This window comes from Opitutaceae bacterium, assembly GCA_015075305.1.
Lineage (GTDB): Bacteria > Verrucomicrobiota > Verrucomicrobiia > Opitutales > Opitutaceae > UBA6669.
Genome location: JABTUS010000002.1, coordinates 1 through 115,343 on the forward strand (window position 1 = coordinate 1; position 115,343 = coordinate 115,343).

The 115,343-nt window shown below is 62.2% G+C and carries 100 protein-coding genes, 1 tRNA gene and 1 other RNA gene; 33 read left to right on the plus strand and 69 right to left on the minus strand.

Annotation, left to right across the window (positions count from 1 at the left end):
• From HS122_04520 to HS122_04530, 3 genes are all read left to right on the plus strand, one after another.
• Positions 1-187: hypothetical protein (locus HS122_04520; GenBank protein ID MBE7537655.1), on the plus strand; the 187-nt coding region annotated here is incomplete at its 5' end.
• A gap of 83 nt (positions 188-270) precedes the next feature.
• The gene (locus tag HS122_04525) at positions 271-534 is read left to right on the plus strand and encodes a hypothetical protein (GenBank protein MBE7537656.1); all 264 of its coding nucleotides are present in this window, start codon (positions 271-273) and stop codon (positions 532-534) included.
• A gap of 33 nt (positions 535-567) precedes the next feature.
• The gene (locus tag HS122_04530; GenBank protein MBE7537657.1) at positions 568-912 is read left to right on the plus strand and encodes an HNH endonuclease; all 345 of its coding nucleotides are present in this window, start codon (positions 568-570) and stop codon (positions 910-912) included.
• Between the two features lie 13 nt (positions 913-925).
• On the opposite strand, the gene HS122_04535 is transcribed toward HS122_04530, so the two are convergent.
• Positions 926-2,758, minus strand: coding sequence for a type IIA DNA topoisomerase subunit B (locus tag HS122_04535; GenBank protein MBE7537658.1), 1,833 nt, complete (start codon positions 2,756-2,758; stop codon positions 926-928).
• A 181-nt stretch (positions 2,759-2,939) separates the two neighbouring features.
• Here HS122_04535 and rpsR point away from each other — a divergent pair, with 181 nt between their 5' ends.
• A complete protein-coding gene (gene rpsR / locus HS122_04540) occupies positions 2,940-3,134 on the plus strand; it encodes a 30S ribosomal protein S18 (protein MBE7537659.1) in 195 nt (64 codons plus the stop codon).
• A gap of 136 nt (positions 3,135-3,270) precedes the next feature.
• Here the strand turns inward: rpsR and HS122_04545 are convergent, their stop codons facing one another.
• Positions 3,271-4,425, minus strand: coding sequence for a 5-(carboxyamino)imidazole ribonucleotide synthase (locus tag HS122_04545; protein ID MBE7537660.1), 1,155 nt, complete (start codon positions 4,423-4,425; stop codon positions 3,271-3,273).
• Positions 4,426-4,544: 119 nt separating this feature from the next.
• Here HS122_04545 and HS122_04550 point away from each other — a divergent pair, with 119 nt between their 5' ends.
• From HS122_04550 to ssrA, 3 genes are all read left to right on the plus strand, one after another.
• On the plus strand, positions 4,545-6,128 hold the full coding sequence (locus HS122_04550) for a methyltransferase regulatory domain-containing protein (protein MBE7537661.1): 1,584 nt from the start codon (positions 4,545-4,547) through the stop codon (positions 6,126-6,128).
• Between the two features lie 83 nt (positions 6,129-6,211).
• On the plus strand, positions 6,212-6,646 hold the full coding sequence (locus tag HS122_04555; protein MBE7537662.1) for a (deoxy)nucleoside triphosphate pyrophosphohydrolase: 435 nt from the start codon (positions 6,212-6,214) through the stop codon (positions 6,644-6,646).
• A gap of 435 nt (positions 6,647-7,081) precedes the next feature.
• Positions 7,082-7,435, plus strand: a transfer-messenger RNA (tmRNA) gene (gene ssrA / locus HS122_04560).
• 292 nt (positions 7,436-7,727) lie between these two features.
• Here ssrA and HS122_04565 read toward each other — a convergent pair.
• The 6 genes from HS122_04565 to HS122_04590 form a co-directional block, all read right to left on the minus strand.
• Positions 7,728-7,973, minus strand: a complete 246-nt coding sequence (locus tag HS122_04565; GenBank protein ID MBE7537663.1) for a hypothetical protein — start codon at positions 7,971-7,973, stop codon at positions 7,728-7,730.
• Between the two features lie 21 nt (positions 7,974-7,994).
• Positions 7,995-8,288 carry a hypothetical protein gene (locus HS122_04570; GenBank protein ID MBE7537664.1) on the minus strand — a complete coding sequence of 98 codons (294 nt, stop codon included), beginning with the start codon at positions 8,286-8,288 and terminating at the stop codon, positions 7,995-7,997.
• Positions 8,278-8,547, minus strand: coding sequence for a helix-turn-helix domain-containing protein (locus tag HS122_04575; GenBank protein MBE7537665.1), 270 nt, complete (start codon positions 8,545-8,547; stop codon positions 8,278-8,280). The genes HS122_04570 and HS122_04575 overlap by 11 nt, the downstream gene beginning before the upstream one ends.
• Positions 8,548-9,085: 538 nt before the next feature.
• The gene (locus HS122_04580) at positions 9,086-10,393 is read right to left on the minus strand and encodes an FGGY-family carbohydrate kinase (GenBank protein ID MBE7537666.1); all 1,308 of its coding nucleotides are present in this window, start codon (positions 10,391-10,393) and stop codon (positions 9,086-9,088) included.
• A 15-nt stretch (positions 10,394-10,408) separates the two neighbouring features.
• A complete protein-coding gene (locus HS122_04585; protein ID MBE7537667.1) occupies positions 10,409-11,758 on the minus strand; it encodes a neutral/alkaline non-lysosomal ceramidase N-terminal domain-containing protein in 1,350 nt (449 codons plus the stop codon).
• Positions 11,759-11,897: 139 nt separating this feature from the next.
• Entirely contained in the window at positions 11,898-13,157 is a 1,260-nt protein-coding gene (locus HS122_04590; GenBank protein ID MBE7537668.1) for an MFS transporter, read from the minus strand.
• Between the two features lie 378 nt (positions 13,158-13,535).
• Between HS122_04590 and HS122_04595 the strand changes: the two genes are divergently transcribed.
• Positions 13,536-14,351, plus strand: a complete 816-nt coding sequence (locus HS122_04595; protein MBE7537669.1) for a 4-hydroxy-2-oxovalerate aldolase — start codon at positions 13,536-13,538, stop codon at positions 14,349-14,351.
• A gap of 63 nt (positions 14,352-14,414) precedes the next feature.
• Here HS122_04595 and HS122_04600 read toward each other — a convergent pair whose 3' ends face one another.
• Together HS122_04600 and HS122_04605 are read right to left on the minus strand one after the other, a co-directional pair.
• The gene (locus HS122_04600; protein ID MBE7537670.1) at positions 14,415-15,566 is read right to left on the minus strand and encodes an alpha-hydroxy-acid oxidizing protein; all 1,152 of its coding nucleotides are present in this window, start codon (positions 15,564-15,566) and stop codon (positions 14,415-14,417) included.
• 58 nt (positions 15,567-15,624) lie between these two features.
• Positions 15,625-16,674, minus strand: coding sequence for a hypothetical protein (locus HS122_04605; protein ID MBE7537671.1), 1,050 nt, complete (start codon positions 16,672-16,674; stop codon positions 15,625-15,627).
• A 558-nt stretch (positions 16,675-17,232) separates the two neighbouring features.
• On the opposite strand from HS122_04605, the gene HS122_04610 reads away from it, so the two are divergent.
• Positions 17,233-18,321: a substrate-binding domain-containing protein gene (locus HS122_04610; GenBank protein ID MBE7537672.1), complete on the plus strand. Its 1,089-nt coding sequence runs from the start codon at positions 17,233-17,235 to the stop codon at positions 18,319-18,321.
• Between the two features lie 14 nt (positions 18,322-18,335).
• On the opposite strand, the gene HS122_04615 is transcribed toward HS122_04610, so the two are convergent.
• The 3 genes from HS122_04615 to HS122_04625 form a co-directional block, all read right to left on the minus strand.
• Positions 18,336-20,072, minus strand: coding sequence for a hypothetical protein (locus HS122_04615; GenBank protein MBE7537673.1), 1,737 nt, complete (start codon positions 20,070-20,072; stop codon positions 18,336-18,338).
• Positions 20,073-20,164: 92 nt separating this feature from the next.
• Positions 20,165-22,411 carry an exo-alpha-sialidase gene (locus tag HS122_04620; GenBank protein ID MBE7537674.1) on the minus strand — a complete coding sequence of 749 codons (2,247 nt, stop codon included), beginning with the start codon at positions 22,409-22,411 and terminating at the stop codon, positions 20,165-20,167.
• A 19-nt stretch (positions 22,412-22,430) separates the two neighbouring features.
• Positions 22,431-25,502, minus strand: coding sequence for a TonB-dependent receptor (locus HS122_04625; protein MBE7537675.1), 3,072 nt, complete (start codon positions 25,500-25,502; stop codon positions 22,431-22,433).
• Positions 25,503-25,733: 231 nt separating this feature from the next.
• On the opposite strand from HS122_04625, the gene HS122_04630 reads away from it, so the two are divergent.
• From HS122_04630 to HS122_04650, 5 genes are read left to right on the plus strand one after another with little or no spacing between them, the layout of a single operon-like run.
• A complete protein-coding gene (locus HS122_04630) occupies positions 25,734-26,504 on the plus strand; it encodes a DeoR/GlpR transcriptional regulator (GenBank protein MBE7537676.1) in 771 nt (256 codons plus the stop codon).
• 9 nt (positions 26,505-26,513) lie between these two features.
• A complete protein-coding gene (locus HS122_04635) occupies positions 26,514-27,896 on the plus strand; it encodes an aspartate aminotransferase family protein (protein MBE7537677.1) in 1,383 nt (460 codons plus the stop codon).
• Between the two features lie 31 nt (positions 27,897-27,927).
• On the plus strand, positions 27,928-28,764 hold the full coding sequence (locus tag HS122_04640; protein ID MBE7537678.1) for an aldolase: 837 nt from the start codon (positions 27,928-27,930) through the stop codon (positions 28,762-28,764).
• A gap of 20 nt (positions 28,765-28,784) precedes the next feature.
• On the plus strand, positions 28,785-29,963 hold the full coding sequence (locus tag HS122_04645; protein MBE7537679.1) for an amidohydrolase family protein: 1,179 nt from the start codon (positions 28,785-28,787) through the stop codon (positions 29,961-29,963).
• On the plus strand, positions 29,938-30,882 hold the full coding sequence (locus HS122_04650; GenBank protein MBE7537680.1) for a hypothetical protein: 945 nt from the start codon (positions 29,938-29,940) through the stop codon (positions 30,880-30,882). Before HS122_04645 ends, HS122_04650 begins: the two co-directional genes overlap by 26 nt.
• 121 nt (positions 30,883-31,003) lie before the next feature.
• Here the strand turns inward: HS122_04650 and HS122_04655 are convergent, their stop codons facing one another.
• The 5 genes from HS122_04655 to HS122_04675 all read right to left on the minus strand — a co-directional run bounded on the left by HS122_04655 (position 31,004) and on the right by HS122_04675 (position 33,517).
• On the minus strand, positions 31,004-31,444 hold the full coding sequence (locus HS122_04655; GenBank protein MBE7537681.1) for a hypothetical protein: 441 nt from the start codon (positions 31,442-31,444) through the stop codon (positions 31,004-31,006).
• A 4-nt stretch (positions 31,445-31,448) separates the two neighbouring features.
• On the minus strand, positions 31,449-31,925 hold the full coding sequence (locus HS122_04660; protein MBE7537682.1) for a hypothetical protein: 477 nt from the start codon (positions 31,923-31,925) through the stop codon (positions 31,449-31,451).
• On the minus strand, positions 31,922-32,608 hold the full coding sequence (locus HS122_04665; protein MBE7537683.1) for a TIGR04255 family protein: 687 nt from the start codon (positions 32,606-32,608) through the stop codon (positions 31,922-31,924). Before HS122_04665 ends, HS122_04660 begins: the two co-directional genes overlap by 4 nt.
• Before the next feature lie 471 nt (positions 32,609-33,079).
• Positions 33,080-33,346, minus strand: a complete 267-nt coding sequence (locus tag HS122_04670) for a topoisomerase DNA-binding C4 zinc finger domain-containing protein (protein MBE7537684.1) — start codon at positions 33,344-33,346, stop codon at positions 33,080-33,082.
• A 6-nt stretch (positions 33,347-33,352) separates the two neighbouring features.
• The gene (locus HS122_04675; protein ID MBE7537685.1) at positions 33,353-33,517 is read right to left on the minus strand and encodes a helix-turn-helix domain-containing protein; all 165 of its coding nucleotides are present in this window, start codon (positions 33,515-33,517) and stop codon (positions 33,353-33,355) included.
• A 47-nt stretch (positions 33,518-33,564) separates the two neighbouring features.
• On the opposite strand from HS122_04675, the gene HS122_04680 reads away from it, so the two are divergent.
• Entirely contained in the window at positions 33,565-33,870 is a 306-nt protein-coding gene (locus HS122_04680) for a transposase domain-containing protein (GenBank protein ID MBE7537686.1), read from the plus strand.
• A gap of 49 nt (positions 33,871-33,919) precedes the next feature.
• Here the strand turns inward: HS122_04680 and HS122_04685 are convergent, their stop codons facing one another.
• The 6 genes from HS122_04685 to HS122_04710 form a co-directional block, all read right to left on the minus strand.
• Positions 33,920-34,093, minus strand: a complete 174-nt coding sequence (locus HS122_04685) for a DUF3368 domain-containing protein (GenBank protein MBE7537687.1) — start codon at positions 34,091-34,093, stop codon at positions 33,920-33,922.
• Between the two features lie 307 nt (positions 34,094-34,400).
• On the minus strand, positions 34,401-34,655 hold the full coding sequence (locus HS122_04690; protein ID MBE7537688.1) for a UPF0175 family protein: 255 nt from the start codon (positions 34,653-34,655) through the stop codon (positions 34,401-34,403).
• A 358-nt stretch (positions 34,656-35,013) separates the two neighbouring features.
• A complete protein-coding gene (locus HS122_04695; GenBank protein ID MBE7537689.1) occupies positions 35,014-35,505 on the minus strand; it encodes a GIY-YIG nuclease family protein in 492 nt (163 codons plus the stop codon).
• 111 nt (positions 35,506-35,616) lie between these two features.
• Complete coding sequence (locus HS122_04700) at positions 35,617-35,832, minus strand: hypothetical protein (GenBank protein MBE7537690.1); 216 nt, start codon at positions 35,830-35,832, stop codon at positions 35,617-35,619.
• A gap of 346 nt (positions 35,833-36,178) precedes the next feature.
• A complete protein-coding gene (locus HS122_04705; protein ID MBE7537691.1) occupies positions 36,179-36,454 on the minus strand; it encodes a hypothetical protein in 276 nt (91 codons plus the stop codon).
• Between the two features lie 47 nt (positions 36,455-36,501).
• Positions 36,502-36,789, minus strand: a complete 288-nt coding sequence (locus HS122_04710; protein ID MBE7537692.1) for a hypothetical protein — start codon at positions 36,787-36,789, stop codon at positions 36,502-36,504.
• 584 nt (positions 36,790-37,373) lie between these two features.
• Between HS122_04710 and HS122_04715 the strand changes: the two genes are divergently transcribed.
• Positions 37,374-37,449, plus strand: a tRNA-Ile gene (locus tag HS122_04715).
• 236 nt (positions 37,450-37,685) lie between these two features.
• Here HS122_04715 and HS122_04720 read toward each other — a convergent pair.
• The 6 genes from HS122_04720 to HS122_04745 all read right to left on the minus strand — a co-directional run bounded on the left by HS122_04720 (position 37,686) and on the right by HS122_04745 (position 48,204).
• Positions 37,686-37,922 carry a DUF4926 domain-containing protein gene (locus HS122_04720; GenBank protein ID MBE7537693.1) on the minus strand — a complete coding sequence of 79 codons (237 nt, stop codon included), beginning with the start codon at positions 37,920-37,922 and terminating at the stop codon, positions 37,686-37,688.
• Positions 37,919-38,260: a hypothetical protein gene (locus HS122_04725; protein ID MBE7537694.1), complete on the minus strand. Its 342-nt coding sequence runs from the start codon at positions 38,258-38,260 to the stop codon at positions 37,919-37,921. The genes HS122_04720 and HS122_04725 overlap by 4 nt, the downstream gene beginning before the upstream one ends.
• Before the next feature lie 67 nt (positions 38,261-38,327).
• The gene (locus HS122_04730; protein ID MBE7537695.1) at positions 38,328-40,739 is read right to left on the minus strand and encodes an Eco57I restriction-modification methylase domain-containing protein; all 2,412 of its coding nucleotides are present in this window, start codon (positions 40,737-40,739) and stop codon (positions 38,328-38,330) included.
• Positions 40,740-40,835: 96 nt separating this feature from the next.
• Positions 40,836-43,211, minus strand: a complete 2,376-nt coding sequence (locus HS122_04735) for a transposase (protein ID MBE7537696.1) — start codon at positions 43,209-43,211, stop codon at positions 40,836-40,838.
• A gap of 85 nt (positions 43,212-43,296) precedes the next feature.
• Positions 43,297-44,835, minus strand: coding sequence for a DUF4062 domain-containing protein (locus tag HS122_04740; GenBank protein MBE7537697.1), 1,539 nt, complete (start codon positions 44,833-44,835; stop codon positions 43,297-43,299).
• Positions 44,836-44,838: 3 nt separating this feature from the next.
• Positions 44,839-48,204, minus strand: a complete 3,366-nt coding sequence (locus tag HS122_04745; protein ID MBE7537698.1) for an ATP-dependent helicase — start codon at positions 48,202-48,204, stop codon at positions 44,839-44,841.
• 148 nt (positions 48,205-48,352) lie between these two features.
• On the opposite strand from HS122_04745, the gene HS122_04750 reads away from it, so the two are divergent.
• Complete coding sequence (locus HS122_04750; protein ID MBE7537699.1) at positions 48,353-49,312, plus strand: phosphoglycerate dehydrogenase; 960 nt, start codon at positions 48,353-48,355, stop codon at positions 49,310-49,312.
• Positions 49,313-49,331: 19 nt separating this feature from the next.
• Here the strand turns inward: HS122_04750 and HS122_04755 are convergent, their stop codons facing one another.
• The 6 genes from HS122_04755 to HS122_04780 all read right to left on the minus strand — a co-directional run bounded on the left by HS122_04755 (position 49,332) and on the right by HS122_04780 (position 56,617).
• Entirely contained in the window at positions 49,332-50,102 is a 771-nt protein-coding gene (locus tag HS122_04755; GenBank protein ID MBE7537700.1) for a triose-phosphate isomerase, read from the minus strand.
• Positions 50,103-50,113: 11 nt separating this feature from the next.
• Positions 50,114-51,358 carry a phosphoglycerate kinase gene (gene pgk, locus HS122_04760; protein MBE7537701.1) on the minus strand — a complete coding sequence of 415 codons (1,245 nt, stop codon included), beginning with the start codon at positions 51,356-51,358 and terminating at the stop codon, positions 50,114-50,116.
• A gap of 101 nt (positions 51,359-51,459) precedes the next feature.
• Positions 51,460-52,506, minus strand: a complete 1,047-nt coding sequence (gap, locus tag HS122_04765; GenBank protein MBE7537702.1) for a type I glyceraldehyde-3-phosphate dehydrogenase — start codon at positions 52,504-52,506, stop codon at positions 51,460-51,462.
• 198 nt (positions 52,507-52,704) lie between these two features.
• Positions 52,705-55,161 carry a glycoside hydrolase family 1 gene (locus HS122_04770; GenBank protein ID MBE7537703.1) on the minus strand — a complete coding sequence of 819 codons (2,457 nt, stop codon included), beginning with the start codon at positions 55,159-55,161 and terminating at the stop codon, positions 52,705-52,707.
• 16 nt (positions 55,162-55,177) lie between these two features.
• A complete protein-coding gene (locus HS122_04775; protein MBE7537704.1) occupies positions 55,178-55,633 on the minus strand; it encodes a hypothetical protein in 456 nt (151 codons plus the stop codon).
• Between the two features lie 102 nt (positions 55,634-55,735).
• On the minus strand, positions 55,736-56,617 hold the full coding sequence (locus tag HS122_04780) for an HDOD domain-containing protein (protein ID MBE7537705.1): 882 nt from the start codon (positions 56,615-56,617) through the stop codon (positions 55,736-55,738).
• 261 nt (positions 56,618-56,878) lie between these two features.
• Here HS122_04780 and HS122_04785 point away from each other — a divergent pair, with 261 nt between their 5' ends.
• Complete coding sequence (locus HS122_04785) at positions 56,879-57,415, plus strand: ATP-dependent Clp protease proteolytic subunit (GenBank protein ID MBE7537706.1); 537 nt, start codon at positions 56,879-56,881, stop codon at positions 57,413-57,415.
• A gap of 109 nt (positions 57,416-57,524) precedes the next feature.
• On the opposite strand, the gene HS122_04790 is transcribed toward HS122_04785, so the two are convergent.
• From HS122_04790 to HS122_04815, 6 genes are all read right to left on the minus strand, one after another.
• Positions 57,525-58,250, minus strand: a complete 726-nt coding sequence (locus HS122_04790; GenBank protein MBE7537707.1) for a phosphoadenylyl-sulfate reductase — start codon at positions 58,248-58,250, stop codon at positions 57,525-57,527.
• Between the two features lie 158 nt (positions 58,251-58,408).
• Complete coding sequence (locus HS122_04795; protein MBE7537708.1) at positions 58,409-58,816, minus strand: helix-turn-helix domain containing protein; 408 nt, start codon at positions 58,814-58,816, stop codon at positions 58,409-58,411.
• Between the two features lie 629 nt (positions 58,817-59,445).
• Complete coding sequence (locus HS122_04800) at positions 59,446-60,636, minus strand: exo-alpha-sialidase (GenBank protein MBE7537709.1); 1,191 nt, start codon at positions 60,634-60,636, stop codon at positions 59,446-59,448.
• A gap of 130 nt (positions 60,637-60,766) precedes the next feature.
• Complete coding sequence (locus tag HS122_04805; GenBank protein ID MBE7537710.1) at positions 60,767-61,651, minus strand: IS630 family transposase; 885 nt, start codon at positions 61,649-61,651, stop codon at positions 60,767-60,769.
• A gap of 278 nt (positions 61,652-61,929) precedes the next feature.
• A complete protein-coding gene (locus HS122_04810) occupies positions 61,930-64,101 on the minus strand; it encodes a TonB-dependent receptor (GenBank protein MBE7537711.1) in 2,172 nt (723 codons plus the stop codon).
• 354 nt (positions 64,102-64,455) lie between these two features.
• Entirely contained in the window at positions 64,456-65,238 is a 783-nt protein-coding gene (locus HS122_04815; protein MBE7537712.1) for an SDR family oxidoreductase, read from the minus strand.
• A gap of 454 nt (positions 65,239-65,692) precedes the next feature.
• Here HS122_04815 and HS122_04820 point away from each other — a divergent pair, with 454 nt between their 5' ends.
• Positions 65,693-66,931: an exo-alpha-sialidase gene (locus tag HS122_04820; protein ID MBE7537713.1), complete on the plus strand. Its 1,239-nt coding sequence runs from the start codon at positions 65,693-65,695 to the stop codon at positions 66,929-66,931.
• Between the two features lie 75 nt (positions 66,932-67,006).
• Here the strand turns inward: HS122_04820 and HS122_04825 are convergent, their stop codons facing one another.
• From HS122_04825 to HS122_04890, 14 genes are all read right to left on the minus strand, one after another.
• Entirely contained in the window at positions 67,007-68,248 is a 1,242-nt protein-coding gene (locus tag HS122_04825) for a hypothetical protein (GenBank protein MBE7537714.1), read from the minus strand.
• Positions 68,245-70,383 (minus strand): CehA/McbA family metallohydrolase, encoded by a 2,139-nt coding sequence (locus HS122_04830; protein MBE7537715.1) that lies wholly within the window; start codon positions 70,381-70,383, stop codon positions 68,245-68,247. Before HS122_04830 ends, HS122_04825 begins: the two co-directional genes overlap by 4 nt.
• A gap of 79 nt (positions 70,384-70,462) precedes the next feature.
• Positions 70,463-71,431 carry a dihydrodipicolinate synthase family protein gene (locus tag HS122_04835; GenBank protein ID MBE7537716.1) on the minus strand — a complete coding sequence of 323 codons (969 nt, stop codon included), beginning with the start codon at positions 71,429-71,431 and terminating at the stop codon, positions 70,463-70,465.
• A 32-nt stretch (positions 71,432-71,463) separates the two neighbouring features.
• Positions 71,464-72,297, minus strand: coding sequence for an amidohydrolase family protein (locus HS122_04840; GenBank protein ID MBE7537717.1), 834 nt, complete (start codon positions 72,295-72,297; stop codon positions 71,464-71,466).
• 113 nt (positions 72,298-72,410) lie between these two features.
• Entirely contained in the window at positions 72,411-73,427 is a 1,017-nt protein-coding gene (locus HS122_04845) for a D-2-hydroxyacid dehydrogenase (protein ID MBE7537718.1), read from the minus strand.
• Positions 73,428-73,430: 3 nt separating this feature from the next.
• Positions 73,431-74,645: a mandelate racemase/muconate lactonizing enzyme family protein gene (locus HS122_04850; protein ID MBE7537719.1), complete on the minus strand. Its 1,215-nt coding sequence runs from the start codon at positions 74,643-74,645 to the stop codon at positions 73,431-73,433.
• Positions 74,646-74,664: 19 nt separating this feature from the next.
• The gene (locus tag HS122_04855; GenBank protein ID MBE7537720.1) at positions 74,665-75,666 is read right to left on the minus strand and encodes a D-2-hydroxyacid dehydrogenase; all 1,002 of its coding nucleotides are present in this window, start codon (positions 75,664-75,666) and stop codon (positions 74,665-74,667) included.
• A gap of 9 nt (positions 75,667-75,675) precedes the next feature.
• Positions 75,676-76,884 (minus strand): mandelate racemase/muconate lactonizing enzyme family protein, encoded by a 1,209-nt coding sequence (locus HS122_04860; protein ID MBE7537721.1) that lies wholly within the window; start codon positions 76,882-76,884, stop codon positions 75,676-75,678.
• A 22-nt stretch (positions 76,885-76,906) separates the two neighbouring features.
• Entirely contained in the window at positions 76,907-77,938 is a 1,032-nt protein-coding gene (locus HS122_04865) for a hypothetical protein (GenBank protein ID MBE7537722.1), read from the minus strand.
• Between the two features lie 100 nt (positions 77,939-78,038).
• On the minus strand, positions 78,039-78,872 hold the full coding sequence (locus tag HS122_04870) for a hypothetical protein (protein ID MBE7537723.1): 834 nt from the start codon (positions 78,870-78,872) through the stop codon (positions 78,039-78,041).
• Positions 78,869-80,386, minus strand: a complete 1,518-nt coding sequence (locus HS122_04875) for a hypothetical protein (protein ID MBE7537724.1) — start codon at positions 80,384-80,386, stop codon at positions 78,869-78,871. The genes HS122_04870 and HS122_04875 overlap by 4 nt, the downstream gene beginning before the upstream one ends.
• Complete coding sequence (locus HS122_04880; GenBank protein ID MBE7537725.1) at positions 80,383-81,915, minus strand: hypothetical protein; 1,533 nt, start codon at positions 81,913-81,915, stop codon at positions 80,383-80,385. The genes HS122_04875 and HS122_04880 overlap by 4 nt, the downstream gene beginning before the upstream one ends.
• Positions 81,916-81,923: 8 nt before the next feature.
• Positions 81,924-83,411: a hypothetical protein gene (locus HS122_04885; protein MBE7537726.1), complete on the minus strand. Its 1,488-nt coding sequence runs from the start codon at positions 83,409-83,411 to the stop codon at positions 81,924-81,926.
• A gap of 167 nt (positions 83,412-83,578) precedes the next feature.
• Positions 83,579-85,807, minus strand: a complete 2,229-nt coding sequence (locus HS122_04890; protein ID MBE7537727.1) for a TonB-dependent receptor — start codon at positions 85,805-85,807, stop codon at positions 83,579-83,581.
• 392 nt (positions 85,808-86,199) lie between these two features.
• Between HS122_04890 and HS122_04895 the strand changes: the two genes are divergently transcribed.
• From HS122_04895 to HS122_04915, 5 genes are all read left to right on the plus strand, one after another.
• The gene (locus HS122_04895) at positions 86,200-87,210 is read left to right on the plus strand and encodes a Gfo/Idh/MocA family oxidoreductase (GenBank protein MBE7537728.1); all 1,011 of its coding nucleotides are present in this window, start codon (positions 86,200-86,202) and stop codon (positions 87,208-87,210) included.
• Positions 87,203-88,162 (plus strand): Gfo/Idh/MocA family oxidoreductase, encoded by a 960-nt coding sequence (locus HS122_04900; protein ID MBE7537729.1) that lies wholly within the window; start codon positions 87,203-87,205, stop codon positions 88,160-88,162. Before HS122_04895 ends, HS122_04900 begins: the two co-directional genes overlap by 8 nt.
• A 5-nt stretch (positions 88,163-88,167) precedes the next feature.
• A complete protein-coding gene (locus HS122_04905) occupies positions 88,168-88,986 on the plus strand; it encodes an aldolase (GenBank protein MBE7537730.1) in 819 nt (272 codons plus the stop codon).
• Positions 88,979-89,764 (plus strand): SDR family oxidoreductase, encoded by a 786-nt coding sequence (locus HS122_04910; protein MBE7537731.1) that lies wholly within the window; start codon positions 88,979-88,981, stop codon positions 89,762-89,764. The genes HS122_04905 and HS122_04910 overlap by 8 nt, the downstream gene beginning before the upstream one ends.
• 131 nt (positions 89,765-89,895) lie before the next feature.
• Positions 89,896-91,131 (plus strand): hypothetical protein, encoded by a 1,236-nt coding sequence (locus HS122_04915; protein ID MBE7537732.1) that lies wholly within the window; start codon positions 89,896-89,898, stop codon positions 91,129-91,131.
• Positions 91,132-91,396: 265 nt separating this feature from the next.
• Here the strand turns inward: HS122_04915 and uxuA are convergent, their stop codons facing one another.
• On the minus strand, positions 91,397-92,575 hold the full coding sequence (uxuA, locus tag HS122_04920) for a mannonate dehydratase (GenBank protein MBE7537733.1): 1,179 nt from the start codon (positions 92,573-92,575) through the stop codon (positions 91,397-91,399).
• A 92-nt stretch (positions 92,576-92,667) separates the two neighbouring features.
• Positions 92,668-93,504 (minus strand): SDR family oxidoreductase, encoded by an 837-nt coding sequence (locus HS122_04925; GenBank protein ID MBE7537734.1) that lies wholly within the window; start codon positions 93,502-93,504, stop codon positions 92,668-92,670.
• A gap of 222 nt (positions 93,505-93,726) precedes the next feature.
• Here HS122_04925 and HS122_04930 point away from each other — a divergent pair, with 222 nt between their 5' ends.
• Genes HS122_04930 through HS122_04940 form a run of 3 tightly spaced genes read left to right on the plus strand, consistent with a single transcriptional unit; the run spans position 93,727 to position 98,111 of the window.
• On the plus strand, positions 93,727-94,566 hold the full coding sequence (locus HS122_04930) for a fumarylacetoacetate hydrolase family protein (protein ID MBE7537735.1): 840 nt from the start codon (positions 93,727-93,729) through the stop codon (positions 94,564-94,566).
• A gap of 28 nt (positions 94,567-94,594) precedes the next feature.
• Entirely contained in the window at positions 94,595-96,154 is a 1,560-nt protein-coding gene (locus HS122_04935) for an aldehyde dehydrogenase (NADP(+)) (GenBank protein MBE7537736.1), read from the plus strand.
• A gap of 13 nt (positions 96,155-96,167) precedes the next feature.
• Entirely contained in the window at positions 96,168-98,111 is a 1,944-nt protein-coding gene (locus HS122_04940; GenBank protein ID MBE7537737.1) for a YjhG/YagF family D-xylonate dehydratase, read from the plus strand.
• Between the two features lie 13 nt (positions 98,112-98,124).
• Here the strand turns inward: HS122_04940 and HS122_04945 are convergent, their stop codons facing one another.
• The gene (locus HS122_04945) at positions 98,125-98,616 is read right to left on the minus strand and encodes a thioredoxin fold domain-containing protein (GenBank protein MBE7537738.1); all 492 of its coding nucleotides are present in this window, start codon (positions 98,614-98,616) and stop codon (positions 98,125-98,127) included.
• Between the two features lie 146 nt (positions 98,617-98,762).
• On the opposite strand from HS122_04945, the gene HS122_04950 reads away from it, so the two are divergent.
• Positions 98,763-101,174, plus strand: coding sequence for an RNA-binding transcriptional accessory protein (locus HS122_04950; GenBank protein MBE7537739.1), 2,412 nt, complete (start codon positions 98,763-98,765; stop codon positions 101,172-101,174).
• A gap of 105 nt (positions 101,175-101,279) precedes the next feature.
• Here HS122_04950 and HS122_04955 read toward each other — a convergent pair whose 3' ends face one another.
• On the minus strand, positions 101,280-101,666 hold the full coding sequence (locus HS122_04955; GenBank protein MBE7537740.1) for a type II toxin-antitoxin system VapC family toxin: 387 nt from the start codon (positions 101,664-101,666) through the stop codon (positions 101,280-101,282).
• A gap of 1 nt (position 101,667) precedes the next feature.
• A complete protein-coding gene (locus HS122_04960; GenBank protein MBE7537741.1) occupies positions 101,668-101,910 on the minus strand; it encodes an AbrB/MazE/SpoVT family DNA-binding domain-containing protein in 243 nt (80 codons plus the stop codon).
• Positions 101,911-102,424: 514 nt separating this feature from the next.
• Between HS122_04960 and glgA the strand changes: the two genes are divergently transcribed.
• Together glgA and HS122_04970 are read left to right on the plus strand one after the other, a co-directional pair.
• The gene (gene glgA, locus HS122_04965; GenBank protein ID MBE7537742.1) at positions 102,425-103,906 is read left to right on the plus strand and encodes a glycogen synthase GlgA; all 1,482 of its coding nucleotides are present in this window, start codon (positions 102,425-102,427) and stop codon (positions 103,904-103,906) included.
• A 21-nt stretch (positions 103,907-103,927) separates the two neighbouring features.
• Entirely contained in the window at positions 103,928-104,443 is a 516-nt protein-coding gene (locus HS122_04970) for a VOC family protein (GenBank protein MBE7537743.1), read from the plus strand.
• A gap of 63 nt (positions 104,444-104,506) precedes the next feature.
• On the opposite strand, the gene HS122_04975 is transcribed toward HS122_04970, so the two are convergent.
• The 6 genes from HS122_04975 to HS122_05000 form a co-directional block, all read right to left on the minus strand.
• Complete coding sequence (locus tag HS122_04975) at positions 104,507-105,109, minus strand: penicillin-binding protein activator LpoB (GenBank protein MBE7537744.1); 603 nt, start codon at positions 105,107-105,109, stop codon at positions 104,507-104,509.
• Between the two features lie 47 nt (positions 105,110-105,156).
• A complete protein-coding gene (locus HS122_04980; protein ID MBE7537745.1) occupies positions 105,157-105,573 on the minus strand; it encodes a YcfL family protein in 417 nt (138 codons plus the stop codon).
• Positions 105,574-105,597: 24 nt separating this feature from the next.
• Positions 105,598-107,205, minus strand: a complete 1,608-nt coding sequence (locus HS122_04985) for a hypothetical protein (GenBank protein ID MBE7537746.1) — start codon at positions 107,203-107,205, stop codon at positions 105,598-105,600.
• A 69-nt stretch (positions 107,206-107,274) separates the two neighbouring features.
• Positions 107,275-108,177, minus strand: coding sequence for a hypothetical protein (locus HS122_04990; GenBank protein MBE7537747.1), 903 nt, complete (start codon positions 108,175-108,177; stop codon positions 107,275-107,277).
• 67 nt (positions 108,178-108,244) lie between these two features.
• Complete coding sequence (locus HS122_04995; GenBank protein MBE7537748.1) at positions 108,245-109,477, minus strand: PEGA domain-containing protein; 1,233 nt, start codon at positions 109,475-109,477, stop codon at positions 108,245-108,247.
• 243 nt (positions 109,478-109,720) lie between these two features.
• Positions 109,721-110,704 (minus strand): transposase, encoded by a 984-nt coding sequence (locus tag HS122_05000; protein ID MBE7537749.1) that lies wholly within the window; start codon positions 110,702-110,704, stop codon positions 109,721-109,723.
• A 118-nt stretch (positions 110,705-110,822) separates the two neighbouring features.
• Between HS122_05000 and HS122_05005 the strand changes: the two genes are divergently transcribed.
• Entirely contained in the window at positions 110,823-111,101 is a 279-nt protein-coding gene (locus HS122_05005) for a hypothetical protein (GenBank protein ID MBE7537750.1), read from the plus strand.
• A gap of 5 nt (positions 111,102-111,106) precedes the next feature.
• On the opposite strand, the gene HS122_05010 is transcribed toward HS122_05005, so the two are convergent.
• Together HS122_05010 and HS122_05015 are read right to left on the minus strand one after the other, a co-directional pair.
• Positions 111,107-111,547 (minus strand): type II toxin-antitoxin system VapC family toxin, encoded by a 441-nt coding sequence (locus tag HS122_05010; GenBank protein ID MBE7537751.1) that lies wholly within the window; start codon positions 111,545-111,547, stop codon positions 111,107-111,109.
• A complete protein-coding gene (locus HS122_05015; GenBank protein MBE7537752.1) occupies positions 111,541-111,846 on the minus strand; it encodes a hypothetical protein in 306 nt (101 codons plus the stop codon). Before HS122_05015 ends, HS122_05010 begins: the two co-directional genes overlap by 7 nt.
• A gap of 198 nt (positions 111,847-112,044) precedes the next feature.
• Here HS122_05015 and HS122_05020 point away from each other — a divergent pair, with 198 nt between their 5' ends.
• Positions 112,045-114,504: a penicillin acylase family protein gene (locus HS122_05020; GenBank protein ID MBE7537753.1), complete on the plus strand. Its 2,460-nt coding sequence runs from the start codon at positions 112,045-112,047 to the stop codon at positions 114,502-114,504.
• Positions 114,505-114,538: 34 nt separating this feature from the next.
• Positions 114,539-115,153: a uracil phosphoribosyltransferase gene (gene upp, locus HS122_05025; GenBank protein ID MBE7537754.1), complete on the plus strand. Its 615-nt coding sequence runs from the start codon at positions 114,539-114,541 to the stop codon at positions 115,151-115,153.
• Positions 115,154-115,343 lie beyond the last annotated feature (190 nt).

A 115,343-nucleotide genomic window follows, 5' to 3' on the forward strand; every position in this document is an offset into this window, starting at 1 on the left:
CCGCCTCGCACCCGGTTCAACACCCGACGTCCGTCACCATTCCGAAAATCACCCGTTTCCGGACGGAGACTACATTCAGAACGTCGAAGCCGGCGACAACTTTCCCAGCCTGCCAACGCTGGCGCGTCTGCGTGCCGTGCTTCGCTGCGATTGGAACGAACTCTTCGCCGGTTGCGAGAAGGTTTGAGGGGAAATTACATCAGCTGGGCCGCCCGACACCGCCCGATGCGGCGATTGCCAAACAACGGACGCATGTGGTAAAGTCAGACCGTGACTGCGACACCAGAAACAGAAGCTTTTGATCGGGGCGTTCGCCCGGTGCTGCAAATCGTCCTGCCGGAGAAAGCCGAGGCCGTGGTGAACTTTCGCGCAGACCCAAAGCTTCAAGCGCGCATTGAGGAATTGGCAGACAAATCCACCGGGGGCCAACTCACCGAAACGGAGAAAGCGGAATACGCGGGTTACGTGCGCGTGAACAAGTTCGTCGCGATTCTTCAGCGGCAGGCACGGCAATTGGTCGGCTCGGAATCCTGAGCGATGGATGAGTGAACGAAAGCCCGCGTCCGGGTGCGCGCCGGCAATCGTTGCGAGTATTGCAAGCTGCGTCAGGACGATTCCCCGCTGGCGGCGCTTCACGTCGAACACGTCCTTCCAAGATTTCACGGCGGCAGCGATGATCTCGACAATCTCGCGCTGGCTTGCATTGACTGTAATCTCCACAAGGGAACGAACCTGACGGGGATTGATCCGCAAACGAATCAAGTCACGGAATTATTCCATCCGCGAGGGCAGCGGTGGGAAGATCACTTCGCGTGGCGCGGGATTTACGTTGTCGGCAGGACGGCTGTGGGCAGGACGACGATACGCGTTCTCAACATGAATTCCGAGGATCAACTCGCGCTCCGTTCGTAATCCACGTTGAGGATTACTCCTCCACCGGCACGACCAGCTTGTCCATGATGTAGTCTTTGCGCTCGGGCGTGTTCTTGCCCATGTAGAAACTGAGCAACTGATCGCTGCTATGGAGCTGCGCCAGGCTCACGGGTTCGGAACGCATGCCTTCCCCGATGAAATCCTTGAATTCGTTCGGAGAGACCTCCCCAAGCCCCTTGAAGCGCGTGATCTCGGCCGACTGCCCGAGCTTGTGCAGGGCCGCCTGCTTCTCGGCCTCTGAATAGCAATAGTGGATCTCCTTTTTGTTTCTAACACGAAACAACGGCGTTTCCAGGATATGCAGGTGACCCTGCACGATCAGTTCGGGAAAGAACTGAAGAAAAAACGAAAGCAGCAGGAGGCGAATGTGCATGCCGTCGACATCGGCATCGGTAGCTATCACAACACGATTGTAGCGCAGTCCATCGAGGCCTTCCTCGATGTTGAGCGCGCTCTGAAGGAGATGAAACTCCTCGTTCTCATAGATCACCTTCTTGGTGAGCCCGTACGTGTTGAGCGGTTTTCCCTTCAACGCAAAAACCGCCTGCGTCTGCACATCGCGGCACGCTGTCAGCGATCCCGCCGCGCTGTCACCCTCCACGATGAAGAGCGTGCTCTCCTCCGCGCGTTTGTCCTTCGAATCGAGATGCACCCGGCAGTCGCGCAGCTTGCGGTTGTGCAGCGAGGCCTTCTTCGCCCGCTCACGCGCCAGATTGCGGATGCCGGACAGCTCCTTGCGCTCGCGCTCGCTCTCCTCGATCTTCCGCTTGAACGCTTCGGCGGCCTCCGGATTGCGATGCAGCCAGTTGTCGAGGTGCTGCTGGACGAAATTGCCGACAAACTGGCGGATCGACGGGCCCTTGGGTCCCATGTCGTTTGAACCCAGCTTGGTTTTTGTCTGCGACTCAAACACCGGCTCGATCACGCGGATGCTGACAGCCGCGACGATCGACTGGCGGATGTCCGCCGCGTCATAGTCCTTCTTGTAGAAATTGCGCACCGTCTGGACGAGCGACTCGCGAAACGCCGCCAGGTGTGTGCCTCCCATCGTGGTGTGCTGGCCATTCACGAAGGAATAGTACTCCTCGCCATAATGCCCGCCGTGAGTCATGGCGACTTCGATGTCGTCCGCCTCGATGTGGACGATGGGATAAAGCGTCTCTCCGGTGAGCTTGCGGCCCAGCAGATCCTTGAGTCCGTTCTCGGATCGGAATGACTTTCCGTTGAAGTTGAGCGTCAGGCCGCGGTTGAGGAACGCGTAGTTCCACAGCATTTCCTCCACAAACTCGGGGCGAAATTTGAAGTCCTTCCCAAAGAGGGCTTCGTCGGGTGTGAACTCAACGATCGTCCCGTTCTTTTCGTCGGTTTTCGCGAGCCGGTTGTCCTTCCTGAGTTTGCCCTGCTCAAAATCCACCACCTTGGTCTCGCCTTCACGCACAGCCTGCGCGCGGTAGCGGAACGACAATGCGTTGACCGCCTTCTGGCCGACGCCATTGAGACCGACGGCCTTCTGGAATGTCTCCGAATCGTACTTCGCCCCGGTGTTGATGATCGACACGCAGTCGATCAGCTTTCCGAGCGGAATGCCCCGCCCGTAATCCCTCACGCGCACCGTGCGGTCCGATATCTCCACCTCGATGCGCTTGCCGAATCCCATCGTGAATTCGTCGATGGAATTGTCTATGGTTTCCTTGAGCAGGACATAAATGCCGTCCTCCGCATGAGTCCCGTTTCCGAGCCGCCCGATGTACATTCCGGGGCGCAGGCGGATGTGCTCCAAGGGAGATAGTGTCTTGATGCTGGCTTCAGTATAGGCAGTGGCCATGGACGATCAGAGGAAAGCTGTGCGCGCTAAAGTCCGGCCTGCGCACCCAGGTGCAAGCGCCATTTTGGTAAAATCTAATGCCACCGGCTTTCAGACACAGCCGTCAAGACAGGCCGAACACTTGCGAAATTCGCCCGTTGACAGCGCGCCCCTCGATCGGTTCATTACGCGACCTTTTTCCATGAGCACACCTGAACAGACCCAGCGCAGCCTCACTCCTCCGGAGATTCCTTTCATGACTCCCCAGGCGATGGTGCGTTACGTGACCGACACGGGCAAGATCCTCCCGCGCAAGTACACCGGCTTCTCGGCCAAGCACCAGCGCGCCGTCACCCGCACGATCAAGCATTCCCGCAACAACCTGCTCGCGCTCTGAGCCGAAGCAGCGATTGATCCACTTTCGAAGCGCCGCCTGAACCAGGCGGCGCTTTTGTTTTCGCCGGATTCCGTCAGCTTGCGTGCGGAGCTAGGCAGGCTGCCGCAAGAGAAACATCTCCGAGCCCAATCGCAATTCAACGTTCCAGCCCCACCAGCTTCGCCTTTAGCAGACGCGCGCTTTCAAGCGCCGCATCCGGAGTGTCCGCGGTCACGGTGAAGTGCCCCATCTTCCGCCCGACGCGCGGTTCGTGTTTTCCGTAGAGGTGAAGCTTCGCGCGCGGATGCTCAAGCAGCACCGGCCAGTTCGGGGCCGTCACCCGGCCGGTCTCCGGGGAAACCCAGGCATCGCCAAGGATGTTCACCATCACGGACGCCTCACGCACCGACGGATCGCCAAGCGGCAGCCCGCAGATCGCGCGGACATGCTGTTCGAACTGACTCGTGCGCGCGCCGTCGATCGACCAGTGACCGCTGTTGTGCGGACGCGGCGCCAGTTCATTCACCAGGAGTTCACCTCGATCGGTGAGAAAAAGCTCCACCGCCAGAAGCCCCGCGAGGTTCAGCCGCTCGGCAATCGCGACAGCGAGTGACTCCGCCTCGCGCGCCACGGCCGGATTTATGCGCGCCGGCACGATGGTGAAGTCCAGGATGTGCCGCGTGTGTATGTTCTCCGCGATCGGAAACACGCGCGTCTCACCCGTGATGCTGCGCGCGACAATCACGGACAGCTCGCACTTGAAGTCCACGAAGCGCTCGATCACCGCGCGCTGGCCCGCAAAGGCCGTCGCGGCCGCCTCGAGCGAGGCATCGTCCGTGAGCTTCTTCTGCCCCTTGCCGTCATATCCGAAGTCCGCGGTCTTCACCACCGCCGGCAATCCCACCCGACGCGCCGCTGCCGGAAGATCCCCGTGGGCCTCAACCTCGGCGAAAGCCACGTGCGGAAATCCGCACTGCCTCAGCCAGGTTTTCTCGCGCATCCGGTTCTGACAGATCTCCAGCACGCTCGAACTCGGCCGAAGCCGGGTGAGATTCTCGATCTTCCAGAGTGGGGCGACGGGGATGTTCTCAAACTCGTAGGTCACAACCGCGCAGCTCGACGCAAACGCCGCGAGCTCATCGGTCTTCTCATAGTCCGCGGTGAAGGTGCGGTTCGCGACCGCACTGGCCGGGCAGTCAGGCGCAGGGTCATAGACATGCACCCGATAGCCAAGCGTCTGCGCCGCCTGCGCAAACATGCGCCCCAGTTGTCCACCGCCAAGGACGCCAAGTGTGCTGCCAGGTTGAATCATGGGAGAGAACCGGGATTCGAACCCGGGAAACCGACCCCGGCAAGCACGCCTTGATGCCGGCCTTCGCACGCAGCGAATTTGCTAGAGTCTGTCGGCACCATGCTGATAGCTGATGGGCCATGTCATTGACCTCCTACGATCAGATCGCCTACACGAGCTCCTCCTTTCCCCAGAGTCATCCGGTAAAACTGGCGACGATCGCACGGCTCTTTGGCCTGACTCCGACAAATCCCGCACGGTGCAACGTACTCGAACTCGGGGCGGCTGACGGCGCGAATCTGATTCCACTGGCTCAAGTGTACCCAGAAAGCAACTTCGTCGGCATCGACCTCTCCTCAAGGCAGGTCGCCGAGGGACGGAAACTTATCGACGGTGCGGGGCTGACGAACGTCACGCTTGAGCACAGGGACATCATGGAATTCGACCGCAAGGGCATGCGGTTCGACTACATCATCGTGCATGGCGTGCTGAGCTGGGTGCCGCCCGCCGTTCAGGAACGCATCCTCAGTCTCTGCCGGGAGGCGCTCACCCCGGACGGAATCGCCTACATCAGCTACAACGCGCTGCCGGGATGGCGCCTGCGCGGAATCATGCGCGACATGATGATCTACCACGCCAACCAGTTTCCCGACGAGGCGACCCGCGCGAGCCAGGCGCGCTCGCTCATCAAGTTTCTCTCCGACAATGTCCCCACCGAGAACAACCCCTACGGCGATTTCCTTCGTTCCGAGCTGGCGCAGATGGAGCAGTGGACCGACTCCTACATCCTTCACGAATACCTTGAGGAGACCAACTCTCCGTTCTACTTCCGCGACTTCCACAATCTGGCGCGCCGGCATCAGCTCCAGTACCTGGGCGAGCCCGAACTCAGCTCGATCCTCCCGGCCAACTTCGATCAAAAGACCCAGGAGACGCTTCACAAGATCTCGGGCGACATCATCGCGATGGAGCAGTACATGGACTTCCTGCGCAACCGGACCTTCCGCATGACCCTGCTCGTTCCCAGGGAGAGCGTCATCAACCGGAACATCAATCCGATCCTCCTGCGCGAAATGTGGTTCGGCACAAGGGCTCAGCCCGTGAGCGAAAAGGTCAACCTGGCGACGGGTGTCACTGAACATTTCAAGGTCGGAAAGGCGACGGTGAATTCCGACAACACGCTGGTGAAGGCCACCCTTGTCGCGCTGCACAACGCCGTGCCCCAGTATCTACACTTCAACGAACTCCTGGCCGCCCTCCGCAACCTTCTCCTCGGCCGGTCATCAGGCGTCATGGAAACCGCCCAGGCGATCCAGGAGCATGTCATCCTCTGCGACCAGCTCCTGATTCTCATGAGCCGCGGCATGGTGGAAGGCCTCGCCTGGCCGCACGTGGGCATCGCCTCCACACTTCCAGAGAAGCCCCGCGTGACGCCGCTCGCGCGGTATCAGGCACTCAACTACCCGCGACACGTCACAAATCTCCGTCACCAGTCGATCAAGTTCGACGCCTTTGCACGCCAGGCCATGTCGTTGATGGACGGCACGCGCGACCGGAAGGAGATCATTCGCGGCATGGCCGAAAAGGCCACGCAGGGAGCAATTACCGTGCAGAACCACGGCAGAACAATCACCGACGTGGACGAGATAGAGACCTTGATCGCACCCCGCGTCACGGCCTGCATCGATCAGTTTCCAAAACTTGCCATGGTTCTGCCCGAGTAGAACGCCGGCTCCCAAGTAAGGCCGCGCCAGAATCGTCCCAAACCAGCCTTCGCCAAGGGTTCAGGATCAACGCAGAAACTGGAATGGCTGAACACGCGGTCCCCGTGCCTGTGGTTTGCGCCCTCATCGAGCGCGACGGCCTCGTGCTCATCGCACAGCGCCCGGCGCACAAGCACCTCGGCTCCCTGTGGGAATTTCCTGGTGGAAAGGTCGAGGCGGGCGAAGACCACCCATCCGCATTGAAGCGGGAAATCATGGAGGAACTCGGATGCGACATCGACCTCGTGCACGCCCTTGCAATCCGGACGCACACCTACGGGGCGGTGACTGTAGCAATGATTCCGTTTGTTGCCCGCCTCGCCTCCGGAAGTCCGGCCCCCCGGTCACTCGAGCATAGCGCAATCGCCTGGGTCGCGCCGCGGGATCTCGCCGCCAGGTCCCTCGCTCCCGCGGATCTTCCCATCGTCGATGACTATCTCCAGTGGTTGTCGGCGCGGCCAGGATCACCGCATCGATGACCGCCGTCTCCGCATGAAGCGTTCCTGTCTGTTGTCCGGTTCTCTGCATACTGCCTTCTCTCTCCAGCCCCAACGGGGCGCATCAAGAACAGACCAGGGCATCGCCCTGGTTTCAGTCTCCAAAATCAAGCGCGAGCCCTGAAAGGGCGGCCCAACCCCGTCACGCCCACGCCTTGGATCGCCCATTCAGGGCTCGAAGTCCTCATTAACTCCCAGAAACCCATGGCGTTGCCATAGGCTGGCTTGGCCCGCGCCGATGGCGCTCCGATCTCCGACTTCTGCCACCGTCGCTTCTTGTCACGCCCGGCATCCGGATGCCAACTCGCCGCCAGGATTTCACCCGCTTGCTTTTCTCGCACTTCCCACCAACCTTGGACCCCTGTTCTTTGAGTCAGCGCCCGAATCGGCACGATTCGAGACTCACCCAAGACTTTTGGGGGTGTTCTGGATTCTACCCTTGGTTGGAGCGCTTCGCTGCCTGTCGAGAGCCGTGGGACTCTCGTAAATCCCCCCGCGAAAACAATAAATGGCAACATCGAAGAAATGCCCCTGGCTGCTTAATTGACAGCCACGTGCGCCCGGCGACGCCTGCTGGCCGGATCGCACGTCGACAGCAGGCATAGTTCGCGTGGTCGTCTCTGACGCGCAGACCGTATCTTCATCCAGAGCCTTGCCGACGACGCGCGCGCGCCATCACTTGTCGAAGGCGAAATCCAAATGGCGATACACAGGTAGACGCGGATCGTGAAGGCCAGGGGCACCCGGGTTCAACTCCCGGCACCTCCACCAATTGAAAGCCCGGGTCGAAAGACCCGGGCTTTTTGTTTTGCACGCACATTCTGGCAAGCGACCGCCTTCCATCCCAGTGACTACCTTGGGATAGTATGGTGATTCAACTACACCCAACCTACCAGAAGTTTGGGTCCCTCGCGCGGTCCAATTTGTGGAAGTTCAAACTCGGACTCGCCTGATTCATCTGCAGGTTGAAGGCTGTCGTCTTGACGGCGTTCTGCACATCGCCAGTCAGCCGCGCGAGACTGTCGGTGAAGGTGTCGGCGATGCGGAAGTCCGTCAGCTTTGCTCAGGTCGCTTCGCTAAGGTCGCTCAGGACACGTTGAGAAAGTGCAGGCACAAACCGACCAAGTTCGATGAGCTGGTCCTCCACCGCCCGGCCGCGTTTGCGCGCGATCGCCTCCAATTTGTGAAGGACGATCACGGGATCCATCGAGTAAAGCGTGAGCAGGTAGTCCTGCGGGTGCAGGACGCGAACATTCCACGGCGCGAGAGCTTCGACAGGGAAATCGCGCAGGTTGAAAGTCACAATCACTTCGGCTTGTGACTGGATTGCTCAGGCCAGCAGGTGCCGGTCCTTGAGATCGTTTCGGCATGCGTCGATCAGTGCCTCGTGGCCAGTCACCATTGCTTCAGGAAAAGCTGCCCTGACCGCAGTCTGGTAGCTCTTGGCGAGGTGCGGTGGCCAGCCTAGTTCACTGAGATGGGTGCGTTCGGTTTCCAGCAGGATTTCCTCGCTCCAACGCGGCAGATAAAGCCGCGGCGTCTCGGCAAGCCGCAACAGGAGGTCGCAGACGCCAAAGTTTGCCAGGACGCACGCGTCCAGCACGACCTTGAAATCAGCCCGCATCGGTCGGGCCTGCTTTGGGTTTTGGGAAGGAGTGCCCGGCCTTTTCCACTTCCGCCGCCAAGTTGTCCAATGTCTTCGTCCGATCTGCGTCCCGGCGTTTTTGGAAATCCAACAGATCCTTGAAGTAGACTCGCCTATGAGCGCCAACCCGGTGGAACTGAATTTCCCCTCTTTCAAGGAGGTTCACAAAAAACTGCCGCGACATTCCAAGGAAATTAGCCGCCGCTTGAGTCGTGAACGTCTCGTCCTCAGGCAACATGACGATCGCCCGTCCCTCACTCATCATTCGGGCGATGCGCATCAAGTATGCGCAGATTGGTTCTGGCAGTTCAGTGCGATTGCCCTGCTTATCAACGAAGGCGACATGACCCGGCTGGGAAAACGCGGCGACCAAACGGTCGAGAACCTTGCGGTCAACGATCGAGGGATCCAAGCGATTCTGTTGGGTGGTGAGCATGCGCAAAAGATTCGGCACGATGCCTAACAAATCAAGTAATCATTCGCTACAAACGCTACTATCGCTGCAACCGCTAAATACGTATTTCGATAAAAATAGCGATTAGTTCAATAAATAATTGATTTTGAACGTCTTCATCACTTCGTCGCCAAGAAGGTTGATCACAGACTGCAATGCGGCCTGACTTCGCGAGTTCGTCGCAGAGTTGGATTCCGCCGCTGAAAAGTCGCTCTCTCTCGAAGATCGTCGTGATTGGAAAATGCTTGGGAATCGAATTCAACTCCCGGCACCTCCACCAATTTTTTGACGGGAAGGGCCGCGTTCACAGCCTGAGACGCGTTCATGCCTTCGAGGGCTCCAGGATCCGCGCGGGTCGGACCATCCTTGCCAGTGCGGCACCCAGATTGCCGTACAAACCCGCACCCACCGCCGCGAGCGCAGCGGCGCCAAGGCAAGCGGGCTCGGGCGATGTCGACATCACCGGCACGCCAAACACATCCGCCATGATTTGAAGCGAAACCGGACTCTTCGCTCCGCCTCCCGTTGCCGCGATCCGCCGAAACAGTCCGTTCGGTGAAATCCTTCCCAGCAGGAGTTTTTCCGTTTCCGCCATCTCCCTCAGTTGACGACGCAGGTTTCCCGCATGCTGTGCAGCCAGCACACCGCCCGGCTTCTCCAGGCAAGCCATCAGCTCTCCCATCGGCACTTCCGGTGCAAACCGCTTCTGGTACTCCTCGAGTCTGCCGGCTCCATTGGGATCATACGCGAGCGCATAGAATCCGGGTTCGCCGGGATGGGGCCCAAAGATGCATTCCGGCATCGGTGCAACGCCTGTCACAAGCACAATGGCCGCCAGCACCGTGCCGCTCGACAACGATGCCTCCACGTGAAATCCCAATCCTGAACCGATCGCGGCCGCATGATGATCCAGCGCGCCCGCCGCCACCACGGTTCCGGGTTCGAGTCCGAAGAGACCCGCGGCCGCCGGCGTGAGCACGCCGGCTTTGCTCCCAGGAAGAAGCGGCACCGACATATGCGCAGCCGTCAGCCCAAATCTCTCCAGGGCGTCCTCCCACCACACGCGTTGCGTGATGTCGTAGAGGCCCGTGAGCGCCGCCGTGCTTGCGTCTCCCACCCTTTCTCCGGTCAGAAAAAATGTGAGGTAGTCGCTCACGGTCATGACGGAACGGCAGCGCCGCCAGGTCCCGGGCGCCTCCCGCTGCAGCCATCGCACTTTCGCCGGCGCGCTCTCCGGCACGAGCTCCCAAAGGCCCGTGCGCCCTCGCCGTTCATCGGAGACTCCAAATTCGCGCAGTTCTTCCGGCAGGGGGTGCGCCCGAAGATCGTTCCAGAAGATCAGCGGAGTCAGCGCGCTGTTTTCGTCGTCGAGGAGGAGAAACGTATTGGCCTGCGATCCGTATGAAATCGCCACAACATCGGACTTGCGCGCACCCGCCTCGCGGATGGCCAGCGTCACCGCATCCCTCAGGCGGGAAAGAAAAATCGCCGCATCCAGTTCCCGCCGGCCCGGTCGCGGCTCCTCCACCCCCGCCGCCACGCGCCCAAGGCCGCGAAGATTACCCGCGAGATCAAACACCCCGGCCTTCAGGTAGGAGGTGCCAAGGTCTATGCCGAGGAGCAGTGGCATGCGGAAAATGCGCCATCAACGCGGCGCGGCAATCAGGTCGAGCGTCGCCTCGACAAAGCGCGGGCCGTTCTCCACGGAGAACACCGCATTGGTCGCCTCATAGTAGGCCTTCTCAACCGCCAGCGGCGTGGCGATGTATCCCTGAAGCTGGCCGTTCGCCAGCGTGATGACGAACGTGTTTCGGGGCGCCCCGGCCTTCAACGCAAGGGCATGCTCAACAAAAAACTCTCCCGGCCATCCGATGAACCGCCATTCGCCGATCCGGATCAACTGGATCTCCGCCGGTGAGGCGGACCGCACCGCATCGCCAAGCCTCCCATCCCCAGCCGCCTCGGCAAGTAAAGCCGTCTTCTCAGCGCCAAATACATCGCACTCGGCCGTGCGCACCGTCTGCTTCGGGGCCTGCGAACTCCGCAGCCGCTCGTATTTTTCCCGGCTGCGCTTCAGCTCCTCACGAGCCTCCCGCACCCCCGGAAACGAGCGCGGTTTCACCTCAAGCCAGCTCCGGCGGGCGCTGACTTCTCCAGTCGGATGGAGGGAGATTTTCTCCAATGCGGCCGCAATGCACCGGCCCAGGTTCTCTCCGATGCGCTGGGCCTCCGCGAAGGTGTTGGCCCGGGTGACATGCCGCGGACTCTGATCCCCCGCTGCACCGAGGTGGTAGACCACCGGGCAAGCCTCCGGAAGCACATGCGTCCGCAGCCAGCGCCGCGTGAACCCCGGGAAATCCGCGCTGATCAGCGTGGAGTCCTCGTGCATCACGGTGGGATGCATGCCGTAAACCACCATGCATGCGATCGCTTTGCCCGTCGCCCGCGACCGCGCGAGCAGAACCGGCGCATCGGGATCAGTCGGGCCCGCCGGATCATGGCGATTCGTTCCCACCCCCTCCGCCCTCGCGACAACCAATCCCAGTTCCGCCGGCTCCGCCCGCTCCACCGCCGTCCTCGCAGCCAGGACCATGCGCTCGGTCAGCCACTCCAGATAAACAGCGTCGGCGGGCGGCACGATCGAATCAGCCGCATTGCTGAGATTGTCGGCCACCACCGGCCCGGAATGCGTGTGCGTCGCCGAAATCATCACCGCCTCCGGGGGCAGGCCCGTGACCGACGCAATGCGGCGTCGCATTGTCGCCACCAGATCCCGGTCGAAAAAAATCAGGTCGTTCGCCAGAAAAAGCGCGCGCCCCCCGCCCGAATCCACAAAGAGTGCCGCGCACTCCAGCGGGTCATGCACGCCCGTGCTGTTCCGCCGGACATGCGGATAACCATAGAGGAACACGCTTCCGGCCGGCGTGATTTCCACCACCGCGGCGCCCGCGCGGAAGGGAGTCGGGAATTCTCTGGCGGAGTCGGAAATCGGCATGGATCGATGGGTGAGAGGCCCGCAATCATGAGCCCGGCAACAACTGTAGCAAATGTTATTGTATGTTCATATCAGCCGGTGACTCACATTTGCTAACATTCACCTCCTCACCCCGCGGAACGAGCCGCGCAGGTCCGCATCAATCCGTCGGGGCGGGGCGGGACACCCCGGCCTTCTTCAGGAGAAGCAGGATTCCGAGCGAAAGCAGCAGGCAGAAGGCCCCGAACTGAAACACCCGCGCCACGTCGACCTTCGCATCGCGCAGCAGGCCCCCGGCGTAGATCGTCACCCCTCCCACGACACAGGCGCACAGATTGAGAATGCCGTATCCAGTCGCCCGATACCGCTGATCGGCGACCAGCGTGAGGATGGGCATCATGTTGGCGTCGGCGAAGGATTTTGTCAGCCCCACCAGCAGCAGTCCGGCGACCGCGATCCAGAGGGAGCTGGAGATCGAGATCAGAAAGACACACGGCGCCGAGACCGCCACGCCGACAATGACCACGTAGATCGGGCCGAGCTCGTGCGACCGGCTCCATCGATCCGCCCAGGCTCCGCCAAGGATGACACCAAGCAGGGCGGCCACCTGAAAATAGATTGTCGCCGTCAATCCCGCCTCGCCCTGCCCAAGTGAGAAGCGTTCGCCAAGGAAGGTCGGCATCCAGCCGACCACCGCCCAGCCGGTCACGCCCATCAGGCTCCAGTAGCCGAGCGACAGCAGGAAGGACCGATTGCTCATCAGACTCGAAACGGCCTCACCCAGCCGCACGGAGCCGGCTCCCGAAGGCTTCGCTGCACCGCTCGCTCCGGACTCCACGGCAGGGGCCGGACGATCCCGGAGGACAATAACAAGGACCACCGCATAGGCTATTCCAATCTGGCCAAAAATCATGAAGGCGTGACTCCATCCGTGCCTCTCGGCAATCCATCCGCCCAGTCCGCCCAGCCCGCTTCCCACCATCACTCCGCTCAAATGAATGCCGTTCGCCAGCGAACGTGTCGTCGTCCTGTGGTAATCCGCAATCAAAGCCAGCGCCGCGGGAATGTAGCAGGCCTCGCTGAGACCCATCAGAGCCCGGGTGAGCAGCAGCTGGTCGAACGTCTTCGCGTGCGCGGTCATCCAGGTCACGACCGACCACGCGACAAAACTGAGGAGAATCACGCGGCTGCGGCTGAACCGATCCGCAACAAACCCCGCGAATGGACTGCACACCGCATAGACGATCAGAAACACCGACGTGAGCAGGCCGAACTGGGCGTCGCTCATCGGAATCTCCGCGAGGATCGAGGTGCGCATCGTCGTGATCATCACGCGATCCAGATAGTTGAGGCAGCCGACGACCCACAGTGTGGCGACAATCAACCAGGCTCGGGGCGGCAGTGCATTGCTTTGATTCATGAGTGATGATCCCGCCCGTTTGAAAAATCTCAGCGCCGGCCTTCGGCGATCAAGGTGCCAGCGCCATCCTCCAGTTGAAGGCCGACCGCCGTCGTCCGGAAGCCGGGTTGCGGGGTCATCGAATGAATTGCCTTCCGGCGCAGGGATGTCACGCGGACGCCTACCAAGCAGACATCCTTCGCCTGCGCCAAGCACAAAGATCTCTCTTTCATCGGGGAAAATCGATGCGTGCACCGTCACCGCCGGTCCACGCTCCCCCGTCTCCGACTCCGTCTCAAGCCACTCCAACTGGTCATTGTGCCTGTCCACCACTTGGTGGTTTGCCGCCGGGCGAAATCGGGTCGAGACTCCGGCCTTCCCACAAAATCCAGTCACTCGATGCGCCCTTCACTCATCCGTTCGCGTCTGCGACAGAACCTCGTCGCCCGCTTCACCTGCATGTACTATCCCTCGGCCATGATGCCGCTGCACGCGGCCAGGGCCGGCTTCGACGCCATCTGGCTCGACACGGAGCACAACACCTGGGATCGACGCGAACTTCAGCGGATCATCGCGCTGCACCATCTGGCCAACATCGACTGCATTGTCCGCACGGGCAGCCGCAACAAGTCCGAGCTCTACCACCTTCTGGAAAACGGCGCCACCGGACTCATGGCGCCCCTGGTCGACACCCCCGAGGACGCCGCCGCACTCGTTCAAGCCGTGAAGTTTCCTCCCCTGGGCGGACGCGGACTCGACGGCGCGGGCCTCGACAACGATTTCTACCTCAAGGGAACGACCAACTATCCCGCCGAGGCCAACCAGGAGACCTTCCTCATCCTGCAGATAGAGTCACCGCTCGCCCTCGCAAACGTTGACGCCATTGCCGCCATCAAGGGAGTTGACGGGCTTTTTCTCGGCCCGGGAGATCTGTCACTGCGGCTCAATGTCCCGATGGACTGGAACAATCCCGAGATGTGCGCCGCGGAGGACGCCGTCGCCGCCGCTGCGGCCCGGCACGGCATCGCCTGGGGTCGCCCCGCCGGCAACGCCGAGCAGGTCGCCCGAATCGCCGCCAAAGGCGCGCGGCTCATCAATCACGGAAGCGACTTCGGCGCCATTCTCACCATGCTCCCCGCCTACGGCAAGGTGATGAGAGAGGCGCTCGATTCCTCATCGACACAGCCATCTTCAGCCAAGAGCGGCCCGTACTGAGAACGCACGCAGGAGGAAGGTGACGGCCCTCAACAGTTCACCGGCCTTGGCAGAGCGCAAACCTCAGTCGCGCAGCAGGTGCTGCGGAAAATCCGCGACCTTGGCGCAGCCGACCTGCTCCATCACCTGCTGGAGCTGGCGCTTGAGCATGTGAATCGTGTGGGGGCCGCCCCTGCGTCCGAGCGCGCCGACACCGTACATGAACGTGCGGCCAAGAAACACGAAGTCCGCGCCGCTCGCGAGCGCGGCCGCGATGTCCGGCCCCTCGCGAAAGCCGCTGTCCGCCATCAGCTTCGTCTTCCCGTGGAATTTCTCCGCGAGCTCCGCCAGCGGACGAATGGTCGAGGTGCCCGCATCCAGCTGCCGCCCGCCGTGATTGGAAACGATCATGCCATCTACTCCGAGATCGATCGCCCGCTGCGCGTCCTCCGAATTCACCACGCCCTTGATGACGAGTTTGCCCTTCCAGAGACTGCGCAGCGCGCGGATCTTCTTCTCGGTGAGGCGACCCGAAAACGTCCGGTTCATGAACAACCCCAGGTGGCGCATGTTCAGCCCCTTGGGAATATACGGCTTCATCGTCTTGAACGCCGGCACACCCGCACCGAGCTGAGAAAAGGACCAGGTGGGGTGCAGGCACATCTGCACGACATTGCGCAGATTCATCTGCGGCGGGATCGAAAGCCCGTTCCGAATCTCCTTGGGGCGGTAGGCAAACGTGGGCGTGTCCGCCAGGATCACCAGCACCTTGCAGCCCGCGGCCGCCGCGCGCTCCAGCAGCTTGTCACGCAATTCATCCTGCGCGGGATGGTAAAGCTGAAACCAGAAGCGACCCTTGGTGAGCTGCGCGATCTCCTCGATGCCCGCGGTGCTCACCGTGCTCAGGATGAAGGGGATGTTCCCCTCCACTGCGGCCTCCGCGAGATACTCCGCCGAGCGCGGCCAGATCAGCCCCTGCAGCCCGATGGGCGCAACGCCAAAAGGCGCCGCATAGGTCTCGCCGAAAAGCTCCGTCTCCATCGTCGCACCGGGAAAATCCCGCAGGTAGTAGGGCCGCAGCCTCACCTCCCGGATCTCATCCGTGTTCCGGCGCAGATTGATCTCCGAGAAACAGCCTCCATCAAGATATTCAAACGCGAAACGCGGAATGCGGCGGCGAGCCTTCTCGCGCAGCAATTCGGTGGAGGGAACCTCGGAGTCAAATATCTCGGCCATCGCGCTCCGAGCCAAGCACCTGCGCACCGCGACTGCAAGCCGCGGAATCACGGTGGGATCATTGCCCCATACCCTGCTCCGGAGTCTTCCAGCGCCAGACATGCGGCGTGCGCACACCGGCCATGATTTCGCCGGAGACAAAAACCCAATGGTCGCCTGACTTCACCGCCGGCGTCGTCACGACCGGGTCCGGCCACTGTTCCGCGGACTCGTGCCAGGAGCCGGTTGTCACATCGAAGACCAGAATGCCGTCCGGCACGCGGGTGTCGCGCGGCTGTTTGCCCGCGAGCCGGTTGTCGACACCCCCAAGCAGGAAGATCCGTTTTCCGTCGACCGACACAGGCGCCGGAGACGGCGAAGCCAGGGTGGAATGCGGCAAGTCCGCAAGTCTCTCCCAGCCGGAGTCCGCCCGGTAGCGATAGGCGTCCAGCAGATACGTGAGCCGTGACTTGCCGTCATCGGCGATTGCGAGTTCTCCACCCGAAAACAAATGGAGACTCCCTCCCGAAACCGCCATGACCGCCATCGCTCGTGAAGGACCTGGCCATGGTGCAAGTTCAACCCACCCGTCCGAAGGATGGCGCGGATCCCAACGCCAGAATCCCTTGCGGCTCAATCGTGGCGCGCCGTCCGCGTTGCCGGCCGCCAGATAGACCGATCCATCAAGAACCGCAGCCGCAGCACTGGTCGTCGCCGCCGGCAGGCGCGGTCCGGGAGTCACCTCCACACGATCCCCGAGCCAGCGCAACCAGAGCGAATCTGCATACACCTGGTCCGCATTCTCCCCTCCAAGCAGCAGCACACCATCCGGCAATGACACCGCAGCGGAATATCCACGCGCCTCCGGCAGACGCCCGGCGGCACGCCACTCCTTCTCCCCTGGCAGCAGCACGTGAATGTCGTCGTAGTAGGCCTTCTTTCCGCCCTCCCACGGGGGCAGGTCCGGAAAGTTGGCTCCGCCCGCGGCAATCAAGACGCCGCGATGTACCCCCGCGAGGATTCCCGCAACGCCACGCGTCCGAGGATAGGAGGGCAACTGCTGCCAGGAAGGCGTCACCGCATTCTGAGAAAAAGGTACTGAAGTCTGAGATGTTCTGGAGATAGGCATGATTGTGGTGGAATACTCCAAGGATTTTCCCCCTATGGGCAGGGCACCGAACATCATCGCTGCGGCAGCGGCGAAATCCAAAAGAGTTCGAAAACGGCGAAAAGGATGGCGCATGGAGCTCACTGCAGCTTTAGGAAATCACAGGCTAGGACTTACGGCCTGAGCAGATCCGCCTCCCTGATTCTGGTCCGAAGACTGCCCTGCATGGACGTGATCCAAAGTTCCCCAGGATGTCGCTCGAGCAAGTAAGGATACGAGACCCGCGCTCCCTTCGCGATCTCGCGCGGCTGGGTCCAGGTCCTCCCATCATCCTCGGAAATCGCCATGTCGCGATGCGGCGGAACCGCGCCAGGCGGGGCTTGGGTGCTGCGAATGTCCCGTGCGGCTTGATTTCTTGATGGGGAGGCGCCGGATTCATGATGGAGCAATCGCAAATGTCACAAGGACGAACGGGCTTCTCCGGTCTTCAAAGCCAAATCACTGGTCTTGGATATTGTCCAGTTCACCGAATTTCTCACAATCGGCAATGCGCCCATGAGCAGCCCCCCTCCCTCTTTCATGATTCCAAAGCGGCTTTCTCTGTCCGCACAGACCGCCGCGGCCATGCGCACCGCCATTGCCGACGGCGCATGGGAAGGCTGGCTCCCTGGCGAGCGCCGCCTGTGCGAAACCTTTCAGATCAGTCGCCCCACCATCCGCGCCGCCCTCCATTTGCTGGCCAAGGAGGGCCTGATCGAGATCCACCAGGGACGGCGCAACCGCGTGCTTGTTCGACCCCACCAGAAAGCATCCCGGCAAAGCCGGCTCGTGCTTCTGGTCACCCCCGAGCCGGTAAGCCGCGTCGGTCAGACCGCCTACCAGGGAATCGGCGAAATGCTCACGCACCTGGCTGAGCATGGATTTGCCACCGAAGTCCTCGTCTGCCAGTCCCGCAGCCCGCGCACCCAGCAGCGAAAACTGGAAACGTTCATGCGCGAAAACAATGTCTTCTGCTGCGTCCTGCTCTCCCTCGGCAGGGAGCTCCAGTTGTGGTGCTCAAGGCAACCCGTGCCAACGCTGGTCCTCGGCTCGTGTCATCCGGACGTCCGCCTGCCCTCGCTCGATGTCGACTATGGAGCCGTCTGCCGGCATGCCGCCGGTTTCCTGCTGCGCAAAGGCCACCGTCGCGTCGCGTTCGTCGTTCCCAACTCCGGCGCGGCCGGCGACCTCGCAAGCGAAAGAGGCTTTCTGGAAGCCATGGCGCCGCGCGTCGCTCGCGGCGAAGCCCAGGCCACCGTGGTCCACCACAATGGCAGCGCCCACAACATCTCCGCCAAGCTCGACCTTCTCTTCAAATCGGCCGCCCCACCCACCGCATTGCTCGTCGCAAAGCCCTTCCACACCTTTGCGGTCATCATCTACCTGCTGAAACGCGGCATTTCCGTGCCCGACACGGTTTCCCTGATCGCGCGCGATCATGAGTACGTGTTTGAAACCGCCCACCCCGCGATCACGCACTACGAGTTCTCCGGCGACGCCTACGGTCAACGGCTGTCCCGCCTGATGATCCGGTTCGTGAACCAAGGCGCGCTGCCACCTGTGCCCAACCTGTTCGTTCCAAAGTTCTTCGAGGGAAACACCGTTCGCACGCTCTCCATTCCACGTTGATTGAATGCGGAGGGTCAGCGCTCCCGACTGGAGGCGTTCAACGGAGTCGGCTGCCGCCGCCACAATGCATCCAGGTCGTTGTAGTACGCGTAGCGCAATTCGCAGTCGGTCAGGGCTGCGACACTTGAGGCCCCGCGCATTGCCACGGTGATCGCATTCTCCCCTTTCCGGACCAGGTAAGGACCGTCCAGCGGCACATGCACATAGCGCTCTGCCGCATCCTTCTGCGTGGGCGCCACACCGAGAATTTCGACGGTTGACCAGGAATTCTCCCGCGACAATGGGCCGGAGAAGACTTCCTTTCCGTTCAGTGTCACCACCAAGGCGGCATTCGCGGGAACACCTCGCAGCCCCAGCCTCAGTTCGCACTGCCTCAGGGGAAACGCCGTGTCAGCCGGATTCTCCGCGACCGGAAGCGTCAGCAGCAACGGCACCGAGCGCGCGAGACCGGCCGGCAGCTGCTTGCCGTAGGCGTAGGAGCCCGGACCATCGCTGTAGTACGACTTGGTCACCACATACACCTTCGGCTGCCCGCGGAGATTCTCCGGTCGCGCCAGGTCGCGGAAGACGCGATAAAGTGACTCGCTCTGCGGACGCAGCGATCCAAACGCATTGTAGAAATTGAACAGGTAGAACCCGTCCACCCGCATCGCGAAGTAATTGGCTGCGGCAGCCCGAATTTCATCCAGAGTCGCCTCCCGGCTGACTTGAGCACCTTGATAGCGATCCCCTGCACTCGTCTCCGGAAAAGGAAGTCGCCAACTCGTGCGCGGATAAAGCGACGGACATATCTTCACCGCGTGTTTCCTGCCAAGTTCCAGAAGATCTTGAATCGGCATGTCTCCGGCGAGGGTCATGATCTGCGCCGGTGACACGACATCCACCAGCTTTTCGGTGATCCACTTCTCAACCTCCAGACCGGCGAACCGGGAATCTGCCAGCGACGGGGGAATCCGGACAAAGAGGTAAAGCGGCCGGCGCTGCTGGCGCGCCACTTGGTCCAGCCTCGCCCGCACCTGCCGAACCATCTCGGTGATTTTCGGCGCACCTTCGCTGGCTCTTCCCTTTGGAAAGAACACCTGGAACCGGTTGAAATCGAGTTCGAATCCGTCGATCAGATCCCGATTGCGTTCGATGGCTTCGAATGCCGTATCGAGACGATGCTGCCGCACCTCCGCATGGGAGTAGTCGAGCAGATTTCCGTAGGCGGGCTGAAAAGGAAGGGGCGACTCCTTGATGGTGTAGGCATTCCGATGCTTGAACCAGAACTCGCCGGTCATTGCGTGCTCGTCTGGATGAGCCATGAAATGCGCGTCATTCATCCGCAGGCTCGGTATAAAGAACAGCCCCAGTCTCTTGGCCTCTTCGCCGGCAGTGCGCACCGCGTCGGCTCCCTGCGCGATGCAGACACGCGCATTCTCCATCCGAATCGCCATGAAGGCATCCTTCACCTCGTCCGGTGAGTGGCGCCAGCCAACCGGACTCGCGACCTTGGTGGCGTAGATCATCAGGTCCCCCCCCATGCCGAGACAGTATACCAGGGTTTTCACCGGCGTGTCCGCCAAGGCGGCGATGTTTTCGCACAGGAGGGCTTCCGATCGCGCCCGATCCGGAACCACATAGGAGAGATCCGCGTCGTCGTTGTAGATGATCCCGAAGTCAGGGATCGTGCGGCTCGGGTCGTGCGCACCCGACGCGGCGGCCTGCAGGACGAGGGCAAGAGGAATCACCCGATGGAGGAAGCTTTTCATTGCTGAAGGTTGGTCATTCGACAGTGGGCAGACAATACGGGCCGGGAGACTGCGTTGCGTGGGATGATCCGCGAGGCACAGCCAAAATGCCTTCAATCACGGCTGGCTGTTTCCAGTGTCCTCGCTGCGGTATCGGCAATCAACACTTCGCCTGCATCCACGCTGCCAGTGAATTCAACGCGCAGGTAGTTCACTCCGAAAACGGCGGAGCGCTTTGCCTCAAGCGAAGTCTGCTGACCTCCGGACATTGTCGCCGAAAGCCCAGTCCCTTGATCCGCATTCCACCAGTTCAGTTTGATCTCCGTCCAGGTCGCGTCCGCGGACTTTTCCAACGGCAAGACCCAAGTATAGACCGCATGGGCTGCCGCCTGCGCGTCATCAATTCGGGTGAAATGATCGTTCAAACTGAGTTTCAGCGAAGTGATTCCCGCCGGAACGCGAAGCTTCAGACCCACCTCTCCGCTCGCGGCCATCGGGAAATTCCAAGAGGCGCCACAGAGCCCGGAAGCCTTGACGGGAATAGCCAGTGCGCGGGTCCCGCCCTCCAGGACACTCACCCGAAGATGCTCGTCCCCATACTGGGTCCAGCCGGTCGGTCCGTCCGTCAAGTCGTCCTTCACCGCATCCTCCTCCAGCCAGTCGGGATCAAAGAGGAACACAGCGTGCTTGCTGTGCCCCTGTCCGCTCACCACCGCGACCTTGCCATCGGGAGTCTCCGCTGCCGAGGGGTAGGCAGTTCCACGGTCGCCACCTGCAGCAAGATTGGTTTCATGCAGAACTTCGCGAAACCCCCTCCAAGTTTTCCCGTCATCGGAACTGATCGCAGCGTGCAACACCTCGCGGCCTCCTGCAGCATAACTGACGGGATCGCCCCAGTTCTGACACGCGTTGAGCAGCAGCACCATCCGGCCGTCGTGCAGCCGCAGCAATTCCGCCGGGGAATCCGACGAGATGAAGCGTGTCGGCTGCAATGTCGACCAGCGTGAGCCGTCCGCCGATCGTGATTCCCACAGCCAGCCACCCCGATCCCGCACAAGCATCCACACGCTGCCGTTCAACTTTTCAATCATGACCGGCTCGATCGCGCCATAGCGGGTTGGAAACTTCTTCCTGAGTTCCAACTTGAGCGCGTCAGGAGAGCGCTGCCAGGTTGTCCCTCCGTCATCCGTGAAGTACACCAAAGTTTCATGCCAGCCGAAATCCGGGCCGCTGGCCGGAGCCTTTTCCCGTCCTGGCACAGCCCTGCCCACACCCAGCAGCAAGCGACCGCTTTTCAGCGCCGTCAGTCCACGAATGGATCCCACGTAACCCGGAACTACTTTTTGCGCCGGCGTCCAGTCTTCCCGACCGTGCTTCTGGGTCGTGTGATAAACCTCGTAGAGCCTGCCGTTGTACCCACCCTCGCCCTGGCCATGAAGATGATAGACCACCTGCAGGTCATGATTGCGGTCCTCCACCGCCTTGACCGCATAGTAGGCCTTTCCGGGAATGGAGAATGCAACCCGCGGCTCACTCCAGGTCAACCCGCCATCGAGCGAGGCTGTCACCGAAACGGAATCGCTGGCAGGTTTCGTCACATGGTAGATCTCCATCGTGCCATCTTGCCGCTCGACCATGGAACACTCGTTCGTGGGAGCCTCGCGCACGATGACCGGGGCGAAAACCTCGCGAGCGCCGGCTGGCTTGGGCCGCAATTGCATCCCAAAGGGATTGTCAAACAACCTCCCCGTGTCTTCGGAAATATTCCCCGAGGACGTGAAGGTGTTGAGACGCACCACTCCCGTTCCAGGATCAAGCCCGACGCTTGAAAGCGCCTCGGTGCCGCATGCCCCGGAAAAAATCTCCTTCCCGTCCACCACCACACGCACCCGGCCTGCAGTCCGCTCGACCGAGAGGGCAAACTCGTTTCCCGGCTTGAATCGCGGCGCGTTGATTCGGATCGGTTTTTCGCCGGCACGGAAAAAGCGACCCCGCAGTTCCCAGGCCCCGGTTTCGCCGTGCAAGACAATCTCGCTCACCGAGTCGATGACGACCGAGCTTTCTCGTCCCCCTCGGGGCAGCCCAAGATTGAAACTCACGACAAAGTCCCCTTCGCCTGGCGCGGGCTGCCCGAGAAGGCGATGTCCCCTGCCTGTCCCTTCGAGGTAGCCCGACTGGCTGACGATCCAGGGTCTGCCGGTATAGCGCACCTGCGGAGCGGTGTAGTTTTCCGCATTGGCCACGTAAACGACTGTGGTCGGATTCGCATTCGAAAGGCTGGAGCCAAACGTCAGGATTGCGCCCGCGAACAAAGCTCGGACGCCTTCTGGAACCCTTGGGACATTCAGGAGACTCACCATGAGCAGGGAAGCAATCGATTCAAAACACGCCCTTTACCCCCAGAGTCACCAGGCTGCCTGCGCGCTGGGACACGCTGATGCGGGCGAACTCGGGGGTAAAATCTCCCATAAGCAGGGTGTGCTTGTCGCTCTGCAGGGCGTTTCGCACGCTGGCGTAGAGGGAGATCCTCTTGGAGAACTGGTACTCGAACGACAGATCAACCAGGGTTTGCGGCGCCACGTAGCGGAACATGTCGGGCAGCACATTGGCGCTGACCGCGACGCGGTTGATCCGCACCTCCTCGGCCATGGCGACGTTGACTTTCGCCTGAAATCTGGGGCGGACAAAACTGACACCCCAGTTGATGTTCTGGCGCGAAAACCCCTCAAAGTCATCCTGGTTCGGCCCACTGATCCTCAGATGCGTGCCGTTGACAAAGAGACTCAATCCCCGGCTCCATGACGGCAGGAAAGTGAGTTGATGGCGGATGCTCCACTCGAAACCTGTGATGTTGGCCGCTCCGAAATTCGAATAGGTGCGGATGTCCGAATTGATGAACTCGGAGGGCAGGCCGTACTCGGCGAGCAGCTCTGGCGTCGCCTCGGAGGTGGTCAGAGCATAGAAGTCACGGATGTTCTTCCGAAATACGGCGGCTGTGAGCGTCGTTCCTTTTCGCTGATAGTATTCCAGCGTCAGGTCAAAGCTGTTCGAATCCCACGGACGCAGCCCGGGATTGCCGACCGTCACTGTGGAGTTCGGCGTGGGATTTCCGGATTCAAAAGTCGGCGCCGCAACGGTGATGCCGGGCGCAATGATCGAGACCGGCGGGCGACTGATGGTGCGGGCATACGAAAAGCGTGTGATCAGATTCGGTGTGATGTTGTAGGATGCATTCAGGCTAGGATAATAACCTTCATACGATCGTTTGGCGTGCGAGCCGCGCTCCTTGTACTGCAACTGGGCCAGTGTGAGTGCGGACCCCACGATCCGCACCGGCATGTTTGCGGCGTTGCGTATGATGTTGCCATTGGCATCACGCTGGTAGGTGGCCACGATGTCGTTCAACGGCCCGGCTCCGTCATCCCCGGTGTGCTCGTAGCGAACACCGGTGGTGATGCGGAGACGATTGTCAATGAAGCGTCCGTCCAGGCGCAGGTAGGCGGCGACAATGGTTTCAGTCAGCTCCTTCGAACCGTTCACGCGCGTCGTGTAATTGGCCGCTTCGTTGAGCGTGAACCACTCCGGATTCCGCCGGTAGAGGTCGTGGAGGCGCGAGGCGCTGTTGCGGAACACCGGCGCCGCGCTGCCGTCGTCGTAAAAGTGATAGGTCGTGTTGGCGGAGTATGCCTCGTTGACCAGGCCCAGATTGCGGGCCAGGTTGCCTCCTGCTGACGCGGGCACTGCCAGAGTGTATGCGCGGGTTTCCGTTTTCGAATCGATCGCATTCTCCAGATAGCTCCCGCCGAACTTCAGCTCCAGCGGAAACCGGGTGTTGAGCGAGCGTCCTGCATTGAGACGAAATGCCGTGAGGTTGGTGTCGACATCCAAGGTGGTCGATGTGGCTCCGGTGACGGGCACGGCACCGGCATCGTAGGGATTTATCACCGCTCCGCCCTTGGTCGCCACGATTCGCGGCAACAGACCGTCGTGAATTCTGCTGATGCCGGTCGCCTGCATGGCCACGGCGGTGTTGCTTTGCGTGATCGTGTTGAAGAACCCGTCCTCCATGTCGCGACGCTCACGGCCGCTCCGTGAATGGGAGGCGCTGGCGTCAAAATTCCACACGTCACCTTTGTGGGCGTAGGTGATCGAGGAATTGACTGTTGTACGGTAGAAGTCGAAATTGGCGGCACCCGGAGTGACAACGCCTGTGGCGCCGTTGGTTCGAATCGCATCGGCGTCGCCGGTGACACCGGTGCTGAAGTTCATCGTAAAGGGATTCTGCGTGGTGAAGGAGTCCTCGGATGAATACTGCACCTTTGCGCGAAGCGTGTCGCTCTTCGACACTTTCCAGTCGGCCGCGAGCGAGAGCAGCTTCTTGTCGTAGAGCTGAATCGTGTTGTTTTTCACGTAGCTGACCGCCACCAGCTTGGTGTGATTCCACGTCGTGGTGTCGTAGTCCATGTCATAGTACCGCTTGCTGGCCGACGCACTGACCGTGAGGGCGAAAGATTGATTGACCGGCAGTTTGTAGGTCAGATCAAGGCCGGGCTGTATGGGACGCGCCGAGGCCTGGGAGGTGTTGGTGATCCTCCGCCGAAACGTCAGCGTGTCGGTGTTCGGATTGTCGCGCAGGGTGTTCACCGTGTAGAATGCGCTGTATGTCAGTTGCGGCCGGCGACTCGAGAACCCGCTCTTGCCGATGATGTTCATCGATCCGCCGATGGCGTTGGCGGGCATGTCGGGAGTCGGGGACTTCGTGATCTCAATGCGCTCGATGTTGCCGGTGGCCGCGCCGGTGAGTTCAAAGCTTCGATCGCCGGTCGATGACGCAATCTCATTGCCTTCCTCGAGGACAAGGGTGCCGTTGGCTGGCATGCCTCGAATTGCAATCTCCGTCGCAATTGCCGGTCCAAAGGTGATGGAGACACCGGGCACATACTTCAGGAACTCGCCGGGATTGCCTTCCCCCATGTTGCCGAACTCCTCGAAGGCCACGACATTCTTGATGTTGTCCGCCACGCGCTGCTCGTTGATCGCAAGTGCTTCCGCAGTCAATGCCTGCTCCGTGACGGTGAACTTCTCCAAGTGGATCGTTTCCCCGGCGCCCGAATCCACCAGACGCATAGAATAGTCCAGCATGACTGTCCGGCCCGCAACAACCTCCGTGGAGCGCGTCGCCGGTTCAAACCCGCTGTAGCTCGCCGTCACATTCGCGGTGCCAGGCGCAACATTGGCGAATCGATATTCGCCGGCTTCGTTGGAGAGTGTCTCAAGACTTGTGCCCTGGATTCTCACCTGCGCCCTGGCCAGTGCATCGCCGCTGGCCAAGTTGATGATGCGGCCTTCAATCACACCCGTGCTCTGGGCGGTGACAGGGAGGATCCAGCCAAGGAGGCCCCACGTCAGGGCGCTCACGGAGCGGGCAAGTGTTGTGGAAAACAGTTTCATGCGATGATTCAGGGTTTGCGGTTGACTGATGGGACAACAACCGGCGCAGCGCGGCCACCAATGACTGTGCAATGAATCTCCCTCCATGAAAAACCACTGGACAAAAAAAACGTCCAGCTGGTTCTTTTCAGACGCCGTGCGTCCAATGAGCGTCGGCAATGCCATGTTAGGAAATGTTCGTTTCTACTTTCGATTGACATTTTCTAACATTCTCACGGAATCTGGCTGCTCATGAAGAAGCTGCCCTCCGCCGCACGTCTGGCCCGCATCCGCGAACGGTTCGCGAGCGAGGCGGGCGTGTCCGTCGCGGAGCTGGCCGCCGAGTTCTCCGTCAGCGAGATGACCATCCGGCGCGACCTCGCGCAGCTGGAGGGGCAGTCGCACATCCAGCGCACCCACGGCGGCGCCGTGCTCACGGAGCGCATGCTGCTGGAGTTCGACTACCGGGACAGGCGCCAGGCCAACCGGAGCGCCAAGCAGGCCATCGCCCGCGAGGCCCGCAGGCTGGTCAGACCCGGGCAGCGGCTCATCCTCGACAACGGCACCACCACGCTGGAACTCGCCTGCCTGCTGCGGGACGGCGAGAACCTCACTGTCATCACACCCAGCCTCGCCGTGGCCTCCGAACTGCTCGACGCCCCCGGGGTGGAGGTCATCCTCCTCGGCGGCGTGATCCGCCGCGGCAGTCCGGATCTCACCGGCCCCGTCACCGAGCACTGCCTGGAGCTGTTTTCCGCGGACCTCGCGTTCCAGGGAACGGACGGCATCGGGCTCGACGGCAAACTGTACAACGCCGATCTGCGTCTCGCGCGCGTGGAGAAACACATGCGCCGCATTGCGAAGCAGTCCGTCGTCCTCGCCGACCACACCAAGATCGGCCGCACCGCCCTCGCCTTTTCCGGCAGCCTTTCCGGCATCGACATCCTGATCACCAACCGCAGCGCCCCCGCCGGCGCGCTGCGCCGGTTCTCCAAACTCGGGGTACGCATCCTCTCCGTCTGATTTTCCATCATGAGCACATCCTCCGCCTTCAAGACTCTCGATTGGGGCCGCGTCGACCTCTCGCGCGTGCCGCACCTTCCCGTGCCGCCCCCCGGCCCGCAGTCCAAACACTGGCACGACCGGTGCACCAGGCACTTCAAGGGTCTGAGCGGACAGGTGAAGCTCTTCCCGGTCAGCTTCGAATCCGGCCGAGGCTGCGTGCTGCGCGACGTCGATGGCAACGAGTACATCGATTTCTCCTCGGGCATCTACGTCACCACGCTGGGACACTGCCACCCGAAGATCAGCGAGGGCATCGCGCGCGCCGCGGGCCAGTTGATGAACGCCCACGACTTCACCACGCCGATCAAGACCGAGCTGATGGAGAAGCTGGCATCGGTGCTTCCGGGCGACCTCAACGGCTTCCAGCTCTACGACTGCGGCACCGCGGCCGTCGAGGCGGGCATCCGCGTGCTGCGCGCCGCAACCGGGAAACACGAGACGGTGAGCTGCTTCTACGACTTTCACGGCAAGACCTACGGCGCGGTCTCACTCGGACACATCCGCTCGCATGTCTACGGGGCGGTCCGCGCTCCCGGCGCCCACATGGTGCCGCGCCCGGACACCTATCGGCCGGTGTGGACGAAACCCGATGGCACGATCGACACCGATGCCTACCTCCGTTTCTACGCCGAATACCTCGACAAGGCCACCGTCGGAGCAGTCGCCGGCTTTGTCCTGGAGCCCATCCAGGGCTGGGGCGGATCTGTCATGCCGCCGGATGACTTCTTCCCCAAGCTGCGCAAATTCTGCGACGACCGGCACATCCTGCTCATGGCCGACGAGGTTCTCACCAGTTGGGGCCGCACCGGCAAATGGCTCGCCATGGAACACTGGGGCGTCGTTCCCGATGTCGTGACCATCGGCAAGGGTTTCGGCAATGGCTTCCCGGTCACCTGCGTCGCCGTGCGCGAAAAATTCAAGGAGAGCTTTGAAAGCATCTCCGCCTCATCGAGCTACGGCGGCAACCCCATGGCCTGCGCCGCAGCGCTCATCTCAACGCAGGTCATTGAGTCGGAGAACCTCCTCGGGCACGCCACCCACCTCGGCAACGTCGCGCTGAAGCGCATGCAGCGCATGAAGGAACAGCACAGGATCGTGGGCGACGTCCGCGCCAAGGGCTGCCTCATGGGCATCGAGCTGGTAAAGGACAAGGCATCCAAGGAACCCTTCGACAAGGCCGGCACGCTCGTCTACCAAAAGGCCTTCCGAAAGGGTCTGGCCTGGATTCCCGCCGGTCACATTCTCCGCATGAGCCCGCCGATCGTCATGGACGAGGCCACCCTGCTCAAGGGCCTCGACATCATCGACGAGGCCATCGGCGAAACCGCAAAGGAACTCGGCTTCGCCTGATCTCCACTCCTTCACTCTCACCGCAACTCCCATGACCTCCTACAGACTCAACCGTCTCTTCAATCCCAAGTCGCGCCGCTGCTTCGACGTCGCCATCGACCACGGCTTCTTCAACGACTTCAGTTTCCTCGCCGGCATCGAGAATATCGACCACGCCGTGGCGACCGTCGTCGGCGCAGCCCCCGACGCCGTGCAGCTCAGCGTCGGCCAGGCGCGCCATCTCCAGAAGATCGCGGGGCGCTTCAAGCCGTCGCTCGTCCTCCGCATCGATGTGGCCAATGTCTACGGCAAACAGCTCCCGCGCCGGCTCTACAGCCGCACCATCGACACGCCCGTCGAGCAGGCGCTGCGTCTGGACGCCGCGTGCATGTGCGTGAATCTCTTTCAGATTCCCAACGAGCCCGAGGTCGGCGAGCAGTGCATCGAGAACATCGTGCGCCTCAAGCCGCAGTGCGAGCGCTACGGCATGCCGATGATGATCGAGCCGCTCGTTTTCCAGTCCAATGAAAAGGCCGGCGGCTACATGGTCGACGGCGACGAAAAGAAGATCATCCCTCTCGTGCGCCAGGCGGCGGAACTCGGCGCGGACGTCATCAAGGCCGACCCCACCGACAACGTGTCGCTCTACCACAAGGTCATCGAGGCCGCCTCGGGCATCCCGGTCCTCGTCCGCGGTGGCGGCAAGGTGGGCGACCGCGAAATCCTCCAGCGCACCCACGACCTGCTCGCGCAGGGCGCCTCTGGCATCGTGTATGGTCGAAACATCATCCAGCACGCAAAACCCGCCGCCATCACACGCGCGCTGATGGGACTCGTCCACGACGGCCTCACGGTCGACGCCGCGTTCGACATCGTTTCCAAGGCCTGAGCACCCGGCTTCCTCCCGCCATGAGCGATCTGGCAATCCGCAACGCCCGGCTCGTTGCACCCGGCAGAGGCATCTCTACGGGCGATGCATGGATTCGCTCGGGACGGATTGCCGCGCTCGGCAGGATCGACGCCGCCGTGCCTCCTGACGCAAGAGTGATCGAGGCCCGCGGCCGGCTGCTGACGCCAGGGCTCATCGACATCCACACGCACGGCATCAAGGACAACCTCTACGAGGACGGCGTCGCCGGCGTGCGCCGGGGCGCGCGATGCCTGGGCGAGTTCGGTGTCACCACGGTTCTGCCGACGCTGATTCCGAAACTCACCGACACCTGGCTTGGGGATGTTCGGCGGACCTGCGAGGCTTTGCCCGGCATCACGGACGCGAACATTCCCGGTCTGCACATTGAGGGTCCCTTCATGGCCGTGGGAGGCGCGGCCTGCCCCACCCTTCCCGGCGATCTCGCGCTACTGGAGCGCATCCTCGACGCCACCGGCGGCCGCCTCGCCGCGATGTCGCTCAGCCCGGACGCACCCAACATCCTTCCGGTGATCCGCCGCCTGCGGGAAAAGGGGATTCCCGTTTTTCTCACACACACGCGCGCGAATGCGGAGCAGACGGAGGCCGCGCTGGAGGCGGGAGCCTCGCACGCGACGCATTTCTACGATGTGTTCTATCCGCCCGCCGAGACGGACCCCGGCGTGCGGCCGGTCGGCGCGGTGGAATCGATTCTCGCCGATGCCCGCGCCTCCGTGGACTTTATTGCCGACGGCGTGCACGTCCACCCCACCGCCATCCGCGCCGCTCTTGCAGCGAAGGGCTGGCAGGGTGTCATCCTGATCACCGACTCCAACATCGGCGCGGGCCTTCCTCCGGGGCTCTACGACACGCCCTGGGGATACCGGATTCGCGTCGCGCCCGAGACCGCCGCGCGCCATGCGGAAAAGGGTTTTCTGGCCGGCAGCGCGCTCACCATGAATCGCGGCATCGCCAATCTCCTCCGCTGGCTCAAACTGCCGCCCGAACAGGTCTGGGCGATGGGCACGCTGAATCCCGCGCGCCTGCTCGGACTCGAGAAAAAAGGCCGACTCGAAGTCGGTGCCGACGCCGATCTCGTGCTCTGGAACGACTCCCTCACGCCGGCGCAGACATGGGTCAATGGAATCTCAGTCTATGAAGAAAAAATCCACAGCGTTTGATTTTGAACCCGCGGCGTTCGTCCCGTTTCGGGACAAGCGGGTAGTCGCCCGCGTCCGCGCCATCACGCGCGACAAGATCACCCGGCACCGGAATCCGGATTTCCGGATCAGCGTCGTGCCCGACAGCGAGGTCGAGTTCCTGTGGATCACGGACATGTTTTTCCGCATCAAGGAGGCGATGGATGCCGGCCGCTCCTTTGTCGCCATCATGCCGAATCCTTGGCCCGGCTATGTGAAACTCGCGGCAATGCTGAACCGCGCGAAGGTCGACTGTCGCAAGCTGCACACGTTCAACATGGACGAGTATGCGGACCAGGATGGCCGCATCGCGCCCGAGACGTGGGAGTTTGGATTCGGCCATGCCTTCAAGAAGTACTTCTGGAGCCAGTTGCATCCCAAACTTCGCCCGGAGGAGAAGAACATCCGCATTTTCACGAACAGGAATCTCAAGGACTACGGGCGCATGCTCGCGGATCTTGGTGGGGCGGACATCTGTTACAGCGGACCCGGCTGGACGGGACACCTGGCCTTCATTGAACCCGATGCGCCGGAGTTTGCGGGCTCGCTGGCGGAGTGGAAACAAATGGGCCCGCGCGTCTGCACGCTCAGCCCCTTTACGATCGCGCAGAATTCGCTGCACGGCTGCTTCGGCTCCAGCGGCGACCTCACCGCGGTGCCGCCCAAAGCCGCGACAATCGGACCCGCGGAAGTCATAGGCGCGAAGCACCGCATCGACATGCATGCGATCACGGTGGACGGCTCCTTCGCCTCTTGGCAGCGCCTCACGACCCGCCTCGTACTTCACGGCCCCGTCACCCCGCGAATCCCCGAATCGATCCTCCAGACCCTTCGCACCGACGTCTGGGTGTCCGAATCCCTCGCCGCCAACATCGAGACCCGCTGGGACAAAGGCTACTAGCCGGCGTGCATGCGGCAACGTGTCACAGACATTTCTGTCTGCGAGCCACCGATGGCGCAGACAGGAAGGTCCGCGCCACACTTTCTTGGCTGATGCCCATGTTCATCCGCCCACGAGCCAATCATTCCAGAATTTCCTGCCCTGTCCAACCGTCACGTCTGGGCCGACCAGAACTATCGTCGCGGGCGGACGGAGGAACGTGTTTCTTCAAGTGACGCAATATCACGTTCGCCAAACCACGGGTGATTCTCTCGACAATTTCAGCATGTGCAGGATTCCATGCCTCGGGTTTCGGCTCCACAGTCAACTTGGTCGGCGTTGTGTACCCTAGGCCGATCTGGTGCAGATGTCCCACGTTGATCTCTGCGATCATCTCCAGTCGCCTCTCTGGAGGATCTTCGACGTGATCACGAAACATGGCCCAGTGTTCGCTCAATGGGATAAGGCTCAGACGGCTGACTGAAAGCCCCTCACCGACAAACAGACTAGGGGAAAGCCGCTCGCCGTCCCACTTGTCGGTGCAGACCGCTCGCACTATGTCCTCACCGTGAATAAGCGGCATGGAATCAGATAGAAAGAATCTGTTTCAATTGCTTGAAGTCGGACAACGGCAATTCGCCTTCAGCTCCTGTTGCCTCATTGAAATACTCCACACGATCACGAGTGAACTCCACCTGTACAGCCTTGCCGCTGGAGGTTTCCCAACACAGCTCGAGCCCTCCGCGATCCGTTAGAAAAACGCTGGGCTTCTTGTCATTCGAAGGAGGCATCCCATCAGACAGAAACTGAATTGTTGCCTCGAATGCCCGTGGTGAAAGAGGTTGCGTGCGGTGGTTGCCCCATCCCCTTCGATAGTACTGGCGAAAATGGAGCAGCCTTCCCCAGCCATGATTTCCAAGCCTGGAAATGGCCACATCTTCCCACGGTGCATCATTCATTCTTTGGCGACGCACTGCCAGAAGAGCAGTCGGTTCGTTCAACTCATCGACGAGTCTGCAAGTCGCGTACGATGTGGCATGCAAGGGTGGCAGGGAAGCGATCATTCGTACAACGGATTGAGGCTATTTAGAAAATCATCCTTCAGCAAGCCGAAGAAAAGAGACTTGATCGCCTGGTGTGCCTCCGAGAAGCGGTTGAGCCCATTGTCAAATAGTTCCACACCCAAGGCCCCGTACCACGCGTCCAGATCCAGCACGCTGCCTGACTTGGCGCTTTCTCCGACGCCCACGATGGCGCCATTGCTCGCCGCCAGGCGAATCGTCAATGGCCCGTCCTTGAGGATTGTCGTGACTTCCGTATGAGCATCTGTGACCGGCTCGCCAGCCAGCTGGAGAGCCAGCTTGAGCTTATCAAACACGTTGCCCTCGATAAAATCCACATAGCGTACCCCCAATCGTTCCGTCTCTTCAATAAAGTCACCCGCCATGAGCCTGTCCATCAGCCACCTCAACTCCTCATGGATGCGGTTCCAGCCGGGATAGCCATGCGACTTCGTTATAAGTGCAACCATGCAGGGTCCAAGGTGAATCGAGAAATCATTTCCGAAAAAACGAATCAGCGGTTGGTACTTCAGGTCTGCCTGTTGCCGACGAAATTCTTCAGGAATCTGATAGAGCGGCAGCGTAGCCTGCTCAGGATAGTGTCCCTTGATCTGGGCATGCAGCAGCCCCGGCAGGTTCTCCCATGGTTGGCGAGGAACAAAACGGATCTCGAAGATCGCCTCCACGATCGGGCACGGAGTAATCCTCGCGGGAAGACGCTGAGGCGTTGGGATTCTGTAGTCAGAGGAAATCACGGGAGCGGAAATCCAAGGAAAGGCTGCATGCCTGAGGCTCCGATTGCAGAGACTCGAGTTTCATCGGCAACCCTCCCGCTTGACGATGCCGGAAGGCTCGCGCTTTTCGCTGTGATGCAGTAGCCAAGGTTGTATATAGTGGCATCGTGGTCTGTGCATGGTTGAAGACGTGCAAGCTTCATTTCATCTTACAGCTCATGAGTGCGGTGTCGAGAGTCTGAATACTGTTGCCGAGCCATCGGGATGGCTTCCTTCAACACTGGCGAGGGAGGGAAAGTGATCCTGCAAAGGCCTCAGCTTTTCAGCCTGCGTTCACGTTGTCAGCAAGAGCCTCATGAATGTGAATTCAGCGGTGGTGGAGCCATTGAAGATGAGGGCTATGCGGCCCCTTGCAGTCTCACACTACGAATTCCTTACACCCCGGCACGTTGGGTACTTGGAGCATCCCCAGAATGAATGGCCGACATTCGATCCGCGCCTGGCCGTGCGTTTGACCATGCCTGCCCCGCAGTTGGGACACAGCACCTCGTCAGGGCTCGGTGAAATATCTGAATCAGCTAGGGACGATTCTGTCTCTGCTCCAGCTACAGGTTTGGGCGGTGCTTGCACCGATCGCACCAAAGGCAGGATGACAAGCATCTCGGCTGGTGAAGGATTGCTTCGGGGCATGAACGATCAGGTCAAATCGGGATTCTCGCGGACAAACGCCAGCAGATCCTGGCCGCTGATCTTCCATTTTGTGCGGGAGAACTGCCGGCCCTTGAGCGCGCCGCTTTCCAGCCAGCCCAGGACTTTCCTGGGAGCGACGCGAAGGCGTTTCGCCGCTTCGACATGAGTCATGCACGGCATCGATTTGAACTCGGCAGCCAGCCTGCGCTTTTCCTGTTTTGGAGTTTCAGCGGGCGGGGGCGCGCAGTGTGGAGCCATCGTCACATTCTCAATTCAACTCGATCATTGTTTCCCGCCAGCGTTTTTGCATCGATCCGTTCACCTGTCTGAAGGACCTGCTCACGCGCCTGCCCCGGATGACCAATCAGGACGATCTGGCCGCGCTCACCCGGCTCGCTGGAAAGCGGCTGTCTGACGCCGCGCTGCCCGCCGAAGGTCGGCGACTTTCCATCTCATTCCGGTCGGTCAAGGTCAATCCGAGTGAACGATCGTCGGATGCTTACGATTTTTCTCAGTCGGTATGATTCGGACATGGATGACACGGAACAACTGTCTTTGCGGAACGAGGCAATCCTAGGCCTCGTTGGCCAGGGCAATCGCACGATCAATTAACTCGTCGCTGACATAGGCTCCCGCCCCGCGAAGCCTATCCAGCGCCGGGCGCGCCAATGGGATCAAGCCACGCTCCTTTGCCTTGACGATGACACGCAGCGATCCGAGGACGGGAACGCCGTGGAGCGTCGCCATCCGGCGGGCTGCTCGATCGTCAAGCACAGCCAGAAATCCGGGATGGGCCAACGCCCACGAAATCACCTCCGCCTCACCGGGCCCTCCATTCCACAACGCAAGCGCAGCATGCAGCGGAGGAGCTGGCCGAACAAAGTCTCTGCCGAGGCCCGCAAGCCAAGCCCTACCAGCATCGGCGAGGCGTCCCTGCTGCACTTCGGCAACCACGCCAGCGGGAATCACCAATTCATCTCACAGCAGCGGCAGCAGATGAATGATGTCCGCTTTACCGAGCAGGATGACGGGGGAGGCGTTGACAACCCATAGGTCAGCCATGCCGGAAATCCTCGTCCAAATCAGCCACCGTCATTTGGACAGACGAAACCCGATGGGTGCTCAACAGGTCGAAAAACTCACCGCGCGTGACTCCAAGCAGGGCAGCTGCCTGTCCTTGCGAAAGGCGGCCCTCCTCGAACCAGCGCAAGACCGCAGCCTCCCGCAATTCCTGTGGCAGCTGTTCCGGTCGAACACGAAGCACCTGCATGGCCTCTTCCGGGAGTTCGACTGTAACTTGCCGCGTCATGGCGGAAAACTAGTTTGCATTAGCTTTCGGTCAAACGAATTGGCCGAAGCTGCCGGCTCACCGTCAAATCCGCAGCAGAGTTCGAATCTCAGAGGGATCGGCAAATCGATGCGCGGAGCCGCAAGCCTGTTGGCGATCTAACCATGCAATGCGTCTCCTCTTGTCGGTTACTTGGATCGTCACCTTGAGAAACGCTTGGAGCGCTCTTTCTTCATCTCCAGTCAGGAGTCGGTGAACTGGGCTATCGATGCGAACCAATCGGAAACCGTGCGTAATTTTTCGAACGTGCGCCGCCCGACCGCGTAGATCATCTTGTCATTGGAAAAACCATGGAGACAACCTGGGAACCACAGGCTCGTCAGTTGCCGTTAAGTCCGAATTTGCGACTGAGGAGCTTTTCCTTCCAGCGACTTTCCAGCGTCAAAAGTTCCTCGGTGCTTACGGACGACGCAGAAACTTCAAGCACACTGACTTGGTAGTCGGTAACTGATTTCCTCTTCATGCGGCGATTGCCGCCGTGTCCGGATGAAACATAGTTCTCCCATCGTCCCCAGAACCCCCGCTCCCCGCCCGCCGATCCGACATAGCATCGACCGGTGGTTGGGCAGGTGAGGAGATAGATTCCGCAGACGGAAGAAAGCGCTTCACGCCATGCGACGGGGACCGTTGCGAGTCGGCTGAGATGCTCACGGAAGTCGAGAAACCCAGGGAAAGGAGGATCACTGATGGAGCGCCGGATCTCGACGATGGTCTTGTCCTTGGAGTCTGCCCGCTGGACCCACGCTCGGAAGCCCGGACCCCAATCAATCACGATTCTTCCATTGTAGGCCGCAAGGCTGTCGCAGAGCACCAGGTCATAGTAGTTGAAGCCTCCAACCTTTCTGCCGGAAACCGGATCGATGAGCCCCTTGGGTGCACGGCCGACGCCCTTGATTTCGTATAGTCCAGCAAACAGGTCTCATCAGGTGGTGTGCCTGGGAAGGCAGCGAGGTATCGTGCGATCGAAGATGCCGTCCCGAATTTGCGTCCGTTGATACAGTTCAAAGCGCCCGTCGCCCGCGCGCCAGAGTTGGTACGGAGTCGGGCGACCCGGATACCGGGTATCCTGATGGCGGGCGAGTTTTACGTCAGACGGATCTATCTGTGCCGAGCGAAGCAGGGAGTTGAACGTGATCATATTTGAAAAGTGCACACGGAACTTTCGCAGAGAACGAACTGGCGCGGGTCCGACTATTCCGTTTGGACAAACCCGCCGCGATGAAGGCTATGTTCCCAATCGGACGTCACGGGAGTTCAGGCAAGTCGTAGGCTGAGCCAATATTCCACCACACGGATATATCGGCCGCTTTGTGGTTCTGGATAGTCAACTCGCCTGGAACAAACTCGTTGTCCGGCATTTCTCCCCGTGAGCGCAATCACTTCATCCGTTCCCACGGGCTCGTCCCGTGCCGGCACGTCGGGCGAATCGCCAGACCGTCCGGTGCATGATCCACACTCCTCTGCCAGAATAGCGCCGTGCAGGACTACGGATGTGGGGTAATGGCAACGATCGTGAGAACCGCCACCCGCTTCCCGCCCGAAAGCTCATCCGGGCCGTAGTGGAAAAAGACCCGATAGGCGCCGGGCGTCTTGTCTTGGGCGTAGGCTTCCCACAAGCGCTCGCCGTTCACCCCGACCAACGATCGGTATTCGTGGGTGTTCAAGCCGGGATGCCGCGCATTCGTTTCGAGGAAACCGAGCGTCTTCAGGACTTGCTTGTGCAGACCACGTTTCGCCGGGTCGGAAGCAAGCGCGTGCAACTGACCGGCGGCCTCATCCGTAAATCGCAACTGACGTTGCACAAGATTCAGACCTCGTCAGCGTGTGCGGCAAATGAGCCGAGGTGCTTGATCCGGCCCGCGGCGGAGTCCGCCAGGCCGCGCTTCACCGAAGCCAGCGCCTCCTTGTTCTCGAAGAGCCATGTTTCGTGGACGGGCACGGCCTTCACAGGATCGAGCACGATCTGGCCGAGGCGATTGCAGTAAATGTTGTAGGCTACGCCGGGCTGTCCAATGGCCTGGCCCAGCGACAGACGCTTCTTGGCATCGGGTTTCTGGATTTCGGTCACCAGCCGGAAATGGGAGTCTTTGATCACGCTTTCCATATCCAGAATACTGTGGACATCCCACCCGGCATCAAGTGGGAAATCCCCACCCTCTTCCAGCTCCATATCAATCACTCATTTTCTCTTTGGGTGAGCGATGATGCTGACAAGCGCCGTGCAGGGCAGACTTTTCCAAACCTCGAACGTTGAATCAAAAGCGAGCCATATAGGGTCAGTCCTTACTCCAAGACCCAGTTGAGAGAAAGAATGCTGAAATGAAGCATTGTGCAGCAACTGCCTCCTTGCCCGCAGACTGCGGACTCTCGCTCGCATCTCCATCACCAAGTGACACCGATTTCCATGGTCGGCCAACCATGGTCATGGCACCAGCGCTTCTTCGCAGCACAGGTCCAACGCTGTTTCCTTCCGCTTCTCCGATCGCATACTCGCGCAATCGACCACGTGACAGACCCCGCCAACACTTCCTCTCTTTTAGCTCTCTTCAACGTTTTATGTCATAAGTAAGGACTGCCCCTTTTATTGGCTACTTGAAGTTACCCGTTTGATCCGATGATAGGTGACAAACCTCTCCGGTTGGCGAAGTCGGGTTAGCGGTGCAGGGCGCTTCTCGCACCGGGCCTGTAGCTCAACGGTTAGAGCAGAGGACTCATAATCCTTTGGTTCTGGGTTCGAATCCCAGCGGGCCCACCAACTGCCTGCCTCACCGGTTGCTTGGGATCCATGGAGCCGGGGTAACGACGCGGGGTTGACAGGTGGTGTATGCTGTGGGCCGGGTAAGCGCAGGAAATGTAGAGGCCGCTCTCACGAGTGGCAGCCTGTCAAGGGTGGGATCCTCGGTTCTTGGGGCCCTGAGTTTCATTAGCCCTCGAGGTTAAAAGCCTCGGGGACTTTTGCTTTCACCGTGGCGAAATCCTCGGACCACAGCGTCAGGCCGACGCCAGTTCACGAGCGTGCGGCACATCGTTGGCGCGCAGCGAACGCACTTGTGCGCGCTCCAGCGTCACCAATGCCACGGTGTGTCCATCGTAGCCGACGAATTCCACCTCGAAGGCGTCGCCGTTCCCATGCACGAGCACGGCCGTGCCGACGTCACCGCGTTTCAGGTTATAGGCGGGCAGATCGCCCGTGAGGGCGACAGCGTCGAGTTCGTGAATCGGGTTCATGATTTCGGGATCGGATGGGCGGTGACAAAGCGCGGAGCGTCACCGGCAGAATCGATAAACCATGCGGTGCGCACATTCAAGCTCGCGCCCCCGGGCGCACTCAACGGACCGTCGACGACGTAGCGCGTGCCGTGCGGCGTTGGCTCGGTTACGACCACTTCGTTCTCTCTGGCGTGGCGGAGCAGCGCATGGGCCAATTGCGACCACTCCGGCGCGGTGAAACCAAAACGCAGGAAAAACGCCGCCTTGCTGCCGCCGGCCGGATGCGCCGGGTTGAGGAGATAGTGCGTGATTTTCTTCTCTGGCACGACGGCCAGATCTACGCCTGGAAGTTTCATTTCCAGGATTCCTCGATGAGTTGCAGACCGTTGGGGATCATGGGTTCGGCGGGGGTGGACATGGCGGCTACTCCTTGCCTTCGATGCTGCGGACGGTTTCGAGGGTCTGGAGTTTCTGGAGGGCGACTTTGAGGGGGTGACTGGCGTCGTGGAGTTCCTCGAACTTCGTGCGGAGGGTTTTCAGGAAGGTGGCGCAGACATTCCTGTCTGCGTCTTTGGGCGGAAGGGCAGACAGGAATGTCTGCCCCACACTCTGCTCCACCAGATCGAAGAGTCGAAGCCCGGCGGCGTGCAGCTCCTCCGGGAAATACAGTTCATACACCAGCCCGGTCAGGATCTGCTCCCAATACGCCAGCATCAATGGGTCGCGCGTGCTCGCCGCCTCGGGGTGGTCGGCGAAGTGGCGGTTTAGGAAAAGAAGGTAATCGACGAGCTGTTCTATGGCTCGCTGCTGCGTATCGCTCGCAGAGGGGATCGGCCATTGGGATGAATAGCGGGGTTCGAAATCGAAAAACCCACCCTGCTTGGTAGCGAAGACCTGCTGTGTGAACCAGAAAGCGACTGGTGAGTTTACGACTCCGGCCAAAAACCGGGCGCGCTCGCTGACAAAGATGCTCGCCTTGTTGTTGGCGAAGTAGCCGTCGAGATCGACGGCGACATTCACCGTGCCGGAGATTGCGGGCACGATGATCTTGGACTGAGCGAACGCGTCGAGGAATGACTGCTTGGGATTGTTGTCGAGTTCGAGCCAGTGGTGCTGTCCTTCGGCTTTGCCATCGCGCGAGGAAGTGCATTGCCCGCGCTGGCGCAGCTCATCCTCGAATTGCCTCAGATGCTTCAGGATGGCCGGATAACGTTTGAGTTCGGCGTGAAAGCCGAACGGGAAAACAATGATATAGAGTCCAGCCCAATCGAGACGCCACCGTTTGATGTCGCGACCGCGCAACAGGGGTCGAATCAGTTCAGCCGACTTCGGATCTTGCGCGATGAGCGAGGCCCGACGATCGGTGTCAATGATGAAGGCTTCGTTTAGTCCGGTGATCACTCCACGATACCACGCTCCGTTAACGTAGTCGCCAAGGGAGGTGCAGGTTTCACGCAGACGCTGGAGGATTTCGCGCTTCGAGTCGCCTTCGAGTCGCCAGCCGTCAGCGGCGAGCGCGGATTGCGGCATGGTGAAGCTCTTGCGGGCAAACACGTCGGCGAAAGTTTCGACCGGCGGACCCTCTTCCCAATTGAAGGCGCGCAGGTTCGCACTTTCTGATACCGGTTTCCCAACGCGCTGAAGAATCGCGATGCTGGGATAAGCGATCGCGGTGAAGACGGGCGCATCGCCAAAATCGATCAATTGTAGGACGCGGGTATTCCGGTTGAGCCACACCCGAAGTTTCTCGCCGTAGCCAGCGCGAAACCACTTGTTGGACGTAATGAAACTAAAAGTGCCTCCCTCGCGAAGGAGGCGAATGCCGGCTTCGAAGAAATAGACGAACAGGTCGGCACGCGGATTGAAGCAGGCGTAGCTGGCGCTGAACTCGTCCTTGTAGTGCTTGATCTGCTCCATCCGCACATAGGGCGGGTTGCCGATGACAATGTCGAATGGGCCCTCAGAAGGTGGGGCAGACACTCTTGTCTGCCGTTGAGGCGAATCGCAGACAGGAATGTCTGCGCCACCTTGAATCCCACCTTTGATGCCGAACATCCATTCAGCATCGAAGAAGGGCGCGTGGGTGTTCTGATCGTAAGGATCCCAGGCCGCGAGCTTGCGCGAAGTTTCCTTGGACAGCGCGTGGCTGTCCTCCAGCATGGCGGAGATTTCGCGGCGCTTGGCTTCGTCGGCCTCGCGCCACTTGCGTTTCGCAGCCGGGCTTCGGGCGTTGAAATGTCCGTGGCGGATTTCGGCGAGCTCGCTCCGGAGGCGGTCCAGGTCCTTGGAAAACAGATCGCTCTCCGATTTTTCGATGGGGATGAGGGTGTCGGCGGCGACGAATCGGGTTTCCAGATTCGGGAGGGGGCGGATGCCCATGTTCCAAGGTGGGGCAGACATTCCTGTCTGCCATTTTCCATCCTGGCAGACAGGAATGTCTGCCCCACCTTCAGGGCCTCCTTCCACCTTCTGGTCCACGACGAGGGAGATGAAGAAGCGGAGCTTGGCGATCTGCGTGGCGATGGGCTGGATGTCCACGCCGTAGATCGAGTTCTCGATGAGGTAGAGTTTTCTCGCGAAATCGAGGGCGTGGTAGCGGGTGTCGAAGGATTTTTCGATGTCGGCGATCCGAGCATCGCAGGCGGCGAGCTCGGAGAGTGAGGCAGACATTCCTGTCTGCCTTGCTGCCCCTGAACCACAGACAGGAATGTCTGTGCCACTTTGTTCGAGCAGGGCGCGGTAGCGGCGGGCCTCGGCGAGGCGGTCGCGTTTCCAGGATTCGTTGTTGGGGTCGAGTTTCTGAAGGAGGTCAACGAGACGGTGGAGTGCGCCCATGGGGAAGGCGCCGGAGCCGCAGGCGGGGTCGAGAATCTTGACGCGGCCGATGGCGGCGATGAGGGCGTCGCGCTCGGCGGGGGTGAATTGTGGGGGCTAGGCCTTGCTGGCGAAGAGAGCGTCGAGGCGCTTGGAGAGTGAGGCAGACATTCCTGTCTGCGATCCTTTAGCCGACAGGCAGACAGAAATGTCTACCTCACCTTCCAGCAGGTGGCAGACAGGAATGTCTGCGCCACCTTCATAGAGCCAATACTGATCGGCGTGCAGCTCTGCCTTTTTCGGATTTTCGGCGATGTAGCGGAGAAAGTGGCGGTATTGCTCCTCGCTGCGGACAATGTGGTCGTAGGATTCATCGAGCCAGAAGGTCCCGGAGGTGCCGAGGAGCTTGTTGGCCTCGCGGGCGCTGGCCCCTTTGATGCCCTTGAGGAGCGTGGAGAGATCATGCCCTTGCAACGGCTCGATGAGCGCGTGAACGTGGTTGGGCATGATGACGGCGGAGTGGACTTGCAGACGCTCGCCATCGAATCGCAGGAGGCAGTTCTTGACGGCGTCACGCACTTCGGGCCGTGCCAGGGCGTGGGAGCCCATACCGGCGTCGAGCCACTCGTCGAGTTTGCGGCCGAAGCGTTCGTCGTATTCCGCCCAGTCCTGCTCACTCCACGGCTCGGGATGATGGGATTTCCAGATTTCACGCTGCTCCCGCCATGCGTGAAGCTTTTCCTGGGGAAGTGAGTCCGCGAGCCGGAAGGTGATCCAGTAGATGGCTCCGTCTTTCTTCCAGTGGGGGAGGCGGCGTTGCGTGGTGGCCAGGGCTGATGGTGGCACGGAGGAGGCAGACAGGAATGTCTGCCCCACCATTTGGGTCTGGAGGTAGGACTTGAGGGCCTCGTCCACCATGTAGCTGACGATCTCGCGCGGGGTGTAGAAGGCGCCGAGGGCCTTGCGGGCGGTGGTGCGGGTGTCCTCGTTGTAGGAGGCGAGGAGGTTTTCAAAAACCTTGCCAAGCAACTCGGGGTCGAGGGCGATTTCCTCCTCCAGCGGGGTGTTCTCCTCGATGGTGAACTTGTAACGGGAGAGGATCTCGATCAGGCCGCGGACGCGGGCCCGCTTGGAGCGGGCGGTGCGTTTGTCCTCCTCGCCATAGTCGCGGGAGAGGTCCACGGTGCGCTCGGGGCCGAAGAAGAGGTCGTTGGGCAGGTGGCAGGCGAGCTTCGGGTTGTCGGAGAAGCCATCGAGGATGAAGTTGTCCTGCTTTTTGCCGGACTTGTCGTCGAGGCAGTCGAAGAGGCCGCCGTTGAGGAAGGGGACGCGGGCGGCGAGCCTGGTCCAGTCGGCGGGATTGCGGAAATTGGCCTCATGGCGCCAGAGGTTGGTGACGCCAAAGTTCTGGTCGCGGCCGCCGGACTCGCTGCGTTTGCGGAAGCCGCGCTGGTCAGCCGGCATGTTGAGGGTGCCGAAGAAAAGATTCTGGAGGATGGCGTGATAGTAGGTGGGCGCGGAGTCGGGCGCTGACGGGTCGCGGGAAGGGTTGAAGTCCTTCAGCAGGGCCTTGAGGCGGTGTTCGCGGAAGAGGTCGGTGGGGATGAGGCGTTTCTCGACGAGGAACCAGGAAAAGATGACGCGGGTGAGCAGGCGGATGAGAAAGAGGGATTTCTCCTGCTCGGTGTCGCAATGCTGCGGGAGGCGGATGGCGCCGTCGTCCACGAGGTGGCGCGCCCAAAAATACCAGTCGGCGATCTCGCGGTAGAAGCTGTTGGAGAGGGCGTAGGAGCCGAGGCGCTTCTGCCAGGCGGCGTGGAGGGCGACGAAATTGGCGACGCCGTAGTCGGTGAGGAGCTGCGGCAGGGCGAAGTCGTGGAGGATCTCGACGTGGGCGCGGATGGGGTCGGCGAAGGCGATGTCCTTGATGAGGGTGACCTTTTCGAGGACATCCTTGGATGAGTCGCGCTTGGAGAGCCGACGGTGGATGATGCCGAGGGAGACGGTGCCGCCGTGCTTGAAAACGAGCAGCACTGGCATGTCGAAGAGCCGGTTGACGGCGCGGGTGACGCCGGCCAGCTCGGTGCGTGTGTAGGGCTGGCCCTTGCGTTCACCCTCGCGTGCGGCGGCTGGGCGCAGCCCGATGGCGAGGAAGAGAAAGCTGTTGATCTCCGCGCCGTCGAACCGGCCCGTGCTGCCGAAAGCCAGTTCCTCGATACCGGTGGTGGCGGATTGCACCTCGGCGTCGGTGAGCTGGAAGAGGAACTCAACGGCCTGCCAGTCGGCGAGGAGGGCGCGCTCACGGTTGAGGGTCTGGCCGCGATCAAAAGTGCCGAGGAACCCCGGCGCATCCGCGGAACGGAGCTTCATGCGTCGTTCGCTCCGGTAACCGAGCGTGGCAAAGAGGCCGAGAGACGCGTCAAACAACGGGCGGTCGTCGAACGCGGCGAGGGCGGTCTCGATTTGCTTCAGGAGCTCGGGGTTGGAGGGCATGGGCGGGGCGGCGGAGCCGCCAGTTTAAGACGGTAGATTAAGTTTAAAAAAGGAATGCGGACGGAAGAAGGGCTGAAACGTGGGATCAGGAGGACGTGGCTTTGGCTTGATCGAGCCACGCCCGGCCCTTGGGGGTGAGGCGGTAGCGCTGGCGGGGGCTGGTGGGCTTGTTGGGGAGGGTCGGTTCGATGATGCCCTCGGCCAAGGCCGGATCAATGTAGTGCTCGCGCAGGTGCGTGCGATCCTTGAGTCCCAAGCGGGAGCGGACCTCGGCATTGCCCAGATCGCCGGCTTGCTCGAGCAGGCGGGCAAGCACCTCGACTGGTGGGGTGACTGGTGGGGTGACTGGTGGGGTGACTGGTGGGGTGACTAACCGATCGCCAGTTTCTTGCGTCCCGCCGACCTGCTGGAAGGCGTGCTCGGGTTTGCGCCGGAGGGTGATGACAAAGCCGTCGGTGAGGGCGAATTCCGGCTCAGGGAGGCCGGCGGCACGGCAACGTTCGATCATGTCGGCCGTGCCCGTGCCCATGCGCTCAATGTATTTGGTGAGATAAAGCGATTCGGCGAGCAAGGGGTTGCCCGGCACCGAGCCGTGAGGATGGCGCAGTTTTTCCAGAGTGAGCGAGGGAGGCAGCGCACCAGGATTCCAGACCTCCAAGCGGTCGGCAAACAACATGACCTGCACACTGCCGTTGCTCGTGTAGTCGCGGTGGGCCACGGCGTTAACGATGGCCTCGCGCACCACCTCGGGCGGCATCTCGTAGGCGACCGGCGCCTGCGTGCTTTCCGCGCGGGTGCCGACCGCGAGGTTGATCTTGGAAAGGACGAAATCCACCGCCTGATCCACGAGTTCGAAGGCCGTGCCCTTGTAGACTTGGTAGAAGGGAATCGGCTTGGACACCGTGGAGCCGTGGAACCGGGCGCATTTGATCTCCGAGGAAAGGAGGAAGCGCTGCGGCTCGCCGCCGAAAAGCAGGATGGCGGCATGGGTGGGCCGGCCCTCCCGCAGCAGATGCAGATGAGCCAGAACGTCGGCGACTGGCGTATCCTCGGCCAGAGGAAAGCCGCGGGATCGCCGGGCGACGCTCACGAAATGCCGCACTTTGCCTGTAGAAATGTCGGCGAGGGTGGCTCCGGTGCAGGTGGCCGCATCGAAGGGACCGTGGCGGATCAGCTCCTTGTCCTCGAGGTAGCGCACCAGCGCGGCATAGACCCCGGCAATCAGCTCGGCGATGGTGCCGAACCGGCGGCGAATCAACTCGCCGCCGACCTGCCGGATGAGGGCCTGCATTTTGGGCTGCTTGTCGTGGTCGTCTGCACCTTGGACGAAGATCAGCCGTGGCTTGTGCCCCCGGCCGGCCTCATCGAATTCGCGGTGGGTCGGGGAAAGGCCGGCCGCATCCTCGCGGCCATACTCCCGGCCAAAGAGGCCGACATAGACATCGCAACGCGCCACCTCGTCGAGATAGACCTCATCGGCCCGGCGGTCTGCCGCCGGCATGTCCTCGAAGAGGAACGGTTCGAAGAACCGCCGGAGCAGCGGGTCGCCGCGCAGATAGTCGCGCAGGGCCGCGCGTTCCGCGACGAATTCCTTTTGGACGCTGCTGAGAAAAAGGCGGAGCATGGCTCAGGAAGTGGAGTCGGGCGGCAAAATCACCAACCAAGTGACGAGTTCGAAGGCCGCATCATTGGCCTGCGGCTGCTCTTTCACGGTGGGCAAAATAAACGAGCGGTTGCCCTGCAGGTTGTCCGCCAGCCGCTCCTGGTAAGAAGAGGTGATGGATGAAACCGCCTTCTGAATCAGCTCAGAATAGGCGCTCATGTCCGCTCCTTGTTGCGTCTGCCGGTCGAACAGACGGCAGAGTTCGACGTAGGGTTCGGTTTTCCCCGCCGCGAGTCCGCGGAAGAGGTTGAGGACGGTCTTGGCCTGCACAAAGGCCAGGCGGACGTCGCCCGTGTGCTGAACATAGACGAGGTAATGCGGCGCGAGGGGATTGATGCGTTCGCTGGCGGGGGAATCGGCACCGGCTTTCTGCCGCAGGCAGTAGATGACGCCCGGCCGGGCCAGCGGAATATCCGCTGCGGGGGGCACGACGGCATACAGGCCGAGGGGCGCGCGCTCCAGCTCGTCTTTGTGGGCTTGGAGGAAGTTGAGCAAATCCTGCCGGAATTCATCGAGGGAGAAGTCGCCGAGGGAGACCGAGTCGTCGAGGTCTTCGAGATCGAGCACCTCGTCCTTGAGGCGTTTGAGCTGGCGGTCGCGGAAGAGCAGGTCGTCCTTGATGAGGTCTGCGAGTTGCGTCGTATCCAGCAGGTTGTCCGTCTGCGTGGCGGTGAGGTCCACCAGGGCCATGCGCGCCTCGACGCGGTGCTTGACGCCGAGGTAGCGGTCGAGATCTGCGACGGGCCAGAAGTTGACGAGCTGCACGGCCTCGTTGCGCGAGCCGATGCGATCAATCCGCCCAAAGCGCTGGATGATGCGGACGGGGTTCCAGTGGATGTCGTAATTCACCAGCAGGTCGCAGTCCTGGAGGTTCTGGCCCTCGGAGATGCAATCGGTGGCGATGAGCAGGTCGATTTCCTCGCGCTGATTGGGGAACGCCTCGGCCTGATCGGCCCGGCGTTTGGCGACCGGCGAAAAGTTGGTCAGAATGTCGTCGAAATCCGTGCGGCCGAGGGAAGCGGCGTTGCCGCCGTCGCCGCAGACGAGGCCGACATGAATCTTCAATTCCTGGCGCGCCCACAGGCCGAGATTTTCGTGGAGGTAGCGGGCGGTGTCGGCAAAGGCGGTGAAAACGAGGACTTTTCGATTTAGCCGGCGGTCGCGGTTCGTCGTGGGCCGCCGGGCTTTGGCGGCGATGAGGGCTTTCAGCTCCGCCAGTTTGCCGTCGCGGCGAGGCGTGACGGACAGGGTTTCTTTCCAGAGATCTTGAAGCTGGCTGCGGTCGCCGCGGACGGCCTCGAGCCACTTGGGAAGCTCCAGATGCCCGAGGTGGATGCGGCGGCGTCCGCCGATGGTAAAGTCTTCCCCGTCAAAATCCGGATCTTCAAACTCGTCGGGCGTCAGCGAATCAAAATCCAACTCGGGGTTCTCGTTCAGGTGCTGCTCGAAATCCGTGATCCGTTTTTCCAGGACGTTGATTTTCGCGATGGTGCGCTCGAGGGTTAGGCGAAACGAGTCCACCGAGCTCTCCAAGCGCTTGAGAAAGTTCACCTTCATCATGCCGATGAGGATTTTTTCACGACCCTCCTGGGTGAAGCCGCCGAGGATTTTGGCCTGGTAGGCGTCCTTGATCGCGGCGGGCAGGTCCGGGCGGAGAAAGCTCGTCGGGTGATAGAGCGCCAGGCGCAGCGCGCTGATTTCGCCGTCGAGTTGCTCGAACGAGAGGTAATTTTTCTCCGTGGCGATGGGCGCGTGGATGGCCTTGGGGGGCGGGCGCTGCGGGAATCCGCCCAGCCGCTTCATCTCGCCGGCATAATGGCCGGCAATCTGGCGGCGGGAGCGGGCGAGGCTGAGGCCGTCGAGCAGCTTGAAAAAGTCCCCGCCGATGGCGGCGATGAGGTCACGGGTCTTGCGCTGGCTGGCGGGCTTGGCCGGGTCGGCCCAGCGGGTGAAATGAGTTTGGGCCTGCCGGGTGGTTTCGCGCACCGACGGGATGCCGAGGGTTTCCGCAAACGCGCGGTCGGCGGTTTCTTCGCGCGCGACATCGCCGCCCGCGATGAAGGAAATCTGGTTGCGCAGATCGGCGAGCTGGTTGTTCACCGGCGTGGCGGACAGCAGGAGAACCTTGGTGCGGATGCCGGTGCTGATGATGTCCTGCATCAGGCGCTCGTAGCGGGTGCGGCGCGGCTCCTCGTCCTCCGGCCGCTGGGTGGCGGGCTTGTTGTTCCGAAAATTGTGGGATTCATCAATGACGACGAGATCGTAGTTGCCCCAGTTGAGGGCCGCGAGGTCGAGGCCGTTCGAGTCGCCGTGGGTGCGGGACAGGTCGGTATGGTGGAGGACATCGTAGCGGAAGCGGTCCGCCTCAAACGGATTCAACGTGCTGGGCTGGCGATAGACCGTCCAGTTGCGGCGCAGTTTCTTCGGGCAGAGCACGAGCACCTTTTCGTTGCGCAGCTCGAAATACTTGATGACCGCGAGCGCGGTGTAGGTTTTGCCCAGACCAACGCTGTCGGCGAGGATGCAGCCGTTGTATTGCTTGATCTTGTTGATCGCGGAACGGGCGCCATCGCGCTGGAAGGTGTAGAGCGCCCGCCAAATCCCCGTGTCCGGCAGTCGCATCTGCCGCAGGTTTTCGTCCATGATCTGCCCCGCCTCGATGAAACGGCGAAACAGTTCGTAGAGGGTTTTGTAATAGATGAACTGGGGCGACTGGTCGGCGTAAACCTGCAACAGGTAATCCAGCACTTGCGGCTTCACGTCCTCGACACGCGAGGTGTCGTTCCAGAGTTCCTCAAACCAGGCGTGCAGGTCGGCGCGGTCGCGGTTGCCGTCGACGATCAGATTCAGCTCCACATTGTTGCCAGTGGCGGCCAGCCCGAGCCCGCGCGTGGTGAAGTTGGAGCTGCCCACGATGGCCGCAGTCACCTCGCCGCGCCGGATGTGCGACATCTTGCCGTGGAGGAATCCGGTGCGCGTCACGGAGCGGACATCGACCTTGTCCCGCATCCATCCCGCGCAGGCCCGCGCCAGATGCCGCTGGCTCAGTCCGCCGGCGAGATTCAAGCCGTCATCCCGCAGAACAAAGGCCGCGCCTTCCTTGTGTTCAGGATCGAGGGTCTGGATGAAGGCGGGTTCGCCGAACAGCAGCCGGATGCGGCCGAGGCTGTCGAGCTGCGCGCGCAGCCTGTCATAGGCAAAAACCGTGAAATAGGCCGTGACGAGATCGAGGTCGGCTCCGGCGCGCAGATTCTCGCGAAGGAAATCGCCCACGGTGCCACGATGATGGTTGTCGCGAAGGTTGCTCTGGGGGGACGGCGTCGGCGGCATCTCTTGCCTTCAAGCATTGGCCGCGCGCCCGGTCACCCGCAAACCCAATAAAACCGCAGTTGATGGCTCGCATCCGGGCCTGGGGATTCGATTGCGTTTTTCGTTCGCCGGAACTTTCTCCCAGTGCACCCGCCCGCCTGAAATTTCCATGCCTCGCATTCTTGTCACTCCACGGTCCGTAACCACACAGGGGCATCCCGCCCTGGATCGCCTGCGCGCGTGCGGGTTTGAGATTGTTCTCGGTCCGGCGGGACGGCAGCCGACAGAGGATGAACTGCTGGCGCTTCTGCCGGGCTGCGTGGGTTTTCTCGCCGGGGTCGAACCGATCAGCGCGCGGGTGCTGGCAGCCGCCGCGCCCACCCTGCGCGTCATCAGTCGCAATGGCACCGGCACCGACGCCATCGACCTGCCAGCGGCCCGCACGCTGGGCATCGAGATTCTGACCGCCTCCGGCGCCAACGCCCGTGGCGTGGCCGAGCTCACCATCGGCCTGCTGCTTGCACTCGCGCGCGGGATCGTCGCAGGCAATGCCAGCGTGAAGGCGGGAGGATGGGCGCGTCCGCCGGGATTCGAGATCGCCGGCCGCACGCTCGGCGTGCTCGGTTACGGCAATGTCGGCCGCCAGGTCTCCACGCTCGCCCGCGCGCTTGGCATGCGGGTCGTCGTCCACGATCCCGTCCTGCCGCCGTCGTTTGCCGACTCCCCATCCGCACTGAGCGATGCTGCAAACAGAGTCCACTTCGCCACGTTTGCCGAAGTCATCTGTGAGGCCGATGTCCTGACGCTGCACTGCCCTCCCCTGCCCGGCGGCCGGGCGCTGCTCGACCGTGCCACGCTGGGATCGACGCGACGCGGTGGTTGCATCATCAATACAGCGCGTTTTGATCTGCTTGATGCCACGGCCGTGCTGGACGCCCTGAAGAGCGGACAGGTCGCCGGGCTGGCGCTTGATGTCTATTCGCAGGAACCGCCCGCAAGATCTGCGCTGCTGGACCATCCCCGCGTGATCACCACGCCGCACATCGGCGGGTTCACGCGGGAGAGCGTCGACCGCGCGATGGACGGCGCCGTCGGCAACCTGATCGCGGCGCTCGGCCCGCATCCCTGAGGAGCGGGCGCGGGAGCCATCACTTCACGCTTGCCGCCGCGTTGACGAGATCGAGGAAACTGCGCGCCTCCAGGCTCGCCCCGCCGATCAGCCCGCCATCGATGTCCCTCTGCGCAAGCAGCTCGGGAGCATTCTGCGGCTTCATCGAACCACCGTAAAGGATGCGGATCTTCTGGGCGATCGTCTCGCCGAAGAGTTTGCCGAGAAGCGTGCGGATGAAGGCGTGCACTTCCTGCGCCTGCTCGGTCGTCGCCACCTTGCCGGTGCCGATGGCCCACACGGGCTCGTAGGCGATGACGACGCTCGTGGCGAGGTCCTTGCCTACTCCCTCGAGCCCGCCTTCGATCTGCGTCTGAACCACGCGAAGGGTCGATCCCGCCTCGCGTTCACCGAGTGTCTCGCCCACGCAGAGAATCGGCCTGAGCTGGCCCTTGAGCGACGCGATCACCTTCTGGTTTATGAAGGTGTCGCTCTCCTTGAAATACGTGCGGCGCTCGCTGTGTCCAAGGATCACGGAGCTCGCAAAGAACGCACGCAGCATGGCGACCGATATCTCGCCCGTATAGGCGCCGCTCGGCTCCGGGTGCACGTTCTGCGCCCCCAGCTTGACAGTTGATCCGTCCAACACCTTGCCGACCGATTCGAGCGAGGTGTACGGCGGGCACACCACGACATCGACGTCGGTCTGCTTGCCGACGGCGGAGACGATCTCCTGCGCGAGCGCCACGGCGTCCGCGGAGGTCTTGTTCATCTTCCAGTTTCCCGCGATCAGTTTCTTTCGAGGAGACATAGGTGGTCCTTTCAACTTTCCAGGAACTGCACGCCCGGAAGGACTTTGCCTTCCAGATATTCCAGGCTGGCGCCGCCGCCCGTGGAGCAGTGCGTGACCTTGTCGGCCACTTTGAACTTCTTGGCAGCCGTGGCGGTGTCGCCGCCGCCCACAACCGTCGTCGCCCCATTGGCAGTGGCTTCGGCGAGAGCCTCGGCCATCGCCTTCGTGGCCGTGGCAAACTTCTCAAATTCGAAGACGCCGGGCGGGCCGTTCCAGATTATGGTCTTTGCGGACAGAATCGCCTTGCGGTAAAGCTCGATCGACCTTGGCCCCGCATCGAGTCCCTCCCATCCATCGGGAATGCCGCTCGCAAGATCCGCGGGCTGGGTGTTGGCGTCGGCGGAAAACTTGTCGGCTGCGATGAAATCCACCGGGAATATCAGCTCCACGCGGCGCGCCTGCGCCTTGATGAGAATCTCGCCGACGATCTTCGCGCCCTCGGCGTCATAAAGGCTGCCGCCGATTCTCATCCCGCGAAGCACCTTGTGGAAGGTGTACGCCATGCCTCCGCCGATGATGATCCTGTCCGCTTTGCCGATGAGATTGTTGATCAGCGGAATCTTGTCGGCGATCTTCGCTCCGCCAAGGATGGCAAGCAGCGGGCGCTTCGGATTCTCAAGCACGGACGAGAAGGCCTTGAGCTCCGCCTCCATGAGAAATCCAGCGGCCTTCTGCGGCAGGTTGACGCCCACGATCGAGGAGTGCGCGCGGTGGGCGGTGCCGAAGGCGTCGTTCACATAGACATCACCCAGTTTCATGAGGGCGGCGCGAAAGGCCTCCACCGTCTCCGGCTTCGGTTTCAGGGTCGAACCATCGTCGAGCTTGACCTTGCCCTCCTCCTCGATGTGGAACCGGAGATTCTCGAGCAGAAGGACATCGCCCGGCTTGAGCGCCGCCGCAGCCTTTTCGGCCTCCGGTCCGACGCAGGTGCCGACGAACGCGACGGGTTTTCCGAGCAGTTTCTGGAGCTCCGCGGCCACCGGTCTGAGCGAGAACTTCTCCACCACCCGCCCGTCCGGCCGGCCCAGATGGCTGGCAAGAACGACCGACGCGCCCTTCTCCAGGGCGTACCGGATCGTTGGCAGTGCGGCGACGATGCGCTGATTGTTGGTGATGGCTCCGGTGACCTTGTCCTGGGGGACGTTGAAGTCGACGCGCATGAACACGCGTTTGCCGGCGAGATCGAGGTCGCGTATGGTTTTGAACTTGGGCATGGGAAACCGCTGAAATGACTGGCCCACGGCCGCAGGTACGGCACGGAGGTGAATCCTGCAGTGCCTCCTTGCGGAACCGTGGGCGCGATGGGTTCTGGGTTCTAGAGTTTCGAGGCGATCGCGCGGGTGAGATCGACGACGCGGTTGCTGTAGCCCCATTCGTTGTCGTACCAGCTCACAAGCTTGAAGAAGTTCTTGTTGAGCTCGATCGAGCTGCCGGCGTCGAAGATCGACGAGCGCGGGTCATGGATGAAATCACTCGAGACCACTTCGTCGTTCGTGTATCCAAGAATTCCCTTCAGGTAGGTTTCCGACGCTTTCTTCAGCGCGGCCTTGATTTCATCGAGCGACGTGTCCCGGGTGGTCCTGAATGTCAGGTCGACAACCGACACAGTGGGCACGGGCACGCGGAAGGCCATGCCGGTGAGTTTGCCCTTCACTTCGGGCAGCACCAGCGCAACCGCCTTGGCCGCTCCGGTCGTGGACGGAATGATGTTCTGCGCGGCCGTGCGCCCGCCCTTCCAGTCCTTCTTCGAGGGACCGTCGACCGTCTTCTGCGTCGCCGTGTAGGCGTGAATCGTTGTCATCAACCCCTCGGCGATGCCGAATCCTTCCTTCAGCAGAACATGGGCGACAGGCGCCAGACAGTTCGTCGTGCAGGATGCGTTGGAAATGATGCTGTGCTTCGCGAGGTCGATCTTGTCATCGTTCACGCCGACAACAACCGTGATGTCCTCTCCCTTGGCCGGAGCCGAAATGATGACTTTTTTCGCGCCGGCGGTCAGGTGTCCCTTCGCCTTTTCGGCATCCGTGAACAGGCCTGTCGACTCAATGACGAGCTGAACTCCCAGCTTCGCCCAGGGAAGCTCGGCCGGCGACTTGGCTGAAACCACAAGGATGTCGCGGCCGTTGACCACCAGGACATCATCCTCCGCCTTGTCGGCGGACGACTTCTTCGAGGAAACAGTGCCGTTGAACTTGCCCTGGGTGGAGTCGTACTTGAGCAAATAGGCCAGATTGTCGGCCGGGACGATATCCCCCACGGCAACGACGTCGAGCGTCGAGCCGAGCAAACCTTGCTCGACGAGTGCGCGGAAAACGAGGCGGCCGATGCGGCCGAAACCATTGATTGCGACTTTAACTGCCATGGGACTTTCCGAATGCTTGGTGTTGATGAGCTGTTTGAGTTGGCCCGCGCGACCAATGTGGACGCGCGGAGGGTCAACCAATAGGCTGGAAGCCCCAAACGCAAGGGTTTTGGCTGCCGGCAACAGGCTCAAACCAGCAAAGCACTGGCACTGCATTTCGGCGGCGGTGCTCCCACACCACGAGCCGCGCGGGGACGCTCACTCGCTCACCCAGAGGCCGCAGCCAAGCGCCGGGACAAACAGGTTTCGCTCGAGAGGCTGGGTCATGCACCGCTGATCGCCGTCGTGGAAGCTCTCCGTGTCAGCGAGCGCGCTCCAGGGTGCACCGGCCAGCACGGATTCGCCGAGCTCGATGCTGACGTCCGCAGCAGTTGGATTCACGGCAAACAGGAGGCGCGTCGATCCCTGGGAGAAATCGGCATTGTACACGGTCGCCGCCGCCAGCGAGTCGCGCGCAAACCAGAACTGGAAAAACCCTTCGCTCACGCGCGAAAAGTGTCGCAACAACCGGCCGCGTTTGCCGCGGCGGAAGGCCACCCACGCCGCAAAATAGCCGTGCGTGCCGGAAAACCGCCAGGCCTGCCGGTAGTCGAGCGCATTGATGTCGCCCCGCAGGTACGTGTTCGTCAACCCGCGCTTCGAACGAAGGAAATCCTGGCCTTGCGACACCATGGGGATGCCGACCGACATCATCAGGACGGCAATCATGAGGTGGGTGCGGCGCCTGTCATTGGCGGTTGGCTGGGACCCGTCGAAGCCGGAGTTCTCCGTGATGACATCGATCCAGACGCGGTCGTCGTGGGACTCCGTGTAATTCACCGTCTGCGCCGGCCAGTGCGCAAAATGCCAGGGGGAGCCCTTCAGGAAATACTCGTAGCTTCCCCGGCTGCCTCCCCCCCGGACAAACTCGCGGATGAAATCCCTGTATCCATCATTCCATGACGCCCAGCCGGTGTCGCGAAGCTGGGCCGCGATGTGCCCGCGATAGCTCCAGGGCTCCGCGATGAGGATGACATCCGGCTTCACGGCCTTCAGCGCAGCCTCGACCTCGCGGAGCAGCGGAATGCCGAGCAGCTCGGCCAGGTCGAAGCGGAACCCATCGACGCCGTAGGCCTGGATCAGGTGAACGCAACTGTCGATGACGAGCCGCCGGACCATGGCGGACTCCGGACGGACGTCGTTTCCGCACCCGCTCCAGTTCGCGAGGTGGCCGTCATAGTTCTGGTCGAAGTAGTAGAGCTTGTCGACGTACAGCAGGTGCGCCGGCTCGCCGACGTGATTGAAAACGACGTCAAGCAGGACGGCCATGCCGCGTTCATGGAACGCGGCAATCAGGTCCTGAAGCTCCCGCACGCCCGAGGCGGTTTCCGGCGAGGTCGAATAGCCGAATGCCGGCGCAAAAAAATTCACCGTCATGTAGCCCCAGTGATACTCCGCGTGGGTCTTCGCGTCGGCCGCCTGCACCGGCTGGAGTTCCACGCAGTTGACGCCAAGCCTGTCGAGATAGAAGCCCGGGCTCCTCACCCAGCCCGCAAGCTCCGAAAACCCCGGCGGATGCGCGCGCGCACCATCGCCCGGCGCAAGTTCGACCAGATCCCGCACGTGCGCCTCCGCGATGACCAGATCCTGCCACGCCGGCGTGCGGAAACGTCCGCGATCCGCCTTTCCAATCCATTCCCGCGAAAGCACGATGCCGGGACCATCCCTTGAAACCGTCGCCATCGCATACGGATCCAGGATCCTGTGGTTGGGATCAAAGTGTCCGAAGGCGTCCCGCGGACCATCGACATTATACCAGTAATACCAGCCATGCAGGTCCTGGTCGAGCGTGAGCTCCCAGATGCCGTCGCCTCCCTGATGGAGGTCGTAACGCATCGGCTGATCCTTCTGCGCGAGCGAGTCACACACGCACAGCTGCACGAACTTTGCACGCGGGGCAAAAAGACGAAACACGCTCGTCTCGGCCTCCACGGTCACTCCGAGCGGCAGCGCCGACTGCGTTTGAAAAAAGAATGCCCCCGGCATCAGCGGGACCTGCTGCGACTCCGCCTGCTCGTCCGCCCAGCCGACCCGCCAGACTTTCGACAGGTCAAGGGGGTGTTCGAGGGTGAACTGGAAAAGGTGCTGCCCGGTTCGGTCCGGATCGACAAGGCGATTCAGGTTTCCGGAGCCGTCGTGGGCGGCGTTGGGCGCTTGCAGGGGCACCTCCAGCCAGTGCGCGTCGCCGGTGACGAACTTGAATCGAACGGGAGGGTCGGCAAAAAAGCGCCGTGACTCCCCGCGCCAGATGTAGACCGCCTCGCCTGCAAGCGTGGCACGGACCATTTCCCAGTGCGGATCGCCAATCGCCTCCGCCCAGCTGTTGAAATCGCCGGCAAGATAGAGCGACACGTTCTTCGATGACGCAGCCTCCGGAAAATCGCCCACTCGAAGAAAGAAATAGATCTCCTCCTTCCGGTTCACGAAATACCCGCTCTCGCAACCGAAGACATAGTCGGCCACGCGCGAAACAGAGGCCCATTTGGGCGCCCCGTCGCCAACCAGGACCAGCGGCGGATTGTAGCGGGCCCGCCAGTCGTGCGCGAGTTCAACCCGGCCCTGCGTGGGAGTCTCGAGCCAGGCCGTGGAGATTTTCCTGGTGCGCGGAGGTGACATGATGCAGGCGCTCCACTCAGAGGAGCTGATGCTTTCGGGACGAATTCTTGAACAGATCATCCACGATCGCCTGCACCATCTCGCTGGTATTCTTGCCAAAGACAGCCCCCCGGCGCAGCACCGAACCGGCCAGGAGCTCATTGGTGCGGGGATTTCTCAACTGCACCCGAAGCTCAACCATGTGATTTCCAAAATTCCACTCCCAGTAATCCTCATAAACCAGAACAACATCGACGCCCTTCTCCGGCATGAGCGTGAGCGGACCCGCCTCCGCGGTGAATCCCCGGGCTCGCAGGGCGTCAACAAAGCGGTCGCGGACATTGTTGTTGTCCGCGAGCCTGCGCTCGACGAATACGAACTTCACCTTCGTTCGATCAAATTGCGGCGCAAACGCGGCGTTGGATCCATTGGTCGAACAACCGGATGCCAGGCCCAGTGCGAGGAACAGGAGAAGTACTGCCGTTTTTGTCATGAGATTGCGAACTCCCTGACATACGCACGGCTTCCGCGGGTTTCAAACGCTTTGTGCGCATGGACGAAGCATTGCGTTGAGGCAGCGGCTCCAAGCGACCGGCTACGAGTCAATTTTCAAGAGCTGATCGAGTTCCTGTCTGCGTCCCTTCAATTCAACGGAAATTTTTTCCAGACGCGCGAGATCGAGTTTGATCCGCTTCAACCACAGTTCATCAGGCGTCGGCAACACCGTGCCCTCGACCGACCACAGGGACTCGCAAAGCCATTTCGCAGCATAGATCAGAGTCGCCATCGACGCGCCGGTCCCCGCCGCGGGAGGAGAGTACTGGTATCGAACCGCGGAAACCACATCGGCGGGAAAATCCCATCGTTTCAGCAAAATTCCGCCGACATCCGCATGCGTGAATCCCAGCAAAGCACGCTCGCTCTGCGTGTACTCCTTCGGAAATCCCTTGGCCATCATCGCCAGGCTCGGATTGTTAACCAGCGCCCATGAGTCGATCGCGATCATGCCGATCGCATGGAGCAGCCCCAGGGTGTACGCCGTCTCACGATCCTGACCGCACTGGTCGGCAAGGAGTTCACCGGCCATGCCACAGGTCACCGAGCGTTTCCAGAGATCGTCGGCCTCAAGCTGGTAGGTCGTCAACGGGCGCAGCAGGATCTGCGAGGTCACCGCATGCATCACCATGGCGTACACTTGATCGAAACCCACGCGCCCAATGCCTTCAGCCACCGATGTGCACCGGGAGCCGCCCTTGGAGTAATAGGCGCTGTTGGACACCTGCAACACGCGCGCCGCAATGCTGGGCTCGATTCGAATCAGCGCCACCACGTCGCTGAGGGAAGAGTTTCCATCGCCAAGGATGTCCTTGAGCCTGGGCAGCACGCGGGGTGCGGATGGAATTTCGCTCGTTTCCTGAACGATGCGCTCTGCCGTCACGGCAGCGGCTGGTTGGGTGCCGGGATTACTGGAGACCATGTGAGGTTGTCACCCTACATCGGCCCTCCCTCAAACGGCTTGAGATGGTTTTTCGGCCGAAATCAGACGCCACAGCAGCCCGAAAAGCAATCCCACGGGCGGACTTGCCAAGGCTCGCATCGCCCGCAACGTTCGAGGCCTATGCATTTCCACAATTTCCACCCGGCACCCACCGCCCCCGCTCCGCGTCTGGATGATGACGAGGACGATGACGACAAGTAGTCGGAAGACGGCGAAAAGAAGTCCGGCGGCTCCGTCGGCATGCTGATCGCTCGGAAATTCATCGAGCAGCGAAAGATTTTCCTTTGGGGTGCCGTGACCGACGCCACGGCCAAGCAGATCACGGAATCGCTCCTGTACCTTGAAGCCATCGACCCGGGCAAGGACATCACGTTCTACCTGAACAGCCCCGGCGGCTCGATCACCGCCGGCATGGCCATCTACGACACGATGAAACTCATCACCTCACCCGTTACGGTTGTCGTAACAGGGATGGCCGCCTCCATGGGATCGATCCTCCTGAGCGCCGCTCCCAAGGGCCGGCGCCTGCTCTATCCGCACTCGCGCGTCCTGATCCACCAGCCGCTGATCAGCGGACGCTTCAGCGGGCCGGCGACCGACATCAATATCCAGGCCCAGGAAATGGAAAAACTGCGCATCGAGCTCAACCAGATCCTCGCCGATGCGTCGGGTCAGCCTTTGGAGAAAATCAATCAGGACACAGATCGCGATTTCTACCTGAACGCGAAGGAGGCGATCGCCTACGGACTCGCCGATCGCATCGTCGACAAGATCTGACGGCACCCGGAAAACCTGAAGCTTAGCCGCCAAACAAATTGACGCCCGTGCCCAAAGCGCGGGCGTTTTTTTCGCCCCGGTTTTCCTCACTTGGAAATTCGCCGCCGACTCAGATTTGAAAGTCCGCCCGCGCGCCCGGCTCGTGAAGGCCGCACTCTCTCGTCAAGCCTCCGAATCGCGTCTGCTCCTCGGTCATTCCCGGTTCCAACCGCGAGGTGCTGTGCGTATCGCCCACGGAAACATACCCCTGCTCCCAAAGCGGATGATACGGCAGGTCATGTTCGGTCAGATAGCGGTGCACGCGCCGGTTGTCCCAATCGACGATCGGGTGGATCTTCGTCACGCGATTCTGCGTCTGCACGACCTTGAGTCGCTCGCGGGTTGACCCCTGCGTGCGCCGCAATCCGGCCAGCCAAGCCGTTGCTCCCAGTTCGCGCATCGCACGATCCATCGGCTCGACCTTGTTGATCAGGTGGTAGCGCTTGAGTCCATCGATGCCCATCTCCCACTGACGCCCAAACAGCGCCTCCTGTCGCGCCGCAGTCATCGCCGGATTGTACGTCTTGAGATTGAGCGACAACCTTTCCGTCAGTTGTTGGGCAAACCGGTACGTCTCCGGGAAAAGGTATCCTGTATCGATGAAAATGACCGGCAGCGCAGGCGCAATCCGCGTGACCAGGTGAAGCATCACCGCCGACTGGATGCCAAAGCTGGTGGTCATTACCAAACGATCCGGAAACTCCCGCAGCGCCCACCGAACCCGCTCCTCCGCCCCCGCTGTTTCAAGTTCTTCAACAGCTTCCGCCAGCGCAGGTGCTTCAAGAGTGCCGTTCATTGCCCTTAAAACATGAGTTGGTTTGGTTATGTAGTAAACTAAAAAATCAACATACAACCAATGTCTGGATCAATTCGGCAAAAATACGCGTCAAGGTAATGCTGTCCCTTACGCCACTCTCTTCCCCCCAACCCCCGCCACGCTCCAAACCCGATCCGTCAGTCCACTGTCGCTCCCGCCCTGACCAAATCCACTCCCGTCTTCAGGAAACTCCGTGACGCGGGACACTCAAACCGTGACGCCGCAGGATCGCTGCTATGGTGCTGCATGCCGGCGGCCGCCGGATGCCGTGGCCGCGGCGCAACAATTTGCGCAGCTTCTTCGGCCCCCCACGTCCGGTGCCTGCGGCGCAATCGCACGATCAGCCCCTGGATCTGCCCAGCGGTCTGGTGGGAGCATCCTTGCGGACGGCGGCTGCGCTCGCGCAATCCCTCCGTGCCTTCCCGACGGTAACGCTTCCACCACTTGTGGCCGGTCTTCCGGCTGACGTGAAAGTCCGCGCACAATTCCGTAAACGTGAAGCGGCCCGTGGCCGCGAGACTGACAAACCGATGCTTCCGTTCCATGAGGGTTTCTTCGTTCCAAGCCATAGTCTGAAAGTGCAACCCATGTCCCCGGACAGTTTGTTACCTATGTCCCCGGATCATTCCCGCGCTGACGCCGGTGCTGTTGGACCACTGCCGGTTGCCGATGGAATCGTAAGCGTATTCATGGCCACTTGGGATTGAACAATGCGCAAGGTGAAGTTTGCCCCCTGTGGCTGAGCCGGAGCCCTGGAGCATTCATGGCTATCTCAAAGACCACAAACGTTAGGGGCTGACCCCGTGGAAATGGCTCCAACAGGGCGATACATCCCCTGCAGATGGCGAAGCGATGGGTTCGAGGTGAGCGACTGAGTCGGAATTGGGAGCCCTGAAAGGGTGCCATATCCCCAGCCCATGGCAACGCCATGGGTTCACGGGTGAGCCGAAAACAGAGAGCCCTGAAGGGGCGGTACAATTCTCTCGAATTTCCTTCGTCACGCAGCCAGCCGACACCGCTGCTGTTGGACCACTGCCGGTACTTGGCGTCGCCATAGTCGATATGTGCGGAACCCTGCCGGAGTATTCATGGCCATCTCGGTCACCACAAACGTTAGGGGCTGACCCCGTGAGAATGATTGTTGTTCATCGCAGCATACCGCACCGGAATCCAATCACTCGATCTCAAGTATCGTACCCGCGATGTGCTGAATGCCGCTGCCAACGTTGAAGTAGTACGTGACCAGCACGCGCCTATCGTCGAGTTGCACCGACCAGGGATACCCGAGATCCTTGGTGCCGCCATCGTCGCGCAGGATGATCTCCGGCGCGGTGGCGAAGTCCGTGCACTCCGCATTGAGGACGCGCGCACGAATTCCGAGCGGAGCATGGCGATAGCCGTAGGTCAGCAGCACGCGATTGTCCGGCAGACGAAGCGCATGCAGCGGATGGCCTTGGAATCCCATGCCCTTCCAGGGATGGAAGCTCCGGCCGCCATCCGTCGAGCGGGCGATCGCGGCCTCGTCATTCATGTCCTCGGAGCGAAGAAAGGCCACAATGTCGCCTTCCGGCGTCTCGAGGACAGAGGTCTCATTGAAGGAGACTTTCGCGTCGGCCGCGATTGGCGCGGAATATTTCCAGGAACGCCCCTGGTCACTGGAAATCATGAGATGGACAGAGACCTTCCGTGGATTCAACTGGTCTGTCGACGCCACAGCCCACAGGATCCGCCCATCCCGCGATTCAGCAAGCGCACCCCGATTGTAGGCTGGCAGGATGCCTCCTCCAACCGGTGAACGAAGCAGTTCGACCGGCGTGGAAGGTGGATAAAGCGGGCCATCCCAGTGAGCGCCGCCGTCGGTGGAGCGGAGGTAGTAACCGCCGTTGAAGATGGAGCCGGGAAAATTTTCGAGATGCGGCTGAGGCAGATTCGGAATCCCGCTCGGACGCACGAAGGTCCACCCGTACGACGCGCAAATCAGCGTGCCATCCCGCAACTGAAGCAGACACGGATCCTGCGAGCCGCCGAACGCATGGGCGTAGAGCAGCTCCGGCGTGCGTTCCCAATGCACGCCATCCCTTGAGCGTGTGAACATGAGGTAGCTGTTGGCGTCGACGTGGTAATTCTTCTCCTCGCCAAGCATCCTGCGGTTCGGCGCGCGACGGAAGGCGACCCAGATCTCGCCATCGGGCCGTTTGATGACCGACGGAAAAGCCGAATGGAATCTCGCATCCTCGTAGATGACGACATCGCGGACCTTGCGAACCCCGGTCGCATCAGCGGCCGCGCGAGGAGAAAGCAGCACGCCGAAAATCGACAGGGCTGCGAGGACGACGTGACGGACCGGGGCTGCGGTAATGCTCATATGACAGGGGTTCTCAAGGCTGGACAACAGAAAGACGGACGCAACCCAGCCGAACACCGCATCCGCAGAACAAAAAGCGGGCGCGGCAAACCGCGCCCGCCGGAGGACTAGTGTTCTGTCGCGGAAATGACTATACATATATCATGCGGCCTTCTTGCGCGGCTTTCGCCAGGTGCAACCGGGCTGGATGGCCTCGAGCCGGCGACGACAGCGTTCGATCGGCAAGGATGTCTCTCCGCCAGCGGTCAAACAAATGGCGTGGGCTCACGGTTCCATTGCTCGATGAGCGGGTGATCAGGTTGATCAGATCAGGAACACTGGAGAAGCTGCCGCGACGCACCGCCTTGCCGGTGAGTTCGGCAAACCAGCGCTCCACCAGATTGAGCCAACTCGAACTGGTGGGAATGAAGTGCAGTTTGAAGCGTGGACGCCGGGCGAGCCAGCGCTGCACCCGCTCGTGTTTGTGGGTGCCGTAATTGTCGACGATAAGATGGGCTCGTCCGCCTCGGCATATTCCGCGTCGATTTGTCGCCAGGAACTTCAGGGAACTCGATGTGCCGGTGGCGCGGGAAGCAGTGGCCGCTGATCTTGCCGGCGGCCGTTCAATGCGACAAACAGCGTGGTCGTGCCATGGCGCACGTAGTCGTGCGTCCAGGTGCCGCAGCGACCGCGCTTCAGCGGCAGGCTGTTGCGTGCGATCCAGCGCCTGAATCTGGCTTTTCTCGTCCACGCAGAGCACCACCGCGTTTTGCGGTGGGTTGATCGTAAACGCCCACCACATCGAGCAGTTTGGGCTGCAAACTGTGGATCGCAGGAGTTTGAACGTCTCCTGTCGGTGCGGCTGCAACCCATGCTCCTGCCAGATACGCGCGACTGTGCTCGCATGCACGCCCTGCGCCTTCGCCGGTTCGCGCTCCAGTGCGTCCGCCCGGCGGCTTCGTGTGCAGCGTCGCTCGACGATCCTTTTCGCCAGCCCTCGGCGCGGCTTGCGCCCGCGCCATTCGCCACGTCCCACAATCCTTGCGGACCTGCGGACACAAGCGCTGGCGCCACAGCCGGCAGGTGTGCCGGTTCACCTCCAGCTCCTCCGCAATCGTGGCATCGTCCAGCCCTTCGGCCTTGCGCAAATGATCCGGCAGCGCTTCACCACCTGCTGGGGCGTACCGTGCGCGCCCACCAGCGCTCAAAACGCCACGTTGGTCTGCCGTGACCGTCAGAATCGTCGGTTTCCTGCTCATGCTTGCAGGTTGAACGATAACGACTTTTAAGTCTAGTCATTTCAGCAACAGAACACTAGAACCTATAGGTCGCTGATGCGGAGAAACTCCGCGGCAGGCTCGGATCGACGAAGTAGGCGTTCTGCGCGCCGAGAACGTACTCCTGGTCCAGCGCATTGTCGACGTTGAGCCGGAACATCCAGTTCCTGTTCAGCTTGTACGACGCAAAGAGCGTGAGTTCATTGCTCGGCTCAACCTCGATGAGCCGGACGCCCGTCAGCCCGGTGACGTAGGCGCCGACGCTCAGCAGGCGGCCTGAGAGCCGCGCGAAGCCCGCACCCACGCTAAGGCCCTTGAGGCCTTCACTCTGAAACTCGTATCGACCGACCAACGAATACTGCTCGGAATAGGAGTTGGCCACCTTCGCACCCGTCTGGTCGGTCACCTTGCCGTGATAGTAGGTGCCCATGAACTGGAGCCCGGGCGACGGCATGTAGGTGAAATCAAAGTCAAAGCCTTCCTGCGTGGTCGTGCCTATCGGCGCGAAATAGCTGATGCCATCGGGGCGGACGCCCGCAAAAAAAGACTGATTGGTCAGTTCGAGTTTGAACACGGCAAACGTGGAGGAAAATTTTCCGTCCTTGAAACTGGTCTTGAATCCCCCCTCGTGAGCCTTGCCCTCAACGCTTGGGAGAAGGTTGAGATTGATGTCGCGGGAGCCGGTTGGCGCGAACGTGGTCGACTCCATCGCATACAAGGCAAGCTCCTTGGTGAGATTGAAAACAATGCCGTAACGGTGCAGCGTCTCCTCTCCCATCGTCGGGACTCCGCTCGCACCGGTGTTGAGGTTGCTGATGCTGTTGTTCTTGATCTTCGAACGGGTCAATCCGACAACCAAAGTCAGGCGATCCCTGATGACGTCGGCGGTCTGCTGGAAGTAATAGTTTCCGGTATAGGAGTTGCCTCCAGTCGGCGTGCCCGCCACAGGAGAGCTCGGATCAGGCGCCACGATGGAGTCAAGGTTCGGCTTGCTGATTGAAACGGTCCGCGACGGAAACACTCCGGCTTGAAACCCGAGAATGCGGTTCTTGCTGTTGGAATGGCTGTAACTCGCGCCCAGTGTGCTCTGCGTGCTGATGGAACCGATGTGGTACCTTCCATTGACGTCGATCTGTCCCACCGTGAAGTCGAACTTCTGATCATTCTTCCGCGAATTTAATGTCATCGTCTGCGCCGGCCAGTTGATGCCGCCGGATGGAAACACAACCGCGCCATAGCGGGAGAACCACCACCGCGTACCCGCAACTTTCAGGTCCCAGTTGTCCGCAAGCTTCTGGATGATCGCGCCACGCACGCCACGACGGTGAAAACTCTCCATGGTTCCGGGCACATAGTAGGCCTCGTCCCGACCCGCGCCGGTGTACAGCTCACCCGTCGGGGTGACGAAACTGTTGCCGTTCGGCACGTGGTCCAACTGCTGATAGTCATACGCCAGGCGGACGACCGTGTTCTTGTATTTCAGCTGGACCGTCGGGTGGATCACCTTGCGATGGTCGTCCACGTTCTTGAAATAGCTCTCGCCCTCCTGAAGGGCCGTCGTCACCCGGTAGCTGAACTTGGCGTCCCCAACCGCAAAAAGCGGCCCTGTGAAATCACCCTCCAGACGATAGGTGCCGAAATCGGTCACCTTGCCCGTGATCGTCCAAGTCTCATTCGGCAAGGGAACCTTGGAGGTTGTCAGGATCGTGCCGCCAAGCGCCGCGTTGAGATAGAGCGTTGCGGCGGGTCCGCGCAGCACCGTGTAGGAATCGAGATTGATGTTGTCCTCGTAGGGAGCTCCGTCCGGCATCTCATCGAGCAGCGGGTAATTGATCCGCGTGCCGCGCAAGGCGAAGGACTCGCCTGCGAAAAAGTTCGAGACGCCCGCAAAGCGCAGAATGTTCGAGCCATCAACGGCGCCGATGTCGTTGATCAAGTCCCGCGTCACAAGCGTGACCGCCTGCGGTATGCGCATCAGTTCCTCGTTGGTCTTGAAGCCTGTCGCCGCGTTGTTGGACGTGTATCCCCTGCCCTGGGTCGAGGTGACCTCGAACTTGGATAGGAGCAGCGGTTCATCCTTCCTCGCCGCCTTTTCATCTGCGGAGGCTCCCGCCGTGGACTGGGCCCTCAACGGGACATAAGAGGCAGCCAAGGCAGCCGCGCTCGCGATCATCAGTGTCAGTTTTCTTGTGTGTACAGGTCTTTTCATGGGGTTGTGCTAACAGGATTAATGCGCTTGGCGCATCGTGTATACAAACTGACACATGTGAATGCTATTTCGAAATGGCAAGTCCCGAGTTGCCGACTCATGTATCCTGCTCCTGCAGAGTCCTTAGGCGCAGGGCACCGGAGGCGATGAACAGCCGGGCGGACATTTCAAGGACCCTGCCGGACAGGATGGCTGCGATGGCGGGCTCCACTGGCGGTCCTGCACGACTTCCTGAGGGTCACTTCCTGTCCCGCGTGCGGCAGCGCAAAGGCTGCAGGCACGGATGATGCCATGACGGGCGATCTCAGGAGCTTTCCGCAAGACCGATTCCAATGCGTCCGCAGCGTCAACCCCTCACCAAACTGTCCAACCGCCGTCCACGACGAGCGTGTGGCCCGTGATATAGCTGGAAGCGTCGCTCAGCAGAAAGAGCGCCGGACCGGTGATCTCCTCCCTGCGGCCAATGCGGCCGAGCGCGGTCTTCGAGCTGAGCTGCGCGACAAACCGGGGGGAATCAGCCTGGACGGCCGGACTGGGAAACGGGCCGGGTGCCAAGCAGTTGAAGCGCACACCGCGCGGGCCAAAGTGCACCGCCAGATAGCGGCACATCTGGATGAGCGCGGCCTTGCTCGCACCATAGTCTATCGGGTTTGGCGCCATCGGGGCGGAATAGATCCTGGGATCGGGCGAGACTAGGCCGTACATGCTCGAAAAAAGAACAATGCTGCCGCCGCCATGCTCTCCCGCCATCGCAAGCGCCGCGGCGCGACAGAACTCAAAGGTGGGTGTGAGCGCGCCGGTGAAGGTCCTGTTCAGATCGTCGGTCGAGAGCTCCTCCAGCGTCTTCCCGGACGAGGAGACGAAGGGCAGGTGCACAAGGCCGTGTGGCGCGCCATGCGTCGCGATGAGACGAGGCACGGCGGCGCGCTGCGCAGCAAGGTCGGTGAGATCGAGCGCGACATGGGCCGTGTTCCCAAGGCCGCGTTCGCGCACGAGCGCCTCCGCGCGGCCAGGCAGGTCGATGCAGACCACCGTGGCCCCCGCCGCATCAAGCGCCGCGGTGATCGCAGCGCCAAGATGACCTGCGCCGCCCGTCACCCAGACGGTCCTGCCCTGAAAATTTCCGGTTGAGCTCATCGGGAATGTGAGAGGGATAAGGCGCCGGACCTTTCGCAGCCCGGCGAGCGTCAGTGACTTCATATCGAGGAGTTCGTCAACGCTGTGATTGATTCCCTCGCGGCCGGAACCGGGCTGCCGGACGTGCATCAATCTCGCACGCCACTTCCGCCCACCTGAAAGAATTCACTTGCCTGGAGCCACCTATGTATACACGAAGACACGCGGTCTCTTCCTGCATTTCTCATCCCGCGCCCCTCAAGGCAATTCCCATCAATGGCGGCCCGTGTTTGACGCCGCTGACGCCGCCGCCAGCCCTCCAATGATCTCCCCCTCCCGACGCACCTTTCTCAGGAATTCAGCAGCTCTCGCGGCTGCGATCCCGCTTACACGAATTGTCGAGGCAAGCACTGGAGCATCCGCAGGGTCTCCCGGGCCCCTTTCGCCCTCCACGCACGCCAGCAATCTTGCGACCATGGTTGAATCTGACGGCTCGCTTCGCCTCGACTTCGGCGAGGAGCGACTGATCCTCGCCGGCGGCCTGCAGCCTTCGCTGCTATGCACCAGGTCTGGTGCGCTCATCGTGCAGGGACAGCTGCCGGAAAAGCCGTTCGAAACCACCCGCATGCACTATCCCCATGCACTCGGCACCGTGATCTCGCGCGATGATGCAAGGACATGGGAGCGCATTCCACTCAAGCCTGGCGACAACGGGGTCAATCTTGAAGGTGGCATCACTCAGCTTCGCGACGGCACGATTCTCGCGCTCGACACCTATATCACACCCGGCGCGCAGCCCGGTGAGGCGCTCGGTCAGCTCTACATTTCACACAACGACTGGCGCACGGTCGAAGGTCCGCTGGAGGCGCGCTTCGAACTGCCGGGAGCCATCTATCCATCAAAGGATGACGGCGGCCGCCCACACGAGGCGCAGCGCCTGCACCGTCGCATTATCGAGCTGCCCAACGGTGATCTTCTCACGACCTGCTACGGCTGGCTCAAGGGCGACAGCACACCCAGCACCTATGAGCCGCGGATGATCAAGACGCGCGTCATGCTCCTGCGCTCCGCCGATCGGGGACGCAACTGGAGGCTCGTCTCGACGGTGGCCGTCAATCCCGCGGTGGGCACCGAGGGTTTCGGGGAACCCGTGCTCGCCCGCTTGAGCCGCGGACCGCTCGCCGGACGCTTGATCTGCCAGATGCGCACAGGGCGTGAGCTCCATGAGGCGACCTCGGATGAAGGTGGCGCGACGTGGTCATCCGCGCGCGTCCGCACGTTTGCCGGCCTCGACATCAACCGCACCGACCTCTGGGTTGACAATTTCCGGAATCTGAAGGGCAGAAGCGGAAGATTTCTCGACGAAAGCAACCTTGATGAGCTTCCCGGTGCGGTCGTCGATCCCGACCTGCTCGAACTGCGGAGCGGATTGCTCGTGGCAACCTTCGGCGTGCGCATTCCGCAGAAGGCATGCTGGCAGGAGGCGCGTCATCCCTGGAATGGAAACTATCTGGCGATCAGCCGCGATGGTGGCGTGACGTGGCCCAACGTCGCCCGGCTCACCACGGGCGTCCAGACCACGCACTACACAGCGCTCGAGGAAACGCCCACCGTCAACCGCCTCTTCGTTGCCTACGATCTCGGGGCTTGGGGCAAGGGCCTCGGCCGCGATCTTTGGGGCCGCTTTGTGGATATTACGGTGAAACGCGCATGAGTGAAGCGCGGGCCGGGTCATGCATGGCGCCAGCGCTTCATGCGAAAATCGCTCGCACCGCCGCCAACTCCGGCTTCATCTCGGCTGCCTTCGCTCCGCCGTAAGCAGAAGAAGGGCGACGGCCACTGTGGCGCTCGCGGCACCAAACGCGAAACTGGCCTGAAAGCCAAAGCGATCGGTGAGGCTCCCGTGGAGGGCGGGCACAAGGCTGCTGATCGGCGCGACGAGCGCCAGCAGCGCCATGTTCCGCGTCGCATGAGCGGGTTGTGACACCGCGATGATGTAGTTGAAGAAATACACGCCGCCCAGTTCGCCCCCGCCCATGAAGCCGAAGGCGGCAAGGTAGCCGTAACCCGTGGCGAAGAAGGGCCAGGCGAGTCCGAGCCCGACGAGAACAACAGTGCCGAGCATCGCTGACCGCGCACCGTACTTCCCGGCGATGAGACCGAGGCCAAAGCCGGCCAGCGCCTTGCAGCCGAAGCGCAGCGCCATGATGAGCCCGGCGAGCTCCAGCGGCGTCCGGCCGATAGCCTCCCGCGTGTACAGCGAGACGTTGGTCATGCCGCCGAGCGCGCAGTACCAGAGAAGATAGGCGATCCAGGCAAAGACGAGCCGGCGGTCGGCGAGATAGGAACCCAAGCTCTCGCGCAGAAACGTGACCAGCGAAGCGATGCGTTCACCGGACGCCTCCGGCAGCCGCAGGCGCCGCGCGAGCACTGCGCACGTGGCCATGCAGGGCAGCGCGATGAGGTAGAGCAGCCCGAAGTTGTACGGGTGCGGCAAGCCCGGAATTCTCCCCGAAAGCACCAGTTGCGCCAGCAGCGAGCCGAGCACGGCGGCGAATGGTCCGATGCCAAAGGCGTACTTGAAGGCGCGCGCGCGCCCGGCCTCGCTGGTGCCGCGGGCCACACAGCGGAGCAGGTAGGTATTGATGACGCTGTTCAGCATCCCGAGCAGCAGGCCCTGTCCTACCACGGCGGTGATTCGCATCCCGTTGGGCGCGGGAAGGAAAATCGCGGCAATCACCAGCAGGAAAGAGCCGGCAACGATGCCGTAGCTGTGCTGGACGGTGCGCAGTTCGAACCGTGCGGGGACAAGCCAGGAACAGATCAGCGGCATGATCGATCCAAGCAGGTAGGTGGAGCTCGGCAGGTTGGCGATCGTCGCGCTGGCACCAAGCTTGTCAAAAAACTCGGCCTGCACAATTCCGACGTAGAGCACCGGCGCGGAGAAGAAGGTCAGAATCTGCGTCAGAACGTAGATGTTGCCGTTGCGACGGTCCACCGCGGGATCGATCGGAAGCACGACGCCGGTCATCGGGTGGAGGCCGCCTCTGCGACGCGGCGGTAGATTTCCTTGGCCTCGCGGAATCTTGCGGCGATTGCGTCGCGCTGGCCGCGGTGGGCGAACGTGCCGCGATTGTCCATCTTCGCAATAAGCGTTTCGATCTGGGCAATGAAGAACTCGGCGTCCTCGCGCGATGCCGGACGGCGGCCCCCGATCGTGACGTAGACGGGCGAGGTGTGGGCGTAAACCTCGCGGTCGTTCGGCGCCAGGCGATGGCCGGGTCCGCGGACGCGGAGTGCGACCCAGCCGCTTTCCTTGATTTCGACGGTGTCCGCGAGGCTGATCGCATGCGGATTGGCACCGGCCTCGCGACGGGTTGCGACGCGGCCGTTCACAACGACCTCGATCGCAGACATCGGCACGAAAGCTTCGGCGGCGGCGGTGACCTCGAGTTTGACGGAACCGTCGGCGCGGATCTCGTCACCGGGCCCACGGCCACCTGCCGTGAACTTCACGAGCGGGCCGTTTGTGGCGAAACTGCGACCGGCGCGATAGCCGGCGAGCCACTTCGCGTAGTCGAGCGGGCCGGCAACCTGCACGTAGACGCGGCCTGCGCCGGGGATGATGTGAACGGGGATGTTGAGGAAGGAATCGGTGCCCGCCGACACCGGGCAGCGAAAGCCGCAATTGAGGAGACGGTACCAATATTCGGTCGGAAGATCCTCTGCGTTCTGACTCAACACGTCGATCGTGTCCGCCAGTCCGAGGGCGATGTCGACGGGAAACTCGCTCGGCAGCCCGGGATGCACGTAGGTGACGGCGGCCCCCTGGGCTCGCGCGTCCGCAACCTGCGGGAAATTTCCCGGATGATCGAAGGGATACGGTGAATGCGGCCAGCCGAAGTACGGTGGATCGACGAACTTCTTGAGTCCGAGAAATCCGACGTGGCCGAAGATGTCGTTCCGCATCTCAAGGCCGGTGTTGATGATGTAGCCAGCGGTCGAAATTGTGGCGGGTGCGCCGGTGAAGTAGTCCCCGTCGTTCATCGTAGCGGTGCGCGGATCGTTGCAGGGCAGGATGTTCGTAACGCTGAGATCCTCGGCCTGCGCAGCCAGAAGAACGTCTGCCGGCTGGATGAGCTTTTGCGCGAAAAGATTTGCATGCACATGCGCGTCCCCGCCGTACCAGCCCGCGGTGCCGAGTCGGGCGAGGCGCGAAAGGCGGAGCGTGACGGTGCCAGTGTGGCCGGGCTCGATCCGGAGCACGCGGCGCTCAGGGCGGTATTCGAGTCCCTTGACCACCTCAACAACGGTATCCCCCACCGGGAGTTCGGCGGCGAATCTCCCATTCGAGAAAAAGTACGCGTCACCGCTTCCGGTCTGGCCGAACTCGCCCGACACGATCCGGTGCATGACGCCAGCCGGGGCGCAGGCGCGTCCGTCGGCGCCGGTCAAATAGACGCGGGCCGGAGTTGGCACGCCGTGCTCGTCGAGGATGGCCACATCCAGCGTGCCGCGGGCGTGGACCAGTGCGGGAAAGTCGAGAGCCGCATCGCGGCCGTTGGCGCGGATCGTCAGCTTCACCCGCTCAGCGACAACCGCAGCCGGCAACTCGAGCCAGGCGCCGCTGGCCTCGCCGGCGGCGAGGTCGACTGCGTAAACCGGCACGTCTTCCGCTGCGAACACCTCGATCTGGACCGACGTGGAGCGGGTGTTTTCAAAAACGCAGGGAACCTTCGCCGATCCGCCCGCTAGGAAATCGGCGCGCGCCGGGGCGGTCACCGTCAGGGTCTCGCCTACGACGATACGCGCCAACCGCGGCCCGGCGAGAGCGCGGTAGGCCTCGCGCACCCGGGTGCGCACGAGGGAGCCCGCGCCGCTGGCACCCGGGGCGCGGAAGCCGCGCCATTCCTCAATGAATGGAGGCAGGGCGCTCTTGAGCATCTGCGAGCCGAGCACGGCCGGAGGGCGCGGTGTATCGGTCCAGTAGAGCAGGCTCGCGGCAAATTCCGCATAACGGTCGATCGCCGCAGCCGCGATCGGGTCGGAAACGAAGGTGGCGGTCTGGTACGGAAAGATGGTCAGCGGCACCGGCCCGGCTGCGAAGTTGAACCGGACGGCGAACAGCGAAAAGACGGCGAACAGCGAAAGGTTGAAACGCATCATGGCTCAAGCCGGAACGAAGAGCGATCCGCATCCCCAGGATGGAGGATGAAACAACAGAACGGGGATATGGCGCGCCGCCTCAGGCAAGATGCGGTGGCAGAAGTTCGGGCGTGTTTTTCTTCACCCAGGCAATGACCTGTTTCACGTGCTTTTCGGTGCCGCTGCGGTATGGCGACTGGCAGCGCAGGCCCACCACGCCACCGCCGGCGACGCGCTGGATGCGGTCAATGGCGGAATCCCAGAGGCCTGCCTCCTTGACGAGCGGATTGACGAGCGCCTCGTGCAAGTAGCGATAAAAGGCATCGGCCAGCGGCCTGGCCTCCTCGAGGCGACCGGTGGCGCAGAGCGTGTAGAGTTCGACGACCTTGCGGGCGTTGAAGCCCGTGATGGAGCAGTAGCCGCCGCGACCGCCCGCGGGGATGCGCTGGAAAAAATCCTCGCCGCCGAAGATCGCGAGGTCCGGCGCGAACGTGAGCATCGACTTCACTTCTTCGGGACTGGCTCCGGTGTCCTTGGTGCCGATGAAGGTCGGGTGTTTGCTGGCGAGCCTTCCAAGCAATTCGGGCGAGATCTTCCGCTTGGAGCGTCCCGTCAGGTAGAGGACGACCGGAGTCTTGCCGGCAGCAGCGATCACCTCGGCGACGTAACGCTCGACCTCGTCGTCCTTGAGTTCGAGCCAGAATGGCAGCGCGAGCTGCACCGCGTCGGCGCCCGCGCGCCTGGCGACGCGGATGCGCTGGATGGTCGTGCGCGTGCTCAGAGCAGTAGCGCCGATCTGCACGGGCAGGCCAAGGGCGTGGGCCTCCCTGACGACGACCTCCGTGATCCTCGCGAAGGTCGCATCGTCCTGCGCGTAGAATTCACCGGTGGTGCCGCCGGTGTAGACGCCGCTGATGCCGGTGCCCGCGTAGCCGCGCACTTCCTGGGCGAGGCGGCGGAGGTCGACCTCGTCGCGCTCGGTCCACGGCACGATCAAGGCGCACCAGACGCCCTGCAGGGTTTTTCGAGTCAATGGAGTGATCTTGGCGGATTTTTTTGCGATGCTCATGATGGTGGAAATGCGGGGATGACGAAAGACGCTCAGGCCGGCGCGGTGAAGCCGCCGGAGGGCAGGCGATCGAGGCCAAAGAAATTTCGCGCGTTGTCGCGGAGGATGAGTCGCCTGGCCGAATCGGGCAGATCGGCTGACTCAATGCGCGCGCGCTGCATGGCGACGGAGTAGAGCGGCGTGTCGCTGCCGAAGAGCAGGCGCTCGGCTCCGAGTTCCTTAACACCCCACTCAATCAGGCCAGGTAGAATGCTGCGCGCCGACGAGGTGTCGACCCAGAGATTGCGGTGCTTCGCGGCCTGTATGGCGCGGACCTGGAGGTCGACGCGACCGTTGTCGCCGTTGCCATTGCCGAGGTGGGCCAGCATCACCCGCGCGCCCGGATGACGGTCCGCAAACGGCACGAAGTCGGATGGCAGGCTGTTCGGGCAGCCGCTGTGCGTCATCACCGGCGCATTCACATCCTCGAAAAAGGAGAACAGCTCCTCGCCATGTTCCGAGATCCTGTAGGCATGCTCCTCGGGATGAACCTTGATACCCACGCACCAGGGCGCCTTCAGCATGTCGCGCGCCTGGTCATAGGTCTTCGGCTGAAGCGGATTCACGATCACATACTGCAGCAGCCCCCTGACCCTGGGCACCTCGCGAAACGCCGCTTCATTCGCCAATGCGACATCGACCGTGCGACCACGCGGCAGCAGGCCGGCCAACGGGGAAACAATCGTCCATTCAATGCCGCACGCCTTGGCGCGCTCCGCCACCTGTTCCGCATCGCCGCTGGAGAACTCCGCAATCAATGGATCCGCATGCACGTAGCGCCCAAAATGCGCATGGCTGTCGACGGCTTTGATGGTTGCGAGGTTCATGACTGCGGCAACGCGTTGTCACCCATCGCGGAAGGAACCCAATGGAGGCCGGTTTTCATATTCAGGAAAAGACCGGCAACGCGCACGCTGAAAGGACCCGGGCAGGGATGGACTCAATTGCCATCGAGCTGAACGGTTGAAAGTTGATTGAGGAGCGGCTCGCCGCGGCGGTAGCGGCCGACGTTCTGCTCGAGGATGTCCCACAGCCGCTCGCTGTAGCGCGGACTCAGGCTCGAGCCGGAGATATGGGGCGTGAAAATCACGTTGGTAAATTTCCAGAGCGGATGCTCCGGCGGCATGGGATATTTGTAGTGGGTGTCGAGCGCGGCGCCGGCGATCCAGCCGTCGCGCAGCGCACGCAGCAGCGCGGCCTCCTGAATGATCGGACCGCGGGCGGGGTTGAGCACGAAGGCGTGGCGCGGCAGCGCCAGGAGCTCGCGTTCACCGAGCAGTCCCTCGGTGGCCTTGGTCAGTGGCAGCGCGAGGATGAGGAAATCGAGGCCACCAAGGAATTCCCGCTCCTGACCTGCGCCGAAGACACGGTCCGGCAGCGTGCCGTCGGTGTCGCCCGTTCCCGGCACGGCGTAAATCTCGCCGCGCGGGCCCGTCCGGCCGTTGCGGGTGAGGACGTGCACGCGCAGACCGAGTGCCCGGGCCAAGCGCGCGGTTTCGCGGCCGATGCCACCGTAGCCCCAGAGGCCGACGGTCATCCCGCGCAGTTCGCGCTGGAAACGGGCGGAGCGGTCCCAGACCGCGGCATCCTGATGGCGCACCATCTGTCGGAAATCGCGGAGGAGGTTGATCATCATGGCCACGTTCCACTCGGCGATCGGCACGTCGAAACAGCCGCGGGCGTTGGTGACGCGGATGCCGCGGGCATTGAGTCCGAGGCCGAAGAGCTGCGTGTAACCGGTCGATGCGATCTGAATCCAGCGCAGCGCAGGCATGTCACCGAGGTTGGTCGGCGGAAACGTGCAGAACAGCGCCTCGACGTCCGCGATTCGCCTGGGATCGAGAGGCCGCGCCGCCGTCTCGGCCGGCTGATCGACACAGTCGACGGTGACACCGGGTTCGTGACGCAGTCGGGCGATCGCGGCGGGAAGGACGGGAAAATCGACAAGGAGTTTCATGGCTCAGTCCTTCAAAACGTGACCGGGCACGCTGTTGAACTCGCCGCTGCCAGGCTGGAACGGATACCGGCGGCGCGTTTCGTCCGTGAGAACGATGCCAAGGCCGGGACGGTCGGGCGGGAGCACGTAGCCGTCCTTGATGACGAGTCCCCCATCGATCACCTCGGAGTGGAGCCCGGCGTAGTCGGGTGCGATCTCGAGGATGCGCGTGTTCGGTGCAGCGAAGCCGGCATGCACGTTCTGCATGAGCGAGCCGCCCGCGCCCCAGGCGTGCGTGGCAATCTGGCGGCCGCGATCGGCCATCATTTTCGCCACAACCAGGAACTCGTTCAGTCCGCCGGTGAACGACGCATCGGGCTGGCCGATGTCAAACGAGTCGTGGCTGGCAAACACGCGCCACTCGTACGCCGCGGTGAGACATTCGCCGCCGGCAATGGGTGTGCTGGTGGCCTTGCACAGCTCGGCGTAGCCCCAGGGATCCGTGTAGTGGAGAGGCTCCTCGAGGAAGACGAGGTTGAAGGGCTCGAGAGCGCGGGCGACGGCGATGGCGGTCTCGACGTTCCAGGTCGCGACGGGGTTGTTGCCCATGTGGGCGTCCATCATGAGCCACGCATCCGGCCCGGCGTGACGGCGCATGAAGGCGGCCTTGTCGGCCTCGAAGTCGGCGGCCTCCTTCGACTCCATCGGCATGTACCAGCCCTCGCCCGCGGTGAAGCTGCCTGCACCGACCTTGACGCCGCGGAAGCCGAGCGAGAAGTAGTGGTCCATTTTTCTAGCGAGCTTGTCCTTCGGGTAATTGCTTGGGCCGCCCGTGGCGTAAGCGGGAAGCCGCGTGAACTTCGCGCCGCCGAGGAGCGCGTGGACGGGCTGGTCGAGAAGCTTGCCCTTTAGGTCCCAGAGCGCGGCCTCGACGCCGTTGAGAACGATCGCTCCGAGACCGACGCGACACCAGAAGTTCTGGCTTTGGTACATGCGCCGCCAGAGCTCGGGGATGTCGTCGACATTCCGGCCGATGACAACGGGCTTGAACAGATCGACGATGGCCGGCACGACCTCCGGGCAGAAGTAACCCGCATAAGTCTCGCCGAGCCCCGTGTGCGGGCCGTCGGTGAACACCTCTATGAATGCGGCGCTGCGACGTTTGCGGGCCTCGCGGAGAAAGGGGTCATTCGTGCAGGGACCCGTGAGAAGCGTCGTGCGCACGTCAGTGATCTTCATCGGGCGAGGGCTCCGCAGCTCAGTAACCGGCGGCGGTGTTGACGGTGTTGAGGAGCGGGCGGCCGGTGGCGTAGCGCATGGCGTTCTCACGGAGAAGCCGGTTGAAGGCCGGGAAAAACGCATCGTACACGCCCGACATGTGCGGGGTCATGACCAGGTTTGGAACATCGAAGAACGGGTGGTCGGACGGTGTCGGTTCGCGCACGTAGCAGTCGACCACCGCACCCGCGAGGCGGCCACCGCGCAGGGCTTCGGCCAGTGCGGTTTCATCGACCACGCCGCCGCGGGAGACGTGCACTAGGTGAGCCGAAGGCATGAGCAGCGCAAGTTCGCGCGCGCCGATCAGGCTCCCAGTCGTTGGCGTGCTCGGGACGGTGACGACGATGAGATCGCACTTTGGAAGCATTTCTCCAAGCTGACCAGGGCCGTACCATGCCGCGGGCAGTTCGCCGTGCGGGTCGCCAGTGCCTGGCCACGCGTTGAAGCCGGTGTCCTCGTGAATGGCCGGGTTGTGCTTGCAGCACAGGATGCGCATGCCCAGGGCCGCAAGCTGACGCGCGCTCTCGCGACCGATGCTGCCGTAGCCGACGAAGCCGGCCGTGCGATCGCGGAGGGTGAAAGCGGCCAGGGCGATGCGGTTCGGCCACTTCCTACTGGGCTTGAACTCGAACAACTGCGGCATGCGGTGCGCGAGCATGAGTGCACTGCAGGTGATGTACTGCGCAATGGGCACACCGTGGCAGCCGCTTGCTGTGGTGACGGGGATGCGAGTCCCGCCGACCGGGTGGCCGATGATCTGATTGGCGCCAGCCGACATGAGCTGGACCCAGCGGAGCTTCGGCCAGGCAACGAGATTGCGCGGGACCTGCTCAGTTATGAGCACGTCGACGTCGGCGCCGTCGAGCTTGTCCGGTTCGGACGTGTAAGGCACGGTGGCAATCTCGACGCCAGCGACGGCGGCGCGCAGCGCCTCGGCGTCCGTCTGCTCCAGAACATAGGGTGAGTTGAAGAGGAATTTCATCGCGGAAAATCAGGTGCGTTCGCCCGAGCTGGGAACAAAGCGGAATCGCTCCAATGTTTCGGTCGTAAGGCTGACTCCAAGGCCAGGCGAGGTTGGGAGGCCGACCCTGCCCTCGTTCACGCCAAACGGATCCATCATGATTGCCCGCTGGATCGTAGAGGCAGCCTGGACGTGCTCGAGCCAGTCGACTGAATGCGACGCGGCTGCGAGATGCCAGGACGCTGCGAGGGACGGACCCATGGACGCGCCGGTGTGGATGGCGGTTGAAAGATTCGATGCCTCGGCGTGATGGACGACACGGACGGTTTCCTGCAGACCGCCGACGAAGCCGATGTCCGGCTGGATGACATGCACGCAGCCGCGAGCGATCAAGTCGTGGAACTGGTCGAGGCCGCAGAGGCTCTCGCCGCCGGCGATCGGGATCTGCGAGCGGTTGCGCAGTTCGACGTAGCCGTCGATGTTCGTGTAAGCCAGCGGCTCCTCGTAGAAGCGCAGGCGGTACGGTGCGAGCGCCTCGGCGATGGCGACGGCCTCGCTGACCGGGATGGGATTCGGCACACCGCCCTGGTGGCCGTCGATCGCGAGGTCGATGTCGGCGCCGAACTCGCGCCGCAGACGCGTGAACAGCTCGGTGAGCCGGTCGAGCTTCTGCGCGTGCTGGAACGGCACGGGCTTCATGCGCGTCTGGTGGCCAGGCTGGGATGACGCCGGCCACTCGTAGAAACCGGTTGAGAGTTTCACCGCGCGGTAGCCGAGCCCCGCGTAATGTTCGATCTTGCGGACGGTTTGGTCCATGGGCCAGAGCGACGGACCTCCCGAGGCATAAACCGGAATCGCATCGCGGACCTTGCCACCGAGAAGCTGATAAACGGGGACGCCGAGAGCCTTGCCCTTGAGGTCCCACAGCGCGAGCTCAAGGCCGGAGATGACGCTCCTGCCGGCGCCGGAGCGGGCCCACCAGACGGAGTCATTGAGCATCGCGCGTGTGACCGCGGTGAGGTCGAGCGGATCGCGGCCGAGCAGCACCGGCCGGAAATAGTCGACCAAGGCAGGGACCGCATCCGGAGCGAAGTAGCCCCAGGTGGCTTCGCCGAGGCCGTCGAGCCCGGTGTCGGTCTCGATCCGGAAGATCGCGGTGGAATGGAGCGCGTTCGGGAAAAACGGATCGTCGGTCCAGCGCGTTGTGAGCAGGTGCGTGGTGACCTTGGTGATTTTCACGGTAGGATGAAATCGAACGCGTTCATTGCAGCGGCCACGCGATGACGGCCGGGGTGCGCGTCGAGATGCGCACCTCCCCACCAACGACGACCACATGGTTTCGCCAGACGGCAACCGGGGCTCCGATGGGCGGCACGGGGCCGGGATCGCCGGAGGCGTCGCGATCGGCGGCGCCGACGTTCGGCAGCACCGGTCCCGCTGTCCATGTCCGGGTGGCAGGATGGTACCGGAGCGTGGCGGGGCTGAAGCCCGGGTGCTCGCGCTGCGCGCCTGCCCAGACATTCGCGTAGCCGCCGATCAGCCAAAGGCTGCCGTCGGGAAGAACGGGACAGGGCGTGTTGATGCCCACGCGCGGTTCGGGAATGTCGGGAAGCTGTTCCCAGGGGCCGCCGGATTGTGCGAGTCGGTACGCCGCGGTCGACGGCTTCGGTTTCCCCGCATCGAAGGCCATGCCTCCAAAGACATACACAGCCCCGCCCTCCGAACCCGCGGCCGGCACGAGCAGTCCGGGTCCGGGAAGGTCGGCCTCACGGGTCCATCCTGTGTCGGGTGTTGCAAGATCGAGCGACCAGACCTCGCGGCTCGGCGCAGTGGATGACGGATCGGGCACGCCGGCGACGACATAGAAGCGTCCATCCGCAATCGCACCGGCTGCGTAACCAACCGGCTTGGGCAGGTCGGGCAGGCGGCGGAAGGCGTAGTCGCCGCCCGAGGGATGCAGCGCGTAGGCGGCGGTGCGGCAGCCCTTGGGATCGGTGCCTCCGGCAAGGTAGATCGCGTCGGACGTCGCGGCGGCAGCGAAATGGCCGCAAGGCTCGGGCAGGCGCGCCCTGGCCGTGCGCCATTTGCCATCCAGTGCGTCGAGGACGAAGATCTCGTCGTTGAACTTGCGCGTGCCCTTGAGCCAGACCGGCTGACTCCACTGGGTGCCGCCAGTGGCGACGAGGCGGCCATCGATCACGCCGGCGGCCATGCCTGCGTAACCAATGGGATCCGGGATGGGTGCGAGCAGTTTCCAGCCGTGGAGCGGGACGGATGCGGATGAAGCAGACATAGTGGAAATGAAAAGTGTGACGACCAAAGCACGGATCATGCGGATCCCGTTCCGAGCCGGGCATGATTCGATGGAAAATGAACTCATGGGTGCAAAAACGCTATGCGCCTTCGCGCCACTGGAGGCGAAGATCGCGTGCGACGGTGCACGCGTCCCGCCATGTGTCGCCGAAGCAGCTCAGGCGATAGGCGGGCGCAGCGTGGCCGAGCTCAGGCACGACGAGCACGGGGAAATCGCCCGACGCCTGGCGCAAGTGGCCGAGCAGCGACCGCGTGTAGGCGAGCCAGTGTCGATATTCGGGGGTCCGTCGACCCCGGGAATCAAGCGCGGGGAGCTGGCAATGATGTCCATTGAACGGGCGCAGGTGAAACTGTGTCGCGGCAGCCAGCAGCGCCGTTGGGTCGCGCAGCCGCTCCCAGAGCTGATCCTCGCGCAAGTGGCGCACGACGGCGAAGTGCGATTGATCCAGGCACAGCGGCAGCGGCTCGCCCGTCGCGCGCTCGAACTCGCGGCATAGCGCCAGCGTGGCCTCGGGCGTCTCGGTGAACGTATCGCGGTGTGTCTCGATCGCGAACGGCAGAGCCAGCTCGCGCGCCACGTCGCGGATGCGGACAGCCAGTTTCACCGCCTCGGCAAGGGGTGTGTCGAAGTCGCCAAGCTGCACGTCGATCGCGAGAGCACCGAGTTCAAGGGCTCCGGTGAAAGCGGGCGCAACCTTCCCCGGGGCGTCAATGCTGGTTACGGCAAGATAGCGCAGCGTGCCACGATCGGCGACCTCGGGGCGCGGCGGGGAAAAAATCCCTTCAAAGCCCGCCGTGCGCATGGTGGCGAACTTCCTCGCCCAGGACCACTCGCGCCGCGCAGTCGGATACTGGCGAAGCGACCAGGCCGATGCGAAGAGCCAGAGCGGGCGATCCGGAGACGCGGATTTCATCGGCCAGGGAGACGAAGCGCAAAAACGTCGGCGTCCTTGAGAATGAACTTCAGGCGGACAGTCTGGCCGCGAAGCGGTGTCAGGTCCGAAGTGGCCGCCCACGATACGGTGCGATCGACCGAATCGCCGACCATGACCGGACATTCCTGAAGCGTGTAGCCCGGGATGGCTTCGCCGTCAGGCGTCTGGATCTCAACCCGCAGGCCACCGGCGGCGGAGGTCGAGTAGTTGAGCGCGAGGCGCGCCCCTTCGACGACGAATGGCTTGGTCAGCATTTCGCCTCCCGCATAACCGGCGGAGACGGAAGCGAAACCGTCCAGGCGCAGCGTGTAGCGGCCGAGGTGGGCCGTGGGTTGAACGTAGTTTTGTCCGACGTAAATCGACAATTCATTCGGCCCGGTCTGCACAAGTCCCGTCGCGGGAACTCCGTTGCGCGAAACCCAGTTGCCCTTGTCGAGTCCCGGCCGGACGAAGGCCTCCATGAAGGTGCGATCGTAGCGGGTGCCGCCGCGCGTGGTCATGAAGACCGTATCGGAAACCTCGTTCGGAATATTGTGGTTGTGGCCGGTGATCGCGCGGAAGCCCTTGCCCAGCTTCTGTTCGTCCATTTCCGCGTCGGTGAGGAAACGGCGGTCGTGCACGAGGCGCATCGGTGTCGCGAGATAGATGTGCGGCGCGCGGAAGTACGGGCGCGTGTGGTTGGTGTAGAGCTCCTCGAGCGGCGTGTCGCCGAAGGTCATGCGCAGGCCCGGAGTCCAGTTGACGAGATCCTTCGACGTCGTGCGCGCGATGCTGCGGAATCCGTCGACCCGGAATTTCTGCGCGTAGTCGGTCCAGCCCGTGAACACGCGGAAATAGAGCACGTAGCACTGCTCGACCTCCGACCAGAAACCAACGTTCAGCGAATCGAAGGCGCCGTCCTTGAAGACCGGCTGGTCGCGCCACTTGCGCCACTGGAGTCCATCGGGCGACACGAGCACATAGAGCCCCTGCGGTGACTGCCCGCTGATGGCCTTGTAGCGTTCGTCGGCGGGGACGCCGGGACGGGTGTCCAAAAACGGACTGATGCTCTGCGTCCAAGGATCCTCTCTTGGAGCCGGCGCGAGCAGAATGTTGTTTTCCTTCGAGCCCTGAAACTCGACCAGGCCCAGCTTCGGCTTGGTCCAGACGATGCCATCCCGGCTTTCGGCATAACAGAAATAGGAGGTCGATTCCTCCGACTTTCCGGCGCTCGCATCGCGCGGTCCTCCGCGATAGTACATCCGGTGGATCCCGTTGTCGTGGATGATTGTCGCGTAACCCGAGGCATCCCGATCCCAGGGATCGTTGAACGGAACCGCAACGCCCGCGTAGTGCGGGTGGTGGAGTTTCAATTCCGCGCCATCAAGACGGTCTATCAGAAACCGGTCGACAAACAGCTCGAGGCGATTGCCGATGCGGAGCGGTTCGGCGGTGAGGCTGGCGATTGCACTCGCAACAGCGAGCAGTGACAGGGCGTGACGGAGCAGGTTCATGATTTCGTGGATGAATACGGGGCGGCGGGATCGATGCCGTGGGCGCGGGCGTACCAGAAGCCGAGGGAGTAGAAGGCCAGTGCGTCACCCTGGAGGACATTGAGCATCCAGCGCGTCGGCGGCGGCATGACACCTTCCGGGTCCATGAACCACTTCAAGTGTTCCTTGGAGAGGCCGTTGAAAATCCGCGCGACCCGCACGCGGGCCGCCGCGGCTACGTCAGGAGGGGCGTGGCGGGCAACGATGCTTCCGGTCAGACTCTGGCGTTCGCGGATGCCGACCCAGGCGATCGGGAGCGTGGCATTGTGCAGCAGGAACGGCGAGCGCCAGGTTGCACGGTCCTTGATGGAAAGGGGCAGCTTTTCCCAGGCGCCGGTGAGGGTGTCGACCGTGATGAAATAGTAGGCTGTCAGGTCGTCGCGCTGGCCGGTCTGGGAATACTCCCACCATGCCAGCAAGCCGCGGACGTAGCGGTCTTGTGCGGTGGGTTCGAGCTCGGCGAGGATCTCTGCGCCAATCACGATCTGGACATGAAACTGCCGGTCTTCCGTGCTGATGTAGCTCGGCCTCCCAAGACCTAACATCGTCTCGCGCGGCGTCGGGATGGCGCCGTAGTTCGCGTCGAGGCGCCGGAATTCCGCGAGGCATTCCGGCTCCTGGGTCACCTCGTAGGCCAGGCGATGCATGACAGCCCAGAGAAACATGTGGCGCTGCGCGCGCGGGTTGGACTCCTCGAGGTTCCAGGTCTCGCCGAAGTAATTGATCCGGTATCCCGCGCGCCAGCGTCGCGACACGGCGCTGAAGATCTCGCGGATGCGCTCCCGCGTCTCCGGCGGAGCAATGCGCCAGTAGCGGTAAAGGCCGAAAAGCGGACCGAAGTGCTGCTCGGTGCTCGTATGGTCGGTGGCGCGGCCGTAATAGGGTTTGCCGAAGAAACCGCCGGCGGAGCTCGCACCGCGCACGGGCGTTTCGATGATGCCGGCCTTCTGGACGGGAGCGGTGTCGGCGGATGGCGTCTCATTGAGCCGGTAAACACCGTCGACCGCGCCGAAGGCCCGGCGCGCGGCGGCGAGGGCGGCGGGATCGCGCGTGGCCTCGTAGCGATAGCACTGGGCGGCGAGAAAGAGGCCGGCGATGAACGGGCTGTTCTCGTGACTCATCCACGCATGCGGTTCGGGGCCGGCGATGGTGGAGTCGCCGGGGCCGAAGTCGGACGCAACAAAGGGCCGCTCCTCGTCCCACTTGATGTGCGAGTACATCAGGCCGGCACGATCGTAGTAATGCTCGTCCACAAAGCGGTCGATGAGCGCGATGCGCTCCGGCAGCGGCGTCTCAGGGCGCAGGCCAGCCAAGGGACCGGCGGCGACGAGGGGTGGCAGGAAGAGCGGCAGCAGACTGGTCAACGCACGGAAGCGCGATGCGAAGGCAGGGATGCAGGCTGGCTGTCCCTTAAAGACAGCGCCATGACAGCGACCCATCCAAGCCGCGTCCCTCCGGGAAACACCTGAATGCGCGGCGACGAAAATCATGGCGGGGATCAGGACCAGAGCTTGAGCTGGCGACCTTCCCAATACGACGCGATAATGCCCTCGGGCATCTCGCTGCTGAGGAAGTGGGTGAAGTAGTTCACTGCTGGCGGAATTTGCCTGCCGTCCGGATCGGAGATCCAGAGCAGGTGGCGCGGGCTGAGTTTCTTCAGTGTTGTTGCGGCAAAGTTCACTGCTTCCTCGCGCTGTTCCGGGCAGTGACGGGCAACCAGCATCGCGGTCCACTGGAAACGCGCAAGGCAGTCGGCGTACACCCATTTCGAGGCGAAGGAGAGCATGGGGTGGCCGCCAAGCCACTGCTCGCGCGGCAGACGCGGAGTCATTTCCACCGGCCGCCAGGAGCGGTCCTTGGTTGAAACAAGGAACCAGTAGAGGTAGTCCCACCGCTCCGTGTCGAAGCCCATCGGATGATCGGCCCACCACAGCGCGAGCACGCGTCGCAGCTCGGCCGCGCTGAAGAGATCGGGCACGCACTCATGGATGATGGCGGCGGAGATCGCGGCGAACTGGCAGTGCTGGATCTGCTCCCAGTGCGCGAACTCGCCCTCCTCGACACGGGCGCCGGCAATCCTGTCCCAGGCCTTCGGCTTGTAGACGCCCTTTTGGAACTGCTCGACAATGTAGTCGATGCGCCGGTGCGTCCGCCAGTTGCCGGAGGCGACGACAAACTCGTAGGCGTCGCGGTATTTTCGATCTCCGGAAAATCTGTAGGCTACGGCGACGAGAGCGGCCATGATGGCGTTGTAGTCGGAGCCATCGAGGCGGTTGTTCCAACTGCCGCCGGTCCGGTTGAAAATCGTGTAGTCCACCCGGATCTGGTAGTCCGCGACGGCGATGAACATGGCGCGGATTTCCGCCTGCTCCTCCGCTGAGGCGACGGGATGGAATGTCCACAGCCCCCACATCATGTGCAGGTACTGGTCGCCGGTCGTATGGACCGAGTACTCGAAGTGGAACGGCTTGCCCATGAAGCCCGGATTCCCCGCGTCGACACCAAACTGGTAGATGATCCGCAGCGCCCGGTACGCGACCCGCGCGGCCGCCAGTGCTTCGGGCTCGCCCGTGGCCTGGTAGCGGATGCTCTGCGCGGCGAGGTGCGAGCCGGAGGTCGTGATGGAATTCTCGTTGGTGAAAAAATCCGTGATGGCCTTGAACTTGTGACCGAAGTTGAAGCTGAACTGGTCCATGCCCTCGAAGTCCTCCTGGCGAACAACGCGCAGGCCCTCGTCAGCCACGTAAGGCATGCAAACCATGATCCCGCTGGGATGCTTGCGCGCGGCAAAGGTCAGGCGCTCGACCCGCCGGACCTTTTCCTCGACGGAAAGCCGGTCGAAGCCGGGCAGCAGGTGATCCAGCGCGGCACCGGGCCGGGTTGATGCCGCGCGAGCCGCATCCGCGGCCAAGGCACCCAGCGGCACCGCCAGCCCACCGGCGATCATCGTCTTTAGGAAATCCCGACGGGGTGTGGCAGGTGGCATGAGATCAGCGGAAAAGCAGCGAAGCTCCGCAGATGAGGCCTTGAGCAGAGAAGATGGAACCCGTGCGGAGACTGGGTTCCACCTACGATCAGGAAACGTGTGGCAGCGGACCGTTCAACTTCCCGGGCCTGGGCCGCCCGGGAAACGAAACTGTGCCGCCAGCCATTCTACCAGGTGTAACGAATGGCGAGCTTGGCGTCGAAACCGGGCTCGGTCTGGACGAGACCGTTGGCGGCGATGGCAACAATGTAACGCTCGTCGGTGATGTTGTTGAGATTGAGCTGGGCGCTCCAGTTTTTGCCCCAGGTGTAGCGTGCGAACACGTTGTAAGTGGCGGGAAAATCTATCCAGAAATTCGCATTGCGCTTCCTGCTCTGGTCGAAGTATGTGGCTCCCACGGCGCAGCCCTTGAGCAAACCGGAATTCCATCCATAGCGGACCATCAGGCTTTCCTTCTTGGGAACGAAATCCACCGCCATGAGCGTGGGATCCGCGGCGGTCGCGGAGTTGCCGTCGGCATACGTGGCAATGAGATTGAGTTCCCCGGAATCGGTCGCATGGCGCAATCCAAACTCGTACTCCCAGCCGTCAGCCATGTCGGCCGCCGACTCGATGGCGCCTATGGAACCCGGTGGATTGCCTTCGGGCAGAACTCCGAATGTGCGAACGTGCGTGAGCGACATGTCGTAGTAGGCGATCGAGCCATAGATGGAAACCGACTTGCTGACCTTGTGGTCCAGCTTGACTCCATACTCCTTCATCTTGCCTTCCTGGTTGGAGAGAGGAGGACCGAGCTGGTCATTGCCCTGGAAACGATCCGTGTTTCCAGTCTGCGTGAAGATGTTCTGCGAGTCGGTCCAATAGAGGGAAACCGCGGGAATCGGCCGGATGACAATGCCGTACTTGTGCGTCTTGAATGTCTTGTCCGGACGATCGGTGACAACACCGGTGACATTGTTCTTGTTCGTGCCGCCCGGCATGAACCAACGCAGACCGCCGACAAGCATGAGACGATCCTTCAGAAGAGACAGATTTTCCTGAAAGTAGTAGGACAGGCTCTCCGGACGATTGATGTTCTGGGAGAGGTTGGGCAGGCCGGCACCCGCTACCTTCTGCGCAAAGTAGGCGTCGTCAGCCGGATAGTTGTTGATGTTTGCCGTATCGAGCGCCGGCAGGGTGTTGACCGACTGATCCTGGCGTGTGAACTGATAGTTGGCATCCGCGCCAATCGTCGAATCGAGTGTGAAAGCCTTGGCGGTCAATTTGTGGGTGAAGTCAGCCTGCAGGCTGTGACTGAAGCCATCGATCATCACCGGGATGTCCTGACGCGCCAGGGTATGGTTGTCAGCAGTGATGGTAATGCCCCGCACATGGCGCCGGCGATCGACAAGATTGTTGAAAAAGTATGCCAGTCGAAAGTTGGCGTTCTCCGTCAGCTTGCTGAGCATTGTGAGATTCACGAAGCCATCCTGATTCTCCCAGAACCTGTCCTTGCTGCGACCCGGCGAGAAGCTCTTGGTTGAATAACGATTCAACTTTGCCGCCATCGGATTCTTGGTCGTGCCCTGGATCGTGTTGAAATCGAGGAAGTCCTCCCAGTAGAAGTAGCCATTGTCCTGGAAATAGTAGGCGTTGAGCATCACGATGACGTTCGGCCCGAAGTAACCGGTGAGGGCGCCCCCGACAAATTTCTGATCCTCATTCTCGATCTCCCTGTCCGTATCGGCATTGAGGAGCCCCAGGGTCAGGCGATAGTCGAGCTTGAAGTCCTTCTGGTCAACCAAAGGACCGGTTGTGTTGGCCTGCAGCCGGACATAACTGTTGTTCGAAAGCGTGACATGAAGATCGTTCGATCGCCTGTGGGAAGGCTGCCGGGTGACAAAATTGACGCCGCCTCCGAGAAACGAGTTGTTTCCAATGAGCATGGCGCCGGGACCCTTGATGACCTCGATGCGCTCGACGTCGAACATCGGGTTGCGCTTGAAGGAGGTCTTCGTGACTCCATCGCGCAGCGAGAAGGTCGTTCGAAATCCCCGGATGTTGACGTCATCGTTGATAGTCTGGTTCTGGGTGACGCCCGCCACGCCGAATTGAAGCACCTCGTGGACTTCAACGGCGTTTAGATCCGAGATGACCTGCTGATTGATGATCGATACAGAACCGGGAAGATCCATTACGTTCTTTGCCGTGCGGCTTCCGACCAGAGTCTTGTCGACACGATAGCCCCCGTCATCCTCCGTGGAGACAACAAAGGGGCTGAGCTCGACCGTTTCGTCTTCCGTCTTGGGGACATCAGACTGTCTTGTTGACTGCGCCGATCCAATGCCAGAAGCGGCTATTGCCGCGATTGCGCCGAGTGCACACCGATAGGCGGTGGTAATCAGGGAATTTTTCATGGTGGTAACTAAGTGGGACATGTGTGCGGATATTTGCGTGTATACGTATGTCAAATAAAAAGCGCATGTGAATCCTGATCCTTTAACCAAGGGGCCGGCCGTTGGAAAAATTGCGGGAGCCCCTCGCAGTCTCGCCCGCGGACAACTCCACAATCGGACCGCCATGCTCCCAAATAGCAGCACATCGTCAGAGGTGACAACGGTACGGGATGAGCTCACCTTGGCGAAAAGGGTTTTCCTGATGACGGGCATTCAACTCCACGCCCTGTTCAAGAAGCAGAAAGCACCGAACTCGTTTGAAAAATCGCATTTTGTCGCGTTGACAATATTATTGACATCAGACCTGTTCGAAGAATTTCTTTGTATACAATGCATTCTTACTGCGGTTAAAGATGCGCAAATCCCCCACTGTCCTCATCATCGGCTGTGGCAGCATAGGTGAACGTCACCTGCGCTGCTTCAAGAATACCGACCGCGCCAGCGTGAACGCATGCGATACCAACCCCGCCCTGCTGGCCAGAATGGCTGAGACTTATGGCGTGCCGACCAACGACAACTGGCGCGAGGCGTTCGCCGCGGGGGTGGACGCCGCGGTGATCTGCACGCCGGCACCCTTCCATGTCGAAATGGCAGCCGCCGCCCTGAATGCAGGCGCGCATGTCCTGATCGAAAAACCCCTGTCGCACTCCCTCGCGGGCATCGATGGCCTGCTCGCGGCCCGCGATCGTTGCGCACGTCACGCCACAGTGGCCTACGTGTATCACTGCCATCCCGTTCTCGCGGCAGCCCGCGAGTTCCTTCGTGGCGGCGCATTTGGGCCAATCCTCCAGGCTACCGCGGTCAGCGGCCAGGATTTTCCATTTTTTCGGCCCGCGTATGCCCAGACCTACTATCGCGACCATAGTCTCGGCGGCGGCGCGATCCAGGACGCCATCACCCACGCGGTCAACTGGGTCGAAAGCGTGCTGGGCCCGACGAGCAGTGTGCTCTGCGACTCCGCTCACCTCGCGCTTCCAGGGGTCGCGGTCGAGGACACGGTACACGTCGCCCTGCGTCACGCGGGCGGCGCATTGTCCAGCCTCACGCTCAACCAGTTTCAGGCGCCCAACGAAACGACCTACCAGTTCAACGCGTCTGGCGGGAGCGTGAAAATTGAAATGCACAGGGCCCGGTGGGGGACGTTTGCGCGCGGCGCGGCTGACTGGACCTGGCACGAGATTCCTCCCGTCGACCGCGACGGCCCCTTCATGCTTCAGGCAAACGCATTCCTCGATCTGCTCGAAGGCAAGCCTTCCCGTCTGTGCAGCCTCGAGGCGGCAATAGCCACCCTGCGCTTCAATCTCGCCGCCCTCGCCTCCTCAGCTTCCGGCCATCGCGTCGACTGCGCCTCCCTGCATGCCTGACACCGGCGCACAACCCATCAGACTCGCCATGCTCGGCATGATCCCGGGCAATGGTCATCCGTATTCGTGGTCGGCCATCATCAATGGCTACGACCGCGCCGCCATGGCGCGATGCCCCTACGCCGCGATACCGGGCTATCTGGGCGCGCAGCCGCACGACACAGTGCGAATCCCAAGCGCGCAGGTCACGCACCTGTGGACGGACGATCCGCGGGAGGCGCCGGAGGTCGCCGCCGCCTCGCTCATCCCGCACATTGTCGCGCAACCCGAGGACGTCATCGGCCAGGTCGACGCAGTCCTCATCTCAACCGATGATGGTGCCGACCACGTGCGCCGCGCGCGTCCATTTGTCGAGGCGGGTCTGCCGGTGTTCGTCGACAAGCCAATGGCGACAACGATCGAGGAGCTGCGCCAGTTCATCGCCTGGGAACGCGCGGGCGCACGCATCCTTTCCTCGAGCGGTCTGCGCTACGCACCCGAACTGGCCGGCTTCATCGCAGATCGCGCCAGCCTGGGCGATCTGCGCTGGATGTCGCTCGCAACCGCAAAAACCTGGGAGCGCTACGGCATTCACGTTCTCGAACCCGCTTTCGTCGTGCTCGGCCCGGGGTTTGAATCGGTGCGACTCGAAAGCCGCCCGGGCCTTGAAGTCGCCCACCTGGTTCACAGCAGCGGCGTGCAGGTGACCCTGCCGGTGATCCACGATGGCGGGGGAAGCTTCGGAGCGGTTCAGGCCTGCGGCACCGCCGGACTCTCGCAGTTTCGGTTCACCGACACCTACGCCGCCTTTCGCGGCCAGCTCCTCGCCTGGATCGAGTTTGTCCGCACAGGGGGATCCGCGTATCCATTCGCCCATACGATCGAGATGATGTGCGTCATCATCGCAGGCATCCGCAGCCGTGCGGAAAACTCCCGCCGCGTCGCGATCGACGAAATCCAGGAACTTCTTTGAAACACATGAAACCCAGACCCAGCCGCGTCCTGCGGCTCATTCGAAGCGGCCAGCTGCCGACCGTGTTCAAGTGCAACCTGTCCGATCCCCGTGTCATGGAGATCATCGGGCTGAGCGATGTCGACGCCGTGTGGCTGGACAACGAGCATGTGCCGAACGACTGGATCACCCTCGAGAACCAGATCCGCGCCTCGCGTCTCCACGATATGGATACACTCGTGCGCGTCGGCCGCGGGAGCTACAGCGACTACATCCGGCCCCTCGAGGCGGGTGCAACCGGCATCATCGTGCCGCATGTCGCCAATGAGAAGGAGGCGCGGCAGATCGTCGAATGGGTGCGTTTCCATCCGATCGGGAAACGGGCCCTCGATGGCGGCAATGTCGACGGTAACTTCTGCCTCACCTCCATGGACGACTACATTCGGGCGTCCAACGAGGAGCGCATCGTGATCCTCCAGATCGAATCCCCCGAGGCGCTCGCCGAGGTGGATCACATCGCCGCCGTGCCGGGATTCGACGCCCTGCTGTTCGGTCCGGGCGACTTCAGCCATCGGATCGGGCGCGTGGGCCATCTTGACGATCCGGTCGTTGTCGACGCACGGAAACGCGTCGCCGCGGCAGCGGTTAAGCACGGAAAGTTCGCGATGACCGCAGGTCTGATTGCTCCGCTTCCCGAACTCGTCGCCGAGGGCTACCGGCTTATCGGCATCGGTGCCGATGTTGTCACGCTCGCAAACGGCATCAAGGACCGCCTGAAGAACGTGCGCGGTCAGATCGCTGCACTTCCACCGACCCTGAAGCCTCCCGCGTCCCCCTATGCCTGAAGTCCCGTCCTTTTCCCTTCGGGGCAAAGTGATCGTGCAGTTCGGCGGCACGGGCCTGCTCGGACGTGCGCTCGTGCAGGCGCTGGCCGCGGCCGACGCCACCACAATTGTCGCCTCCCGCAACCGTGCCTCGCTTGAGTCGCTCGCCGAGGCCCAGCGCACCGCGGGTCGCAGCGTCGCGATCGAGGAGGTCGACATCACCGCCGAGTCCTCCCTTCAGGCCCTGCGCGACCGTGTGCTCGGGGCGCACGGCCGGGTCGACGGCATCGTCTTTAATGCGGTGACGCGCGCAATGAAGGGCTACGACGACAGCCTCGCGTCCTGGGAGGCCTCCATGGCCACGAACGCGACAGGCTTTTTCTCCACGGTGCGCGTGTTCGGCGACGCCATGGCCGCGCGAAAAAGCGGCAGCATCGTGAACATTTCCTCGATGATGGGCATGGTGGGCATGAATCCGCATCTCTACACCGGCATCTCGGGCGCGCCTCCGCCCGATTACTTATTCCACAAGGCCGGCATGATCAACCTCACGCGCTACCTCGCCTCCCACTATGGGGCATCCGGCGTGCGCGTGAATGCGGTGTCCCCCGGCGGAATCTACAACCCGGACAAGCCACAGGCCCCGGAGTTTCTCTCCCGCTACGCCCCGCAGACCATGCTCGGGCGCATGGCCCATGCGGAGGAGATCGGCGGCGCGGTCGTTTTTCTCCTCAGCGATGCATCGACCTACATCACCGGTGCAAACCTGCCCGTCGACGGTGGATACACCGCAAAATAGCGTGGCACGGGCTTCCAGCCCGCGATTCCCACCCACACAGGATGAAATCCTGTGCCGCCACCACATTCTCCCAAACAACTCCCGGTGGAATCGCCCCCCGTTTTCGTTCAAGAAACCAACAACCCAAAACCATGACCCCCGACACCCTCGCCAAGGAAGTCAGTCCGCGCGTTCGCGGGCTTTTCCTGAAAAATCTCGCGGATTTCCAGACGGAGCTCGCGCGCATTCATGCCGGCTTTGTTCCGGGCCTCGCGGTCTGGGAGCACCGCAAGGAGGCTCCCGTCTTCATTTTCCGCTCGATGCGTCGCGTGCAGGACCTGCGCAGCCGCGGCCGCGAACTGGGTGTCTCCTTCGCGGAGATGCACCTGAGCCAGGGCGTCGCCGGCCGCGAGCTGCTCGACAAACTCGCCGGGGCCCCCAACACGGCGGATGTGTTTCAGACGGCGATGATCGATGTTCCCTCAGCGCTCGTCGCTGCAATCGACGAATACCTGAAGCGCAACGACAACATCTACGACCTTCCCAGCATTCCCCTGCTCGAGTCTGATCGCGAAGAGCTGAAGGCCATGCGACAGTGGGCCGAGGCGGCGCTGCCTGTTCTCGCGGAAAAGACCGGCGAGTCCCCCACCGCTTCCTTTCGGCGGGAGGTGGCCGCACTCTGCGCCGGCCTGGGTGACACGCTCGTGCACCAGACCGCCCGCGCCGTCCCGGCCCTGCGCACCGGACGCAGGATCGGGCGGCTGCCGCTCGCGGACTCAAGGCTTCCCTTGGGATTCCGCCTGCTCGAGTTCGGACCGGATCCCATGCCGCAGGACAACACCTACAAGCATCGCGAGCGCTATCACGCCGTCAATTTCCTGCAGGAGGTGCAGGCAGCAGACTCCTGTGCATCCACGCTCTTCGACGCTCCCGACATGCCGTGGGATTTTCTTTTCGATCTCAGCCGGCACTTCTGGGACGAGACCCGTCATTCGCTTTTCGGCGAAAAGAAGCTGCGTGAGCTCGGCTCAAGCGCGGCTGAGGCCGGACTTTCGAGCAAGGCCTACTCACTCCGCCAGACGCTCGCGCCCCACGATCGCTACGCCGCGCTGACGACGCAGGAGGCTGATGCATTTCCGGGCAAACACATAGGCCTGAAGGACTCGATCGAGAACAATGACAGTGTCAGCGCGATGGCATGGAGCTACGACATTTCCGACGAAACCCAGCACGTCCGCTTCGGCACCAAGTGGCTCCCTGTCATGATCGAGAAGATGGGCGAGCCGCGCAGTGTTGACCAGGTCAAGGCCGACGCCTGCGGCTGGAGGGAAAGCGTGCTCGCCCAGGTTTACAAACCCGCCGCCGACAGCTTCGCGAAGCGGCGCTGACGCGCGAAACTGTCGCGTCGTTCCCTCTGCCTCTTCCTCCGCGTGCTCCGCGGCTCCGCGTGAAATCTTTCCGATCTCCGACTTCTGCATTCCACCTTCCCATTGATCCTCAAGATGACTGCGGGCTGGAAGCCCGAGCCACCCTTCTCTCGCTCTGTGCCCCGCGTGGACACCTTTCCGGCGCTGTTTCGCGACACGCGTTCCCTGGTCACGACGGAGCGTGCCCCTCCAGTGTTGCTGGCATCCCCCTCCAGCAATCGCCCCTTCAGTAATCGACAAGTCCGCGTGAGATGCCGAACTGCAGTCCGCGCAGTTCGGACAACCCGCGGAGGCGCCCGATCAGCGGATATCCGGGGCACGCCGGGGCCGGGCGCTTGAAATCGTCGAGCATCACATGGCCGTGGTCCGGCCGGAAAGCCAGCTGCCAGTCGGCGCGGCCCTCGCGCTGCCGGACGGCCTGCTCCTCCAGCAGCGCACGCACAATCTCATACATGTCCACGCCGCCACCCAGATGGGTCGCCTCCATAAAAACCCCGTTCTCCCGCACCTCGACGCTGCGCAGGTGAACGGCGTGGATGCGCGGACCAAATCGCTTCACGATCCCGGCTAGGTCATTGTCCGCACGCACGCCCAGCGAACCCGAGCAGTAGCAGATGCCGTGCGCCGGTGACGGATCCATCGCAATGATCTCCGCCAGGTCATGCTCGGTGGAAACAATGCGCGGCAGGCCTAGGACCGAAAACGGCGGGTCGTCGGGGTGAATCGCCAGCCGCACCCCGGCCTCCTCGGCGACCGGAGCCACCGCATTCAGGAAGTGTCTCAGATTCTCCCTCAGCCGGGCTGCATCGATCTGCGCGTAGGGTTCCAGCAGGGCCCGCAGGTCCCCGATGTCCAGGTTGAGCTGCACGCCGGGAAAAAGATTGAGCGTCTGCCGCGTGAACGCCTCCCGGTCCGCATCACTCAGCCCCTCCCAGAAAACCCTGGCCTTATCGACCTGCTCGCCGGTGAACGAGGACTCCGCGCCCGGCCTGCTCAGCGCGAAAAGATCGAAGGCGGCGAACTTCACCGGATCGTAGAGCAGAGACTCCGCACCGTCCGGCAACCGGTGATGCAGATCCGTGCGCACCCAGTCGAGCACCGGCATGAAATTGTACACGACCACGGAAACACCGGCGGCCCCAAGGCTGCGCAGGCTGGCTGTGTAGTTCTCGATGTGACGCTCATACCCGCCGGTGCGCGTCTTGATCGACTCATGAACCGGAAGCGACTCCACAACCCGCCACTCCAGGCCCGCGGCGGCGATCGCCGCCCGGCGCTTCTCGATCGCGTCCGCGCTCCACGCCTCGCCACAGGGGATCTCGTGCAGCGAGGAGAACACCGCCGTTGCGCCCGTCTGCCTGATCTCCTCGAGGCTGACGCTGTCCGCCGGCCCGAACCAGCGCATCGATTCCGCCATCAGGTTTTTCGTCATGTGGAGAGCGCAGGCTGTTGCACCTTCGCCGAAGAAGTCGGGAGTCTTGCGTATTCAGTCGCTCACTACACGCCCGAGAAGCACGAGAATCCGCCGTCGACGGGAATCACGGTGCCCGTGACAAAGGCGGAGGCGTCGCTGAGGAGGAAATGGATCGCGCCATGGAGCTCCCTCGCCTCGCCAAAGCGCTTGAACGGCGTCTTCGCCAGGACGGTCTGTCCGCGCGCCGTCGGCGTGCCGTCCTCATTGAGCAGAAGCCGGCGGTTCTGGTCGGCGATGAAGAACCCGGGCGCGATCGCGTTCACGCGCAAACCACCGCCGAACTTGGACGCAAGCTCCACCGCCAGCCACTTCGTGAAATTGTCGACCGCCGCCTTCGCGTTGGAATACCCCACCACGCGGGTCAGCGCCTGGCTCGCCGCCATCGAGGAGAAATTGACGATGTTGCCCGCCTTCTGCGACGCAAAGGCCTTGGCGAAGACCAGCGAGGGAAGAACCGTGCCGTCGAGATTCAGCCCGAGCACCTGGCGGTAGGCGGCGACATCGAGATCGAGGAAGGTCTGCGTGGGCAGGATGACCGCACCCGGCTGGTTGCCTCCCGCCGCATTGACCAGCGCATCGATCCGACCGAACGTCGCAACCACCTCATCACGCACCTTCTCCAGCTCCGCGCGGTTCAGCACATCGCAGGAAAAGCCGGCCGTCTTTCCCGGGAGCCCGCGGGTGTCGCTCAGCGCCTTGTCGAGGCGCGTCTTGTCCCGGCCAAGGAACACCACGTTCGCCCCCTGCGCGGCGAGATAACGCGCCGCGGATCCGGCGAGCACGCCCGTGGCGCCGGTGACAACGATCACGCGGCCCGCAATGTCGAAGAGAGAGGTGGAGGATGGGGAGGAAGTGGACATCGCCCCTGTCATACCATCCTCGCGTAAATTGATAAGCCCAGAATTCTGGCGCGTTAAACGTTTCCCTCGCCGGACTCACTCCATGGCTCGCCAAAGACCGCGAAACTATTCGCTTCTGAACCAATTTCCCGTGCGATCGTCTTCTTGCTTGGCTGGCGTTTATCCTCTTCCTTCACCCTTTCCCGTTTCCCGTTTCCCACCCATCAGACTCAATCCACCCTCATGAGCTATCGCCTCTATCGCACCCCCCATGGCAACTTCGTGCAGACGGAGAATGACACGCGCAAACTCGGTGCATCGTTCAACCTCGATGCGCTGTTCACCGCCGACAATCCCGTCACCTTGCTAAAGGAGCTTGTCGCGAAAGCGGAAAAAGTACCGGCCCTGCCCGCGGGCTCCCCTCTGCTGGCTCCCCTGGGAAACCAGGAGATCTGGGCCGCCGGAGTCACCTACCTGCGGAGCCGGACCGCGCGCATGGAGGAGTCGAAGGTCGCCGGCGGCGATTCGTTCTACGACAAGGTCTACCAGGCCGTGCGGCCCGAACTTTTCTTCAAGGCCACGCCCCATCGCGTCGCGGCGCCCGGCACGCCCGTGCGCATACGCGGCGACTCGCGGTGGAACGTGCCCGAACCGGAGCTGACGCTCGCCCTCAATTCCGCAGGCAGGATCTTCGGCTACACTGTCGGGAACGACATGAGCTCGCGCGACATCGAGGGCGAAAACCCACTGTATCTTCCGCAGGCGAAGGTTTACGACCGCTCCGCCGCGATCGGACCCTGCCTGCTCGTCACGGAGCACGAGCTGCCGCGGGAAACGAAGATAGAAATCGACATCCGCCGCGGTGCCGAATCCGCGTTCTCGGGCCAGACGAGCATCAGCCAGATCAAGCGCTCATTCACCGAGCTCGCCGAGTTTCTTTTCCGCGACAACGCCTTCCCTTCGGGCTGTCTGCTCATGACCGGAACCGGCATCGTGCCGGGCGACCACTTCACCCTCCAGCCCAAGGATGAGATCCGCATCACCATCGCGCCCATCGGCACACTGATCAATCCCGTGGGCTGAGAACGATTCCTTCTTTTTCATCACCCGCATGACACTTCACGGCCAGCACCTGATCGCCAGCGCCCGCACGCGCGCCGGTTCACTCACGTTTCACGGCGTCAACGCATCCACCCAGGCGAACCTCGAACCCGCCTACACCGAGGCGACGACCCAGGAAATCGGCAGCGCTTGCAGGGCTGCGGAGCAGGCCTTTCCTTCATTTTCAAACTCGACCGGCGGGGAGCGCGCCGCGTTTCTGGAGGCGATTGCCGCCGAGATCGAGGCATTGGGGGACGACCTGCTGCAGCGGGCTCACCAGGAAACCGGCCTGCCCCTGCCACGACTCACCGGCGAACGTGCACGCACCTGCGCGCAACTGCGCCTGTTCGCAACCGTTGCCCGGGAGGGCAGCTGGGTCGACGCGCGCATCGATCCCGCCCAGCCGGATCGCAAGCCCCTGCCCCGCCCCGACGTGCGCCGCATGCTGCGTCCGCTCGGGCCCGTGGGCGTGTTTGGCGCGAGCAATTTCCCGCTCGCGTTCTCGGTCGGGGGAGGCGACACCGCATCCGCCTTCGCCACTGGCAACACGGTTGTCGTGAAGGCGCATCCCGCGCACCCGGGGACCTCCGAAATGGTCGCAGAGGCGATCACGCGCGCGGTCGCCCGATGCCAACTGCCGCCCGGAGTCTTTTCAATCATCCACGGACGCCAGCCGGTAACCAGCGTCGCACTCGTCCGGCATCCCTCCATTCAGGCTGTCGGCTTTACGGGTTCCCGCACCGCCGGCCGCGCGCTGTTCGATGCGGCCTGCACGCGTCCGCGTCCGATCCCGGTCTTTTCGGAAATGAGCAGCGTCAATCCGGTCTTCGTGCTGCCCGCGGCGCTGCGCGAGAACGGCGCTGCGATCGCCGAGGGACTCAAAAATTCCTTCACCCTCGGCGTTGGCCAGTTCTGCACAAAGCCCGGCCTGGTTTTCGGAATCGCCTCGCCTGAATGGGAGACTTTTGTCGACACCCTGGGAAAGAGCGCGAAATCCGCCGCGCGAGGAACGATGCTCCACTCCGGAATCGCCACGGCATTCGAACACAGTCTCGACGAACTGAAAAAATACACCTGGGTCGTGCGCGAAGGCAACGCCGTGGCGCGGGTGTCGGCGGACCAATTTCGCACCGATCCGGATCTCGCCAAGGAGCGCTTCGGCCCGTTCACACTCGTGGTCACCGCCAAGTCATTCGAGGATCTGACCACCATCGCAGCAAACCTGGAGGGACAGCTCACGGGCACCATTCACGCGAGTGGATCCGATCTGCCTCAGGCGGCGACGCTCGTGAGCCTCCTCGAGCGCATCGCCGGCCGCGTGCTGATCAACGGCTTTCCCACCGGCGTCGAGGTGTGCCACGCCATGAATCACGGGGGCCCCTACCCCGCCAGCACCGATGCCCGCTTCACTTCCGTGGGCTCTGCCGCGCTGCTTCGTTTCGTGCGTCCGGTCTGCTACCAGGATTTGCCCGACTCGCTCCGCCCCGACGCCCTGAAGGACGCCAATCCGCTCGGTCTCCTCCGCCTTGTGAACGGCAAACCAACACACGAAGCCGTCAAACCGGCCTGACTTCCGCGACCCCATGCCAGCTGATCCGCTTTTCGATTCCGGCAATGATGAGATCTATCGCCTGCGCACAACCGCGCCAGGCCCGACGGGCAGCCTGCCACTGGACGGTCCGCAACTGGCCGCCATGCCGAGCGGCGATCTCTTCGGCTGGACGCAGAACGCGGGCATGGGATGGAATCCGGCCCGGCTGCTCGGCCGGGAGTTTCTCATCCTGAGCACCCAGGGCGGAATCCGCGCGCCCGACGGCCGACCGATCGCGCTCGGGTTTCACACGGGACACTGGGAGGTCGGACTGCTCATGGAGGAGGCGGCGCGCGTTTTCTCCGCGTCCGGGGCGATTCCCTTCGCCGCGTACTGCAGCGATCCGTGCGACGGCCGGACCAACGGAACCGTCGGCATGCTCGACAGCCTCGCCTACCGGAACGACGCCGCGACTGTATTGAGACGTCTGATACGCTCGCTGCCCACGCGCCGCGGCGTGATGGGCGTGGCCACCTGCGACAAGGGGCTTCCCGCCATGCTGATGGCCCTCGCGGGAACGCACGCGCTGCCGACGATTCTCGTGCCCGGCGGAGTCACCCTGCTCGCCGAGGGGGCCGAGGACACCGGGCTGGTCCAGACGCTGGCGACACGGTATGCGCGAGGTGAAATCTCCCTCGAGCACGCCGCCAACATGGGATGCCGCGCCTGCGGCTCGCCAGGCGGCGGCTGCCAGTTCATGGGCACGGCGGCCACCAGCCAGGTCGTCGCCGAGGCTCTCGGGCTCACCCTCCCCCACGGCGCGCTGAATCCGTCCGGCGCGGAGATCTGGCGCGATCTCGCCCGGCGCTCGGCGCTCGCCCTGATGCAGCTCGAAAAGGCGCGTACGACGACCCGTGACATTCTCACCGACGACTCGATCCACAACGCCATGACGGCCCATGCCGCGATCGGAGGATCGACGAACCTGGTCCTGCACGTGCCCGCAATCGCGCACGCCGCCGGACTGTCGCGCCCGACTGTTCACGACTGGATCCGGATCAACCGGTCCGTTCCCCGCCTGGTCGACGTTCTGCCCAACGGACCGAAACACTACGCGACCGTGCAGGTGTTTCTCGCCGGCGGGGTGCCCGAGGTGATGCTCCATCTTCGCGACGCAGGCCTGCTCAGGCTCGATGCGCGAACCGTGACCGGCCTGCCGCTCGGCGAGAACCTCCTGTGGTGGGAAAAATCCGAGCGCCGCCGGCGCCTGCGCGATCTGCTCCACAAGCTCGACGGCATCGATCCCGATCATGTCATCATGAATCCGGCCACAGCACGCAGCCGCGGGTTGAGCAGCACGATCACTTTCCTGCGCGGCAACCTCGCTCCGGAGGGCGCGCTCGTGAAAAGCACGGCGATAGCGCCCGAGCTGCTCGGCGCGGACGGCGTGTTTCGCCACGAGGGCCCGGCGCGCATCTTCACAACCGAGGCCGCCGCCATCGCCGCCGTCAAGGCCGGCACCGTGGTGGCCGGCGACGTCATGGTGCTGGTGGGCATCGGCCCCGGCATCGGCATGCCGGAAACCTACCAGGTCACCGCCGCGCTCAAGTACACGAAGCACGGCGGGAACATCGCGCTCATCACCGACGGGCGCTTCTCCGGAGTTTCGACCGGCGCCTGCATTGGACACATCAGCCCGGAAGCCTGGGCCGGCGGCCCGATTGGAAAACTGCGCGAAGGCGATCGCATCCGACTGATCATCGACACGCGCTCCCTTGAAGGCAGCGTCGATGTCGTCTCGCTGGACGCGGCCGCCTTCAATGCACGCACGCGCCACCCCGACTTGAAACCGGATTCACGCGTGCCCGCCGACACGCGCCTGTGGGCGGCGCTGCAGAACGCAAGCGGAGGAAGCTGGGGCGGGAGCGTCTACGACGCCGACAGGATCGCCACGCTGCTCGAACGCGCGCTCGAGGCCGAAAAGCTCGCCCGGTGACCGCTCGCTTCCGCTACCAAGAGCGGGCGGTGTCATCCAGCATCTGCTGGAGCATGGGGAACCTGATTTCGCCGTAGTTCAGCGCATAGCGCAGTTTTCCGTCCCGAAAAACCCAGGTCGTGGGAGTCCAGGTGACGGGGAATCCCATGAAGGTCCTCATCATGTCCTCCTGCCTGCGCGAGCCGTTGGGATGCAGGAGAAGCTGAAAGTTCGCCTGCTTTCCAAGACCGTGACGAGCGAGCAGATCACGGCCGTCCTCGGTGTTCCAGATGGTCACAAAAACAAAATGCACCTTCGGGTTCGACGCGACAAAGCTGCTCCAGGCTCCATCTGCCAGTTCAGCGGCGCAGTTTGAACACCACGGCGCCCAGAAATGCACCACAGTGACATCCTGTGAATGCGAAATTTCCGAAACCTGATTTTCGATCGGCAACCAGGCCGATTTTCCGGCGCGCAAGTCAAGGCCGGGGATCAGGAATAGCAGGGCAAGCAACAACCGATTCATGCCCGGATCATAGCTGGAGAGACTGAAAATCACCAACTGATTTCAACAGATGCGCCAATTCAGAAGCGTTTGCATTCGATGTCGCCCATTCCGCGTTTTGCCCTTGCCCGGCATGCATCGGCGGTTGCACTCAACGTCCTTCCCGCATGTCCGAACCATCCGTCACCGCGCCCCTCGCACCTCCTTCCACCTCCAAGGCTCCCAATCCGGAGCATGTTCTGCGTGTGTCCCAGGAGCTCGGCATCAAGGTGTTCCAGGTTGCCGCAACCGCACAGCTCTTTTCCGAGGGAGCCACCGTGCCGTTCATCGCCCGCTACCGCAAGGAGGCGACAGGTGAACTGGACGAGGTGCAGGTTACCGCCGTGCGCGACCGGCTCGAACAAATGGCGCAACTCGACGAACGCAGGGCGGCCATTCTTGCGTCGCTCAAGGAGCGCAACCTGCTCACCCCCGATCTGGAAAAAGCGATCGTTGCGGCCCAGACGCTCACCGCGCTTGAGGACATTTATCTCCCCTTCCGACCGAAGAAGCGCACGCGGGCGACGATCGCGCGGGAGAAGGGGCTCGAACCTCTCGCGGATCTCATACTGGCGCAGGATCCGGCGACGGATCCCATCGCCGCCGCACAGGCCTGCGTCGGGCGGGAGTACACTCCGGACGATGGGAAAAAAGTGGCGGCAACGATAGGTTCCGTTGAGGAGGCGCTGTCCGGCGCGCGCGACATCATCGCAGAGCGGATGAGCGATGACAAGGATGCCCGCGCCCGCCTGCGCGCACGTTTTCAGACCGATGCAGTCATTTCGTCGAAGGTCGTCACGGGCAAGGAAGCCTCTCCCGAGGCGGCCAAGTTCAAGGACTATTTCGACTGGTCGGAGCCGCTCGCCAAAGCCCCGAGCCACCGTGTTCTCGCCATGCGCCGCGGAGAAAAGGAGCTCTTCCTCATGATGCGCATCGCGCTTCCCGACGAAACGGGCGCGCTTTCCGACCTCGATGCGCTTTTTGTCAAGAGAGCGCCTGGAACAAATCCCGCGGCTGAGAAAACCTGCGCCGGCCAGGTGCGGCTCGCCATTGCGGACGCCTACAAGCGGCTGCTCGCACCCGCCTTGGAAACTGAAATGCGGCTCGACTCGAAAAAGCGCGCCGACGAGGCCGCAATCAAGGTCTTCACCGACAACCTTCGGGAACTGCTGCTCGCCGCTCCGCTCGGACAAAAGACCGTCATGGCGATCGACCCAGGGTTTCGCACCGGCTGCAAGATCGTGATGCTCGACCGACAGGGAAAGCTGCTGCACAACGACGTTGTTTTTCCTGATCGGCACGCAGTCGAGGCCTCCGAAAAAATCAAGGGGTTCATCGAGTTCTTCAAGATCGAGGCCATCGCGATCGGAAACGGCACCGCCGGGCGCGAAACCGAGGCGTTTGTCCGCGAGCTTGGCCTGCCAGCGTCGATTCCCGTCGTCATGGTGAACGAGTCGGGCGCATCGATCTACTCGGCGAGCGAGGTGGCCCGCGAGGAGTTTCCAGATCATGATCTGACGGTGCGCGGATCCGTCTCCATCGGCCGCCGCCTGATGGATCCACTGGCGGAACTCGTGAAGCTCGATCCAAAGTCAATCGGCGTCGGACAGTACCAGCACGACGTCGATCAACCCGCGCTCAAGCGGTCGCTCGACGACACCGTCATAAGCTGCGTGAACGGCGTGGGTGTCGAACTCAACACCGCGTCGAAGCAACTGCTGAGCTACGTGTCAGGCCTCAACGCCTCGGTCGCCTCAGCGATCGTCGCGCGGCGCAACGAGCATGGTCCGTTCAAGACGCGCGCAGAGCTGCGCGAGGTGCCGCGGCTCGGGCCGAAGGCCTACGAGCAGGCCGCCGGATTTCTGCGCATTCGCGACGCATCCCATCCGCTCGACGCGAGCGGCGTGCATCCTGAACGTTATCCTCTTGTCGAAAAGATGGCCGCGGATCTCGGCTGCTCGGTGGCGGACCTGGTCCGCGATTCCAAGCTCCGCTCCAGAGTCAGGCTCGATGACTACGTCTCCGCCGACGTCGGCCTGCCGACGCTCAACGACATCATGGCGGAGCTGGCAAAGCCGGGTCGGGATCCACGTCAGAAATTCGAAGCCTTCGCCTTCGATTCCAGCGTGCACAAGCCCGAGGATCTCAAGCCAGGCATGCGACTGCCCGGCATCGTCACCAATGTCACGGCATTCGGCGCCTTCGTCGACATCGGCGTTCACCAGGACGGACTCGTGCACGTCAGCCAGCTGGCGGACACCTTTGTCAAGGATCCTGGCGCGGTCGTGAAGCCCCAGCAGAAGGTTTCCGTGACCGTGCTGGAGGTGGATCTGGCCCGCAACCGCATCGCGCTCTCGCTCAAGAGCAACCCGCAGATCGCGGGCCGCAGCGCATCAGCGGGATTCTCCCCGCGGTCAGGCACGGCGCCCAGCGCCGCAACCGGACCGCGCGGCAGGACCTCCGCGCCGGCACCGCGCCCCGATTCCAATGCGTCGCTTGCCGGCGACTGGTTCAGCGCCGCGTTGAACAAGAAACGCTGAGAGGGCGCGACGGAGTGCTCCCCTTCATGTGGCGAGGACTGGATCCCTCCGCATGCCGAGTATGCGCGTAAAACGCTTTCCCCGGCCGAAAATCCAGCGGCCCGGCTATCCCCAAGCCAGACACTTGAGTCCGGGCACGCGCTGAAACTCCCGCAGATTCGCAGTCAGTAGCGTCGCCGCACGGCTTCGCACCTGGCCTGCGATCAGTTGATCCAAGGGCCCGATCGGCCTGCCGGCGGACTCAAGGTGTGCGCGGATTTCCCCGTAGTGCCGGGCGGCTTCGTCGTCAAAGGGAACCACCTCGAAAAGCTCAAGAAACGCGGTGAGCGTCCTGCGATGCCTGTCGGGATCCTGCGACTTGCAAACTCCGGCCCACAGTTCTGCCACAACGATGGACGACAACCTGCATTGCGGGTACCCGGGCAGCCTTAGCCCTCGCACTTTTCCGCGCAGGAGATCGATGCAGACATTCGTGTCGAGGAAAGTGAGCATCCTACCAGGTCAAATCCCTCTGCTGTTCCGAGCGAGGCTGGTCCCTGCCAGGGAAATCCGCGCCCAATTTCGCCATGTATTTCGCGACATCCCGGAGCGAACGAAGCCGCCTCCCGCGCATGGGCCGCAGCACCACCTCTTCGCCCCTTTTTTCCAAGAACACCTCGCCGCCCTCGAAGCGGAACTCCCTGGGCAGTCGCACCGCCTGGCTGCCTCCATGCCTGAAAAGCCTGGCTGTCTTCATATCTACACCGATGTAGCTACGTGTGACCGTTGTCAATTGAAACGGCGTCCACGGCACGCCACCGATGCGCCCTTGTGCCGCTCCTTCAGGGCTCAAATTTGCGACCCGGCTCGAAACCCAGGTCGGTGCCATGGGCTGCAATATTGCGCGCCTTCAGCGCATACTCTTCCATCCATCCTACCCTTCCGTTGGAGGGGAATGCTTTGTCATGCCTTGGGTTCGCACGTTGCACCACACCGCCGGCTATTTCGCCAATCAATCCATCGGATCGCAACGCAACGCAGCGCCGTTTGGAATTCCGATCGCACTGCTCATCGATCCGGTCACGACGGAGCGTGCCCCTCCAATGGATGGAATGATCCGCGAAGCCAGAAATCCAAACTCCACCATACTCTCCCCCTCCCGTTCACATCCGTGCAGTCCGTGGTCAAACGGATCGAACGACGGCGGCACCGCCTCCCATCTTTTCCCTCGGCAGAAGCGTTTTCTTGCCGTTTCCTCGGGCGTCTTACCCATGAAAATCCTCTTCGTAACTCCCGAGGTCGAACCGTTTGTCAAGGTGGGCGGCCTGGCCGACATGGTCGGCGCGCTGCCCAAGGACCTTGCGGCCGCGGGACATGACGTGCGCGTGGTCTGCCCGCTCTATGGATCGGTCAAACGCATCGGTTCATGGACCCCTCATGTGCAGCCGCTCGGCATCGACGTGGGGGATGCCGCGGTGTGGGCGCGCACCTGGGAAACTCATCTGCCGGGAACGACCGTGCCGGTCTATTTCCTGGAAAACGACCACTACTACGGCCGCGGCGGCGTCTACGGCGACGCCGAGGGCGCCTACAGCGACAACGATCTTCGCTTCATCATTCTCGCCCGGGCCTCGCTCACGCTCTGCCTCCAGATGGACTGGATTCCGGATGTTGTCCATGCCCACGACTGGACCACGGGATTTGTGCCTGTGATGTTGAACACCGTGCTGCGGAATTCCGCGCTCAAGGACACCGCCTCCGTCTTCACGGTCCACAACCTCGAATATCAGGGGCACGCCCATCGCCGCGCCCTGAAGTTCTCCCATGTGCCCGAATCAGAATTTCATCCCGAGAGCCTGGAGGCCCTCGGCGCGGTCAATCCCCTGAAGGCGGGGCTCTATCACGCCACAAAGATCACGACGGTAAGCCCCACCTACGCGCGGGAGATCCGCACTCCGGAGGGCGGTTTCGGCCTGGATCCAGTGCTGCGTTTCCGCGGCGCGGACCTCATCGGCATCCTCAATGGAATCGATGATGTGAGCTGGAATCCCGCCACGGACAAGGCGCTTCCGGCCAACTTCTCCATGGACTCCCTGGCGGGAAAGGCGGTCTGCAAGACCGCCCTTCAAACGAGACTCGAACTCGACGCGGGTTCCCGGGCGCCGCTATACGGCGTGGTCGCGCGGCTCGCCTCGCAGAAGGGACTGGATCTGCTGGCGGACGCGCTTCCGAAGGTGATGTCGGAAATGGATGTGCAGGTGGCGCTTCTGGGTTCAGGCGACAACGCGCTCGAGACGGCTTTCCGCACGCTCGCGCTGCGCTACCCAGGGCGGATCGGGGTACACATCGGGTTCGACGGCTCGCTCGCGAGATTGATCCAGGCCGGAGCAGATTTCTTTGTCATGCCCAGTCGCGCCGAGCCGTGCGGACTCACCCAGATGTACGCCATGCGTTACGGAGCGCCGCCGATCGTCCGCTCGACCGGGGGACTCATCGACACCGTGGAAAACTACAACGAGAAAACCGGCGCAGGCACCGGGTTCCGCTTCGATGCGGCGAATGCCAGCGCCCTCGCCAACACGATGGGCTGGGCCTGCTCAACCTACTACGACCGCCCCGCGCACTACGCGGCGCTTCAGCGCACCGGCATGAGCCGCGACTTCAGCTGGAAACAGTCCGCATCCCGCTACATCGATGTCTATCGCTGGGCCGTTCAGCAACGCACCGGACGTCCGCTTGATTCCATACACTGATTCCATCCACTGTTTCCGACCATGCCGGCCAGACCCCCCAAGCCCAATCCACCGATCCATCCGGGTGTCCGCATTGGACACATCCATCTCAAGGTGGCCGACCTCGAGCGTTCCATTGCCTTCTACTCCGGTGTGCTCGGTTTTCAATTGGTGCAGCGCTTCAACAAGCAGGCCGCCTTTCTTTCAATCGGAGGCTACCATCACTTCATCGGCCTCAACACCTGGGAGAGCAAGGGCGGCGTCACTCCTCCGCCAGGCACGACAGGGCTGTTTCACGCAGCCATCCTCTATCCCACCCGCCCGGCCCTGGCGGACGCCCTGCGCCGTCTCAACAAGGCAAGAATTGAACTCGACGGGGCATCGGACCACGGCGTGAGCGAATCCCTCTACCTCCGCGATCCGGACGGCAATGGGCTCGAGCTGACCTGGGACAAGCCGCTCGACAAATGGCCGAGGAATTCCGAGGGGGAAATCGTCATGACGACCGTGTGCATTGATCTGGACAGCCTGCTGGCCGAGCCGCCCGTCGTGCTCTGAAACGACGCTGGCGACCCCGACCTTTTGCAGCCGGCCAACCGGCATCCCCCGTTCCCGCTTTAATCAAAACCCAACCGACGGCTTCGTGCCAATCTTCGTGATCTGTTTCTCGTCCTCCCAGACGGCAAGGCCGTCCTTCACCGTGGTGAGCGACATCTGGAAGGTGTAGGTGACCTGGCGGGTCCGCCCCGCGCGCGCTCGATCCTCGAGCAGTTTTCCCGAAAGCGTGTAATACGGCAGCGTCGTGGTTTTCTTCTGGCCGCCAAGCATCGCCTGCATTTCCGCCGCTTCCTTCGCGAGCGGATCCTCCGCCTTGCCACCCAGTCCGAGCGTTGTCGTCGTGATGGTCTTGCCCGAGCGGTTCAATTCAACGCGGATCTTCTTGGTGAGCGAGTCCGTGTCGATCTGCTGCATGGTGTTGTTCACGATCCGCGAGACGGCCAGGATCGCCGGCTGCTCCGGAGCGCGTTCGAGCACGCCGCTGGCCAGGAGCGATGCGACGAGCTCATCGGCCGCGCGATTCCAGTCCTGTATGTCGATCTGATCGAGCGAAACGACGGTGCCGGTGCCTTTGGAGTCGGTGTAGGCGGCGGGTGTTTCGCAGCCGCCAAGAAACAACGCGGCGGGCATTGCGACCGCGGAGAAAACGAGGATTCGAGCATTCATGGGCGATGGGTGTGTTGTTGAAGGAAAATGGAACCAGTCAGGGGCGGTCACCGCGCCTCCGCCAGCTTCAGGGTGAAATCGACGGCCTGCGGCGAGGTGGCCACCGCGGAAATCGTCTTGGTTTCGCGTCCGCCAAACTGCAGCGGCTTCCACATTTCACCAAGTCCGCCCGTCGCCATGCCGTCCTTGTTCACCCACTCGAACTTGTAGCTGATCGTGCGCGGATTGTTCTTCGCATTCTCGAGCGTCACCTGGATCTTCTTCAGGTTGCCCGAGACGACGGCCTCATTGACACCAACGATGCGGATCATCCTGCCGAGGGAGGCATCCGTGATGATGCGCTTGTCGCCCACCATTTCGGGAGTCGCCTGCGACTCCGAGCGGGAGACCGTGTTCACATTGCTGGTTGAGCATCCGGCGATCAGGCCGGCCGCGGCGAGCAGGGAGAGGATTGGAATTTTCATGTCGGAAAACGAAGGGATTGCCTGTCAGTTTGTCAGCGCAAACTGCGACACCAGGACGGGTGAATTTGTGTCGTTCATTTTCACATACACGACATTCACGCCGCCAGGAAGTATGTCGACGGTCCGGGTCTCCGAGCCGGCTGAAATTGTGAGCCTGCGATCCGCCGGAGTGGCCACGCGCAGGTATTGGAATTCCCGGGGAAGGCTGCGCCAGGTGCGGGTGTCCGCGATGTTGCTCGTGGTGCCCCAGGCGACCGTGGCCGCCTTGGCCAGAAGCTGACCCGTGATCCCCCACTTGTCCTTTGCCTGCTTCTGAACAACACCGTCGACCGCCGCCTTCGCCGCGGTCGTGAGAATGGTCTTCGTGATGATCGCAGGCCACTCGTTCTTGAAATCGCGGGCGACGACTGAATCCATGCTGCACACCACCGCCGTCGCATGGGCGGAGCCGCCCGCCACCACGGAGAGGCTGCCCACGGAGCCGTCCTGGAAGTGGAGCTTCGGAAACGCGGCGCCAACGTACGAAACCTTGCCGGTGAGTGGAAAGACGGGCAGATCGATGCGCTTGCTTTCACGATAGGGGGCGCTGCCCGCTTCGAAGATGACATAGGTCACGCCGGACGGCAGGCGCCCGTTGGCGGCGGCCTCGGCCATCTTCCAATCAGCCCGCGCATACGAATTCTCGGGCACCATGCCGGCGACGCGTTCAAAGGACTTTCTGGCGCGTTCCAGATCCGAGCCGCTCTCGCCTTTCGTGATGAAGAAAAGACCGTCGAGAAAAACGACGAAGGGATTGACGTAGTCGCCGTAGGGCTTGATGCGCGCGTCGAGCTCCGCCTCCACCTCGGCAAACGCCGGGCCGCTCGTCGAATCGCTGCGGGCCTTCTCCACGTCGTAACTCTGATTGTTCTCGGTCGCCCCTTCGCGCGCACGGCGGGCCTCCTCGGTGGCCTCCTCAATGCGGCGGGCGTTTTCGGCAACCGCATCCCGCTGACGCTGGAGCGCGCGGTTCAGTTCAACCCGCGCCGCGTCGAAGTCGCCAAGCTGCATGTAGTCGAGCGCCTTGTAGGCATTCATCATCACCCGATCATAGGCGCGCCCGACGTAGGGGGTGTTGGCCTGGGTGGTGAACATCGCCACCGTGCTGGATCCAAGCTTCACCTTCGCCTGCTCCTCGAACTCGCTGACCCTTTCATCCGCAGCGTTGAAGGCATCGAGGCTCCTGCGCAGGTAAATCGTGTTCGACGCCGGAGGTGTCGAGCCCGCAGCCTGCTTCTCCGCGATGTTTGTCGCGGTCTGCTGCACGGCCGCGGCCGAGCCTGCTTCCGCCGGCGCCGCGCCTGCATCCGGCGCGGAGATTCCCGCGAGCGCGGCCTGCCGCAGAATGGAGCCCTGCTCGAGGCGATAGAGAACCGCGTCATTGCCGGTCTTGTGCTTCTCGGCATCCAGGTCCGCCAGCATCACCGCGCGCTCAATGGAACCCGAGCGAAGCGCACTGTCCCGCCCCGCAGTCTGGGCCGTATAGGTCTGGCAACCCGAGACTATCAGGAAGCCCCCCGTCGCCAGAATGGAAGGAAGGCGATGGCTCACCTTGTTGAAGAATCGGGATGTCTTGGCTGGGTGGGTCGACATGGACAAATGGGAAGGCCCGCCGCAGCGGGCTGAAGTCGCCGATGAACGAGCGGGAATGCGCCGGTTGAACTAGGGTGCGGCTACACGACGAACAACGGCTCCGCGGTCGATGCCGGTGTCCTCCATCACGCTGGCCTGCGATGTCTTCGCGGTCACCCGGGTGACGCGCACCTTGCCGACCGAAAGTTCCTCGCGTCCAAGGCTGGCTCCGGTGTCGGGATCCTTCATTTCCTCGCCAAGGGCAAAGACCTCCCACAACTGCCCTGCGGCGATGCCCGAGCCTTCACCGCGGCTGATCGTCACGGTCTTGTCGGTCTTGGCGATGATGCGCGCGGGATAGATCACATCCGCGACATGCTGCGCCGTTTTTTCCGCGAGTTCCTTGGTCAGTTCCCTCAGCAGCGCGTCGCGCGTGTCGCCCGTCGTCGCTCCGCGCTGCTCCTCGGGCGCAACGCGCGACACGTCGATGTTCGCCGTCTCGACGACGGCGTTGGTCTTCGCATCGTAGATTGTGGAGATCGCCGCGAAACGGATCGTGCGCGAGGTCACCGTGGTGCCGAGTGCCGCGAAGGTTTTCGTCTCCATCATGTCCTGGAAGTCGTCCACCGTGACGACCAGCAGGTAATCCGCATCGCCGAAACTGAACGCCCGGCCCGTGGCGCCGGCCTCCTCGGCGAGGGCGTCGCTGTCGGCGCGGCCGACAAGCTGGAATCGCCGTGACGTTTGAAAGGCCGAGAGCAACTGCGCATTCAGATTCTCCGTCATGCGCTGCATCTTGGATTTTCGCCCGGCGTCCGTGGCATCGGCAAGCACCGCCCTGCCAACCTTGACACTGCCGATGGCGAGTTTCTTGAGCCCGGCGGCGGCAGCGGCAGCGGCTGCAGGCGCCGACGCCTGCGCAAGGAGCGGGCTGGCAGCCGAGCCCATTCCCAACGCCAGCAATGCAACGGGAAAAAATGATGCGAGTTTCATGGAGATCGGATCGAAGTGGTCTTGTTGGAATCCGGATGGTGAAGTCTTGCGGGTGTGTTGAACAGCTCTAGAAACGAACGCCGGGGATGATCAGTTTCACGTTCTCCTTGGTGTCCATGCGCGAGAAGCTCTCCGAAAGCATCTTGCCGTAGCCTTCAAGGACCTTGACCTGCGCATCCGTCAGCTTCGCACCGTTCTTGAGGCCATTGATGAAGTCGGTCGCATCCTTCCAGCGGCGATAGCCTTCGTCATTCATGGCGAGCGCAACGGTCAGCGTCTGGCCGGACACCGCATTGATCGTGCGTTCCCAGGGTTTGAATCCCTCGCGCGTGATTCGCAGCTTGGTGAAGCCCGGACGCAGCATTATCGGACCGGGCGCGGTGCCGACCGTGACACCATCGACCTCCACCGTGGCGTTGAGCGGCGACACCCTGTGCTTCGACTCACTGATGGAGACCGTGTTCTCCGCGCCGATGCGCACATCGGGAATCATCACATCCGCTGCTTCTATCTGGACGGAAATCGTGACCATCGCCGCCTTGGCGGCTGGCGGCCCGATGCGGTCGCGCGCAAGCCTCGCGGACAGGCTGGAGGTGACCTGTTGCGCCGCCTTGTCGAGCAGTTCGTCGAAGGCGCCTGTCAATTCAGTCGCGGATGCCGCGGTCTGCTGCACGGTCGATGACACGCGCACGGTGTCCCCCGTCAGACTTCCGCCCGCCGCGGCATCAAGGATCTTGTAGGTTACCCGCAGCGTGAGCTCCTCGTTCTTGGAGTCGACCCCATAGGCTTTCACGTTGTTGATCTTTCTCGTGAAGCCGGCGATCGACGCCTGGACGATGTAGTCGACGCCCATGTTCTGCGCGAGTCGAAGCGCGGACGACTGATCCGTCAACTGGGCGTCCAGGCTGTCGGCGGGACGCGCCTTCGAAGCAACCTCCGGATCGAATTTTCGAAGCGAATCGACGGTCGCCTCGCGTGTGAGGACGGAGAAGCCGAGGTCTGTGATCTGCGAGGAAATGAAATCCTCCAGAACCGGGATCTTCTCGTCATTGTCCCTGCCGGAACGATTTGTGACAAAGATGGCGGCCCTGTAGGTCTTGCGCGCAGATTCGGACTCACGAACGACCGTGGTTGTCACGCGTTCAGAGACGGTCTCGCCATTTGAATTGACGTAGGTGCGGGTCCTCACCTGCGGAGCCGGAGCCTCCGTCGTTGTTGTCGTCTGAACCGCGGATTGCGCCACGGCAAGCGAGCAAAGAACCGGAAGAATCAAGAAGGAGCGAATGGCAGTGTTCGTCATGGCATGTAAGAGGGGAACAACGGAAGTCGGCAATGGCATGCAGAACTTCAGGACACTCAATTTCCACGAAAGAGCCTGATAGCAAGTCACAAGAGACTCAATCTGACCGTAACTCATTCTATTAAAATTACTAACACAAAACACAGAATCGATTTTCATTTGGCCAGCCGCAACCTGAAGGTGCCATAATACTCGCCCAAGGTGTACCCCCGTCGAGCCCACCAGGCATGATGGGGGTAGCCCCTAATCTTTGTGGTCAAGTCTCGCCAAGATCTTCAGCGCACCCGCCCGCTGACCCGACCGGCACTCCGAGCAGTACCGGCTGACGCCATCCGGTGCCCCCATGTGGAGTCGTTCACCAAGCCAACGGTTGGTCACCGTCGTATGGGTTTTCATCCACGTCGCCAAAGCTACCTTCCAGTCCGCGGATTTCGACTCACGTTTTACAGTTTCGAGACTCCCTTGCAGGCACTCGAGACCCTCGTCCAGAGATCGCTCCCATTTGGCACGGGCAATTTCGGCCAGTTCAGCTCCACCCCAGTCTCTCGCCTCATGTTGCACAGCAAGATCATTCAGGCGCGCCCGCCGATAGTCGTCGCTGCCGAACACCCATCCCCGGCTCATTTCATCGAAACCCGCTTCCGCCCGCAGCTTCCGCTCTTCCGACATCCGCTCCAGGTAACTGTGATACACTTTCCATCCGTCCTTGTTGTCGCGCGCTCCACCGAGTTCCGACAGCCAGGGTTGCGCCGCAAGCGGCGCCGGACGTTCATTCATCTTCAATCGCGTGAAAGCCCGGTAGCTGCTCCAGCGGAAATCGGCCACTTGTTCAAAGGGAATGATGCGCGCGCGGACCGGATTCAGATGCAGATAACAAGTCAGGTACAGCAGCCGCATGCCCGGTTCTATGAGGATCGCCTTGTATCTCCCCTGAAACGCCCGTCCGTTTTCCCGCCTAAAGCGGTTGAACCGGTTGCCGAACGTGCTCTGCAGCCAGTGCACCCCCTCCACCAGATTTCCCTCCGGGGTTTGAATGGCCAGGTGATAGTGATTCCGCATCACGCAATAGGCATACACCTTCCACTTTGTCTGTTCGCAGGTCTCCCACAAGCAGTCCACAAAGGCCTGCGCGGCACCCGGCGTGGCGAACATGTCCTCCTTGTAGTTTCCACGATTCATCACGTGATAAATCGCCCCAGCAAACTGCACACGTGGTTTTCTGGCCATGCACCATCTCAATTTCGGGGCGGCGCGTGTGTCGACCACAAACATTAGGGGCTGACCCTTTTTCTTCTGGGAGCGGACTTTCCTTTCTGTCAAATGGGAATAGCGTCAGGATGAATTCATGTTCGCAAACTTGATCCGGCTCCTGACTCGAAGCGACCCTCCGTCGCAGGCCTACGATGTTGCGTTCGTGAAGGAGGTTCAGGTGCGGCGCACCGAGCCCCGCAGCAGGCGGGTCGAAAAATTCCTTCTCTGGGGCTGGATCGCGGTGGTGCTGAAGTGCGCGTTCGTGTGGTGGGCCATGCGGCACTACCATGTGCCGTTCCACCCCGATTGGATCATCCTTCCCACACTCGGGATGGCCGGCGTCTGCACCGCGCTGTATTGCTGGCGCCGGTAAAGCCGCTAGCGGATCGTCACAACGGAAAGCCCGAGGCCCGCGGCGGCCTGGATTTGGTGGCGGTCATGCGTGTGGATCTCGGTCAGGCCGGCCTGCAGCGCAGTGATGAGATGAATGCAGTCCGCCGTCCGGAGAAACACCGTTTCAGGGAGCGTGTCGTACACCCTGGCGACCTGGTTCATGAGCGCGGTTTCCAGAGGAATCCAACCCCAGTATCCTGCAACATCGTCCTTCGTGAACTGCCGCACCACCGCGAGAAATTCCGTCCGCGTCCAGCTCCTCTCGCGCAGACGGCGATGAAACACGGCCATCAATTCCACCTTCGCCAGCTCGGACGCCAGCACCCGCTCCTCGCGATCCAACCGCGTGCGGACCGCCACGGACTCCGACTCAGTGACGTAGAACTTGGCCAGCGTCGAGGTGTCGCAGAAGATCACGGTCAGCACTCACCACGAATGGCTTCAAGATCATCAAGCACGCTTCTGCCAGCCGTCTTCTTCAACAACCCCGCGTATTCCGGAAGAATCGTGCGCCTCCGCTTTCGAGGTGGCAGGGCATCCGGCGACGATATCACCGCCACAAGTCTGCCACGATCGGTGATCCTCACCGGCGCACTTCCCGCCCGGCGCACATGCGCACCGGTCCGGGCATGAAGCTCCTTGATCGTGATCGTCGTCATGCACGGATCGTGCCGCGACCGGGCGCAGAGGTCAAGTGTCACAGTGACACTTGAATTGCGAGACATTGATTTCGACGGTCCAGGTTCCCGCATGGAACGTCAGCGCGACGTCCTGCACCACGGATATCCGCCATCGGCGGCAAAACACACCGCATGTCATAAAGTGTCGCACTCGCGAGCCATGCCTGCCACAAACCCGGGATCACTCGCCGCCCGCGCACGCTCATCTGCTTCATGCGTTGCGACAGCCGCCACTGCCAGACCATGCTCTCACCGATCCAACGCCGCCTCCGCATAACCGGGGTTGTCTTCTGCGCCGTCGTATTTGTCGCTCTCTCGCTCTTTGCCTGGGCCTGGTCAAGGTTTCGCGCAACCCTTCCCGCCCTTGACGGCTCGAGGGCCGTCGCGGGACTCTCCGCCCCCGTCACCATCGAGCGCGATGCCCTCGGTGTGCCAACCCTGCGCGGCGCCAGCCGCAACGATCTCGCACGGGCACTGGGATATGCCCACGGACAGGATCGTTTCTTCCAGATGGATCTGTCACGCAGGCGGGCTGCCGGTGAACTCGCCGAGCTTTTCGGCCCGATCGCGCTCCCGCTGGATCAGAGTGTGCGGGTGCACGAACTGCGTGCGCTTTCCGCCCGGATGCTCTCGCAACTTTCACCCGGGGAGCGGCAGCTGGCTGAATCGTACACGTCAGGGGTCAATGCCGCCTTGGACGCCTTTGCCGGCAGGCCATGGGAATATCTCGCCCTGCGCACCGATCCCCGCCCTTGGTTGCCCGAGGACACCATGCTTTGCATCTACGCCATGGCTTTGGACCTGCAGGACGAAACCGGCGGCTACGAGCACACCCTGATGGTGCTGCGCAACCAGCTCGGCCGCGCCGGCCTGGAGTTTTTCGCACCAGCCATCGGTCCAGCAGACGCCGCGCTGGACGGCACCACAGCGCCCCTGCCACCGCCACCCGGGCCGCGCATCCTCGATCTCCGGGGCATGCGCAAGGCTCCCGACAAAGCGACGGTTTTTCTTGAAACGAGCACCGTGTCGAACCCCTTCGACCGCTGGTTCGAAAGCGATCCAGAATTCCGGCCGGGATCAAACTGCCTTGGCATCGCCGGCCCCGCCACCGGAGGCCCTGCAACGCTCGAAAACGACATGCATCTGACTCTGGGTGTTCCCAATGTCTGGTACCGTGCGAGACTCCAGTGGACTGACCCCGGATCCAGCGCACCGACGCACGACGTCACGGGTGTCACGCTTCCCGGCACGCCAGCCATTGTTGTTGGAAGCAATGGCTCGATCGCCTGGGGATTCACGAACAGCTACGCCGACAGCAGCGATCTCGTGCAGGTTCAGCCGGATGAGGTCACCCCGGACATGCTCTACCTCTATGATGGCAAGGTCCTGGACTTCGAATATCGCACTCAGATCATCCATGTTAAGGGAGAACCCGATGTGGAAATCAGGACGCCTTGGACCCGCTGGGGGCCGGTCGTCGGCAAGACCGCAGGCAATCGACCGCTCGCGTTCAAGTGGGTGCTCCGCGAGCCCGGGACGATCAATCTCGGCTTGATGGGCCTTGAGACCGCGCGCACTGTCGACGACGCCATCGCCATAGCGCATGTTGCCGGAATCCCGGCGTCGAACTTCCTTGTGGCCGATCGCACGGGTGCGCTGGCCTGGACAATCGCCGGACGCCTGCCACGGCGGGTTGGTTTTGATGGACGGCTGCCGATCTCATGGGCCTACGCCGATCGAGGCTGGGACGGCCTGCTTTCGCCCGAAGAGGCGCCCGTTCGCCGCGTTCATGCGGGTGCGTCGCTCTGGAGTGCCAATCAACGCATGCTCGGTGGCGAAGATTTTGAAAAGCTGGGAGACGGCGGCTGCAATGCCCCGGCCCGCGCGTCCCGCGTGCGGGATCTCGTGCAGGACCTCGCGGCAAAATCCTCCGAAAGCCCGATCAAACCGGCTGCATTCCTCGACATTGCGCTGGATGTCCGCGGCCGCTTCCTGGACCGCTGGCAGCAAAGGCTTCTCCACGTGCTGACCCCTGCCGCAGTTGCCATGCACCCCGACCGCGCCACCATTCGCAAACTCATCGAAAACTGGCAGGGGCGTGCCACCGTCGACAGTGTGAGCTACCGTCTTGTTCGAACCTGGCGTCAACGCGTCGCATCTCGCGTCATGGATCCGATATTTGAATCCTGCCGGGAGCAGTGGGACGGCTTCAACTTCCGCTCGCTTCCCTTTGAGGAGCCACTGTGGGCGCTGCTGGAACAAAAGCCCCTGCACCTCCTGGCGGGCAGCTACGCCACGTGGGAAGATCTGCTTCTTGCGGCAGTCGATGATGTCACTGCGTCCGTAAGAGAGTCAGGGGACACACTGGAACAAGCCACTTTGGGAAAACTCAATACCGTCACCATTCATCACCCTCTCAGCCACGGTCTTCCCGGATTCCTCGCCAAGTTCATCGACATGCCGGCGCAGGAATTGCCTGGCGATACGGACATGCCGCGCGTCCAGAGCAGACGGGAGGGAGCCAGCGAAAGGATGGTCGTTTCCCCGGGAAACGAGAAGGATGGAATCTTTCACATGCCCGCAGGCCAGTCCGGTCATCCGCTTTCCCCGTATTATCGCGCGGGACATCAGGCGTGGGTGCGCGGTGATCCGACGCCATTTCTGCCAGGCCCGAAAATGCACACGCTGACATTGACCCCCTGAGTCGCTGTCCGGCCGGTTCCACCCCACGACAACCATGCTTCACGTTCTCGATCACCCCTTGGGCGCGCATATCATGACTCACCTGCGCGATCGCACCACGAAACCCGCGACCTTTCGAACACTGGCAAACCAGGTCAGCGTGCTTCTGGCCCTCGAGGCCAGCAGAGACATGGTCACGCGCAAGGTACCGATCGAAACACCGCTCGAATCCATGATGAGCCCTGTGCTTGCGCAGCCAGTCGTGGTCATCCCCATCCTGCGCGCGGGGCTCGGCATGGTGCAGGCGTTTCTCGATCTCTTCCCGGATGTGAGCGTCGGCTACATCGGACTTGAACGCGATCATACCACGGCGATCGCCCGAAGCTACTACTGCAAACTGCCGGAACTGACGGGACGCCGCATCGTCGTTGTCGATCCGATGCTCGCCAGTGGCGGAAGCGCGGTCTACGCGTTGAATTCAATCAAGGGGAACGGCGGAACCGACGTCCGGATTGTCTGCATCGTCAGTTCTCCCGAGGGAGTGGAGGCGGTGCATCAGGCGCATGCAGAAGTGCCCATCTTCACTGCGGCGCATGACCGCGAACTGAACCAGAAGAAATACATTCTGCCCGGTCTCGGGGATTTTGGCGATCGGCTTTACGGAACCTGAGAGAGTGAAAAACTCCATCGAACATGCGTGACTTGCCGCGATGAGCGGTGATGATCCGCTTTTTGGTCCCATTCCGTGACGGACACATTGCCCTCAGAGCATGGTTCCGCCTCGGCAAAACAACCTCAAATAGACAAACCTCACGTGAGTTCCCCCCATCAATCCCGAAAACTCGGCGCCGTTCTACTCG

Coding starts and splice junctions, on each gene's coding strand:
- HS122_04915 (MBE7537732.1), top strand. CDS start 89,896: ATGACCCCCGACACCCTCGCCAAGGAAGTCAGTCCGCGCGTTCGCGGG.
- HS122_04845 (MBE7537718.1), bottom strand. CDS start 73,427: ATGAAACTCCTTGTCGATTTTCCCGTCCTTCCCGCCGCGATCGCCCGA.
- HS122_04635 (MBE7537677.1), top strand. CDS start 26,514: ATGAGCACATCCTCCGCCTTCAAGACTCTCGATTGGGGCCGCGTCGAC.
- HS122_04900 (MBE7537729.1), top strand. CDS start 87,203: ATGCCTGACACCGGCGCACAACCCATCAGACTCGCCATGCTCGGCATG.
- HS122_04555 (MBE7537662.1), top strand. CDS start 6,212: ATGGCTGAACACGCGGTCCCCGTGCCTGTGGTTTGCGCCCTCATCGAG.
- HS122_04795 (MBE7537708.1), bottom strand. CDS start 58,816: ATGGAACGGAAGCATCGGTTTGTCAGTCTCGCGGCCACGGGCCGCTTC.
- HS122_04840 (MBE7537717.1), bottom strand. CDS start 72,297: ATGAACCTCGCAACCATCAAAGCCGTCGACAGCCATGCGCATTTTGGG.
- HS122_04770 (MBE7537703.1), bottom strand. CDS start 55,161: ATGTCACCTCCGCGCACCAGGAAAATCTCCACGGCCTGGCTCGAGACT.
- HS122_04830 (MBE7537715.1), bottom strand. CDS start 70,383: ATGATGCGTTTCAACCTTTCGCTGTTCGCCGTCTTTTCGCTGTTCGCC.
- HS122_04615 (MBE7537673.1), bottom strand. CDS start 20,072: ATGAAAAGCTTCCTCCATCGGGTGATTCCTCTTGCCCTCGTCCTGCAG.
- HS122_04875 (MBE7537724.1), bottom strand. CDS start 80,386: ATGAACCTGCTCCGTCACGCCCTGTCACTGCTCGCTGTTGCGAGTGCA.
- HS122_04980 (MBE7537745.1), bottom strand. CDS start 105,573: ATGAAAATTCCAATCCTCTCCCTGCTCGCCGCGGCCGGCCTGATCGCC.
- HS122_04785 (MBE7537706.1), top strand. CDS start 56,879: ATGCTGATCGCTCGGAAATTCATCGAGCAGCGAAAGATTTTCCTTTGG.
- uxuA (MBE7537733.1), bottom strand. CDS start 92,575: ATGCGCTGGTTCGGGCCGGCGGACAGCGTCAGCCTCGAGGAGATCAGG.
- HS122_04550 (MBE7537661.1), top strand. CDS start 4,545: ATGTCATTGACCTCCTACGATCAGATCGCCTACACGAGCTCCTCCTTT.
- HS122_04775 (MBE7537704.1), bottom strand. CDS start 55,633: ATGACAAAAACGGCAGTACTTCTCCTGTTCCTCGCACTGGGCCTGGCA.
- HS122_04575 (MBE7537665.1), bottom strand. CDS start 8,547: ATGTTGCCTGAGGACGAGACGTTCACGACTCAAGCGGCGGCTAATTTC.
- HS122_04970 (MBE7537743.1), top strand. CDS start 103,928: ATGCCGGCCAGACCCCCCAAGCCCAATCCACCGATCCATCCGGGTGTC.
- HS122_04685 (MBE7537687.1), bottom strand. CDS start 34,093: ATGGCGACGCTCCACGGCGTTCCCGTCCTCGGATCGCTGCGTGTCATC.
- HS122_04780 (MBE7537705.1), bottom strand. CDS start 56,617: ATGGTCTCCAGTAATCCCGGCACCCAACCAGCCGCTGCCGTGACGGCA.
- HS122_04660 (MBE7537682.1), bottom strand. CDS start 31,925: ATGATCGCTTCCCTGCCACCCTTGCATGCCACATCGTACGCGACTTGC.
- HS122_05020 (MBE7537753.1), top strand. CDS start 112,045: ATGCTCTCACCGATCCAACGCCGCCTCCGCATAACCGGGGTTGTCTTC.
- rpsR (MBE7537659.1), top strand. CDS start 2,940: ATGAGCACACCTGAACAGACCCAGCGCAGCCTCACTCCTCCGGAGATT.
- HS122_04690 (MBE7537688.1), bottom strand. CDS start 34,655: ATGACGCGGCAAGTTACAGTCGAACTCCCGGAAGAGGCCATGCAGGTG.
- HS122_04580 (MBE7537666.1), bottom strand. CDS start 10,393: ATGCCACTGCTCCTCGGCATAGACCTTGGCACCTCCTACCTGAAGGCC.
- HS122_04670 (MBE7537684.1), bottom strand. CDS start 33,346: ATGCCCCGAAGCAATCCTTCACCAGCCGAGATGCTTGTCATCCTGCCT.
- glgA (MBE7537742.1), top strand. CDS start 102,425: ATGAAAATCCTCTTCGTAACTCCCGAGGTCGAACCGTTTGTCAAGGTG.
- HS122_04800 (MBE7537709.1), bottom strand. CDS start 60,636: ATGAGCATTACCGCAGCCCCGGTCCGTCACGTCGTCCTCGCAGCCCTG.
- HS122_04570 (MBE7537664.1), bottom strand. CDS start 8,288: ATGCGGGCTGATTTCAAGGTCGTGCTGGACGCGTGCGTCCTGGCAAAC.
- HS122_04700 (MBE7537690.1), bottom strand. CDS start 35,832: ATGATCACGTTCAACTCCCTGCTTCGCTCGGCACAGATAGATCCGTCT.
- gap (MBE7537702.1), bottom strand. CDS start 52,506: ATGGCAGTTAAAGTCGCAATCAATGGTTTCGGCCGCATCGGCCGCCTC.
- HS122_04930 (MBE7537735.1), top strand. CDS start 93,727: ATGAGCTATCGCCTCTATCGCACCCCCCATGGCAACTTCGTGCAGACG.
- HS122_04955 (MBE7537740.1), bottom strand. CDS start 101,666: ATGCTCACTTTCCTCGACACGAATGTCTGCATCGATCTCCTGCGCGGA.
- HS122_04725 (MBE7537694.1), bottom strand. CDS start 38,260: ATGAAACTTCCAGGCGTAGATCTGGCCGTCGTGCCAGAGAAGAAAATC.
- HS122_04655 (MBE7537681.1), bottom strand. CDS start 31,444: ATGCCGCTTATTCACGGTGAGGACATAGTGCGAGCGGTCTGCACCGAC.
- HS122_04790 (MBE7537707.1), bottom strand. CDS start 58,250: ATGAACGGCACTCTTGAAGCACCTGCGCTGGCGGAAGCTGTTGAAGAA.
- HS122_04625 (MBE7537675.1), bottom strand. CDS start 25,502: ATGAAACTGTTTTCCACAACACTTGCCCGCTCCGTGAGCGCCCTGACG.
- HS122_04675 (MBE7537685.1), bottom strand. CDS start 33,517: ATGACTCATGTCGAAGCGGCGAAACGCCTTCGCGTCGCTCCCAGGAAA.
- HS122_04600 (MBE7537670.1), bottom strand. CDS start 15,566: ATGGCCGAGATATTTGACTCCGAGGTTCCCTCCACCGAATTGCTGCGC.
- HS122_04885 (MBE7537726.1), bottom strand. CDS start 83,411: ATGCCACCTGCCACACCCCGTCGGGATTTCCTAAAGACGATGATCGCC.
- HS122_04810 (MBE7537711.1), bottom strand. CDS start 64,101: ATGAAAAGACCTGTACACACAAGAAAACTGACACTGATGATCGCGAGC.
- HS122_04865 (MBE7537722.1), bottom strand. CDS start 77,938: ATGTCTGCTTCATCCGCATCCGTCCCGCTCCACGGCTGGAAACTGCTC.
- HS122_04985 (MBE7537746.1), bottom strand. CDS start 107,205: ATGTCGACCCACCCAGCCAAGACATCCCGATTCTTCAACAAGGTGAGC.
- HS122_04535 (MBE7537658.1), bottom strand. CDS start 2,758: ATGGCCACTGCCTATACTGAAGCCAGCATCAAGACACTATCTCCCTTG.
- HS122_04815 (MBE7537712.1), bottom strand. CDS start 65,238: ATGAGCTCAACCGGAAATTTTCAGGGCAGGACCGTCTGGGTGACGGGC.
- HS122_04820 (MBE7537713.1), top strand. CDS start 65,693: ATGGTTGAATCTGACGGCTCGCTTCGCCTCGACTTCGGCGAGGAGCGA.
- HS122_04720 (MBE7537693.1), bottom strand. CDS start 37,922: ATGAACCCGATTCACGAACTCGACGCTGTCGCCCTCACGGGCGATCTG.
- HS122_04825 (MBE7537714.1), bottom strand. CDS start 68,248: ATGACCGGCGTCGTGCTTCCGATCGATCCCGCGGTGGACCGTCGCAAC.
- HS122_04585 (MBE7537667.1), bottom strand. CDS start 11,758: ATGCCGATTTCCGACTCCGCCAGAGAATTCCCGACTCCCTTCCGCGCG.
- HS122_04870 (MBE7537723.1), bottom strand. CDS start 78,872: ATGAAATCCGCGTCTCCGGATCGCCCGCTCTGGCTCTTCGCATCGGCC.
- HS122_04650 (MBE7537680.1), top strand. CDS start 29,938: ATGAAGAAAAAATCCACAGCGTTTGATTTTGAACCCGCGGCGTTCGTC.
- HS122_04620 (MBE7537674.1), bottom strand. CDS start 22,411: ATGGTGAGTCTCCTGAATGTCCCAAGGGTTCCAGAAGGCGTCCGAGCT.
- HS122_04645 (MBE7537679.1), top strand. CDS start 28,785: ATGAGCGATCTGGCAATCCGCAACGCCCGGCTCGTTGCACCCGGCAGA.
- HS122_04895 (MBE7537728.1), top strand. CDS start 86,200: ATGCGCAAATCCCCCACTGTCCTCATCATCGGCTGTGGCAGCATAGGT.
- HS122_04640 (MBE7537678.1), top strand. CDS start 27,928: ATGACCTCCTACAGACTCAACCGTCTCTTCAATCCCAAGTCGCGCCGC.
- HS122_04595 (MBE7537669.1), top strand. CDS start 13,536: ATGCGCCCTTCACTCATCCGTTCGCGTCTGCGACAGAACCTCGTCGCC.
- HS122_04740 (MBE7537697.1), bottom strand. CDS start 44,835: ATGCTCCGCCTTTTTCTCAGCAGCGTCCAAAAGGAATTCGTCGCGGAA.
- HS122_04880 (MBE7537725.1), bottom strand. CDS start 81,915: ATGATTTTCGTCGCCGCGCATTCAGGTGTTTCCCGGAGGGACGCGGCT.
- HS122_05000 (MBE7537749.1), bottom strand. CDS start 110,704: ATGGCCAGAAAACCACGTGTGCAGTTTGCTGGGGCGATTTATCACGTG.
- HS122_05015 (MBE7537752.1), bottom strand. CDS start 111,846: ATGTCTCGCAATTCAAGTGTCACTGTGACACTTGACCTCTGCGCCCGG.
- HS122_04945 (MBE7537738.1), bottom strand. CDS start 98,616: ATGAATCGGTTGTTGCTTGCCCTGCTATTCCTGATCCCCGGCCTTGAC.
- HS122_04905 (MBE7537730.1), top strand. CDS start 88,168: ATGAAACCCAGACCCAGCCGCGTCCTGCGGCTCATTCGAAGCGGCCAG.
- HS122_04960 (MBE7537741.1), bottom strand. CDS start 101,910: ATGAAGACAGCCAGGCTTTTCAGGCATGGAGGCAGCCAGGCGGTGCGA.
- HS122_04990 (MBE7537747.1), bottom strand. CDS start 108,177: ATGAAACTCGCATCATTTTTTCCCGTTGCATTGCTGGCGTTGGGAATG.
- HS122_04750 (MBE7537699.1), top strand. CDS start 48,353: ATGCCTCGCATTCTTGTCACTCCACGGTCCGTAACCACACAGGGGCAT.
- HS122_04745 (MBE7537698.1), bottom strand. CDS start 48,204: ATGCCGCCGACGCCGTCCCCCCAGAGCAACCTTCGCGACAACCATCAT.
- HS122_04940 (MBE7537737.1), top strand. CDS start 96,168: ATGCCAGCTGATCCGCTTTTCGATTCCGGCAATGATGAGATCTATCGC.
- upp (MBE7537754.1), top strand. CDS start 114,539: ATGCTTCACGTTCTCGATCACCCCTTGGGCGCGCATATCATGACTCAC.
- HS122_04835 (MBE7537716.1), bottom strand. CDS start 71,431: ATGAGCATCGCAAAAAAATCCGCCAAGATCACTCCATTGACTCGAAAA.
- HS122_04890 (MBE7537727.1), bottom strand. CDS start 85,807: ATGAAAAATTCCCTGATTACCACCGCCTATCGGTGTGCACTCGGCGCA.
- HS122_04975 (MBE7537744.1), bottom strand. CDS start 105,109: ATGAATGCTCGAATCCTCGTTTTCTCCGCGGTCGCAATGCCCGCCGCG.
- HS122_04730 (MBE7537695.1), bottom strand. CDS start 40,739: ATGGGCGCACTCCACCGTCTCGTTGACCTCCTTCAGAAACTCGACCCC.
- HS122_04925 (MBE7537734.1), bottom strand. CDS start 93,504: ATGTCCACTTCCTCCCCATCCTCCACCTCTCTCTTCGACATTGCGGGC.
- HS122_04590 (MBE7537668.1), bottom strand. CDS start 13,157: ATGAATCAAAGCAATGCACTGCCGCCCCGAGCCTGGTTGATTGTCGCC.
- HS122_04755 (MBE7537700.1), bottom strand. CDS start 50,102: ATGTCTCCTCGAAAGAAACTGATCGCGGGAAACTGGAAGATGAACAAG.
- HS122_04610 (MBE7537672.1), top strand. CDS start 17,233: ATGATTCCAAAGCGGCTTTCTCTGTCCGCACAGACCGCCGCGGCCATG.
- HS122_04855 (MBE7537720.1), bottom strand. CDS start 75,666: ATGAAATTCCTCTTCAACTCACCCTATGTTCTGGAGCAGACGGACGCC.
- HS122_04850 (MBE7537719.1), bottom strand. CDS start 74,645: ATGAAGATCACTGACGTGCGCACGACGCTTCTCACGGGTCCCTGCACG.
- pgk (MBE7537701.1), bottom strand. CDS start 51,358: ATGCCCAAGTTCAAAACCATACGCGACCTCGATCTCGCCGGCAAACGC.
- HS122_04950 (MBE7537739.1), top strand. CDS start 98,763: ATGTCCGAACCATCCGTCACCGCGCCCCTCGCACCTCCTTCCACCTCC.
- HS122_04630 (MBE7537676.1), top strand. CDS start 25,734: ATGAAGAAGCTGCCCTCCGCCGCACGTCTGGCCCGCATCCGCGAACGG.
- HS122_04735 (MBE7537696.1), bottom strand. CDS start 43,211: ATGCCCTCCAACCCCGAGCTCCTGAAGCAAATCGAGACCGCCCTCGCC.
- HS122_04605 (MBE7537671.1), bottom strand. CDS start 16,674: ATGCCTATCTCCAGAACATCTCAGACTTCAGTACCTTTTTCTCAGAAT.
- HS122_04545 (MBE7537660.1), bottom strand. CDS start 4,425: ATGATTCAACCTGGCAGCACACTTGGCGTCCTTGGCGGTGGACAACTG.
- HS122_04910 (MBE7537731.1), top strand. CDS start 88,979: ATGCCTGAAGTCCCGTCCTTTTCCCTTCGGGGCAAAGTGATCGTGCAG.
- HS122_04935 (MBE7537736.1), top strand. CDS start 94,595: ATGACACTTCACGGCCAGCACCTGATCGCCAGCGCCCGCACGCGCGCC.
- HS122_04995 (MBE7537748.1), bottom strand. CDS start 109,477: ATGACGAACACTGCCATTCGCTCCTTCTTGATTCTTCCGGTTCTTTGC.
- HS122_05005 (MBE7537750.1), top strand. CDS start 110,823: ATGTTCGCAAACTTGATCCGGCTCCTGACTCGAAGCGACCCTCCGTCG.